The sequence below is a fragment of the Nonomuraea phyllanthi genome (assembly GCF_006334985.2).
Classification (GTDB): Bacteria; Actinomycetota; Actinomycetes; order Streptosporangiales; family Streptosporangiaceae; genus Nonomuraea; species Nonomuraea phyllanthi.
On sequence record NZ_VDLX02000002.1, the window covers coordinates 449,567 to 562,373 of the forward strand.

Below are 112,807 nucleotides of genomic sequence, written 5' to 3' on the forward strand. Positions count from 1 at the left end.
GGCGCTCGTCCTGACCGCCTGCGGCGGAGGCGGCGGCGAGCAGCCGCAGAAGAAGACCGAGCTGACCCTGTACAACGACAAGGGCGCCTGGACGAAGTACTTCGACGAGATGGGCGCCCTGTCCAAGCAGAGCATCGGCCTGGGCATGAAGCCGACCGGTTACACGGACTCGGCGCAGTACCAGGCGTTCATCAAGGCGTCGTTCCGCACGGACGTCAAGCCCGACCTCTTCACCTGGCAGACCGGGGGGATGCTGGAGGAGATCGTCAGGCAGAAGCAGGTGGCCGAGACCACGGACATCTGGCAGCAGGCGATCCAGGCCGGCGACCTGTCGAAGGACCTCCAGCCCTACTACACGATCGGCGGCAAGCAGTACTGCGTGCCGATGAACGTCGCGTACTGGGGCATGTTCTACAACAAAAAGATCTTCGACAAGTACGGCCTCGAAGCGCCGGAGACGTGGGACGACCTGATCAAGGTCGCCGACACGCTGAAGAAGAACAACGTCAAGGCCTTCTACCACACCAGCGTGCTGTTCTCCTTCGTCTGGTTCGAGCAGCTCCTCGCCGGCAGCGACCCCGACCTGTACGACCGGCTGTCCACCGGCCAGGCCAAGTACACCGACCCGGGCGTGGTCCAGGTGATGGAGAAGTGGAAGTCGCTCATCGACGCCGGATATTTCATTAATCCGGGTGACAAGACGGACCCTGGTGACGTGCTGAAGAACGGCAAGGCCGCGATGGTCTCCTTCGGCACCTGGTTCAACACCAGCATGACCCAGCGCGACCTCAAGGCCGGCGAGGACTACGACTTCTTCGTCATCCCCAACGTCAACCCCGCGCTGCCCAAGACCTCGATGATCTTCGAGAGCGGGCCGCTCTGCTCCCTCACCAAGGGGGCCGACCCGGCGGCCAACAAGAAGTACCTCCAGTGGTGGACCACCGCCGAGGCCCAGGAGAAGTGGGCCACCAGCAGGGGCGACGTGAGCGCCAACCCGAAGGTGAGCATCGCGGACAAGGCGCTCGGCACCGTCACCAAGGACGCAGGCAGCGGGAAATACCGCCTGGTCAACCGGTACTTCGAGGCCACGCCGCCGCCCGTTCTGACGGCCGCGCTCGACGGGTTCGGCAAGTTCGTCACGGAGCCCGGTAGCTACAAGGAGGTGCTGGACACCATCCAGAAGGCGGCCGACGAGTACTGGAGCACGCACCAGTGAGCACGCGGGCACCCATGCTCGGCCGGTTCAGGCACGGCTACGTGGCGCCCGCGGTGCTGCTGGTCGCGGGGCTGCTCTACGCGCCGTTCCTGTGGACGGCCTACCTCAGCTTCACCCGCTACGACGGCCTGGAGCCGGCGCAGTGGATCGGCGGGCACAACTTCGCCAAGCTGCTGGAGGACCCGGCCCTGCTCACCTCGATCCGCAACACGCTGATCTGGGTCGCCGGCACCATGGTGCTGCCCGTCGGGCTCGGCCTGCTGGTGGCGGTCCTGTCGTACGACATCAGGGGCGGCGCGTGGTTCCGCGTGCCGTTCCTGCTGCCGTACGCGCTGAGCGGGGCGGGCCTCGCCATGGTGTGGAGCCCGATCCTGTCGCACGACGGGATCGCCAACCGGCTGCTCGGCGTCGACACCGCGTTCCTGCAGGAGGAGCCGGTCAACACGGTCGCGATGCTGCTGGTGTGGACCTGGCAGCAGCTCGGCGTCAACATGCTGCTGTTCGTGGTCGGTCTGCAGTCCATCCCGAAGGCGCCGATCGAGGCCGCCCGGCTCGACGGGGCCGGCAGCTGGGCGCTGTTCCGGTTCGTCATCTGGCCGCTGATGAGGCCGCTGACGGCGGTCGTGGTCGGGCTGGCGCTCGTGGCCAGCCTGAAGACGTTCGACATCGTGTGGGTGCTGACGCAGGGCGGTCCGGGGCGCAACTCCGAGACGCTGGCGGTGACCATGTACAAGGAGACGTTCGTGGCCAGCGACTACGGCTACGGCTCGGCCGTCGCGGTGATGCTGACCGTGGTCACCGGGCTGGCCTCCTACCTCTATCTCAAGCGGCAGGTGGCCCGATGATCCGGCGCGCCGTCCTCGTGGTGCTCGGGCTGGTCTGGCTCGGGCCGACGTACCTGCTGCTGGTGAACGCCTCGCGCCCGGCCGGCTCCTACGATCCGACCCGCGCGTGGGCGCCCTCCGCCGACTTCTCGCTGTTCGAGAACTTCGCGCGGGCCCTGGAGAGCGCCGACCTGACGCAGAGCCTGGCCAGCACCGCGCTGTACGCCATCGTCTCGCCCCTGCTCGGCGTGATCATCGGGGCGCTGGCCGGCTACACGATCGTGGTGCTCCGGCTCCGCCACGGGTTCTTCTGGTTCATCCTGATCTTCGGCGGCACGGTCTTCCCCTCGCAGATGCTGCTCGTGCCGCTGTTCGTCGGCTACAGCGACGCCGGCCTGTACGACAGCCGCCTCGGCATGATCCTCGTCTACACGGCGATCAACGTGCCGCTGGCCGCGTTCGTGCTGCGCAACTTCTACTCCGGGGTGGCGTTCTCGATCTTCGAGGCGGCCAGGATGGACGGCGCCTCGACCTGGCGCGTCTTCTGGCGCATCTACCTGCCGATCTCGCTCAGCGCGCTGACGGCCGTGTTCATCCTGGAGTTCACCTTCATCTGGAACGACCTCATCTTCGGCCTGACCCTGACCCAGACGGCGGACGTGCGGCCGGTGATGACCGCCATCGCCGGCCTGATGACCGACGTGTACGCCGGCACCCCGGTGCCCGTCGGCCTGGCGGCGGGCCTCGTGGTCTCGCTGCCCACGGTCGTGCTGTTCCTCGCCACCCAGCGCCTCTTCGCCAGGGGCCTGTCTCTAGGGAGTGTTTGATGACGAGCCGGTTGCTCCAGCGCAGCCTGGGCAGTCCCGACTACGACGGGATCAGGCAGGCGCTGCGCGACGACACCTCGACGCCGGTGATCAGCGTGCGCGGGCTGGAGGTCCGGGTCTCGGTGCTGCCGCTGTTCACCCACGACGGCCGCCAGGCGGTCAGGGTGTCGAGCACCGAGCCGCTGACCCACGTGCTCGTCGGCGCCGACAGCGCGTCCGGGCGCGACGTGACGCTGCTGGTGCCCGAGGTGGACGCGCCGCGCGCCTTCACGCTGGAGTGCCGCGACGACGCCGGCGTGGTCGGCTCCGCGCAGATCACGGTGACCCCGCAGCGCAAGTGGAGCGTCTTCGTCGTGCACCACTCGCACCTCGACATCGGCTACACCGACCCGCAGGGCACCGTGCTCCGCCACCACCTCGACTACCTCGACACGGCGCTGCGGCTGGCCGAGGAGACCGAGTCGTGGCCGGACGACGCGAAGTTCCGGTGGACGGTCGAGTCGTCGATGCCCGCCCTGAAGTGGCTGGACGCGCGGCCCGCCGACCTGGTGGAAGCCTTTGCACGCAGGGCCCGCGAGGGCGTGATCGAGGTGACGGCGCTGCCGTTCCAGCTGCACACGGAGGCGTGCTCGACCGAGGAGCTGCACCGGCAGCTGCGCTTCACCGCCCGGCTGGAGGAGCGGTACGGCTTCGCCACCAGGTCCGCCATGCACACCGACGTGCCGGGTGCGGTCGTCGGCCTGGTGGACGCGCTCCACGCGGCCGGCGTGCGCTACCTGGCGGCGGCGCACAACTGGGCCGGGCGGTCGGTGCCGTATCTGCACGGCGGCGACAAGCTGACCAGGCCGTTCCGCTGGCGGGCGCCGAGCGGCAACGAGGTGCTCGTCTGGTTCACCGACACGCCGCACGGCATGGCGTACATGGAGGGCAACACGGTCGGGCTGACCGACTCCTACGAGCTGGCCGACGACCTGCTGCCGCGCTACCTGTCGGCCCTCGCCACGCGGGGCTACCCGTACGGGCCGGGGACGTTCGGGTGGCAGGGGCCCGACGCGCCTAAGGAGCCGTACGAGCTGGACGTGCTGCACCTGCGGGTGCAGGGCGCGCACGCCGACAACGCGGGGCCGTCGATCGTGCCGGCCACGATCGCGCGCCGGTGGAACGAGCAGTGGGCCTACCCGCGCCTGCGCTCGGCCGTCAACCGCGACTTCTTCGAGCACGTCGAGGAGCGCTACCACGACCGGCTGGCCGTGCACGAGGGCGACTGGACCGACTGGTGGGCCGACGGCCTGGGCTCGGGCGCGCGCCCGCTCGGCTACGTGCGCAGGGCGCAGTCGGCGCTGCGGGTCGCCGAGACCCTGCACACGATCGCCGGGGTGGACGCCACCGAGCGGATCGACGCCGCCTACGACAAGGTGGCCCTGTTCAACGAGCACACCTGGGGCGCGGCCAACCCGTGGGAGGACGCCGAGGAGGCGGGCGACTCGGGCGGGCTGCAGTGGACCCGCAAGTCGTCCGGCGCCTACGACGCCCAGGACGACGCGGCCGACCTGCTGCACGCCGCGACCCGCAGGTTCGCCGCCGCGCTGTCCGAGGAGGGCGGCGCCTCGGCCTCGTTCGCCGTGTTCAACCCGGGCACCCGGACGCGGACGGACGTCGTCCGCGCGTTCCTGCCCAGGGACGTGGTGGGCATCGACGTGCCGATCGCGCTGGTGGACGCGCGGACCGGGCATCCGCTCCCGCACCACGAGGAGTTCGTGCACCCGGAGGACTGGCCGACCCGGCCGATCGGGCGGCACGTGCACGCGGTCGTCCCCGACGTGCCGGGCTACTCCTACGTACGCCTCGACGTCGTGCCGGGGGAGAGCCAGGCGCCGGAGCCGGTGGAGCTGGACCTGGGCGGGGTGATCGAGAACGAGTTCTACCGCGTGGCGTACGACGTGCGCGAGGGCTACATCGGCTCGATCTTCGACAAGCGGGCCGGGCGCGAGCTGGTCAACCGCGACGCGGCGGCCGGCTTCGGCCAGTATGTCTACGACCAGTACGCCACCGCCCCGCACTTCAACCATCTGTCGGGACACGTGGGCGCGCACGACCGCACGCTCCTCGGCGACCGGGCCATCGGCACGGGCGCCACCATCACGAAGGCGCAGCGCACGGCCGTCGGCGAGAAACTGGTCGTCGAGCTGCGCGGCAAGGGCGTCGACTGGATCCGCACCACGATCGAGCTGCACCACGGCGTGCCGAGGGTCGATCTGACCTACCAGCTGGCCAAGCAGGGCACCCCGGCCAAGGAGGCCGTCTTCCTGGCCTTCCCGTTCGGGGCCGGACCTCCCGTCGCCTGGGAGCTGACCGGCGGCGTGGGCGGCCCCGGCGTGCCGCGCGTGCCGGGCTCGGCCGAGTACATGCTGCCGATCAGGCACTGGATCGCCTTCGAGGACCCGGAGCTGACCGTGGCCTGGGCCACGCTGGAGGCGCCGCTGGTGCAGCTGGGCACCATCCACATGCCGTACGCGCCGTTCCCGCCGACCCTCGACCAGGAGGACGGCACGGTCTACTCGTGGGCGCTCAACAACATCTGGGACACCAATTTTCCCGCCCAGCAGCAGGGCGAGACCACCTTCCGCTACGCGGTGACGAGTCTGAATGTCGCCGAGTCCGCGACGGATGAAGCCGGGGCCCGGGCCCGGCGGCTGGGCGCGGCGGCGGCCTCGGGGCTGACCGAGCCGTTCGTCGGCGCGCTGGTCACCGGCAGCCCCGGCGTCACCGACACGTACGTGTCGGTCGACCACCCCGACGTGCTGGTCACGTCGATCGGGCGGTCGGGGGACGAGCGCGTCGTACGGCTCCAGTCGCTGGCCGCCGAGCCGGTCGAGGCGACGGTCCGGCTGCCGGGCCTGCGCGCGGCCCGCGGCCTGGAGGTGGTGGACGAGACGGTCGAGGTACGGCTGCCCGCCTGCGGGGTGGCCGTTGTTTGGGGGACGTGTTCGTGAAGATCGTTGACGTCAGGGCCACGACGGTCGCGGTCCCGCTGGAGGCGCCGCTGCGGCACAGCAACGGCGCCCACTGGGGCCGGTTCGTCCGCACGATCGTCGAGGTCGAGGCCGACAACGGGCTGGTCGGCCTGGGCGAGATGGGCGGCGGGGGAGAGAGCGCGGAAGCGGCGTTCCGCGCCCTGGTGCCCTATCTCAAGGGCCACGACCCCTTCCAGCTGGAGGCGCTCCGCTTCAAGATCGCCAACCCGACGGCCTCGCTCTACAACAACAGGACACAGCTGCTCGCGGCGATCGAGTTCGCCTGCGTGGACCTGATCGGGCAGCACCTGGGCGTGCCCGCCTGCGACCTGCTGGGCGGGCGGCTGCGCGACGCCGTGCCGTTCGCCTCCTACCTGTTCTTCCGGTACGCCTCCGACGGCCACGACGAGATCCGCACGCCGCAACAGCTCGTCGAGCACACCGCGCGGCTCAAGGCGGAGCACGGCTTCACCGTGCACAAGCTCAAGGGCGGCGTCTTCCCGCCGGACCACGAGCTGGAGTGCTACCGCGCGCTGGCCGAGGCGTTCCCGGACGACCGGCTCAGGTACGACCCCAACGCCGTGCTGTCCCTCGCCGAGGGGCTGCGCTTCGGCCGGGCCATCGAGGGGCTGAACAACGACTACCTGGAGGATCCGGTCTGGGGCCTGGAAGGGCTCAGGGCCGTGCGCGAGCAGGTCAGGGTGCCGCTGGCGACGAACACCGTCGTCGTCAACTTCGAGCAGCTCGCCTCGAACGTGCTGCGCAGGGCCGCCGACGTGGTGCTGCTCGACACGACGTTCTGGGGCGGCATCAGGCCGTGCGTGAAGGCGGCGGGCGTCTGCGAGACGTTCCAGCTCGGCGTGGCCGTGCACTCGTCGGGGGAGCTGGGCATCCAGCTGGCGACCATGCTGCACCTCGGCGCCGTGCTGCCGAACCTCACCTACGCCGCCGACGCGCACTACCACCAGCTGCGGGACGATGTGATCGAGGGCGGGAAGATGGCGTACTCGGAGGGCGCCATCCCCGTCCCGTCCGGTCCCGGGCTGGGGGTGCGGCTGGACCCGGAGCGGGTGGCCCGGTACGCCGAGTACTACCGCGAGACGGGCGGCTACCCGTACGACCGCGACCCCGGGCGGCCGGGCTGGTACGCCATGGTGCCGAACGAACGGTTCGCCGACCCTGCCGTGTCCATCGAGGTGGCCCCATAATGGGGCGATATGTCTGAAGCTACACAGCCGACACCCCCGGCTGACCATCTCGTCACCTCCTCGCACACCCTGCCGTCGGGGCAGGCGTACACCGCCACCACCGGCACCATGGTGCTGCGCGAGGAGGTGACCAAGGACGGCACGTTCGAGGGCCTGCGACCCAAGGCCGAGATGTTCGTCACCTCGTACACGCTCGACGGCGCCGACCCGCTGACCAGGCCGGTCACCTTCGCGTTCAACGGCGGGCCTGGCTCGTCGAGCGTCTGGCTGCACCTCGGGGTGCTCGGGCCGCGCCGGGTCGTGATGGGGGACGCGGGCGCGCTCCTGCCGCCCCCCTACTCCCTGGCCGACAACGAGGAGAGCCTGCTGGCGGCCAGCGACCTGGTCTTCATCGACCCGGTCTCGACCGGGTTCTCGCGGGCGGCCGAGGGCGAGAAGCCGGAGCCGTACCACGGGTTCACCGGCGACATCGAGTCGGTCGGCGAGATCATCCGGTTGTGGACCACCAGGAACGGGCGGTGGATGTCGCCGAAGTTCCTGGCCGGGGAGTCGTACGGGACGATCAGGGCGGCCGCGCTGGCCGAGCACCTGCAGTCGCGCTACGGCATGTACCTCAACGGCGTGATGCTGATCTCCTCGGTGCTCGACTTCATCACCGGCGACTTCAACCAGGGCAACGACCTCGCCTACGCCCTCTATTTGCCGACTTATGCGGCTATTGCGCACTATCACGGGTTGCACGGTGACCGGCCGCTGGCCGACGTGCTGCGCGAGGCCGAGGCGTACGCCGAGCGCGACTACCCGTGGGCGCTGGCGCGCGGCAGCCGGCTCACCCGCGAGGAGCGCGCGAGCGCCGTCGCCACGATCGCCTCGCTGACCGGGCTCACCGAGGACTACGTCGACCGCGTGGACCTGCGGATCGAGCACATCCGGTTCTTCACCGAGCTGCTGCGCTCGCGCCGCAGGACCGTCGGCCGCCTCGACGGGCGGTTCACCGGCTGGGACCCCGACTCGGGGCGCGAGCACTTCACCTCCGACCCCAGCATGGACGCCATCATGGGTCCGTACAGCGCCGCGCTCAACCACTACCTGCGCGCCGAGCTCGGCTACGCCAACGACCTGCCGTACGAGGTGCTCTCCTCGCGGGTGCGGCCGTGGTCGTACAAGGAGTTCGAGGGCGCGCACGTGCAGGTGGTCGACAAGCTGGGCGCCGCCATGCGGGCCAACCCGCACCTGCGGGTGCACGTGGCCTGCGGCTACCACGACGGCGCGACGCCGTACTACGCCGCCGAGCACGCCTTCGCGCACCTGCCCGTGCCCGAGGAGCTGGCCGCCAACGTGGAGTTCAGGTACTACGAGGCCGGCCACATGATGTACGTCCACGAGCCGAGCAGGCTGCGCCAGTCAGCGGACCTCGCCGCCTTCGTGCTCGGCCAGCAGCGCTGACGAGCGGGCCAGGCGCTGCGTGAGGTTGGCGCGGAGCGCGGCGAACCGCTCGGGATTGTCCCGGACGACGGCCCGCTGGAGCTCCGCGTCGGCCGCGAACCAGGTGGTGACCAGGCCCGAGGCCCACTTGCAGGTCGTGTCGGCGGCCGCGACCTGCTTCTCCTCCTCGCTGACGGCCGGCTTGTCCAGGTCCCACCGGTCGTCGGCGATGGCCGCCTCCGGCGCCGGGTAGGGGTGGCCGGCCTGGCTCATGCACGACTGCCAGCGCCTGACCGCCGCCGCCACCGGCGGCTGCTTGGCCGCCTGCTCCAGCGTGAGCGAGTCCTGCAGCGACAGCCACGGCCAGTCCGCCTTCGTGGCGCCCTTGTCCAGGGTCTGCGTCGCCCGGTCCAGGCAGCCGCGGTCGGCGGCGGTGCCGTACAGGCGGTGGCGGGCGTGCTTGGACAGCTTGCTCGCCCAGGAGCCCGTCGTGTCGGGCGAGGGCGGCCGGGCCAGGTGGTAGCCGTACGTCCTGGCGGCCACGGTGTCGGCGACGCCGTACCGGCGAGAGTTGCCGGGTTCCACCGCGGCGATGGTGTCGGGATCGTCGTCCGGCGGGCTGATGGCGACGCCCCGCCGGCGCATGCAGCTCTCGACGAGCTTGTTGTGGGCGTTGCCCAGGATGGCCCGCTGCTCGGGAGTGGGCTTGTAGGCGTCGAACGGCAGCACCAGCTGCGAGACCGACGTGACGCCGCTCGCCTGCGGCTTGGGCTCGTCCGCGGCGCAGGCCACGACGGAGATCAGCAGCAGCGCGCCCGCGAGGAGCCCGCGGCAGCCGGTTTCCGGCGGCCAAGCCCGGAAACCGGCACTCCCCTTATCGCTCAGCGGCACCAGATGTCGAGCGCGCTGGCGCGGTTGTTGCCGATGGCGTTGTTCGCCAGGAAGCCGTCGTTCGAGTTGTGCGTGAACGTGCTGTGAGCACCGGTGTAGCCCGGGTGCTGCCAGAGGGTGGCGCTGCAGCCGATGCGGTTCCTGACGGAGCTGGTCTCGTTGTCCATGCTCTGCCAGGAGTTGCTGAAGTCCCAGTTCAGCCAGTTGTTGTCGGAGAAGTCGGCGTCGTCCCGGATGAAGTCGCGCCAGTGGTCGATCTGGCCGCGGTTGTAGTCGAAGCTCGCGTACAGGCAGACGCGACCGCCGTAGCAGGTCGAGCGGGGGCTCGCCACCGCGGCGGCGGCCGGGGCGGCCACCGTGAACAACGCGGCCGCGGCGACGATGCCGGCGGCCTTTCTGGATAGCCTCACAGGTGTCTCCTCGATCGGTGAGTCGTATCGACCTCGTAACCTAGCGTGCCGAATCGAACACCAGACGTCATGACTCGCCGGTCCCGTTCGGGGCTGCGCGCCCGGAGCCGGGTCGCGTGCCCGGCACGCAGACCACCACTGGTACCAGCGGTGTGACCAGGGAGTTCGCCGCGTTGACGCAACCGTTGCCGGCTCAGGTACGCGACCATGGGAACCCGTGGGCAACTCGGGAGACAGTCAGTCGGGGAGCGCCGCCGGATTCTGGGCGAGCAGGCCGCCGTCCACGCGGTGCTCGGCCCCGGTGACGAACGACGAGCGCGGCCCGGCCAGGAACGCCACCACCTCGGCCACCTCCTCCGGCCTCGCCACCCGGCCCAGCGGGTGGGAGCGGCCCCACTGCCGGATCTGGTCCTCCTGCGACACCTCGCCCCGCCACAGGTCCGCCGCCCAGCGCAGCATCGGCGTGTCCACCGAGCCGGGGCAGACCACGTTCACCCGGATGCCGTCGGCGGCGTGGTCGAGCGCCATGGCCCTGGTCAGGCCGTTGATCGCGGCCTTGCTCGCGGTGTACGCGGCCACCTGCGCCTGCGAGGCGAACGCCTGCACCGACGACATGAGCACGATCGAGCCGCCGCCGCGGGCCCGGAGCCTGGGGACGGCCGCCTTGCAGGTGAGGTAGACACCCTTGAGGTTGATGTCGAGCACCTCGTCCCAGACCTCCTCCGGGGTGTCCTCGACCGTGCCGTAGCGCTGCACGCCCGCGCAGGTGACCACGATGTCGAGCCCGCCGTACTTCGACACCGCCAGGTCCACCAGGTCGCGCATCTCGCCGGCCCGGCGCACGTCGGCGACCACGCCTGTCACACCGTTGGCGTCGAGCACCGCGTCCTCGTCGACGCCGCAGAACACCACGGACGCCCCGCCGTCGGCCAGCCGGTCGACCACCGCCCGCCCGATGCCCATCGACCCGCCGGTGACCAGCGCCACCTTGCCCCTGAACTCACTCATGCCACAACCTCCGCGCGCAACCGCAACACCTTCGTCTCATGCGGGTCCAGGACCAGGGCCGTGCCGTTGGCCACGGCGGCGGCCAGGCCGTCGGTCGGCATGCTGGAGAACGGCTCCAGGCCGACCGTGTACGCCCGCCCCCACCAGGGGTAGCCGGTGGACGCGCCGAGCTCCTGCCACATCCAGAGGTACGGCAGGAGCGTCGCGTCCCACTCCACCCGGATGCCGACGTCCCCCGAGATCTCGTACCACCCCTCGGTGAATCCGGTCAGGTAGACGATGTCGCTCGGCGCGCCCGGCTCCTGGACCACGCTCAGATCGGTCTCCCCGCCTCCATCGGCGGGGACCCTCGGCCACCGCCACGGCCCGCCCGCCCGCACCCGCCGGCCCTCCGGGTTGATCGGGCCGGGATGCGGTATCACCGTGACGCCCTCCGGCAGCCGGATCCTGGCGCCGGGGCGCAGGAACGGCAGGCCGTACACGATGTGCTGGCCCCACATGGCGTGCAGCGGCAGGTCCGCCTCGTTGGTGGCCCGGCCCTCGATCTCCAGCGCCGCCGTGCCCGACCTGAGCCTGAGCACCTTCTCCATCCGGTACGGCAGCCGCCGCGTGCGCACGCTGAGCCGTACCGCGACCTCGTCCTCGTCGTCGGCCACGACCGCGCACTCCCACGGGAGCCCCGAGACCTCGCCGTGCTGCGCCAGCCGCGCGCCGCGGTACTCGCTCGGCGCGCCGCCGCTGGGGAAGATCTCCTGCCAGCCGCCCTCGTAGTGGTCGACGAACTGGGCGACGTCGTCGGCCGCGCCCTGGAGGTGGTCGCGCGGGTCCCGCAGGCCCTGCGGGGAGAGCCAGACGAAGTCCGTGTCGGTGGGCTTGTGGAGGAACTCCACCACGTCGCCGCCCTTGTCCGGCACGACGGTCACGCGTAGCCGCTCGTTCTCCAGCACGACCGCCCGCAGCCCGTCGAGCGTGATGTGCCGCAGGCGGGCCGCCCAGTTACGCCTCACTCGAAGGTCACATCCAGAAATCTCGGTCGATAGATGGACACGTCCCGATAGTGGTCGGTGTTCACGAAGCTGTTGACGTTGTAGGAGACGACCAGCCCGGTGCCCGCCACGTCGGGGTGGGCGTGGGCGTTGTAGGTGAAGATGTTCCCGCCGGTCTCGGGGGTCGTGTAGACGTGCTGCTTGCCGGTGAACGGGCCGGCGGGGGAGCAGGCGGAGTAGGCCACGATGTTGGGGCTGAGGGCCTCGGTCGTGTCATGAGTTATCAGGACATATCCCGAACCGACCCGGGTAACGCTGTACTCGTTCGCCACCCCGCTCATGATCCGCGCGGAGTCGGCCTCGTTCCGCGACCAGGTGCCGTCGGCCGTCCGGAACTCCCACGTGCCGAGCAGGCTGTGCCCCCTGACCCGGGCGATGTGCATGTACTTGGGGGAGCCGAGGTCCTCGACGCCGTACACGTAGGTGTAGTCGCCGTCCCGAAGGATCGCCGAGGCCCAGGAGACGCCGTGCCCGGACGGCAGGTCGCGCACGCTGATCGGCTGGTCGAGCCGGCCGGGGGCGAACCTGGCCACCACGTTGCGGTGCCAGCGCCAGTCCCAGGCGCCGGGGCCGAAGCGCTCGTACTCCTGGTAGGTGACCTCCACGATCCCGCCGGCCACCGTCGCGTCACCGGCCCAGTACCAGTGGTTCCCGTCGCGCGGGGGCATGACGGCCTCCGGCTCGGCGGGCGTGCCGTCGTGGATCGTCGACAGCCTGCCGCCGCGCTCGACGGCGAAGGAGTTGTTGAGGAAGACCGTCGTCCCGCCCTCCTCGACCACGGGTGGCCGCGAGCCGTCGGGGTTCACCTGGCCGAGGAAGGTGTCGGAGAAGATCCACAGCTCCTTGCCGCCCGGCAGCCTGACCGAGTAGGTGCCGTCGGCGCCTGTCCAGTCGTCCAGGCGGCTGTTGTCGTTGCCGTAGGTGGTGAAGAGCGTGTTGAGCCGGGCGTCTTCGGTGGCCTGCTTGACGGCCGGGGCGCAGGCGGCGGCCGGCGCGGCCTCCTGCCGCGGGCCGGCCACGGAGGGGACGGGCTTGGGAGGGGCTGCCCAGGCCGGCTGCGGCACGGCCGTGAGGCCGGCCAGCGCGATGGCGAGGGGTGCGAGGGCGGAGCGGAATCGCGTCATCACCGGTCCTTGGGGGAGGGGATCACCGGTCCTCGGGGACGTTCCCTACAGTTCTAGTCATTAGATCACTTGCTGTCCAGGGCCTCCCATCAGCCGGTCGAGATGCGAGGTGAGCAGTTCCGTCGCCGTCCGCCCGTCGTACTGCCCCGCGAGCACGCTCGACTGCAGCCCGGTGACCAGGGCCAGAGTGATGGCCGCGGCCTGGCGCGGGTCCTCGTCCGCCGCCACCTCGCCGGCTTCCTGGGCCTGGCGGATATGGCCGGCGACGAAGTCGAGCAGCCCGTTGGCGTAGGTCAGCCCCTCGGCGGCCAGTTCGGGCTCGGTGAGGGTGAGCGTGTAGTGCGCCTGGTACGCCAGCATGATGCGGCGGCTCTGGTCGTCGGTGGGGATCAGGGCGGTCAGCGCGCCGTACAGGAACGTGCGCGGCGTCATCGGCTCGCCCATGGCGGCCACGGACCGCGTGACCCGCTCGGTGATCTGCCTGCCCAGGTGCGCGAGCACCCCCTTCAGGAGCTCCTCCTTGGTGTGGAAGTAGTACTGCACCAGGCGCAGGGAGACTCCAGCCTCGGCGGCCACCTCGCGCATGCTGGCCGCGTGCAACCCCCGTGACGCCGCGATCCGCACGACCGCCTCGGCGATCTGCCGCCGCCGTTCTTCATGATCCACTCGTTTGGGCACGCAGTTTATGATACAGATGTATCACGTAGGATTTCTCCGGAAGGAGCGAACGTGGCAGATCACTCCCGGATCGGCCGGTTCCGCAGCGACGAGGCCGAGCGGAAGTTCCTCGACGGCTACGACGCGGCCATCCGCGACTGGCCGGTCCCTCTCGAGCCGGTGGATCTCGCCACCGGGTTCGGCACGACCCGGCTCTACCGCACAGGCGCCTCCGAGGGCCTGCCGGTGGTGTTCCTGCCGGGCATGGGCGGAAACTCGCTGGGCTGGCTCCACACGAGCGGCCCGGTCGGGGCCGCGCATCCCGTCTATCTCGTCGACCCGGTCGGCGCGGCGGGCCGCAGCAGGCAGACCCGGCCGCTGACCGGGCCCGCCGACCTGAACACCTGGCTCGCCGAGGTGCTCGACGGCATCGGGGCGCCGGTGGCGTACCTCGTCGGCTTCTCGTACGGCGGCTGGCAGTCGATGCTGGCGGCGATCTCCATCCCCGAGCGCGTGGCCGGGATGACGCTGCTCGATCCGGCCGCCTTCCGCACCGCCACCCTGCGGCACCTCGCGTGGGGCGTCGCCTGCGGGATCGGCCTCTACTCGCCGCCCTGGCTCCGCCGGCCGATGGCCCGCCTGCTGCACACCGACTCCGTCAACCGGCCCGGCGACATCATGGCCGCGATCGCGGGGACGTACCTGTTCGAGCAGGCGCTCCCCCCGATGGTGCCCCTCACGGACGAGCAACTGGCCGCGATCACCACGCCCGCGCTGGTGCTGCTCGGGAAGCACAGCACCATGCACGACTCCCCGGCCGTCGCCCGCCGGCTCGTCCGCCTCGTGCCCGCCGCCGAGGTCGAGGTAGTGCCCGGCACCGGCCACTCGATCGCCCTCGACCTGCCCGACCTGGTCAACTCCCGGATCCTCGCCCACGCGGCCCGGGTCACCGGCCATCTGAGCTGACGGCGCGGGCCGCGCCACCTGACCCGGGCGACGCTCGTGGACTGCGGCCCGTCGCGTCCGGACGTGAGGTCCCGCGCGGTGCGGTGGCAGACCGACCGGCGAAAATGTGATGCCCGAGCCGGAGTTCGGCCGATAGCCTGCGCGGATGGGCCACGTCGAAGTAGGACATTTGACATACGTGCTGCCCGACGGGCGGCCCCTGCTCAACGACGTGTCCTTCAGGATCGGCGAAGGCGTCAAGGCGGCACTCGTCGGACCCAACGGCGCGGGCAAGACCACGCTCATGCGCCTGATCGCCGGTGACCTCCAGCCGGTCGACGGCAGCGTGGCCAGCTCGGGCGGGCTGGGCGTGATGCGGCAGTTCATCGGCAGCGTGCGCGACGGGAGCGGCGTGCGCGATCTGCTGCTCGGCGTCGCCCCGCCCGCGGTGCGCGCGGCGGCCGAGCGGCTCGACGCGGCCGAGCTGGTGATGATGGAGCGCGACGACGAGAAGACGCAGTTGCGCTACGCGCAGGCGATCAGCGACTACACCGACGCGGGCGGCTACGACATCGAGGTGCTCTGGGACACGTGTACGGTGGCCGCCCTCGGCGTTCCGTACGAACAAGTGAAATATCGTGATGTGTCCACGCTGTCCGGCGGCGAGCAGAAACGGCTCGTCCTGGAGGCGCTGCTGCGCGGCCCCGACCAGACGCTGCTCCTCGACGAGCCCGACAACTACCTCGACGTGCCCGGCAAGGAATGGCTGGAGCAGCAGCTCAGGGAGACGTCCAAGACCGTGCTGCTGGTCAGCCACGACCGCCAGCTCCTGGCGAACGCGGCCGACCGCATCGTCACCGTCGAATCCGGCAACATCTGGATCCACGGCGGCGGCTTCGCCACCTACGCCGAGGCCCGCAGGGCCCGCAACGAGCGCCTCGACGAGCTGCGCAGGCGCTGGGACGAGGAGCACGCCAAGCTCAAGGCCCTGGTCAACATGCTCAAGAACAAGGCCAGGTACAACGACGGGATGGCGGCCCCCTACCACGCCGCCCAGACGCGGCTGCGCAAGTTCGTGGAGGCCGGGCCGCCGGAGGTGGCGCCGAGCGACCAGAACATCTCGATGCGCCTCAAGGGCGGGCGCACCGGCAAGCGGGCCGTCATCTGCGAGAAGCTGGAGCTCACCGGCCTCATGCGCCCCTTCGACCTCGAGGTCTGGTACGGCGAGCGCGTGGCGGTCCTCGGCTCCAACGGTTCGGGCAAGTCCCACTTCCTGCGCCTGCTGGCCGGCGAGCCGGTCGCCCACGGCGGCGTGGCCAGGCTGGGCGCCCGCGTGGTCCCCGGCCACTTCGCCCAGACCCACTCCCGGCCCGACCTGCTCGGCCGCACCCCGGTCGAGATCGTCATGACCGAGCACGCCAAGCTCAAGAACGAGGCGATGAAGACGCTGGCCCGCTACGAGCTGGCCGGACGCACCGCCGAGCAGCGCTTCGACTCGCTGTCGGGCGGGCAGCAGGCGCGGCTGCAGATCCTGCTGCTGGAGCTGTCCGGCGCCACGTTGCTGCTGCTCGACGAGCCGACCGACAACCTCGACCTGGCCAGCGCCGAGGCGTTGCAGTCGGGGCTCGACGCGTTCGACGGCACGGTGCTGGCGGTCACCCACGACCGCTGGTTCGCCGCTGACTTCGACCGCTACCTGGTCTTCGGCTCCGACGGCACGGTCTACGAGTCGCCGGAGCCGGTCTGGGACGAGACCAGGGTCGCCCGCCCCCGCTGAGCCCGCCCTTGAAGAGCCGCCCTTGAAGAGCCGCCCTTAAAGAGTTGGTACGGCAGGCGCGTGTCACCTGCCATCCGTGCCCATGCACGGGTTATCACGGCAAAGTGATCCCGCGTAGCCGAACCGTCAGCCTGCTCGCACTCGGGGCACTCGGGGCGATCTGCCTCTCCGGGTGCACCGACGAGAAACGCCCAGCACAGGAGCTCAAGCCCCTCGCGCTCAAGGAACAGGTCTCGAACATCGTCAAATCCGCCGACGGCTACGCCGTCACCTGGGCGGGTGTGCTCAGCAACGCCAACCCGTGGCACTTCGGCGAGCACGTGGTGGCCACGATCGTCGGGCGTGACGCCAAGGGCACCGAAGTGGTCAGGATGGACCAGCCGCTCGACGCCGTGCCGCCGGGCGGCTCGCTGGCCTTCACCGGCCAGGCCACCGCCGTGGAGAAGCCGGAGAAGGTGACGATCCAGTACCGTCCGGCGCGCTGGCGGCCGGCGGCGCGGATCCCTTCGGCGTTCCAGGACTTTCCCATCACCCGCGCCCAGACATTGCGCCAAAAAGACGGCACATACCTTATTACTGGATATGTCGGTAACCCTTATCAGATGACCGCCAGCAGCCTCGTCGTGAACGCGTTGCTCCGCGACAAGGCGGGCAAACTCCTCGGAGGCGGCAGCACATTCGTGGACGACGTGAAAGCAGGCAGCCCGCCGCGCTTCATTCTCACGGTGTCGGGGCTGCCCGTGGGCTCCAAGGTGGCGAAAACCGACATAACAGCCCGGACCTGGGGGTCCACCGCGCGTCCGTACGAGGAACTGGCGCTCGGCGGAGCCGTACCGATCCACACGGTGAAACCGACGACACAGCCATTCGCGGTGGATCGCAGCACACAGGTCGTTTCCGAGCACAAACAATAAATCACCGCAAATTCCAGAACGCCGTCATGCTGTACCGGCGAAACCGGTAGAACTACTAGTTACCAATCAATTACCTTCGGTCATATGAATGACCGCGTCCTGGTCGAAGCACTCCGCGCCCGTGATCCGGGCGCGCTCGCCGCGCTGTATGACACGTACGCGGAGAGCGTCTACCGCTACTGCTGGTCCCTCCTGCTCAGCGCCGACAGCGCCCAGGTGGCGCTCCGCGACACGCTGATCGCCGCCGAGGCGCACGCGGGCGCGCTGGCCGACCCCGACCGGCTGCGCGCCTGGCTGTACGCGCTGGCCAGGTCCGAGTGCCTGCGCCGCAGGGCCGCCGCCCCGCGCGACGCCGGCCAGGCGCTCGCCGAGGCGCCGCCGCCCGGCGACCCTGCCGACGCCGACCTGCGCGTCATGGCCTGGAACGCCGTCCTCAGCCTGCCCGTCGCCGACCGCGAGGTCCTGGAGCTGACGTACCGGCACGAGCTGTCCGCTCCCGAGCTGTCCCAGGTGCTCGGCACCCGGCAGGTGGAGCAGGCCCTCGACGGCGCCCGCGAGCGGCTGCGCGACGCGATCACCGCCGAGATCCTGGCCAGGAAGGGCCCCTACGACTGCCCGCGGCGGGCCGCGATGCTGGCCGGGTTCTCCGGCGAGCTGACCCAGGAAATGCGCGAGCGCCTGGTCAGGCACGTGCCCAGGTGCGAGGTCTGCGCGCCGCACCGCGTGCGCGAGGTGTCGGCCGCCAAGGTCTTCGCGCTGCTGCCCGCGCAGACGCTCCCCGACGCGCTGCGCCTGCGGGTGATGAGCTGCTTCGTCGATCCCGAGCTGCTGCCCTACCGCCGCTACGTCGCCAGGCGCACGAGCGCTCTGGGGGCCGCCGGGTTTCCCGTACCCGTGGCGAAGGGCCTTCGCGGGTGGCCTCGGGCGGTGGCGGGCGCGGTGGCGGCGGTCGCGGCCGTGGTGGCGATAGCGGTGATCTTCCAGCAGTTCGGCAGGGGAAGCGGCGGCGTCTCCGGCATGGCGACGGCCGCGTTCCCGCCCACGGGGCAGCCGCCCGGCATCCAGCTGCCCTGGCGCTCCGAGCCCGTCGACGAATCGGTGCCCGGGGAGCCCGACCTCGACAACAAGGTCACCCAGCTCATCGGCGTGACCGGCGCCCCGATGATCGCCTCGCCTCCCGCGCCGCCCACTCCCCCGGCGCCCGCCCGTCCCGCGAAGGCCGGCGGCACGCCGTCGCCCCATCCCGGCTCGCCCGGCCCGCGGGAGCAGCCGCCCGCCGCCCCGCCTCCCACGTACGTCCCGCCGCCGACGCTGGTCCCGCCGACCGGCGGGCCGCCGCACGAGCCACCGCACGAGCCGCAGCACGGACACACGCCCCGGCCGCCCAGGCCGCCCCGCACCCGCACGCCCACCCCGTCCGCCACGCCGACCCCGACGGTGACCACGACCCCGACGGTGGCCCCCACACCGACGGTCACCTCCACCGTGACGTCCTCGCCCAGCACGAGCGGCTGAGGAGCCCGCGCCGGTCACGTTACGTGAGTGAAACGGCTGGGAACTGTGTGCATAGAGTAACCATGTGTTTCCAGGGGGACCTATGCGCGCATTCCGGGCTGGGCTGGCGGCGTGCTGCCTTGTCGTCACCCTGTGCCCGCCCGCCGAGGCCGAGCGCGCGCCCTCGCCGCGCGAGGTGAAGAAGGCCCGCCAGGTGGCCCGCGAGCGTTCCAGGACGCTGGGCGTGGTCACCGCGAGGCTGGCCACGGCGCAGTCGCGGCTCGACGGCCTGGCGGCCGAGGCCGAGCGCCTGGTCGAGGCGTACAACGGCGAGGTGGTCAGGCTCCGGCAGGCCGAGCTGTCGTACGCGCAGGCCAGGGAGCGCCTGGCGGCGGCCGACGCGGAGGTCGAGCGGGCCCGGCAGGCCGTCGGGCTGCTCGCCGCCCAGGCCTACGGCGGGCTGGGCCTGATGACGCCGGTCGTCGGCATGCTCGTCGACCAGGGCGACCGCGAGGGAGCACTGCACCGGGCGAGCATGCTCGCGCAGCTGTGGAACGAGCGCGCGGCCGTTCTCGGCAGGATGCACGACACCCAGCAGGTGGCCGCCATCCTGCGCACCCAGGCTGCGAACGCCTACGCCGCCCAGCAGGTCGCCTCCGAGCGCGCCGAGGAGGCCAGGAAGGCCGCCGAGGCCGCCGTGGCCAGGCAGCGGCGCGACACGAGGCAGCTCAGGGTGCGCACCGAAGAGTTGAGCCGCCGGGTGGACGCGGCGCGCAGCCGGGCGCAGCGGCTGGCCAGGCGGCGGGCCCACGCGCTGTCGGCGCTGGCCACCGGCGGCTCCGCCCCGGGCGACATGGTGGCCGACTGGGCGCTGACCCAGCTCGGCAAGCCGTACGTGTGGGCGGCCGCCGGGCCCAACACCTACGACTGCTCAGGGCTCACGATGCGGGCCTGGGAGAAAGCCGGCGTGCGCCTGGACCACTGGACCGGCACCCAGTGGACGTCGGGGCCGCACGTGCCGCTGGACCAGCTGAAACGGGGAGACCTGCTCTTCTTCGGCCACGTCAGCGACGACCCCGGAACCATCCACCACGTCGGCATCTACGTCGGCCGTGACCAGATGGTGCACGCGCCGCAGACCGGAGACGTCGTACGCGTCTCCTCGATCTGGCGCGGGGACCTGGTGGGCGCCACCAGGCCCCGCTGAAGGGGACGGTCAGTGATGACCCGACTCCTCGGCGCGCCGGAACGAGCGCTCGATCTCGGCCTCGGCCTCGATGCGGCCCACCCAGTTGGCGCCCTCGACGGACTTGCCGGGCTCCAGGTCCTTGTAGACCTCGAAGAAGTGCTGGATCTCCAGCCGGTCGAACTCCGACACGTGATGGATGTCCTGGATGTGGTGCATCCGCGGGTCGGTCGAGGGGACGCAGAGGACCTTGTCGTCGCCGCCCTTCTCGTCGGTCATCCTGAACATGCCCACCGCCCGGCACGTGATGTAGCACCCGGGGAACGTCGGCTCCTGGAGCAGCACCAGCGCGTCGAGCGGGTCTCCGTCCTCGCCGAGGGTGTTCTCGATGAAGCCGTAGTCGGCGGGGTACTGGGTGGAGGTGAACAGGAGCCGGTCGAGCCTGATCTTCCCGGTCTCGTGGTCCACCTCGTACTTGTTGCGTTGCCCCTTGGGAATCTCAACGACGACGTCGAACTCCACCGCGGTCCTTTCTCACGGGCCGCTCGCGCCCGCCCCGGACGGGCCGGGTCGGACGGCGTCTCCCGCACTCAAGCCCCCGGGCACCCCCGGGTGGGCGTTAATGTCTCGTAAGCGAACACCAGGAGAGAGGGCAGGCGACGTGGCGCGGCACGACCGGTGGGTGATGCTGACCACTCTCGCCGTGCTGCAGGCCCTGACGATCGTCATCGGCGTGTACGCGGTGACGACCGACTTCAGCCTGGGCGCGTTGACGAGCCAGTCACCACCGACCAAGCCGACGGAAGGCCCTCCCACCGCCCCCGTGATCACCGCGGGGCCTGTGCTGGCCCACCTCCCGGCGAAGCCCGGAGACGGACCTCTCCCGACCAAGGGTACTTTGACGCGGCAGCTCAACGACGCCCTGGGTGACGAAGCTCTCGGCGACCACGTCGGCGCGGTGGTGATCGACGCCGCCACCGGGCAGCGCGTTTTCGACTCCGGCGGCGACACCCCCATCACCCCGGCGTCCACCACGAAGGTCATCACCTGCGCCGCCGCGCTCGCCTCCCTGGGGCCGGACACCCGCCTGTCCACCAGGGTCGTCCAGGGGGCGACGCCGGGCACGGCCGTCCTGGTCGGCGGCGGCGACCCGATGCTCGCGGGCCCGCAGGCGAAGCCGGCGTACCCCAAGCAGGCCAGCCTGAAGACCCTGGCGGCTCGCACGGCCGCTACCCTCAAGTCGCAAAACATCAGAAAAATCACCCTTTCGTACGACACCTCGCTGTTCGTCGGCCCGCCGATCCCTCCCGGCTGGAAGCCGAACTACGTCCCCGACGGCGAGGCGGCGCCCATCTACGCCCTCGCCATGGACGAGGGCCGCCAGAACCCGCGCGCCAACAAGCCCCGGGTCTCCAACCCGCCCCGCTACGCCGCCGCTGCGTTCGCCAAGCTCCTGCGCGGGGAGGGCATCGCGGTCGCCAGGTCGGTCAAGCCCGGCAAGGCCGCGGCAGGCGCCCCCGAGCTGGGCAAGGTCGACTCAGCCCCGCTCTACGCCCTCGTCGAGCACGCGCTCACCCGCAGCGACAACGACCTCGCCGAGGCCCTGTCCAGGCACGTCGCCATCAAGGAGGGCCAGGAGGCGTCCTCCGCCGGAGGCGCCAAGGCCGTGCTCGCGGTGCTCCAGCGGCTCGGGGTCACGCAGGGCGTCTCGCTCTCCGACGGCAGCGGCCTGTCCATCCGCAACCGCATCAGCCCGTACGCCCTGGCCACCGTGCTCGCCATGGCCGGCTCGCCGAACCACCCGGAGCTGGCCGCCATCGCCACGGGGCTGCCGATCGCCGGCTTCTCCGGCACGCTCGGCAACGGCCACCGGTTCACGGGGAGCGACAGCAGGGGCCAGGTCGGGCTCGTACGCGCCAAGACCGGCACGCTCAACAACGTCAACACGCTGGCGGGCATGGCGACCACCAAGGACGGGCGGCTGGTGACCTTCGCCTTCATGGCGGACGACGTGCCCGTCACCGCCGAACCCGTGCTCGACCGCCTGGCCGCGACCGTCGCCCGCTCCTGACGCCCCCGCCGGGGAGCCGGGCACTTTGCCCCCTCTCTCCCCACTCCATACACCGGCGCTCCTTCGCAGGTAGGGCGAGGAGCACGTACGGTGGACGGTATGCAGGTGATCGACTGGGATCTGGCCGTCACGACCGGCACGCGCCTGGTGCGCCCCGGTCCTCAGGTGAGCCGGGAGGAGGCCAGGCAGGCCGTCACCGAGCTCCGCACCCTGTCACGCGAGGCCGAGGGCCACGTACGCGACTTCACGAAAATCCACACCGAGACCGCGCCACAGGCGGCGACCATCGTCGACCGGCCCGGCTGGATCAGGGCCAACGTCGAGGGCTTCCGCGTGGTGCTCGAGCCCCTGACGCAGCGCATGGGCAGCGGCGACAACCAGCCGCCCGCCCTCGTCACGGCGGTGGGCTCCCGCATCACGGGCGTGGAGGTGGGGGCCGTGCTGGCCTTCCTCGCCTCCCGGGTGCTGGGGCAGTACGAGCTGTTCCTGCCGCCCGACCCCACGGGCCAGGAGCCCACGGGCCGCCTCACGCTCGTCGCGCCCAACATCGTCCACGCCGAGCGTGAAATGGGCGTCGACCCGCACGACTTCCGCCTCTGGGTGTGCCTCCACGAGGAGACGCACCGGGTGCAGTTCACGGGCGTTCCGTGGCTGCGCGAATACGTCCGGTCGCAGATGACCGAGTTCCTGCTCGCCTCCGACCTCGACCTGCCCACGCTGCTCGACCGCCTCCGCAGCGCCGCCGACACGGTGGCCGACGTGGTGCGCGGCGGCGAGGGCAACCTCATCGACGCCATCCAGTCGCCCGCCCAGAAGGAGATCCTCGACCGGCTCACGGCCGTGATGACCCTGGTGGAGGGGCACGGCGACTACGTCATGGACGCGGTGGGGCCGTCCGTGGTGCCCTCGGTGGCCGACATCCGCGCCAAGTTCGCCCAGCGCCGCGAGGGCGGCTCCCGCCTCGACCGCACGGTGCGGCGGCTGCTGGGGATCGAGCTCAAGATGAAGCAGTACGCGGAGGGGTCGGCGTTCGTCCGCAAGGTGGTGGGCCGGGTCGGGATGGATGGCTTCAACCGGATCTGGACCTCAGCCGACACCCTGCCCACGTCCAAGGAGATCGCCGACCCGGACTCCTGGATCCACCGCGTCATCGGCACCCCGGCCCTCCCGGCCTGACCCGCCCGGGCCGCCGTGTCGGATGGCACGAGACACGGCGGCCGGCGCTCGGTGCGGCATGTCGGCTCGCATGGCGTGACGCCGTCCACTCGGCCATGGCATCGGACGGCTCCGCATCGGACGGCGCTCGGGGCGCCGCGTCGACGGGGCCCCGAGGTGCGGGGCACGGCGGCGGGACGACGGTGCGTGCCCAGGCGGGAGAATGGCACGCGTGGGCCCACATCCAGCCGTAGCCGACGTGCGCAGGGCGGTGCGTGAGGCGCTGGCCGACCTCCAGCCCGACGCGCTGGTCCTGGTGGCGTGCAGCGGCGGAGCCGATTCGCTGGCGCTGGCGGCGGCCCTGAGCTTCGTGGCACCTCGCATGGGCCTGCGGGCCGGCCTGGTCACCGTGGACCACGGGCTCCAGCCCGGGTCGGCCGAGCAGGCGAGCACGGTCGCCGACATCGGCGCGAGGCGGCTGGGCCTGCACCCGGCCGAGGTGCGGACCGTGACGGTGGGCACGGAGGGCGGCCCGGAGGCGGCGGCGCGGGAGGCGAGGTACGCGGCGCTGGCGCGGGCGGCCGACGAGCACGGCGCAAAGGCGGTGCTGCTCGGCCACACCAGGGACGACCAGGCCGAGACCGTGCTGCTGGGGCTGGCCAGGGGCAGCGGCCTCAGGTCGCTGTCGGGGATGGCGGCGGCCTCCGGCAGATACCGGCGCCCGCTGCTGGCGATCCCCAGGGCCACCACCGTGGCCGCCTGCCGTGCCCTGGACCTCGACCCCTGGGACGACCCGCACAACGAGGATCCCCGCTACACCAGGGTGCGCGTCAGGAGGCGGGTCCTGCCCGTCCTGGAGGCGGAGCTGGGCCCGGGGGTGGCGGAGGCGCTCGCGAGGACCGCCGGGATGGCGCGCGAGGACGCCGACGCTCTTGAAGGATGGGCGGAATCGGCGTACCAGGATTGCGCTCTAAGCGATATTCCGGGATCGGTGACGCTGGCCGTACCAGAGCTGGAGAAACTGCCCGACGCCGTGCGGCGGAGGGTGTTGCGGCGGGCCGCGATCGCGGCCGGGGCCCCGTCGGGAGCCCTGTCGGCCGCCCACGTGCTGGCCGTGGACCGGCTGGTCACGCGGTGGCGCGGGCAGAAGGGCGTTGACCTGCCGGGGGGTCTGTCCGCTGTCCGGCGGTATGGCACCCTGATACTCGCCATCAGTCCCATCGCATAAGGAACCACAGGTGGACGCTGCCGACATGGGCAATGACCTGGAAAAGGTCCTCATTCCCGAGGACGAGCTCCAGGCGAAGATCAAAGAGCTTGCCGGGCGGATCGACGAGGACTACGCGGGCAAGGACTTGCTGCTCGTGGGCGTGTTGAAGGGCGCCGTCATGGTGATGGCCGACGTGGCCAGGGCCCTGCACGTGCCCGTGCAGATGGACTGGATGGCGGTGTCGTCGTACGGCGCCGGCACCAAGTCGTCCGGCGTCGTGCGGGTGCTGAAAGACCTCGACACCGACATCATGGGCCGTCACGTGCTGATCGTCGAGGACATCATCGACTCCGGCCTCACCTTGCACTGGCTGCTGGAAAACCTGAAGTCGCGTAATCCGGCGTCGTTGGAGATCTGCACCGCACTGCGCAAACCCGACGCGGTGAAGGTGCCGATGGATGTGAAATACGTGGGCTTCGACATTCCCAACGAGTTCGTCATCGGTTACGGCCTGGACTACGCCGAGCGATACCGAAATCTGCCGTTCATCGGCACACTCGCCCCACACGTTTACACGTAGCAATCCGGTGCAGCGCCGGGAACACCGCGCGACCTGACGTACGTTGATAGGGCAAGGCCGGTGTAGCGGGCGGGTCCCCCCGTGCGCTCTGCCGGTGTACCTTCAGACTCCGGGAGGGTGACCGCGTGTCCCCTTCGGGTAGTCAGAAGTCGCGGTGTCGGATGCCGCGGCCCCGGGCCAGCCCGGGGTTCCAGGCCATGGTCAGGAAGGGACGGGCCCGCAAGGGGTTCCGCATCGGATGGATCTCAAGCGATTTACACGTGGGCCACTGCTGTGGATCCTGGGCATCGTCGTGCTGCTCCTCCTCGTCACTCAGTTGTTCAGTGGCGGCGGCAGTTACAAGGAAGCCGACACGTCCCTGGTCCTTCAGCAGATTCGGGCCGGAAACGTCAGCAACGCCAGGATCATCGACAAGGACAACCGGATCGAGGTGACGCTGGACAAGCCGGTCACGGTGAAGGCCGGTGACACCCCGACGCGGCTGATCCAGTCCGACTGGGTGACCGGCTACGGCAGCAAGTTGACCGACGAGCTCCAGGCTCAGGTCCAGGCCGGCAAGACCAAGAGCTTCACGACCGAGGTGCCGCAGGAGAACTTCCTGGTCAGCATCCTGGTGAGCTTCCTGCCCATCGTCATCATCGTGCTGATCTTCCTGTTCATCATGAACCAGATGCAGGGCGGCGGCTCGCGGGTGATGAACTTCGGCAAGTCCAAGGCCAAGCTGATCACCAAGGACACTCCCAAGACCACGTTCGCCGACGTGGCGGGTGCCGACGAGGCCATCGAGGAGCTCCAGGAGATCAAGGAGTTCCTGCAGGCCCCGGCCAAGTTCCAGGCGATCGGCGCCAAGATCCCCAAGGGCGTGCTGCTGTACGGCCCGCCCGGCACCGGCAAGACCCTGCTGGCCCGCGCCGTGGCCGGCGAGGCGGGCGTGCCGTTCTACTCGATCTCCGGCTCCGACTTCGTCGAGATGTTCGTCGGCGTCGGCGCCTCGCGCGTGCGCGACCTGTTCGAGCAGGCGAAGGCCAACGCCCCCGCGATCATCTTCATCGACGAGATCGACGCCGTCGGCCGCCACCGCGGCGCCGGCCTGGGCGGCGGTCACGACGAGCGCGAGCAGACGCTCAACCAGCTGCTGGTCGAGATGGACGGCTTCGACGTCAAGGGCGGCGTGATCCTCATCGCCGCGACCAACCGGCCCGACATCCTCGACCCGGCGCTGCTGCGTCCGGGCCGCTTCGACCGCCAGGTCACCGTCGACCGCCCCGACCTCGAGGGCCGCAAGGGCATCCTCAAGGTCCACGGCCGCGGCAAGCCGTTCGCGCCCAACGTCGACCTCGACGTCATCGCGCGCCGCACGCCCGGGTTCACGGGCGCCGACCTGGCCAACGTGATCAACGAGGCCGCCCTGCTCACCGCGCGGGCCGACCAGAAGCTGATCTCGATGGACGTCCTCGAGGAGTCGATCGACCGCGTCATGGCAGGACCCGAGCGCAAGTCGCGGGTCATGTCCGACAAGGAGAAGAAGATGATCGCCTATCACGAGGGCGGTCACGCGCTGGTGGCGCACGCGCTGCCCAACTCCGACCCGGTCCACAAGATCACGATCCTGTCCCGGGGCCGCGCGCTCGGTTACACGATGACGCTGCCGATGGAGGACAAGTTCCTGGCCACCAGGTCGGAGATGATGGACCAGCTCGCGATGTTGCTCGGCGGCCGCGCGGCGGAGGAGCTCGTCTTCCACGAGCCCACCACCGGCGCCTCCAACGACATCGAGAAGGCCACCGCCGTCGCCCGCCGCATGGTGACCGAATACGGCATGAGCGAGCAGCTCGGCGCCCGCAAGTTCGGCACCGGGCAGGCCGAGGTGTTCCTGGGCCGCGAGATGGGCCACGAGCGCGACTACTCCGAGAAGATCGCCTCCTCGATCGACGAGGAGGTCCGCCGGATGATCGAGACGGCGCACGACCAGGCCTGGGACATCCTGGTCGAATACCGCGACGTGCTCGACAACCTCGTGCTCGAGCTCATGGAGAAGGAGACCCTCTCCCGCGAGCAGGTGCTGCAGATCTTCGCCCCCGTGGTGGTCAAGGAGCACCGCCCGTCCTACGCGGGTTACGGCAAGCGGCTGCCCTCCGATCGTCCCCCGATCCTGACCCCCAAGGAGCAGTCGGCCAACGGCTCGCTCACGGGAGGCCACCAGGGCGCCCTCCCGTCCGGAGACACTGCGTGACACAGCACGACGTTGACCTCGGCCGCATCGAGAAGGCCGTCCGCGAGATCCTCTACGCCATCGGCGAGGATCCCGACCGCGACGGCCTCCTCGAGACGCCCGCCAGAGTGGCGCGGGCCATGGCCGAGCAGTACTCAGGGCTGGGGCAGACGCCGGAAGACGTGCTGACCAAGGTGTTCGACGTCGACCACGACGAGATGATCCTCGTCAGGGACATCGAGGTCTACAGCACCTGCGAGCACCACCTGGTCCCGTTCCACGGGCTGGCCCACGTGGGCTACATCCCCAACGAGCGCGGCCAGGTGACCGGCCTGTCCAAGCTGGCCCGGCTGGTCGACGTGTTCGCGCGCCGTCCCCAGGTGCAGGAGCGCATGACGTCCCAGATCGCCGACGCCCTCATGCGGGTCCTGGAACCGCGCGGTGTCATCGTCGTGGTCGAGGCGGAGCATCTGTGCATGACGATGCGGGGCGTACGCAAGCCGGGCGCCAAGACCGTCACCTCCGCCGTCCGCGGGAACTTCCGCACCAGCGACAAGACCCGATCCGAGGCGATGGCGCTGATCCTGGGTCGCTGATGACCGAACGGGGTACCCGCGATGTCAACATGTGTCGGGAAGCGCCTAGGCTTGGCCCATGACTAGCGTGCCCATGAACGTGCCGGGAGGTGCGGATCGGTGCCTCGTCATGGGGGTGGTCAATGTGACGCCCGATTCGTTCTCCGACGGCGGTCTGTGGTTCGACGAGCGGGCCGCCATCCAGCACGGCCTCGAGCTGGTCGAGGAGGGAGCTGACCTGGTCGACGTGGGCGGCGAGTCCACCCGCCCCGGCGCGGCCAGGGTCTCGCTGGAGGAGGAGCTGGCCAGAGTCGTGCCGGTGATCAGAGCGCTGCACGCCGAAGGGGTGGCGGTCAGCGTCGACACGATGCGCGCCGAGGTGGCCGCCGCCGCGGTCGAGGCGGGCGCGCGGCTCGTCAACGACGTCAGCGGTGGCCTGGCCGACCCCGAGATGCCGCGCGTGGTGGCCGCCACGGGAGTCTCGTACGTGGTGATGCACTGGCGCGGCCACAGCCACGACATGGACAGCCGCGCCGTCTACGCCGACGTGGTCACCGAGGTCCGCGAGGAGCTGGCCAAGCGGGTCGACCTGGTGATGGCGGAGGGCGTGGCGGAGGAGCAGATCGTGCTCGACCCTGGCCTCGGCTTCGCCAAGAACGCCCAGCACAACTGGGCGGTGCTGGCCGGCATCCCGCAGCTGGCGGAGCTGGGCTTCCCGCTGCTGGTCGGGGCCTCACGCAAACGTTTCCTCGGGCGCCTGCTGGCCGATCCCGACGGCACGCCGCGGCCGTTCAGCGGCAGCGACGACGCGACCCTGGCCGTGACCGCGCTGGCCGCGCACGCGGGCGCCTGGTGCGTGCGCGTGCACCACGTCCGCCCCAACGCCGATGCCGTGCGCGTGGCCGCCGCATGGAAGAGAGCCGGAGCAGCCACATGAGCGTCGACACCGCCGCCATCGAGACGATCAACCAGGAGTTCTACGCCGCGATCGAGAGCGCCGATCTCGACAAGATGACCGAGATCTGGGCCGAGGACTCCGGCAACGAGCAGGTGAGCTGCGTGCACCCGGGCTGGACGCTGCTGTCCGGCCGCTCGGAGGTGCTGCGGTCGTGGGCTTTGATCATGGCCAACACCACCTACATCCAGTTCGTGCTGACCGACGTCGCCACGACGGTGCTGGGTGATGTGGCCGTGCTGACCTGCGTCGAGAACATCCTGACCGCCGGGGAGGAGGGCGAGGCCAGCTTCGCGGCGGGCAAGGTGGTGGCCAGCAACGTCTACGTCCGCACCTCGCAGGGCTGGCGGCTGTGGATGCACCACGGCTCGCCGGTGCTCCAGAGCGACGACGACGAGGAGGAGGAAGGCGAGCTTGAGCGCTGATCGCATCGCTCTCAAGGGCCTGCGGGCCCGGGGGAGGCACGGCGTGCTCGCGGCCGAGCGGGAGCTCGGGCAGGAGTTCGTGATCGACGCGACGTTGTTCCTGGACACCGCGCCGGCGGCGGCCGGCGACGACCTCACCAAGACGGTCCACTACGGGGAGCTGGCGCAGGCGCTGGTGGCGGTCGTGGAGGGGGAGCCGGTCGCGCTGATCGAGACGCTCGCGCAGCGGCTGGCCGACGTGTGCCTGGCGGCCGGCGAGCCGGTCCAGCGGGCCGAGGTGAGCGTGCACAAACCGGCGGCGCCGATCCCGCTGCCGTTCGACGACGTGGTCGTGACCATCGAGCGGAGCCGCGTATGAAAGTCGTCCTGGCTCTGGGGAGCAACCTGGGGCCCCGGTTCCAGACGCTGCAGGGTGCCGTGGACACCCTGTTCGACGCGCCGGGGCTGGAGTTCGTCAGCGCCTCCCCGGTCTACGAGACCGATCCGGTCGGCGGCCCCGCGGGGCAGAAGCCGTACCTCAACGCGATTGTGGTCGCCGAGACCACGTTGCAGCCGCGCACGCTCCTGGAGCGGGCGCAGAGCGTCGAGACCGCCTTCGGCCGGGTGCGCGCCGAGCGCTGGGGGCCGCGCACGCTCGACGTCGATCTGATCGTGGTGGGCGACGTCGTCTGCGAGGAGCCGGAGCTGACGCTGCCGCATCCGCGCGCCCACGAGCGGGCGTTCGTGCTCGTGCCGTGGGTGAAGGCCGACCCCGACGGCGTGCTGCCGGGGCACGGCCGGGTGGCGGAGCTGCTGGAGGGCGTCGACAAGCGGGGGGTACGCCTTCGCGAGGACCTGAAGCTGCAGAGGCCCGACGATTGAAGCCCACACATCCTGGACCTCTGATCGGTATCGCCTTCGTGGCCGGAGTCCTCGCCTGGGGACTGATCCAGCCGATCTACGGCAAGGTCTTCATACCGTGGACGGCGATTCCCACGATGCTGCTGCTGGCCATCGGCGAGGGCTACAGCGCGTGGGCCACCAAGGCCAGGATCGCGAGGAAGCCGGGCACCAAGCCGGTGGAGCCGCTGGCAGTCGCCCGGCTGGCCGCACTGGCCAAGGCGTCGGCGTACGCGGGCGCCGCCTTCGGCGGGCTGTTCGCCGGATTCGCCGCCTACACCGTGCAGATGTTCGACCGGGAGACTCCGCGGTTGGAGTTCTTCGTGGCGGTGGGCTCGTTCGTGGCCTGCATCGCGCTGGTCTGCGCCGCCCTCTACCTGGAGCACGCCTGCCGCATCCCGAAGGACAAGGACGAGCGGAACAACCACGACTAGGTCCCCTGCCGGGCCGCCGTCCGGCTGCCGGCGCGGCGGCCGAACAGGTAGATGACCGGCGTCGTGCAGACGAGCGGGCCGATGATCGCGATCGGGCGCTCCAGCCACCACTTCAGGTCGGGCGGGATCGACGCGCCCATGGTGCCGAAGAGCCACCACGACAGCCCCAGGGCGATGGCCATGCCGGTGGTGTGGAAGAGGAAGAGCGGCAGCGAGTACCGGTTGATGAAGGCGTTGGCCCGGCTCCAGCCGGGGCGCTCCAGCACCCGCTCCATCGGCGGCCGCAGCACCTCCACCAACCCGATCTGGAACAGCAGCAGGGCGACGATCACGAACGTGGGCGGCGCCATGTTGGACCACTTGTCGCCCGGCACGCCCACCATCGAGCCCGGGTAGATGCCGGAGTAGACGAGCCCGAACAGGGCGAACAGCCCGGTCCACAGCAGCGCGACGTCGTAGCGCCTGGGCAGGGCGACGACCCGGTCGTAGAAGAAGCCGGCCTGGTGGGCGAGCCCCCAGACGATGATCATGTTGAGCCAGCCGGCCCATTCGACGCCGTACCGGAAGCGGACCACGTCGACCACCAGCGCCGCGCCGCCGAGCCAGATCAGCGCCAGCACGTCGTAGCGGCGGTGCAGCCAGAGCGCGACCGGCAGCAGCGAAATCAGCACGAGGTAGACGGCGAGGAACCACAGCGGGCTGAGCACCAGCAGCACCACCCGCCACATCCAGTCGACCCCGAACGTGTACGTGACGACCGCGCCGACGGAGATCCATGCCCCCGACAGGAACAGCGCGGGTAAGGCCAGCGCGCGGATGCGCCGCCAGACGAACGAGCCGATGCCGACCCCGCGCGCCCTGGCCCGTTCCCAGGACAGCAGGTGCACGTGGCCGCCGACGTAGAAGAACAGCGGCAGCACCTGCAGCAGCCAGGTGAGGATCCACAGCCCCGAGGTGAAGCCCAGCGGGCTGGTCGGCTCGGGGCCGGACGGCTTCCAGTCGAGGATGGTGAACGCCCAGTGCCACAGCACCACGACGCAGAGGCTCAGGGCTCGGAGCCAGTCGACGTACTTGTCACGATCGGTCGTCACTTGTCGATGTCACCCACGACGAAGAACATCGAGCCGAGGATCGCCACCATGTCGGCGACCAGCTGCCCGGGCAGTATCTCCCGCAGCACCTGGATGTTGTTGTAGGAGGCCGAGCGGAGCTTGAGCCGCCACGGCGTCTTGTCGCCCCTGGAGACCAGGTAGTAGCCGTTGATGCCGAGCGGGTTCTCGGTCCACGCGTACGTGTGGCCCTCCGGCACCTTGAGCACCTTGGGCAGGCGCTGGTTGATCGGCCCGGGCGGCAGCGAGCGCAGGCGCTCGACGCAGGCGTCGGCCAGGTCGAGCGAGACCCTGAGCTGGTCGAACAGCACCTGGAAGCGGGACTCGCAGTCGCCCGCGTCGCGCGTGACGACCCTCACCGGCAGCTCCCGGTAGGCGAGGTACGGGTCGTCGCGGCGCAGGTCGAGATCGACCCCGGAGGCCCTGGCGATGGGGCCGCTGACGCCGTACTGCATGATCTGGTCTTTGGAGAGCACGCCGACGCCTCTGGTGCGGGCGATGAAGATCTCGTTGTGCAGGATGAGGTCCTCGATGTCGGGCACGCGGCGGCGGGTCTCCGCGACGGCGGCCGAGACGCGGTCGAGCCAGCCGAGCGGGAGGTCCTCCTTGAGGCCGCCGACCCGGTTGAACATGTAGTGCATGCGCCCGCCGGAGATCTCCTCCATGACCGCCTGGATGCGCTCGCGCTCGTCGAACGAGTAGAACAGCGGCGTCATCGCGCCCAGCTCCAGCGGGTAGGAGCCGAGGAACATGAGGTGGTTGAGCACCCGGTTGAGCTCGGCCAGCAGCGTGCGCGCCCACACCGCCCTGACCGGGGGCTCCATGCCGAGCAGGCGCTCGGCGGCGAGGACCACGCCGAGCTCGTTGGCGAAGCCCGACAGCCAGTCGTGCCGGTTGGCCAGCATGATGATCTGACGGTAGTCGCGGACCTCGAACAGCTTCTCCGCGCCCCTGTGCATGTAGCCGACGATCGGCTCGGCGGTGGTGATGCGCTCGCCGTCGAGGGTCAGCCGGAGCCTGAGCACACCGTGGGTCGAGGGGTGCTGCGGGCCGATGTTGAGGATCATGTCCTCGGTGGCGAGCTCTTTCGCGCCCGCGCCGATGCCGACCACGCGTTCCGTCATATGGCAATGCTGCCACCAGCTTCGTTACCGATCCAGCCGGGGGACGGGTCAAGGAATCGTATGGAACCGCATCCCGAAGCCGGACATGGGGAGGAACACCGCGAACGGGGGGAGAAAGAATCATGAAGAGTGCTGTTTTCGACGTGGCCGCCCTGATCACCCGGGTGGTGGCCGGTGTGATCTTCCTGGCGCACGGCCTGCAGAAGTGGTCGAGCGGCTTCGGGCCCACGGGGCAGATGTTCAGGGAGATGGGCGTCCCCATGCCCGATGTGACCGCCATGGGCGCGACCATCTTGGAGACCGTCGGCGGCATCTTCCTGATCGTCGGGCTGCTGGTGCGGCTGGTGGGGCTGGCGCTGCTGCTGGACATGCTGGCCGCGATCGCTTTCGTGCACGCCGGGCGCGGGGTGCTGTCGAGCGGCGGTGGCTGGGAGCTGCCCGGCGCGCTGGGGGCGCTGGCGCTGCTGTTCCTGGCGCTCGGCGGCGGGCGGCTCGGGCTCGACGGCCTGTTCCGCGCGCTGTTCCACAGGCGCGGGGAGCGGCGGGCCGCCGAGGAGGAGCTGTCGGCGTACGCGCAGCGCCCGCAGCCGTCGAACGTCATCACCCGGCCGGGCGGCGGTCCCACGACGCCCGCGCAGTCCGGCGAGCCGGCCGAGCAGCCGCAGGTGCCCCGGCAGCCGGGCGAGCACCAGCCGAGCCGGCACCGGCCCGGCGGGATGGACGACGAGGACATGAGGGACATCGACGCCCTGGTCTCCGACGAGCCGCCGCAGCACCACAAGCCGCCGAACAGGAGCTGAGGCCCAGCGGCTGACGAGCAGGCTCAGCGGTTGACGAGCAGGCTCAGCGGTTGACGAGCTCCCGCAGCGCCTCGACCAGGCGGTCCACGTGCTCCTCCGTGGTGCCGATGCCGATCGAGGCCCGCACCGCGGAGGCGGTGCCGTCCTCGCAGCCCCCGTCAGTGGCGTCCAGCAGGTGGCGGACGAACGGGTGCGCGCAGAACTTGCCGTCGCGCACCCCGATGCCGTACTCGCCGGACAGCACCTCGGCCACCTGCCGGGCCGAGTGGCCGGCCACGGTGAACGAGACGATGCCGACGCGAGGGTGGCCGTCCCCCCAGAGCGACAGCTCGCGCACGCCCTCGATCGAGGCCAGCCCGGAGCGCAGCCGGGCGATCAGCCGCTCCTCCTCCCGTACCAGCTCGGTCCAGCCGGTCGCCGTGAGCGCGTCGCAGGCCGCGGCCAGGGCGATGGCGCCCAGCACGTTGGGGGTGCCGGCCTCGTGCCGCGGCTCCGGGTCGTCGTGCCACTCGACGTCGTCCGCCACGGAGCGCACCGCGCCGCCGCCCTTCAGGTACGGCTCACCGGCGGCGAGCCAGTCGCGCCGTCCGACCAGCGCCCCGGCGCCGAAGGGCGCGTACAGCTTGTGCCCCGAGAAGGCCACGTAGTCCAGGTCGAGCGCGGTCAGGTTGAGCCGCCGGTGCGGTACGAGCTGCGCCGCGTCGACCAGGATGCGGGCGCCGTGCCGGTGCGCGATGTGGGCCAGGGCGGCGATGGGCCACAGCTCGCCGGTGACGTTGGAGGCGGCGGTGACGACGAGCAGCTTCGGCCCGTCGATCCCGGCCAGCGCCTCGTCGGCCGCGCGGACGGCCTCGCCGGGGAGGGCGGGAGGCGCCAGCCGTACGGACCGCTTCCAGGGGAGGAGCGAGGCGTGGTGCTCGGTGTCGAAGACCACGGCGGTCGTGCCGGCGGGCAGGCAGCCGGCCAGGAGGTTGGTGGCGTCGGTGGTGTTGCGGGTGAAGATCACGGCGTCGTCGGGGCGGGCGCCGACGAACGCCCTGACCGTGTGGCGGGCCTGCTCGTAGCGGGCCGTGGTCAGCTGGGAGGCGTAGCCCGCCCCCCGGTGGACGCTGGAGTAGGCCGGGAGCGCGGCGGCGACGGCGGCGCTGACCGGCTCCAGACAGGGCGCGCTCGCGGCGTAGTCGAGGTTGGCGTAGCCGACGAGCCTGCCGCCCTTGACCGGCACCTGGAGGTCGGCGCCGAGCACGGCGGGGATCGGGCGGCTCGTGGTGGCGGCGGGAACCGGCTCGGCGACCTGGGCGGGAACGGAGTTGAAGATCGTCAGCGTGGACACGGCACTTCTCCCTCGGGGTGATCGGACCCCAGGAAGCAGCCACGGAGCCCGCGCTTGCCCGACACACCTCGTGACGGACCAGGTCTTCACCCGGGGCACCCCGCCGCGGACGCGAGGGTTGCCGGCCAGCTAGCCGGGGCTTGGCGCTGGCACTCATGACCTACGTCCGCACTATAACCGACATCCCGCCATCGATCGCAAGTCGGCGAACTTCCGCGGCACCTCACGCGTTGCTCCCGGAAACCCCCGCTACGTCATGGAGGTACGCAGATGCTCGACTGGGTGAGCGACCCACAGATCTGGATCGGCTTCTTCACCCTCGTCGCCCTGGAGATCGTGCTCGGGATCGACAACATCATCTTCATCTCCATCCTGGCCGGGAAACTTCCCCCCGAACAGCGCGACCGGGCCCGCGTGCTGGGCCTGGGCGCGGCTCTGATCACCCGCCTGCTCCTGCTGCTCGCGCTGTCCTGGGTGGTACGGCTGACCGAGCCGCTGTTCACGGTGTTCAGTCACGAAATATCGGGACGCGACCTGATCCTGCTGCTCGGCGGCCTGTTCCTGCTGGGCAAGAGCGTCACCGAGATCGGCCACACCATGGACGCCCCGCACGGCAAGGACGGCAAGAAGGCGGCGGCCACCTCCTTCGCCTCGGTGATCCTGCAGATCATGGTGCTGGACATCGTGTTCTCGCTCGACTCGGTCATCACCGCCGTCGGCATGGTCGACCAGCTCGGCGTGATGATCGCGGCGGTCGTGGTGGCGGTGCTGGTGATGCTGTTCGCGTCGGGCCCGATCAGCAGGTTCGTGGACCGGCACCCCAGCATCAAGATGCTGGCGCTGGCGTTCCTGGTGCTGATCGGCGTGGTGCTCATCGCGGAGGGCCTCGGCCAGCACATCTCCAAGGGCTACATCTACTTCGCGATGGCGTTCTCGCTCGCCGTCGAGCTGCTGAACATTCGGGTGCGCAGTAAGCGAGCTTCTACTATGCAATAGTGCGCTTCGACCCTTGGAATCCGAATTTCGTGGCTCACCCGTACGACGTGTACGACGAGCTGCGGCGCGAGTCGCCCGTCAGCTACTTCGAGCCGACGAACCAGTGGCTGATCTCGCGCCACGCCGACGTGAACGCCCTGCTCAGGGACCGCCGCCTGGGCAGGTCGTACCTCCACGTGGCCACCCACGAGGAGTTCGGCAGGCCGCCGGAGCCGGAGTTCCACGAGCCGTTCTGGCGGGTGATCAGGGCGGGCATGCTGGACGTGGAGCCGCCGGTGCACACCAGGCTGCGCCGGCTGGTCTCCAAGGCGTTCACGCCGCGCATGGTCGAGTCCCTGCGCCCTAGGGTGCGCGCCATCGCCGGAGGCCTGGTGGACGCTTTCGTGGAGAAGGGCGGCGGCGACCTCGTCGCCGAGGTGGCCGAGCCGCTGCCGGTGACGGTGATCGCGGAGATGCTGGGCATCCCCGACCAGGACCGCCACCTGCTGCGGCCCTGGTCGGCGCAGATCTGCGGCATGTACGAGCTCAACCCCACGCTGGGCGCCCAGCACGCCGCGGTGCGCGCGGCGTCGGACTTCGCCGCCTACCTCAAGGACCTGGCCGCGGTGCGGCGCCGGGCGCCGGGCGACGACCTGGTCAGCGCCCTGACCGGGATCCCCGAGCTGACCGAGGACGAGCTGGTCGGCACGTGCGTGCTGCTGCTCAACGCCGGCCACGAGGCCACCGTGAACGTGACGGGCAACGGCTGGTGGGCCCTGTTCAGGAACCCCGGCGAGCTGGCCCGCCTGCGCGGCGACCGCTCGCTGCTGCCCACGGCCGTCGAGGAGCTGATGCGCTGGGACACGCCGCTGCAGATGTTCGAGCGGTGGGTGCTGGAGGACATCGAGGTGCACGGCGTCGAGATCCCGCGCGGGTCGGAGGTGGCGCTGCTGTTCGGGTCGGCCAACCGCGACCCGGCGGTGTTCGAGGAGCCGGACCGGCTCGACCTGGGCCGGGTGGACAACCCGCACATCACCTTCGGGGCCGGCATCCACTTCTGCCTGGGGGCGCCGCTGGCGCGCATCGAGCTCATGGAGTCGTTCGGCGCGCTCCTGGACCGGGCGGGCACGCTGGATCTCCGGCGGGAGCCGGAGTGGAAGCCCGGCTACATCATCAGGGGCCTGCGCGCGCTGGAGGTCAGCGCCGCCGCCTGAGCCCCTGAGGTCTGGCCGAGCTCGGGGGTGTCAGCGGCGCTGGATGAGCCAGCCGAAGCCGCCCAGCCCGGACGGGTCGATCAGCTCGCCCTCCTCCGAGGCCCTCGCCAGCGCCCGGACGTAACCCCGTGGATCGGCGCGGGCCAGGTCGATGGGCGGCCGGGCGCCGTTGATCCCCAAGGCCTTGAGCGCGTCACGCTGTGTGGACAAGGTTGTGGATATCGCCCCGGCCCTGCGCCCGGCGTCCGCGCACGCGTCGAGCGCCACGTGAGCCGTGATGTCGCAGGTCCCGTCGGGGATCGGGGTCACGACGGCGCCGTCGCGGTAACCGGTCAACGTGCCACAGAGCGGCCGGTTATCCACAGGGTGTGCATAATCAATGGCAATCGCCCGGCCGCGCTTCAGGCGTACCAGAACGGAGGCCCACGCCTCGCAGCGGGGGCGGCCGATCTCCGCGCGCGAGCCCACGCGGGACAGCGGCCACCACCGGTCGAGCCAGGCCCGGTCGGCGGGCCTCAGCGGGCCGCCGAGGCGCTCCTCGCCCGTGCGGATGTCGACCATGATGAGGCGCGGGCCGTCGGCCGTCTGCTCCGCCACGTCGAGCGGCACGTTGTCGAGCCACTCGTTGGCGATCACCAGGCCGGTGATGCCGACGGGCACGGAGCGCCGCCAGGCGACGCGCGCGGGCAGGCCCTCGGGCCTGGGAGACAGGTCGACGGCCGTCACGCGGAGCCGGTCGCGCAGCGCGGGCTTGGCCGCGGCCAGCACCCGGGTGACCAGCATGCCCTCGCCCGCGCCGACGTCGACCAGGTCGAGCACGTCGGGGCCGCCGAGCTCGGCGTCCACCTCCTCCAGCAACGCCACGACCGCGTCGGCGAACGCCGCCGAGGCGCTGACCGAGGTGCGGAAGTGGCCGGAAGGGCGCTCGCGGAGGTAGAAGCCGTCCTCGCCGTACAGCGCGCGCTCCGTCGCCGCGCGCCAGGTGAGCCACATGCCTGGACTATCTCATGACTTCCGGCTGACACGCACCGTTATCGAATGACTACCCTTTGTCATCGACTTGCGATAGCGTTTACCCATTGTCATCGGGTGGTCGCGTTGCGCCGACCCCCATCGGCGCATCCTCCCGAGCACGCACTCAACCTCAGAAGGAGCCCTCGTGCTGAAGAAGCTCGTGGTCGTCACCGGAGCCGTCGCCATGCTGTCGCTAGCGGCGCCGGCCCACGCCGACGTCACCCACGGCAACGGCGGTGTGCTTTCCGGCAACCAGCTGCATCTGCCCATCGCCGTCCCGATCAACGTCTGTGGCAACGCCGTCGCGGTCATCGGGGTCGCCGTCGCCGGGTGCGAGGGCGGCGCCAACGCCTACGTGCCGAGCCACCACTGGTAAAGGCAGACGAACCCGGGCCGGCGCTCGTCCGGCCCGGGCTCTGACCCCGGCTGGCCGGTCGGCGAACGACCAGCCGGTGCACCTCCAAGAGGTCTGATCGGCGGGCGTCCAGTCCTGGATGAGGGACTCGGCGCCCGCTGCCATGTGATGAGACCCCTCTCCTCATCTCTTCCGACAGGGGGTGCACCTTTTGTATGCCCTTGTCGCTTTTGTCGTTAACTCAACATGCGGCAAAGCAGCGGTCACATCTGCCGCTCCCAAAGGCCGTTACGCTGGTCGGCAGTGCCATCAGGTCGACAGAGGTGTGACGTCATGGACGCAGGGGATCGCCCGGCACGGCTGACTGTCGGCGTGGTCGGGGCGGGCAAGGTCGGCTCCGCACTCGGCGCCGCGCTGGCGCAGGCCGGGCACCGGATCGTGGCCGCGAGCGGCGTGTCAGACAATTCACAGCGGTGGGCGGCCGACCGGCTCGGCGTCAAGCCGTCCAGGCCCGACGAGGTGGTGGCGGCGGCCCAGCTCATCCTGCTCACCGTGCCCGACGACGCGCTGCCCGACCTCGTCACCGGGCTCGCCACCACGGGCGCCGACCTGCAGGGCAAGCTGCTGGCGCACACCAGCGGGGCCTACGGGCTGTCCGTGCTCGACCCCGCGGCCGGGGTGGGCGCGCTGCCGCTGGCGCTGCATCCGGTGATGACGTTCACCGGCAGGGACGACGACCTCAACAAGCTCACCGGCATCTCCTACGGCGTGACCGCCCCCGACCTGCTGCGGCCGATCGCGGAGGCCCTGGTGATCGAGATGGGCGGCGAGCCGGTCTGGATCGCCGAGACCGACCGCGCGCTCTACCACGCCGCGCTGGCCGGGGCCGCCAACCACATGGTGACGCTCATCGCCGAGTCGCAGCAGCTGCTGGAGCGCATCGGCGTCGAGCACCCGGGCCGGATGCTGGGCCCGCTGCTCGGGGCCGCGCTCGACAACGTGCTGCGGCTGGGCATCACCGGGCTGACCGGCCCGGTCGTGCGGGGCGACGCCGGCACGGTGCGCAAGCACGTCGACGCGCTCATCCTGGCGGCGCCCGAGGCGGCCGACGCCTACATCGCGCTGGCCAGGCTCACGGCCGACCGGGCACTGGCCGCCGGGCTGCTCAAACCGGAGGAGGCCGAGCGGCTGCTGGACGCGCTGGGAGGCAATATATGGACCTGACGAAGCGAGGGGTGACCGAGTGTCTCTGCGGGGTGGAGGCAATGAGCAGGGAGGTCTTAGATGGAGCTGATCGTCGCCAGGGATCGTGAGGACCTGGTCAAGGCGCGCCGGGGCGGCGAGGTGGCCCTGGTGCCGACCATGGGGGCGCTGCACGAGGGCCACCGGTCGCTGATCAGGCAGGCCCGGGTCCGCGCCGATCAGGTCGTGGTTAGTATTTTCGTCAATCCTCTGCAATTCGGGCCTAATGAGGATTTTTCGCGATATCCCCGTACATTTGAGGCCGATCTGGACGTGTGCCGGGCCGAGGGTGTGGACGTGGTGTTCCACCCGGACGTCGAGGAGATGTACGCGCCCGACCGCCAGGTGAGCGTCTCCGCCGGTCCCATGGGGGAGGTCGTCGAGGGGGCGCACCGCCCCGGCCACTTCGACGGCGTGCTGACGGTCGTGCTCAAGCTGTTCAACCTCGTCCGCCCCGACCTCGCCGTCTTCGGCCAGAAGGACGCCCAGCAACTCGCCCTCATCCGCCGCATGGTCGCCGACCTCGACCTGCCCATCGAGATCCTGGGCGCGCCCACCGTACGCGAGCCCGACGGCCTGGCCCTGTCGAGCCGCAACCGCTACCTGTCCGACGACGACCGGCGGGTGGCGCTGGCGCTCTCCCGCGCGCTGCGCGCGGGCGCCGCGGAGCTGGCCCCGGCCGCGATCCGCGCGACGGCGCGCGAGGTGCTCGCCGCGGCAGGGCCGCGGCTGGAGGTCGACTACCTGGCGCTGGTCGACCCCGAGACGTTCGCCGACGTGGACGAGTCATACGAGGGCATGGCCGTGCTGGCGGTGGCCGCCCGCGTGGGCGCGACGAGGCTGATCGACAACGTCACCCTCACGTTGACCCGGGGGCGCTGAACGTCCACTTGTCGCCAGGGGTTATCGTCATATTGACGAAATAGCCTCAGTGAGGAGACCCCTGATGAGTGCACCGGCGATTCCCCTGCGGCTGACCGCGCCCGCGGCCGGCTGGACCGTCGAGGCGGACGTGGTCGTGATCGGCTCCGGCGTCGCGGGCCTGACCGTGGCCCTGCGCCACGCCGAGCTCCAGCCGTCCGCGAAGGTGCTGGTCGTCACCAAGGACGTGCTGTCGGCGGGCTCCACCCGCTGGGCCCAGGGCGGCATCGCGGCCGTGCTCGACCCCCGGGACACCCCCGAGGAGCACCTGAACGACACGCTGGTGGCCGGCGTGGGGCTGTGCGACACGCGGGCCGTGCGCGCGCTGGTCACGGACGGCCCCGGCGCGCTGCGGCGGCTCATGGAGCGCGGCGCTCGCTTCGACCGCACCCCCGAGGGGGAGCTCCAGCTCACCCGGGAGGGCGGGCACCGGCGGCGCCGCATCGTGCACGCGGGCGGCGACGCCACGGGCGCGGAGGTGCAGCGCGCACTGGTCGAGGCGGTCCGCGCCGAGCCCCGCATCGAGATCATCGAGCACGCTCTGGTGCTCGATCTGCTCAAGGACGCCAAAGGCCGGGCCGCGGGCGTGACGCTGCACGTCATGGGCGAGGGGGCGCGTGACGGCGTGGGGGCCGTACGGGCGAAGGCGGTGGTCCTGGCCACCGGCGGCATGGGCCAGGTCTACGCCGCCACCACGAACCCTCCCGTCTCCACTGGCGACGGGGTCGCGCTCGCCCTGCGCGCCGGGGCGGTGGTGCGCGACATCGAGTTCGTCCAGTTCCACCCGACCGTGCTCTGGCTCGGCGAGGGATCGACCGGCCAGCAGCCGCTGATCTCCGAGGCGGTCAGGGGCGAGGGCGCGTACCTGGTGGACCACGCGGGCGAGCGGTTCATGCAGGGCGTGCACGAGCTGGCCGACCTCGCGCCGCGCGACGTCGTGGCCAAGGCGATCCTGCGCAGGATGCGCGAGACGGGCCGCGACCACCTGTACCTCGACGGCCGCGCCTTCGGCAGGGAGAAGTGGGAGACCCGCTTCCCCACGATCTACGCCGTCTGCCGCGAGCACGGCATCGACCCGGCGACCGAGCCGATCCCCGTGGCCCCCGCCGCCCACTACGCGAGCGGCGGCGTCCGCGCGGACCTGCGCGGCCGTACCTCGATCGACGGCCTGTACGCGTGCGGCGAGGTGGCCTGCACCGGCGTGCACGGCGCGAACCGGCTGGCCTCCAACTCCCTGCTCGAAGGGCTCGTCTTCGCCGAGCGCATCGCCGAGGACATCCACGCGACGCGCCCCGCGCCGGGCGAGCCGGTCGCCGGGGACGCGGCGACCGGGCTGGTGGACCCGAGGGCCAGGCCCAGGATCCAGGGCCACATGAGCAGGGGGGCGAGCGTGCTGCGCAGCCGCGAGTCGCTGCTGGCCACGGCCGGGGCGCTGCGCGACGCCCGCTGGACGCCGGTCGAGGTGCCCGCCTGCACCGAGTCGTGGGAGACCACCAACCTGCTCACCGTCGCGACCGTGCTGACCGGCGCGGCGGCGGCCAGGCTGGAGACCCGCGGCTCACACTGGCGCGAGGACCACGACATCCGCGACGACAACGACTGGCTGGGACACCTGGACGTGACCCTGACCGAGGAGGGGCTGCGCATGACGTACACACCGCATGGGGAGGCGATGCCGCCGCGCCTGGCGCAGGAGCTCGGGGCCGCCGGGCTGGACCCGGCCGAGGTGGACGCGCTGATCGACCGGGCGCTGGCCGAGGACCTGGGGGAGGCGGGCGACGTGACGAGCCTGGCCACGATCCCGGCGGAGCAGACCTGCGTGGCCGACGTGGTGGCCCGCAAGGACGGCGTCGTGGCGGGGCTGGCCGTGGCGGAGGCGGTGTTCGTACGGCTGGGCGCCGCCCGTACCGAGAGAAGGGCCAAGGACGGCGAGCGGGTGCGGGCCGGAGACGTGCTGATGACGGTCGAGGGGCCGGTCCGGGCCGTGCTGACGGCCGAGCGCAACGCGCTCAACCTGCTCACCCACCTGTCCGGCATCGCGACCCTGACAGCCAGGTGGGTGGAGGCGGTCAGCGGGACGGCGGCGCGCGTGCGTGACAGCCGCAAGACGCTGCCCGGGCTGCGGGCGCTGGAGAAGTACGCCGTGCGCTGCGGCGGCGGCGTGAACCACCGGATGTCGCTGTCGGACGCCGCGTTGATCAAGGACAACCACGTGGTGGCGGCCGGCGGGGTGGCCGAGGCGTTCCGGGCGGTCAGGGAGCGCTACCCCGATCTGCCGATCGAGGTGGAGATCGACCGGCTCGACCAGCTGGAGGCCGTGCTGGAGGAGGGGGCCGAGGAGATCTTGCTGGACAACTTCTCGATCGAGGACACGTCACGTGCCGTACAAGTCGTGAAAATTCGAGCGAAAAACAGGGTTGCTCTTGAGGCGAGCGGGGGATTGACCTTGGAATCGGCTCGTGATGTGGCCGAAACTGGCGTTGACTACCTGGCGGTGGGAGCCTTGACGCACTCCGCGCCGGCCCTGGACATCGCACTGGATCTGCGGGGGTAATTGATGCTGCTCACGATCGACGTCGGCAACACGCACACGGTGCTGGGGCTGTTCGAGGGCGAGGACGTCATCGAGCACTGGCGGCTCGCCACCGACGCCCGCCGCACCGCCGACGAGATCGCGGTCATCCTCCAGGGCCTGCTGACGCAGTCGCCGCTGCTGAAGGGGGCCGACATCGACGGCATCGCCATCTGCTCCACGGTCCCGAGCGTGCTGAACGAGATGCGCGAGATGTGCCGTCGCTACTACGGCGACGTCACCGCGGTGATCGTGGAGCCGGGCATCCGCACCGGGGTGCCCGTACGCATGGACAACCCCAAGGAGGTCGGCAGCGACCGCATCGTCAACGCGCTGGCGGCCATCGACCAGTACGGCGGCCCCTGCGTCATCGTCGACTTCGGCACCGCCACCTCGTTCGACGCCGTGTCGGCCAAGGGCGAGTACGTCGGGGCGGTCACCGCGCCCGGCATCGAGATCTCGGTCGACGCGCTGGCCGCCGCCGGAGCGCAGCTGCACAAGGTGGAGCTGGTCAGGCCGCGCTCGGTGATCGCCAAGAACACCGTGGAGGCGCTGCAGGCGGGCATCATCTACGGGTTCGCCGGCCAGGTGGACGGGATCGTCGAACGCATGACGGCCGAGCTGGCCGACGACCCCGACGAGGTGACGGTGGTCGCGACGGGCGGGCACGCGGCGCTGGTGGCGGGGGAGTCGCGCTCGATCGACGTGCACGAGCCGTGGCTGACGCTCATCGGGCTGCGCCTCATCTACCACCGGAACACGGCCTGACCTCCACGGCCGCCGCGTCGCCGGCACGGAAGAGCGGCCCCCCGCTCGGGTAAGGGGGCCGCTCTGTGTGCGGTGCGGAGATGGTCCTCACTCGCTCTCGGACGAGTAGATGGACTGCCAGCGCCCGCACCGCGTCGGGAAGTTGCTGTGCTGGCCGATCTGGCAGACCTTCACCCGCACGCTCTCGACGTCGTCGCTCTGCGAGAAGAACGTGGTGGAGCCGGGGTAGCCGCAGTACTTCTTGGAGTAGACGCGGGACGAGCCGTGGTCCAGGTCGCGGAAGGCGACCATCACGTACGCGCACTTGCCGCCCTGGCGGGCGCTGCGGCTGTCGAGGTCGTAGAGCCGGCCGCGGACGGTGACCTCGTTGGACTCGTGGTGCCGGTCCCAGTCGACGTCGACCCGGCCGAACGCCTTGGCCTGGTGGTTCCTGGAGTAGACCGAGCCCCAGGAGTAGGAGTCGTCGTCGTGGTGGGCCGTGCTCGCGCTGGCGGCCGACGGGAGCGACAGGGCCAGGGCGCTCGTTGCGGCGACGGCGAGGACGCCGGTCGCGATCTTCTTGAACATCTTCTCTCCTTGAGCTCCCCTCGGGCCGGCTCCCTGCCGGCTCCCCCCTGAGCTCGTGAGACATTGATAGAAGAGGTCTCTTGCAGCGGTCCTGCAGCGTTCCTTCATGGCTCCTTCATGGCACCGTCGAGCCCTTGCAGTTCGCCGTATCCCCTACTCTTTGATGGTGTGAGCGACGAACTTCCCGAGCAGATGCGCATCCGGAGGGAGAAGCTCGACCGCCTTCGCAGCGAGGGCGTCGACCCTTACCCGGTGAATTTCCCTCGTACGGCGACCAACGCCGAGGTCAGGGAGAAATACCAGGGGCTGGAGCCCGACACCGCCACCGGTGACACGGTCGCGGTCACGGGGCGCGTCATGCTCAACCGCGTGGGCGGCAAGCTCTGCTTCGCCACGCTCCGCGACGGCGGCGCCGACCTGCAGGTCATGATCTCGCTCGACAAGGTGGGCGAGGAGTCCCTGGCCTCGTGGAAGCGCGACGTCGACCTGGGCGATCACGTGGGCGTCAGCGGCGAGGTCATCACCTCGCGGCGCGGCGAGCTGTCGATTCTGGCCGACAGCTGGCAGATCACCAGCAAGTGCCTGCGCCCGCTGCCGGAGAAGCACGTCGGACTCACCGACCCCGAGGCCCGCGTCCGCCAGCGCTACGTCGACCTCATCGTCAACGACGAGTCGAGGAAGATGGCGCGCGTCCGCAGCGCCACGGTGCGCGCGGTGCGCGACTTCTGGCACGAGGAGGGCTACCTCGAGGTCGAGACCCCGATGCTGCAGCCCATCCACGGCGGCGCGACGGCCCGGCCCTTCAAGACCCACATCAACGCCTACGACATGGAGCTCTACCTTCGCATCGCGATCGAGCTCTACCTCAAGCGGCTCGTGGTCGGCGGCATCGAGAAGGTCTTCGAGATCAACCGCAACTTCCGCAACGAAGGCGCCGACTCGACCCACAACCCCGAGTTCACGATGGTCGAGGCGTACGGCACCTACCTCGACTACAACGACATCGCCGACCTGACGCAGCGCATGTACCAGAAGGCCGTCCAGGCCGCGCTGGGCACCTCGGTGATCGTGCACGACGGCGTGGAGGTCGACCTCGGCCTCGCGTCCTGGCCGCGCATCCCGCTCTACACGCTGGTGTCGGAGGCGGTGGGCGAGGAGATCACCACCGCCACCGGCCTTGAGGAGCTGCGCAAGATCGCCGACCGGCGCGAGATCCACTGGGACCCGAAGTGGGGCGCGGGCAAGCTGGTCCAGGAGCTCTTCGAGGCCCTGGTCGAGCACACGCTGATCCAGCCCACGTTCGTCATGGACTATCCGCTGGAGACCTCGCCGCTGGCCCGCCTGCACCGCGACAACCCGCTGCTGACGGAGAAGTGGGACCTGATCGGGTTCGGCACCGAGCTCGGCACTGGCTACTCCGAGCTCAACGACCCGATCGACCAGCGGCAGCGCCTGGTGGAGCAGTCGCTGCTGGCCGCCGGGGGCGACCCGGAGGCCATGCAGCTCGACGAGGACTTCCTGCAGGCCCTCGAATACGCCATGCCGCCCACCGGGGGCATGGGTGCGGGGATCGACCGCATGATCATGGCCTTCACCGGCAGGAACATCCGGGAGACCATCCTGTTCCCGCTGGTCAAGCCCACCCAGTAAGTCAGGGCACGAGCACGAGACGGCCGCGCACCCCGCCCGCTGCCAGGCGGGCGTGCGCCTCGGCCGCTCGCTCCAGCGGATACGTGTCCGCCACCCGCAGCGTGAGCCGCCCGTCCTCCACCAGCCGCACCACCTCCGCGAGCTGGTGGGCGTCGGCGCGGAAGAGCACCGTGGCGACGTCCGTCCCGCGCAGGGCCACGGGTGCGACCCCCGACGAGAGGGCGACGAACGCCCCGCCGTCCCGCACGGCGTCCAGGGCGGCCAGGCCGAGCACCGCCGCGTCCACGACGGCGTCCACGCCGCCGGGGACGAGAGCGCGTACGGCGGAGGCCACGTCCTCGCCGCGCGGCACGAACCACTCGGCCCCCAGCTCACGCGCCTCCTTCTCGTCCGCGGCCCCGGCGACCGCCGCCACCCGGGCCCCGCGCAGGGCGGCCAGCTCGACCAGGTAGCCGCCGACGGCGCCGGCCGCTCCGGTGACCAGCAGCGTACGGCCGGGCCCCACGCCCGCGCGGTCGAGCGCCTGCCAGGCCGTCAGCGCGTTGAGCGGGATGGTGGCCGCCTCCACGGCCGTGCGGCCGCGGGGCGCCCGCGCCACCGCCGTGGCGTCGACCACCACGTACTCGGCCTGCGCCTTCGTCGGCAGCTCCAGCCGCGCCACGAGGCCGATCACCTCCTCGCCCGCCTGGAAGGCGACGCCGTCGCCGATCTGGTCCACGGTGCCCGCGACGTCGAAGCCCAGCCCGTACGAGTCGAGCCTTCTGGCCACGCCGTAGTCGGCGAGCTTTCCCGACGCCACGGCGAGGTCGAACGGGTTCACCGTGGCCGCCGCCGTCCTGATCCGTACCTGCCCGGGTCCCGCCGTGGGCACCGGCACCTCCACCAGCCGGGGAGCTCCTGAACCACCGATGAGTGCACGCATGTTCGTCATGCCGACGAGCGTAGGAAGAGTTACTCTCTTTTGGTAAGTAGGCACCTGAAAGTGTGTAACTCACTCAGGGGAACGGGGGGAGGGGCGCCACGACGCCGCGTTGTAAGCATCGGGTCAAGGCGGCGCGGGGGGCGTACCGCTCCTGCCACGCGCGCATCCCGAGCCCCTCCGGGGCCGTCCGGCCGCTCGCCACGGAGCGGGGTCGCGAGGGCGGCGGGAAACCGGGTGCGACCGGCCCGCGCACCGGCGCAGTGGACCGTTCCCATGGTCTGACCTGCGATCTCCCCGCGCGCCGCGCGAGGGGCCGCGGGCGTGCGGGGACGGTGACCGCCGGTGTTCGGATCATGCCGAAAACCGGCATCCGGCAGAGCACAATCGGGCAGGTCCAGGGAGTCGCGTCCCGGCTCGCGGATGGCCCCGGTGAGCGCGCTCTCCTTCTGATGCGTCGGGAGTGCGCCATATATGGCGGAGCATGTCAACAGCACTGGTCAAGTGCTGCTTTCATGGCGCCTTGACGACCTTTCCAGGATGCGTTTAACGTCTCCGGGGAGCGGCTGCGGCCCGTCTGTGAGGTCCGAGTTCTGCTGTTGCGGGGGAGGGCTCCCGATGGATGTGCTCACTGAAGGCGTTGAGCTGAGCCATGCGGATCTGGCGCTGCTGGCGGAGCTGGCCAAGGGGGTCACGGTCGATCGGGTGGGGCGCCGGCTGGACGTCAGCGGGCGCACGGTGCGGCGGAGGCTGCGCGGCATCTGCGACCGCATCGGCGTGGCCACCGCGATCGAGGCCGTGGCCTGGGCCGCCCGCCGCCAGCTGATCTAGGGCCGCCGCGGCGCTCAGTCGGCGATGCGCACCGCCCCGGCGAAGGGCCGCCTGGCGATCGACGCGATCCGCACGACGTCGCCCGTTTGCGGGGCGTGGACCATCATGCCGCCGCCGATGTAGATGCCCACGTGGTGCAGGTCGCTGTAGAAGAACACCAGGTCGCCCGGCCGCAACTGCTCGCGCGTGATGTGCGTGCCCGCGGTCCACTGGTCGCCGGTGTAGTGCGGCAGCGAGATGCCCACCCGCTGGTAGGCCGCCATGACCAGCCCGGAGCAGTCGTAGGAGCTGGGCCCCTCCGCGCCCCACACGTACGGCTTGAGCTGCTGCGTGAGCGCCCACCGCGCGGCCTGCGCCGCCTTGCCGTCGCCCGCGATCGGCAGGTTGACGCGGACGGCGCGGGTGCCGGGCTGCCCGGCCTCGCCGAGCGCCCTCGTGAACAGGCTGCTCTCGACCTTGCCGACCAGCTTGGTGATCTTGGTGCGCTTCGACTCGAGGTCGCCGACGATCTTCTCGACCTCGTCGATGCGGGCCTTGGCGGCGGCCCTGGCGCGGGTGGCGGCGTCCATGGCCCTGGTGAGCTGGCTGATCTCCTCGCCCTGCTCCTGCTCCAGCGCGTACGAGGTGGCGGCGCGGTCGAGGAACGACTCGGGGTCGTCGGAGGTGACGAAGGCCAGCGACTTGCCCAGTCCGCCCGACATGTAGGCGTTCTGGGCGAGCAGGGCGGCCTTGGTGCGCTTGGCGGCCAGATCGGCCTCGTTGGCGGACAGCGTCTTCTGCGCGGCCTCGGAGGCCTTCTTGGCGGTCTTGAGCTTCTCGCGCTGGCCGTTGTACTGCTCGGTCAGCGTCTCGATCTGGGTGTGGAGCTTCTGCGCCTGGTCGGCGAGCTGCTTCAGCGAGGGCTTGGGGTCGGCGGACGCCGAACCGACGGGGATGGCGAACAGCAACGCGGCGACTGTGAGACTCACCACACCTGCGCGGCGGCGCCTCGGGCCCTGTTCCGGAGGGCGGGCGTGCTTGCCCGCCGGCTTCCCCCCGCGGTTGCGCGTGCGCTTCACCAACCAGCTCCTCTCGTTGACGCCTACCGGGTTAGCTGACGGGTTCGGGCCGGAGCAGCCCTACCGAGAGACTCGGACTCACCCCGGTGGTGGCGCTGGAGGTCGCCACCGGTGGATCCCCGGTTCCCCTTGCGGGAATTGAGCGTGTCCGCCCGCACGACATGCGGGGAACATTGTCGCTGGACACTAATGCACTCCGGGTTCGTGCTCAACCAGAACTGCCAAGTCTGTAGAGGTTTCACAACCGAAGGGTCACAAGGTGATCTCGTGGTCACCCGTACAGAAGAGACCTTATGCCCTTTTTGCCCTCGCATCTGCCGAACGGAGGCGGCTCCTGTTGCGTGCTCGTCCGGCCACGAGATGTAACAGGATGGGCCAGGACATGGGAGTTAGGGCCGAGCCGTAATGAGATCTGTACCCTGGAGAGCCATGGAGCAGGTGGCCGAGCTGACGACGACCGAGACCGCCGTGGTGGTCCGGCGAGCCCGCACGCCCGATGTGCGTGCGGTCAGACGCCTGGTCGACACCTACGCGGGCGCGGGTCCCCGGCTCCTGGAGAAGGCCACGGTGACGCTGTACGAGGACGTACAGGAGTTCTGGGTGGCCGAGCGAGGCGGGCAGGTCGTCGGCTGCGGCGCGCTCCACGTGCTCTGGGAGGACCTCGCGGAGGTCCGTACGGTCGCCGTGGATCCCGAGTGCCGGGGGATGGGCGTCGGCCACCGGATCGTCTCCGCACTTATCCAGCAGGCCAAGGATCTGGGTCTGCGGCGTGTATTCTGTCTTACTTTTGAGGTCGACTTCTTCGCGAGGCTCGGATTTCGCAAGATCCAGGGCACACCGGTCTCACCCGAGGTGTACGCCGAGCTCCTGGCCTCGTACGACGAGGGTGTGGCGGAGTTCCTCGACCTGGAACACGTCAAGCCGAACACGCTGGGCAACACCCGCATGCTGCTGCATCTGACATCAGGTGACGCAGACCTTGACTAGCTGGAAAGGTGATTGTTGATACCTATGTCGATACGTTGGGCAGCACAGGCATGTGTCCTGACACGTGCCACATGCGCACTCGAAGCGAGGTGACACGGTGAGCACCGGACAGCCGCCGTATCCACAGGACCAATCCGGCGAGAACTCTCCGCCTGGCAATCCGGAATACGGGCAGCAGAACGCGGGCCGCCACCCTGGCGAGCCCGACCCCGACGTGACTGTGGTGGGCTACCGGGCGGACGATGCCTACGGGCAGCAGCAGCCCCCATACGGCCAGCAGCCCCAGTACGGGCAGCAGCCGCAGTACGGCCAGCAGCAGGGCTACGGCCAGCAGCCGCAGTACGGGCAGCAGGGCCAGCAGGGTTACGGCCAGCAGCAGCCTTCGGGCCAGCAGTACGGCCAGCAGCCCCAGTCGCAGCCCGACTACGGCCAGCAGCAGGGTTACGGCCAGCAGGGCTACGGCCAGCAGCCCCAGTACGGGCAGCAGGGCCAGCAGGGTTACGGCCAGCAGCCGCAGTACGGCCAGCAGCCGCAGTCGCAGCCCGACTACGGCCAGCAGCAGGGCTATGGCCAGCAGGGCTACGGCCAGCAGCCGCAGTACGGGCAGCAGGGCCAGCAGGGTTACGGCCAGCAGCAGCCTTCGGGCCAGCAGTACGGCCAGCAGCCCCAGTCGCAGCCGGGCTACGGCCAGCAGCCGCAGTCCCAGCCTGACTACGGCCAGCAGCAGCAGGGCTATGGCCAGCCTGACTACGGTCAGCAGCAACAGGGCTACGGCCAGCCCGACTACGGCCAGCAGCAGCAGTACGGGCAGCAGCAGGGCTACGGCCAGCAGCCGCAGTACGGCCAGCAGGGGCAGTCCCAGCCCGGCTACGCGCAGCCCGGCTACGGCCAGCAGTACGGCGACCAGCAGTACGGCCAGCAGGGCTACGGGCAGCCGCAGCAGTACGGGCAGCCCGGCTACGGGCAGGCCTACGGACAGCCGGGCCCGGTGGGCATGCAGCCGCCCGGCGCGCCGGCTCCGCTGGCGGAGTGGTGGCAGCGCCTGGTGGCCAGGCTCATCGACGGCGTCATCCTCTTCATCGTCAACCTCGTCGTCGGGTTCATCATGGCGGCGCTGTTCGTGGCGAGCTACGTCACGCTCGACGGCAGCAGCAGCGGGATGTTCTCGACGGTGGTCGTGGGCATCCTGTCGTCGGTCATCGTGACCATATTGTGGGTCGCCTACGACTTCTTCCTGCTGAAGGCGAACGGCCAGACCGTCGGCAAGATGATCATGGGCATCAAGGTCGTCCCGGTGGGGCAGGGCATGCCGCCGAAGGGCCTGCCGACCGACGCGGCGCTCAAGCGCGCGGGCATCACGTGGGGCGGCTGGATCCTGACGGCCATCCCGATCGGCTTCATCGGCTCGCTGCTCGGCTACGTGGCCGTGGGCCTCAACGGCGCCTCGCAGCTCTGGGACAAGCCGCTGCAGCAGACGTTCGCGGACAAGCTCTCGGGCACCGTGGTCGTGAAGATCAAGTAGTTCAGCACGTCGAGTAAAAGCAGGGGCCGGCTTCGCGCCGGCCTCTGTTTTGTGTACGGGGGGCGTACCAAAATGGGGTCCTGAGCCGCCGATGAGGCGAGGTGGGGTTATGGCCGGGTCGCCGTCGTTGGCGGACGCGCCGCCCGCGGAATGGTGGGAACGGCTCGCCGCCCGGCTGATTGAAGCGCTTGTCTTCGGGGTGTTCTATTACATTCTGTTCATCGCGCTGTGGACGATCTTCCGAACTGTCGGGATGTTGGAGGTGTTCGACGGCCGGCTGCCGGGTGTGTTGGCATGGCTGGCCGCCGGACTGGCTTATACGCTCTACGACTGGCGCGCCCATTACCGTCGCGGCAGGACGTTCGGGAAGGCGATCATGGGGATTCGCCTGGCGCCGGGCGGTTCCGGCTCGGTAGCGCTGCTCAAACGCTCGCTGGTCTATCCGGGGCCGCTCATGCTGATGGGCATTCCCGTCGTCAATCTGCTCGCCGGAATGCTCCTCTTCTGCGTGGGCTTGCTCATCCTGATGGACAAGCCCCTGGAGCGCGGGCCGCACGACAGGCTGGCGGGAACGCGTGTCGTAAAAGATCTTCGCTGACCTGTCCGCACAGGCAGCGTGCCAATTTCAAAAATTTCTCATGATCCGGTAAGGACTCTGGAGAGACTGGCATTAGGCTATGGGGCGTCCAGGTCGCCGGACGTCGGCGCCCCCCGCGACGCGAAGGGCAACTGCGCGCCGCTATGGTCTGAGGGTGACATGGTCGAGCGGATGACAGGTCACCTTGCGTGTCACGAGGGCTTGGCGCTCCTCCTGGACGCGCTCCCATCCGCATAATGCGCCCCCCAAACCCCGCTAGCCGTGGAGGCGAGGACGAATGGAAGCCCTAACAGACGTATTGTCAGCGCTCATCCCCCCGGTGGTGGTGGGCGGCGCCTTCATCTATGGCGCAGTGAAGTTGGTCCGGTCGGAGGCCCTTGGCGGCCGGCGAAACCGTGAGGATCAGGCCGGGGGGCCAGAACTGATCGACCAGTCAGCCGAATCCCCGCAGCGCTGAATTGTCTCCGCGCCTTTCCGGGTATATGTTTGGGCAGGCGAATGAAACAATGCTCCGCGAAAGGATTGCGTACATGGCCAAGCAGATCCAGGAGATTCTCATCGATGACCTCGATGGGGGCGAGGCCAATGAGACGGTCAGCTTCGCTATTGACGGCTCGTCCTATGAGATTGACCTCAGCGACCTTAACGCGAAGAAGCTGAGGGACGCTCTCACGCCTTTCGTGCAGCACGCGCGCAGGGCGGGTGCGGTCTCCACGCGCCGCCGTGGTCGCGGTGGCACCAGGGCAATGAGCCGCGAGAAGAGCTCGGAGATCCGGCAGTGGGCCAAGGCCCATGGCCTGCCGGTCAGCGAGCGCGGGCGGATCGCCTCCACGGTCGTCGAGCAGTACGAGCGGGCTCACTGAGCGAGCCGGTCATCGACCATGCGCTTATGCCGTTCGCCTAGGACCCCGGCGACCGCCATAAGCGCATGATCGTATCTGGGCACCGTTCTCGAATGCCGGGTGCCCGGATACCGATCTTCGTTGCGTACATATGCGGGCGTTTTGCTCGTGCGAACCGTCCGATGCCGGTACGGTTTCGCCGGGCGGGCGCCCGCATATGTGGTTACGCCCCGTGCTGCGCGCCGAAAGGCGGGCGGCGGTCATAGCCCATTCAACGCGGGCTCCCGGCGGCGGGCGGCACGCGCTCATGGAACGCGCCAGCCCCGTAAATCCCGGCGCTGTATAGCCGGAAGGCGATCTCCAGGCCTCGCCTCGCTATACCGGGTGATCTTCCCGGACGTAAACCAGGGCGGCTACGGTAAGTAAACCGGGGGCGGTGGGGGCCCGCAATACCGGCGCCGAGGCGCCGTCCCGGGAGCCGGGTAAAACCTCTCGACCCGCGCCCCCTCGCACAAACCCTTGTTCGCCCGGCATGTACGCACAATGACGCCCCATCTGGAGTGCGGAGAAGTGTCGCGAATGCGGCGCGTAGGGCCGGTGTGGTCTCATGATGCGAGATGAAGTCGGTAACCAGCCTGACCAGATGCCGGGATTCCCGTGCCGTACGGGGGCGCGTCTCGTTGTGCTCACGGCGTAGCGCGACCGTTTGGAGGCAGGGCCGCCCGTACATAGGATGATTAGGTACCGATACGGACGCGGCATCTGAGATGTGCGGGCGAAGGGGCGGTCCCCAACGCCGACTCAAGCCCCGGCGCGTCCGGTGGCCGATCCGCGTGGATCCGCATGCGTCGCGAGGGGCTTTTCCGGTGCTTCCGTGAAGCGCCTTAAACATCGTTCGCTTGCGGCGTATCGGGAACACGTCACCCCCGATCAGTAGTTGGATGGAGGGTGAACGCCCTGCTCTTGGGGAACGTCTCTTGGTATAGAGCGTGTCAGCGGCAGAGGGCGCGGTTCGCCGAGCCAGGGCTAGCATGCGGGATGACGGGACGGATTTACCGGCCTGACTGACCGCTCTGTGAGGAGCGACGAGATGTTCGAGAGGTTCACCGACCGAGCGAGGCGGGTTGTCGTCTTGGCCCAAGAAGAGGCCAGGATGCTCAACCACAACTACATCGGCACTGAGCACATTCTTCTTGGCTTGATCCATGAAGGTGAGGGCGTGGCCGCCAAGGCTCTGGAGAGCCTCGGCATCAGCCTTGAGGGTGTGCGCCAGCAGGTCGAGGAGATCATCGGCCAGGGCCAGTCGGCTCCGTCGGGGCACATTCCGTTCACCCCGCGGGCCAAGAAGGTCCTCGAGCTGTCGCTCCGTGAGGCCTTGCAGCTGGGCCACAACTACATCGGCACCGAGCACATCCTGCTCGGGCTCATCCGTGAGGGTGAGGGTGTGGCCGCCCAGGTGCTGGTCAAGCTTGGAGCAGATCTCAACCGTGTCAGGCAGCAGGTCATCCAGTTGCTCCACGGCTACCAGGGCAAGGAGCCGGCCGCCGCGGGCGGCCCGCAGGAGTCGGCCCCGTCGACCTCCCTGGTGCTCGACCAGTTCGGCCGCAACCTGACCCAGGCGGCCCGCGAGGGCAAGCTTGACCCGGTCATCGGCCGCGAGAAGGAGATCGAGCGGGTCATGCAGGTCCTCTCCAGGAGGACCAAGAACAACCCCGTTCTCATCGGCGAGCCCGGCGTCGGCAAGACCGCCGTCGTCGAGGGCCTGTCCCAGAAGATCGTCAGGGGCGAGGTGCCCGAGACGCTGAAGGACAAGCAGCTCTACACGCTTGACCTCGGCGCCCTGGTCGCCGGCTCCCGCTACCGCGGCGACTTCGAAGAGCGCCTGAAGAAGGTGCTCAAGGAGATCCGCACGCGCGGCGACATCATCCTGTTCATCGACGAGCTGCACACGCTCGTGGGCGCGGGCGCCGCCGAGGGCGCGATCGACGCGGCCAGCATTCTCAAGCCCATGCTGGCGCGCGGCGAGCTGCAGACCATCGGTGCCACCACGCTCGACGAATACCGCAAATACCTCGAGAAGGACGCCGCGCTGGAGCGCCGCTTCCAGCCGATCCAGGTGGCCGAGCCGTCCCTCAGCCACACGATCGAGATCCTCAAGGGTCTGCGCGACCGCTACGAGGCGCACCACCGCGTGTCCATCACCGACGACGCGCTGGTGGCCGCCGCGCAGCTGGCCGACCGCTACATCAGCGACCGCTACCTTCCCGACAAGGCGATCGACCTCATCGACGAGGCCGGCTCCCGGATGCGCATCCGCAGGATGACCGCTCCGCCGGACCTGCGCGAATACGACGAGAAGATCGCCAACGTCCGCCGCGACAAGGAGTCCGCGATCGACGCGCAGGACTTCGAGAAGGCGGCAGCCCTCCGCGACCAGGAGAAGCAGCTGCAGCTCAAGCGCGAGCGGCGGGAGAAGGAGTGGAAGGCCGGCGACATGGACGTCGTGGCCGAGGTCACCCAGGAGCTCATCGCCGAGGTCCTGGCCACCGCCACCGGCATCCCGGTCTTCAAGCTGACCGAGGAGGAGTCGCAGCGCCTGCTCCGCATGGAGGACGAGCTCCACAAGCGGATCATCGGCCAGGACGACGCCATCAAGGGCCTGTCGCGGTCCATCCGGCGCACCCGCGCCGGTCTGAAGGACCCGCGCCGTCCCGGTGGCTCGTTCATCTTCGCCGGTCCCTCCGGTGTCGGTAAGACCGAGCTGTCCAAGGCTCTGGCGGAGTTCCTCTTCGGCGACGAAGACGCTCTGATCAGCCTCGACATGTCCGAGTTCATGGAGAAGCACACCGTCTCCAGGCTGTTCGGCTCGCCTCCCGGCTACGTCGGCTACGAGGAGGGCGGCCAGCTCACCGAGAAGGTGCGGCGCAAGCCGTTCTCCGTGGTCCTGTTCGACGAGATCGAGAAGGCCCACCCCGACATCTTCAACTCGCTGCTGCAGATCCTGGAGGACGGTCGCCTGACCGACGCCCAGGGCCGCGTGGTCGACTTCAAGAACACGGTCATCATCATGACCACCAACCTCGGCACCCGTGACATCTCCAAGGGCATCGGGGTCGGGTTCGCGAAGTCCAACGACGCCGACTCCAACTACGACCGGATGAAGTCCAAGGTGCAGGAGGAGCTCAAGCAGCACTTCCGCCCCGAGTTCCTCAACCGCGTCGACGACATCGTGGTCTTCCACCAGCTCACGCCGGCCGAGATCATCAAGATCGTGGATCTGATGCTCGCCCAGGTGGACGCCAGGCTGAAGGACCGCGACATGGGGCTCGACGTCTCGCCGGAGGCCAAGCAGCTGCTCGCCGACCGGGGCTACGACCCGGTCATGGGCGCTCGGCCGCTGCGCCGGACGATCCAGCGCGAGCTCGAGGATTCGCTGTCGGAGAAGATCCTGTACGGCGAGCTCCGGCCGGGGCAGGTCGTCAAGGTGACCACCCAGGGCGAGGGCGACGACGCCACGTTCGTCTTCACGGGCGAGTCGGCCACCAAGGTCCCCGACTCGGCCGCCGCGATCGCCGCGCCGATCCAGCGCTGACGGATCACCGAAAGCCCCCGTGTGAGATCTCTCACACGGGGGCTTTCCGTATGGCCGGGACCTTCCGCGGCGGCCGATGCGGGGGCCTCGGGTTCCCGGTGGCCCGCGGGACCCCCGGGTCTCTCCCTGGTGCGCAAAGTGGTGCGGTCGTTGCGTAATTGTTGAGATACCAGGTGTGCCGCCACCACGAGTAGTACTACACTGTGTAGAGCTACGCCGAGTCCCATCCAAGCCAGTCACAAGCGCGTTCCCTCCGCTGAGGCTGCTCCCCGGGGAGTAGTGCGGAATCAACTCAGGGCGGACGCGCGACCCATGGCAGAGCAGGCATGCTCACCAGGCAGGGACGTCCGAGGGGCGGGCGACGGAACACGAGAGCAAGCCGTGGAGGAAACCGATGCGCATGCGTCACGACGACGGAACGCTCGTTCACCTCGCCTACAACGCGGGTGTCCATCCCGCCGAGGACCTGGAGAACCTGATCGCCCACCTGACCCGCTACGCGGTCCCGGTGCGCAAGCGGCTGGGCGTGGAGCGGATGGGCATCGGGCTGTGGCTCTCGCCGAGCGTCGCCGACCACCTCACGGCCGACCGCATCGAGCTCGTACGCCTGCGCCGCTCCCTGGAGGAGCGCGGCCTCGAGGTCGTGAGCCTCAACGGCACCGGCGGACGCAACAACGAGGTGCCCGGCCCCGACTGGGCCAAGCCCGAGCGCTACCGCTACACCATGGCGCTGGCCAAGATCCTCGCGTTCCTGCTGCCGGAGGACGTCCGGTTCGGGAGCATCTCGACGATCCCGATCGGGTGGCGCCGCGACTGGCCCGCCGACCTCCACTCGATCGCCACCCGCAGGCTGGAGCGCCTGGCGCGCGAGCTGCGCGGCATCTACAGCGTGACCGGCAAGACCATCCGGGTCGGGTTCGAGCCGTGGCCCGGGTGCGTGCTGGAGACGACGGAGCAGGCCCTTGAGCGGGTGTGCGGCATCGACTCCGAGCACCTGGGCGTGTGCCTGGACGCCTGCCACCTCGCCTGCGGGGCCGAGGAGCCCGGCGCCGCGCTGAAGGGGCTGGCCGAGGCCGGCGCGCCGGTGGTCAAACTGGGGCACGTGCACAGCCACACGGGGCAGACGCCGAGCACGGGGGCCGTGCTGCACGACACGCTCACGGCGATGCTGTCGGGGGCCGTGAGCGGCAGCGCGCACATCGAGGTGGAGACGCACAACCTGACCGTGCCGGGGCGGGCCAAGGGGCCTGGCGCGCTCGTGTCGCTGCTGGCGGATGAGCTGGCCTGGGCCCGTACGAACCTGACCAGCCTGGGTCTCCAGCTCGCCGCCTGAGCGCGCCTCCACCCGCCTGAAGCCCGCATGCCGTGTGGGCGGCCCTCATCTGCATGGACCGCCCACGGCTGCCTGGCTCGCCATGGTCACCCCGCTTGCGCGCCCACACAGCCGTAGCGGCGCGTCCGAGTCGAAGCGCCTGGGCCGGCGAGTCAGGGGCGGGGCGCTTCAGAGGGTGCCGAACCAGCCGGGGATGTCCAGGCGCCAGGGGCTCGCCGGTGTCATCTTGCGCAGGTCGGACTCCAGGGCCAGCAGGCGCTCCTCGCCGAGCTCGTCGGCCCAGCGGGCGCGCAGGGTGTCGAAGATGCGGGCCGAGCGGTTCAGGGCGTCGATCCCGTACGCGGTGAGCCGGACGATCTTGCGTCTCGTGTCGCGGGGATCGGCGGCCCGCTCGACGTAGCCCACCCGTTCCAGGGCCTCGACGGTCTTGCCCGCCGCCTGTTTGGAGACCCCGAGCGTACGGCCCAGCTCGACGGCCGTGGTGCCGTCCGGGCCGATCGCCTGCATGACGAACCCGTGCATGGGCCGCATGTGCGGATGGCCCTGCCGGGCGAGTTCGGCGTGGAGCTCGTCGATCAGCATCCTGAACGCGAGCAGCAGGCGTAGCGGCAGTTCAAAGCCTTGGCTTGACATGATGGACAATCTGGTTGACTATATCGGACAACGTCATTGTCTATCTTAGGAGGTTCAGGGCGTGACTGTCGTACGTTCGGCGGAGGCGCGCCGGTCGGAGACTCCAGGCGGGGTCATGACCACCTTCGCCTCGCCGACGCAGGGAGGGGCCGCGCGGGCGCTGTGGCGGGTGGACGCCCGGCCCGGCGCCGAAGGGCCGGTGCACGACTTCGACCGCGAGCAGGTGTGGTGCTGGGTGGCCGGGGCGGCGACCGTGGAGCTGGGCGGTGAGACGTACGGCGTGGCCGCGGGCGACACCGTCGTCATGCCCGCCCGTACGGTGCGGCGGGTCCTGGCCGACCCGGCCACCGGTTACACCGCCGTCGTCACGGCCCCGGCCGGGGCAAGGGCGATGTCCGCGGACGGTGCCGACTACGGCGTGCCGCCGTGGATCGCGTGAAAGGAGATCACATGTCTGTCATCCTGTCCGCAGACTCTCGCCGGACCGAGACGCCCAACGGCGTCATGACCACACTCGCCTCCCCGACCCAGGGTGAGGCGGGGCAGGCGGTGTGGCGGGTGGACGCCAGGCCGGGCATGGTCGGGCCGGTGCACGCGTTCGACGCCGAGCTCGTGTGGACCTGGCTCGACGGGGCCGCCGTCGTGGAGCTGGGCGGGGAACGGGTCGAGGTCGGTGCGGGGGACACCATGGTGCTGCCCGCGGACGTGAGCCGCCAGATGTTCGCCGATCCGGTACGCGGCTTCGTGTCGATCGTGGTCGCGGCCCCAGGGGCGACGGCCTACAACCCCGGCGGGGTGTCCGCGCCGGACGCCTGCGACCTGGCCCCCAAGGGCACGGAACGCACCGTGCCGCCGTGGGTCCGGTAGAGAGCCCCGTCGCGGGCGCCGGGTGGCCGGTCGGCCGTGGTCACAACGACCCGGTGGACAGGGCTTGGGGAGGTGTGCGCGGACCTGGGGCGTCAGGCGTGAGGGAGGTTTGCGCAGTCCTGGGGGTCAGGGCGTGAGGGGAGGCGTGCGCAGACCTGGGGTCAGGCGTGGGGGAGGCGGTAGGTGCCGTCGGCCAGGTGTTCGGCCAGGCCGTCGGCGATCAGGCCGTCCAGGGCGCGCTCGCGTTGCGGCGCGTCGTCCCACACCGCGTCCAGGGCCGCCTTGGGAACCGGCCCGTGCGCCGTCCGCAGCACCTCCAGCAGGCGACCGCGGCACTGGCGGTCGGTGCCGGCGTACGTCTGGCCCTTGCGCGCGGGCCCGGCGTGCGGCGGCTTGCCGGCCAGCCGCCACGCGCACAGGTGGCTGATCGGGCAGTCGGCGCAGCGCGGGGCGCGGGCGGTGCAGACGAGCGCCCCCAGCTCCATCACCGCAACGCCCCAGCGGGCGGCGCCCAGTTCGGGCAGGAGCGTCTCGGCGAGGCGGCGCTCGGCCACTGAGGTGGCCGTAGGAGGGTACTCCTCGGCGCGTACGGCCCTCGCGAAGACCCGCCGGACATTGGTGTCCAGGACGGCGTGCCGACCGCCGTACGCGAAGCTGGCGACCGCGGCGGCGGTGTACTCGCCGATGCCGGGCAGCCCCAGCAGCGTCGCGTGGTCGGCGGGCACCTCGCCGCCGTGCTCGTCGGTGATGGCCCGCGCGCAGGCGTGCAGCCGCAGCGCCCTGCGCGGGTAGCCGAGGCGCCCCCAGTGGCGTACGGCCTCGCCCGGCGGCTCGGCGGCCAGCGCCTTGGGGGTGGGCCAGCGGGCCATCCATTCGTGCCAGACGGGCAGGACACGGACGACCGGGGTCTGCTGGAGCATGATCTCGCTCACGAGCACGCCCCACGGGGTCGCGTCGTCGGCGCGCCACGGGAGGTCTCGGGCGTTGTCCTCGTACCAGTCCAGAACGGGGGCGTGCAGGAGGTTCGGCTCAACCACGCGGTCAAGCGTATTCGGAGAATGCGGCCTTCGGCGTGTCGTCACTCTTCGTAGCCGCGGCTGGAACCATCCTGTCACGTATGGATCCGGATACTGTGCGTGGCGACGGCGGGGACGTCTACTGGCGGCGCCGGATGAGCGTGCTGGTGGCGGTACTCGTCGTGGTGGCCGTCGTGGCGTGGGCGTGCTCCAGCGGGGGCAGCGGGCCGGAGCGCGCGTCCAGCGCGGAGACGTCACCGAGCGCCACCCCCACCGTCGATCCGCTGCTGGCAGGGCTCCGTACGCTCGCCATGGGCACGGCCAGCCCGTCTCCCACCCCGTCCGCCAGCCCCAAGGCCACTCCGGCGGCGCGCCCCAAGCGCCCCGGCGAGCCCTGCGCGCAGGGCGATCTGGTGCTCAGCCTCCAGGCCGGCAAGGAGCAGATCTACTCGGCGGGGGCCCGGCCCACGTTCATGGTGACGCTGGTGAACACCGGCTCCGTCATGTGCACGGCCGATGTCGGGCCGCGCGCCCTGGAGATCCGCATCACCTCGGGGGCCGATCGCATCTGGTCCACGGCCGACTGCGTCAGCGGCGAGGGCACGGACGTCAGGGAGTTGCAGCGGGGCGTCCCCTTCGTCAGGACCCTGGAATGGGACCGGCGCCGCTCCAGCACCGACTGCCGGTCCACGCCGGCCTCCGCGCTGCCGGGAACGTACGTGGTCACGGCCCGCATGGGCGACATGCGCACGCCCAAGGGCGTGTTCCACCTGCGCTGACCCACCCGGGAGCCGGGCGGTCAGGCGCGGTCGTAGCGCGTCACCACGACGTTCGAGTCGCAGGTGCGCGACTCCGCGAGCCGCAGGCCGAGCCGGTCCGCCCGCGGCCGGAACAGGGGCTTGCCGCCGCCCAGCACGACCGGGTGCACGGCGATGTGGTACTCGTCGATCAGGCCGTGCTCGGTGAGCGTGGCGGCCAGGCGGGAGCCGCCGGTCAGCAGGATGTCCTTGCCGGGCCGCCGCTTGAGCGCGGCGATCTCCTCCGCGACGTCCTTCCTGATGATCGCGGCGGCCCACTCCGACTCCTCGGCGGTGGTCGAGACGACGATCTTCGGGGTGCCGCGCCAGATCGGCGCGTACGCCAGGACGTGCGGATGGTCGGAGACCGACTCGGCGGTGGGCCAGAAGCTCACCATGCCCTGCCACACGCCGCGCCCGTAGAGGAGGGTGTCGGCCCGCTCGCTGAGGGCCTCGGAGTACGCCGAGAGCTCCTCACCCATCACCGGCCAGTCGAACTCGCCCTGCGGCCCGTCGATGTGGCCGTCGACCGACGTGTGCACCCAGTGAATGATCTTGCGCATGTCCCGCTCCTCCATGCCCGTCCGGGGTCGCCTTCATGAAGGAGTCGGTGCCGCTCCGCCGTTCTCTACATCCCCGGGGCTAGACGTACCGTTCGAGGATCGAGGACTCGGCGAGGCGGGAGAGGCCCTCGCGGACGCTGCGGGCGCGCGACTCGCCGACCCCGCCCACCGCCTGGAGGTCGTCGATGCTGGCCGCCAGCAGCTTCTGCAGCCCGCCGAAGTGGTTGACCAGGCGGTCGACCACCGTGGCCGGCAGCCGGGGCACCTTGGCCAGCAGGCGGAAGCCCCGCGGGCTGACCGGGCTGTCGAGCTTGTCGGTGCCGTTGTGGCCCAGCACGTGGGCGACGGTCGCGAGGTCGAGCAGCTCGCCGCCCGACAGCTTGTCGAGGTCGTGCATGGCGTCGACCAGGCGCCGCTGACGGCGGCCCGAGGGGGCGGGGAGGTAGTCGCGCACGACCAGCTCCCGCTCGGAGTCGACCCCGGCCACCAGCTCGTCCAGCTGCAGGGACAGCAGGCGGCCGTCGGTGCCCAGCTCGACCACGTAGCCCTTGATCTCGTCGGCGATCCTGCGGACCATCTCCAGCCGCTGGGCGACCGCGGAGACGTCTCTGACGGTGACGAGATCCTCGATCTCCAGGGCGGACAGGGTGCCCGAGACCTCGTCGAGGCGGTGTTTGTAGCGCTCGAGGGTGGCCAGGGCCTGGTTGGCCTTGGACAGGATGGCCGCCGACTCCTCCAGGACGTAGCGGATGCCGTCGAGGTAGAGGGCGATGATGCGCATCGACTTGCTGATGGCGATGATCGGCAGGCCCGTCTGCCTGGCCACGCGCTGGGCCGTGCGGTGGCGGGTGCCGGACTCGTCGGTGGGGATGGCGGGGTCGGGCACGAGGTGCACGGCGGCGCGCACGATCTTGTGGTCGTCGCTCAGGACGATCGCGCCGTCCATCTTGGCCAGCTCGCGCAGCCGGGTGGCGGAGAAGTCGACGTCGAGCTCGAAACCGCCGCTGCAGACCTCTTCGACGACCCTGTTGTAGCCGAGCACGATCAACCCGCCGGTCTGCCCGCGCAGGATCCGCTCCAGGCCGTCGCGCAGAGGCGTGCCCGGAGCCACCGAGGCCAGGGCTTCGCGACGGCGGTCGTCCAGACTCCTATCCACATGACCCCCGTGTCGATCGGTCACGCTCAGCTTAGCCGCGCTATGTGACGTGTGTTAGTGCGTCCCAGACGTTCTCCGCCTGCACGACCTCGAAGCCGGGCGCGAACGCCACCGGCCCCACGGGCACCAGGGCTCGCTGCCCGTTACGCCGTCGCCCGCCCTCCTCCAGGGATCCCGCGGGCACCAGAGCCCGCTTGAAACCGAGCCTGGCGGCCTCCGTCAGCCTCCTGCGCACGTCCTTGACCGGGCGCAGCTCGCCCGCCAGGCCCACCTCGCCGAGCGCCACCAGCCCGGAGGGCAGCGGCTTGTCGCCGGCGGCGCTGGCGACGGCCAGCATGACCGACAGGTCGACGGCCGGGTCGGCGAGCTTGATGCCGCCCACGGTGGCGGTGAACACGTCGCAGCCGCCCAGCCGGGCGTTGAGCCGGCGCTCCAGGACGGCGAGGATCATCTGGACGCGGTAGGTGTCGAGGCCGGACGAGGTGCGCCTGGGCTGCTGCGCCTCCGTGCGGGCGACCAGGGCCTGGACCTCGGCGGGCAGCGGGCGGGTGCCCTCGACGGTGACGGTGACGCAGGTGCCGGGCACCGGCTCGCTGCGCCGGGAGACGAACAGGCCGCTCGGGTCGGTGATGCCCTCGATGCCCCGCTCGTGCAGGTCGAAGCAGCCGACCTCGTCGGTGGGGCCGAACCGGTTTTTGATCGCGCGCACCATGCGCAGCCTGGAGTGGCGGTCGCCCTCGAAGTTGAGCACGACGTCGACCAGGTGCTCCAGCGTGCGCGGGCCCGCGATCGAGCCCTCCTTGGTGACGTGGCCGACCAGCACGGTGGCCATGTTGCGCTCCTTGGCCAGGCGGACCAGGTTGGCCGCCACCTCGCGCACCTGCGTCACCCCGCCCGGCACGCCGGTGGCCTGCGCGGAGCCGACCGTCTGCACCGAGTCGACCACGAGCATCCTGGGCTGGACCTTCTCCACATGGGACACCAGGGCGGACAGCTCGGTCTCGGCGGCGAGGTAGAGGTGGTCGCGGATCGCGCCGATGCGGTCGGCCCGCAGCCGCACCTGGGCCGCCGACTCCTCGCCCGTGACATAGAGGACGGTCTCGCGCTCGGCGATGCGGGCCGCGGCCTCCAGCAGCAGCGTGGACTTGCCGATGCCCGGCTCGCCCGCCAGCAGCACCACCGCCCCGGGCACCAGGCCGCCGCCGAGCACCCGGTCGAGCTCGCCGACGCCGGTCGTGCGGGCGGTCGCCACCTCGGCCTTGACCTGCCCGATCGGCACCGCGGGCGCGGTGGTGGCGCCCGCCTGCACGACGTTGACGCCGGCGCGGGCGCCCTCCTCGTCGACCGTGCCCCACGCCTGGCACTCGCCGCACCGGCCCACCCATTTCGTGGTGCGCCAGCCGCACTCGGCGCAGCGGTATCCGGGCTTCTGGGCTGTCTTGGCCATGCGGAGCAGGCTAGCGGCCCGCGCCGACAATCGCCGAGCGGACCGGCCGCCCGCTGCGGCGATCGCCGAGCGGAGCGGCCGCCCGCGCCGACGTACTCCGCCGGCTACTCCAGGAACTCCGCCGGCTACTCCAGGCCGAGCTCGGAGACCAGCATGCGCTTGGGCTTGGCCCCCACGACCCGCTTGACCGGCTCGCCGTTCTCGAACAGCAGCAGCGTCGGGATGCCCATCACGCCGTAACGCGCCATGATCTCGGGGTTCTCGTCCGTGTTGAGCTTGCCGATGGCCAGCCCGTGCTCGGCCTCGATCTGGTCGAGCACCGGCGCCACCATGCGGCACGGACCGCACCACTCGGCCCAGAAGTCGACCAGCACCGGCTTGTCGCTCTTGAGCACCTGCTCGTCGAAGTTGTCCGTGGTCAGCTTGATCATTGTTATCCCCTTACGAAGCAACCTGGGCAGGACTGCGCGAGCTGGGATGCCACCTCGGCGCGGCGCGCCAGCAGGACGCGGATCTCCTCGTCGATCTCGGTGAGCTTGCGCTCGTACACCTCGACCGACTCGGCGCACGAGCCGCCCGTGCTGTGCCCCCGGCGCAGGCAGTCGACGAACGGCCGCGTGTCCTCCAGCGAGAATCCGATCTTGAGCAGTGCCCGGATCTCGGACACCAGCCGGACGTCGTCCTCGCCGTACTCGCGGTAGCCGTTGGCCGTGCGGCGGGCGCGGAGCAGGCCGTGCTGCTCGTAGTAGCGGAGCGAGCGGGTGCTCACTCCGGTGCGTTCCGCCAGCTCTCCGATGCGCATGCCTCCACGGTAAACGTTGACACCGACGTCAATGTCAAGCCCTCAATAGTGCCGCCAGCGCAGCACGTTCGGGTAGAAGAGCTCCAGCCCGGACGTCTCGGCGATGGCCTGCTCGGCCACCTCGGGCGCGAACTCGATGCGCAGCACCGCCTCCAGGTCGGACCGCCGCTCGAAGGCCATCCTGAGGTCGAGCGGCCGCCGCTGCCAGCCCTGGCGCACCCAGAACGACTCGACCTCCCCGGCCGAGTACGTCGGCACGGTCCGCGAGAACCAGCGGCCGAACGGCCCCCGCGTGGCGTCGAGGTCCAGCACGAAGGCCGCGCCGCCGCGCCGTACGACGCGGGACAGCTCTTTCAGCCCCGGCTCGCAGCCGGGACCGAAGAAGTACGCCCAGCGCGCGACGGCCACGTCCACGCTCGCGTCGGGCACCGGCAGGTCCTGGGCCGCCGCGGCGTGCACGGTCACGTTGGCCAGCCCGGCGCAGCGGCGCCTGGCCAGCAGGGCGAGGTCGCTGTGCGGCTCCACGCCGATCACCGAGGACGCCGTCGTGGCCAGCCCCGGCAGGTGGTAGCCGGTGCCGCAGCCGATGTCGAGCACCGTGCCGCCGTCCCAGGGCCGCAGGGCGCGCATCGCCGCGTCCGCCGCGCCCTCGGGATCGACGGCGCGGTTCTCCAGCTCGTAGATCTGGGGCGTGTTCCAGATGTTCGGGCTGGGTATGGCGCCCTTCGCTATCCGTGGCATGCCCTAACGGTAGGGGCACCGCCGGCCATGGGAAGACCCCAGGACACAGCTCGCCACCGGGCCTTTCGCGCCAGAACGGCTCCACCGGCTTAGGCTGGCAGCGTGGCTGACGTCATCCGCGTGCCCAATGCGAAGATCGCATTGTCCACCGCCTCGGTATATCCAGAACGCACTCCCGACGCGTTCGAACTGGCCGCGCGCCTCGGCTACGACGGCGTGGAGATCATGGTGGGCGCCGACCCGGTGAGCCAGGACATCGACGTGATCGAGCGGCTCTCCGACCATTACGGCGTTCCCGTCCTGGCCATCCACGCGCCGTGCCTGCTGGTCACCCAGCGGGTCTGGGGCCGCGACCCCTGGGCCAAGCTGGTCAAGGCCCGCAAGGCGGCCGAACGCCTGGGGGCGTCGACGGTCGTGGTCCATCCGCCGTTCCGCTGGCAGCGCGATTACGCCAGGGAGTTCGAGACCGGCCTGGCCAGGATGCGTGACGAGACCCATGTCACGTTCGCGGTCGAGAACATGTTCCCGCTCAGGGCCAGGGGCAACGACGTGGTGCCCTACTCGCCCGACTGGAACCCGATCGACTACGACTTCCCGCAGGTCACGCTGGACCTGTCGCACACGGCGGTGTCGGGCTCCGACGCCATGGAGATGGCCTCCAAGCTCGGTGACCGGCTGGCCCACGTGCACCTGGCCGACGGGCTCGGCGTGACCAACAAGGACGAGCACCTGGTGCCCGGAAGGGGCAACCAGCCGTGCGCCCAGATGCTGGAGCGCCTGGCGGGCAACGGCTACTCGGGGCTGGTGGTGCTGGAGGTCAACACGCGCAAGGCGGCGAGCCGCACCGAGCGGATCGACGACCTGGCGGAGGGGCTCGCCTTCGCCCGGCTCCATCTGGCGGCCTCCTCGTGAACATGGGGCCGATCAAGGATCTGGGCAGGATCTTCGACCGGGTGGCCGACGCGTACGACGCGGGCAGGCCGGGCTATCCCGACGAGCTGTTCCGCGCGTTGAGTGAGGTGTCCGGCGTCGGCCTCGACGGCGCCACGGTGGTGGACGTGGGCGCGGGCACCGGCATCATGACGCGCGCGCTGCGGGCGCGCGGCGCCCGCGTGATCGCGGTCGACCCCGGCGCGGAGATGCTGGCCCGCCTGGTCTCGCGCACGGAGAGCGCCCCGCCCGCCGAGAGCTTCCAGAGCGGCCTGCCCACCGACCGGCCCCGCAACGGCTCGCCGGTGGACCGGCAGCGGAGCGGGCCACCGCCCGTGGGGGCCGTGCTGGCCGACGGGAACGCGTTGCCGCTGGCAAGCGGCCTGGCCGATCTGGTGACGTACGCGCAGTCGTGGCACTGGCTCGACCCGGTGGCGTCGATCGCCGAGGCCAGGCGGGTGCTGCGCCCGGGAGGGGCGATCGCCGGCTGCTGGAACCTCCACCACGCCGCCCAGGCCGGCTGGCTGGCCGCGTACGAGGCCCGCCTGGCGGAGGCGGTGCCCGCCTACTACGGCCCGGCGGTCGAGCAGTGGGCGGTGCCGCCCATCGCCGCGGCGTTCGAGGTGGTCGAGGAGCGCTGGGTCCCCTGGACGCGGCTGGTCGGCATCGAGGACTTCCTGCTCGACCTGCGCTCCCACTCCTACATGGCGGCCCTCGACCCCGAGGCGGCCGACGAGCTGGTCGAGCGGCAGCGGGTGGAGCTGCGCGCGGAGTTCCCCGAGGGCGTGCTGTCGGTGCCGATGCGGGTCTACCTGGCGGTGGGGCGGTGACGGACAAGCGCAGGCCGGGGCGCAGGCCCGGGTCGGCCGACACGCGCGGGGAGATTCTCGCCGCGGCCAAGAAGGTGTTCGCCGAGAAGGGGTTCGACAAGGCGACCGTGCGCGGCATCGCCAGGGAGGCCAAGGTCGACCCGGCTCTCGTGCACCACTATTTCGACACCAAGGAGGGCATCTTCGCGGCGGCCATGCGGCTGCCGATCACTCCTGAGGCCGTCATCCCGCTGCTGCTGGAAGGCCCGCGGGAGGACCTCGGCGAGCGGCTAGTCCGCATGATCCTTCAGGTCACCGCCACGCCGGAGACCCGCGAGCCGATGGTGGCCATGATCCGCTCGGCCGTGACCAACGAGCAGGCGGTCGCGATGTTCCGCGAGTTCATCTCCAACGCGCTGCTCCACCAGGTGGCCGACCGGCTGGAGGTGCCGCACCTGCGGATCGAGGCGGCGTTCGCGCAGATGTTCGGCGTGATCATGGGGCGTTACGTCCTCAAGCTGGAGCCCCTGGCCAGCGCCACTCACGACGAGCTGGTGGAGGTGCTCGCGCCGACTATTCAGAGGTACTTCTCCGGCTAGAGCATTGTTCTGCATACTGCGATGACCATAGGGTATGTCCCGTATTCCGGAAATATTACCCACGGGTAGGATTTCCGGGAGAGGCCTGCTTGGCGGGTGACCGTACGCTGACAGCCAACGTCGTCTGTGGGAGGACCCCGTGCTCTGGGTAGCCATCATCGGACTAGTGATGACCGTCCTCGCGGTGGCCGTCGCCGGCCGCAGGGTGCGGTTCCTGGCCAGGCTCGCCACCGTGGGACCGCCCGCGCCAGAGCGGATCGAGTACGCCAAGGCGCACGCCGCCGACGAGGTGAAGGCGCAGCTCGTCGAGGTGTTCGGGCAGAAGAAGCTGCTGAAGTGGACGGCCTCCGGCACCGCGCACTTCTTCGTCATGTGGGCGTTCTTCATCCTGCTGACCGTCTACCTGGAGGCGTACGGCGCGATCATCCAGGGCGCGATCACCGGCCGGCCGGACTTCCGCATCCCGCTGATCGGCAGCTGGGGCGTGCTGGGCTTCCTGCAGGACTTCATCGCGGTCGCGTGCCTCGTCGGCCTGGTCGTGTTCGCCGTGATCCGGGTCAGGAACTCCCCCAAGACGCTCGGCCGCGACTCCCGCTTCTCCGGTTCGCACCTGGGCGGCGCGTGGCTCGTCCTGTTCATGATCTTCAACATCATCTGGACGCTCTTCCTCGCGCGCGGCGCGGCGGCCGCCAACGGCAACTTCCCCTACTCCTCCGGCGCCTTCGTCTCGCTCGCGCTGGGCGACGTGCTGCCGGCCGGTTCGCTGCTGGAGGAGATCGCGCTGCTCCTGCACATCGGCTTCATGCTGGTGTTCCTGGTCATCGTGGTGAACTCCAAGCACCTGCACATCTTCACCGCCCCGCTCAACGTGCTCTTCTCGCGCCGCCCCGACGGCCTCGGCGGCGCGCCGGAGATGCGGGTGGCGGGCAAGCCGGTCGACTTCGAGGACGAGGACCTCGACCCGGAGAAGCTCGGGCGCGGCACCATCGCCGACACCACGTGGAAGGGCTTCCTCGACTTCTACTCCTGTACGGAGTGCGGCCGCTGCCAGTCGCAGTGCCCGGCGTGGAACACCGACAAGCCGCTCTCGCCGAAGATGCTCATCATCGACCAGCGCGACCACGCCTTCCAGGTGGCCCCGTACCTGCTGGCGGCCCAGCAGGGCGTCGAGCACAAGGACACCGACGTGCTCGCGCTGCTGGAGAAGCCGCTGGTCGGCGAGGAGGGCGTGATCCACCCGGACGTGCTCTGGTCGTGCACCAACTGCGGCGCCTGCGTCGAGCAGTGCCCCGTGGACATCGAGCACATCGACCACATCCTCGACATGCGCCGCTACCAGGTGATGGTGGAGTCGTCGTTCCCGTCCGAGGCGGGGGTGATGGTGAAGAACCTGGAGAACAAGGGCAACCCGTGGGGCATGTCCGAGATGAAGCGGGCCGACTGGATCCAGGAACTCGACTTCGAGGTGGACGTCGTCGAGGACAAGATGCCCGAGGACGCCGAGTACCTGTTCTGGGTGGGCTGCGCGGGCGCGCTGGAGGACCGCGCCAAGAAGACCACCAGGGCCGTGGCGGAGCTGCTGCACATCGCGGGCGTGAAGTTCGCGGTGCTCGGCCCGATGGAGGCGTGCACCGGCGACCCGGCCCGCCGCCTGGGCATGGAATACCTGTTCAACATGCTGGCGCAGCAGAACATCGAGACGCTCAACGAGGCCGGCGTCAAGAAGATCGTCGCCACCTGCCCCCACTGCTTCAACACCCTGGCCAACGAATATCCGCAGCTCGGAGGCACGTACGAGGTCGTGCACCACACGCAGCTGCTGTCGAAGCTGGTGGACGAGGGCCTGCTCACGCCGATCACGCCGATCGAGGAGAAGATCACCTACCACGACCCGTGCTTCCTCGGCCGCCACAACAAGGTCTACTCCCAGCCGCGCGACATCATGGCGAAGGTGCCCGGCGTCACGACGCAGGAGATGCACCGCCACAAGGACCGCGGCTTCTGCTGCGGCGCCGGCGGCGCCCGCATGTGGATGGAGGAGCGCATCGGCAAGCGCATCAACACCGAGCGCGTGGACGAGGCCCTGACCACCGATCCCGACACCGTCTCAACCGCGTGCCCGTTCTGCATGGTGATGCTGGGCGACGCGATCAACGAGAAGAAGAACAACGGCGAGGCCAAGGAATCGCTCGAAGTCGTGGACGTCGCGCAGTTGTTGATCAAATCCGTGAAGGGCGCCTCCTGACCGGGACCATCGAGCTCCTTGACGGTCATTGTGGAGAAGATCGGCGTGTCAGGAGGCCGAAGTGCCGGAAATCCGGCATCCACATAACGGGAAAATCACGGTAACCTCAACGTCGCATGGCTCTATTCGACGGGGAGGGGGCTCGTGATGGGCGTCGTCGTGACGGACGCCGAAGTCACACTGGCCGACGTACTCGCCCTCCGGCTCGCCATCGACGCACCACTGGAAGACGGCACCGAGCTCGTGCTCAGGCATCGCACCACGGGGGCCGAGCGCGACGTGCGCCTCGGCACGCCCGGGGCGCGGGCGCGCGAGGCCACGCTCGCGGTCTCGCTCGCGCCTCTGGAGCTCACCGCCGGGCGCTGGGACGCCTACCTCCGCCATGACGGCAGGCGCAGCAGGCTGCGCAGCGTCGATCCCGGTTTCTCGCTCGACCACCTCGACGCGTACGCGCTGTGCAGGCGCACCCTCGCCTACCGCTCGTACCGCACCCGCAACGGCTACCTGGCGCTGAAGATCTCCGAGGCCGAGCCGGTGGCCGAGGTCCGCGCGATCTGGTTCAGGGAGGGCCGGTTCGAGGTGACGGGCCTGCTGGCCTACACCGGGCTGGAGGACGACGACTTCCGCCACGAGGCCGTGCTGACCCTGGACCGCAGGCAGACCAGCGTCAGGATCCGCGCCACGGCCACCGTGCAGGGCGTGCGCTTCCACGCCGCCGTGTCGCTCGTGGACGTGGTGGCCGCCGACCCCGACGCCTCGGCCGGCGCCGGCGCGTGGGAGCCCGCGCTGGAGGTCGAGGGCGTGGCCACGCCGCTCAGGCTGGGCGCGCGGCTCGACGACGTCGACGGCAAGAGACGCCGCCTGCACTATCCCTCGGCCACGGTGGACGGCGTGCCGGTCAGGCCCAGCTACACCGCCGACGACGAGTTGCGGATCGAGGTGGGCGGATGAAGGTCAGCCTGCTCCTCACCTCGGCGTACGCCATGCGGGGCGACGTGCGCGCCACGCTGAACCTCGCCACCGCTCTCTCGGAGCGCCACGACGTCGAGGTGATCAGCGTACGCAGGCAGAAGGAGAAGCCGTTCTTCCCCGTCGGCCCCGACGTGGCCATGCGCAGCCTGATCGACGCCAGGCCGGGCGTGCGGCACCTGCTGCCGAACGGGCAGGTGCGCACCGAGGTGGCGCTCTGGCGGCTGCTGCGCAACCTCAGGTCCGACGTGCTGATCACCACCAGACCGGGGCTCGGCGTGCAGGCGGCCAGGCATGCCCCGCGCGAGACCCTGAAGATCGCCAGGGAGTGGGGCAGGCCGGCCGTCCCCGGGCCGGTGAAACGCTTCTACCCGCGTCTGGACGCCGTCGTGACGGCCACGGAGTCGGCGGGCGAGGAGTGGGGCAAGCTGCTCACCGACGGCCCCGCGGTGCACTCCGTGCTGGACGCGCTGCCCGGCGGCCCGTGGCCGCGCTCGCGGATGGACAACCGGATCGTGGCCGCGGGCGGGCGGTGGGTGCCGGTCAAGGGCTACGACCGGCTGATCAGGGCGTTCGCGATCGTGGCGGACAAGCGGCCCGACTGGCGGCTGCGGCTGTACGGCGGCGGCCCGGAGGAGCGGCGGCTGCGCGCGCTGGTCCGCGACCTAGACCTGCACAACCACGTCTACTTCATGGGCACGACCCCCGATCTGGCGGGGGAGTTCGCCAAGGCGTCGATCGTGGCCACCACCTCGCGCAGCGAGGACCTCGGGATGGCGGTGCTGGAGGCCATGGGCTGCGGGGTGCCCGTGGTGGCCTTCGAGGGCGCCAGGGGGCCGAAGGAGTTCGTGGCGACGGGCTACAACGGCGTGCTGGTGCCCGAGTCGGAGGACGAGGCACGGCTGTTCGCGGCGGCCCTGCTGGCGCTGATCGACGACGAGCGCAGGCGGCGCTCCCTCGCGGCGGGTGCGCTGGACACCGCGGTGCGGCACGCGGCGGGCGACGTGGCCGAGCAGTGGGAGAAGCTCATCGCGGACCTGCGCTGACCGCCGGATCGGAGGCCCGCCATACCGGTTCGGGGTACCGTAGAAGCATGCATGGGTACAGCGGAGACAAGCAGGCCTATCTGACGCGTCTCAGGCGGATCGAGGGCCAGATCAGGGGCCTGCAGCGCATGGTCGACGACGACGCCTACTGCATCGACGTGCTGACCCAGGTCTCCGCCGCCACCCGGGCGCTCCAGGCGGTCGCTCTCGGGCTGCTGGAGGAGCACATCTCCCACTGCGTGGCCGACGCGATCAGCACCGGCGGGCCGGAGGCCGACGCGAAGGTCAAGGAAGCGTCAGCGGCCATCGCCCGTCTCGTCCGCTCTTAGCCCTCCTTCTGGCGATCCTCCTTCAGGAGGATGTCGTACGGAGTGAATGACTAGTTATAAGAAACCCCGGAAACCTGCCAACCAGGTCCCCGGGGCTAGTAATCGTGATTGATCCTTCAGCGGCTCGCCGAAGTCCGCAATCCGAGCGCGTCGTCGAGTTCGTCCAAGGTCAGCCGCCGCTCGCTGACAGCCACGGCCGTGAGCACCTCGGCGTAGAGCGCAATCTCGTCCAACGCGACACGGTCGTGGACCCGAGAGTCCAGGTCGTCGTGCCCCACCGCGTCGTCCTTCCTTCCGCAGCCCACACCCTCTACGAGGTTACGGCGACGCGCCTTCCTGCGACATGGCCCATCGGGGTCATTCCTTTCCGATCATCGGGGCCCCGGTGGGATCATTTCCCGAATCCGAGATCACAATTCGGAGAATTGTCTGCTATCTCAAGTGATAGAACGATATAGGGGGAGTAAGGGTGAAATAGCGGCATTTGTGGTTTAGGTGTGGTGCGTGTGGTTGTCGTCGCGTTCCTGGATGAGCCTGCGGACGAGCTCCGACTGCCCCGCCAGCCCGCTCTGCGGCAGCCTGGCTCCCGTCAGCGCGCCCCAGGCGAGGCCCGTCGCGTACGCGGCCCCGAGCACGGCCGCCGCGCTCGCCCGGTCCGGCGGCGCGACCTCCGCCGCCGGCGCGGGCCTGGTGAGCACCCTGCCCCCCGCGGGGAAGCCCTCGGGCTCCGTCGACTCGCCCGCTGAGGTGCCGGTGAGCCCGGCGCGGTCCAGCTCCTCGTACGCGCGCCTGAGCCGGTGGTCCAGCCGGGCCGGCAGCGTCCCCTTCGAGTCGGACAGGTCGGCCAGGAACGTGGCGGCGGCCATGGGCGGGTCGGGCGCGAAGGCCAGCGCCTCCACCAGGTCGTACACGGCGTGCGAGAAGTGCGCCGCCGGGTCGGTCTCGGCGAGCAGGGCGCGGCACAGCCGCCGGGGACAGCGCTCCAGCCAGACGGCGCGCAGCGCCTCCGCGTCCGTGAGGCCGTCTTCGGGGCCGGGCCGGCGCAGCATGGGCTCGACCATCGTGAGCAGGGCCAGCGCCCGCGGCCTGAACCGGGTGTCGGACAGCAGGATCTGGGCCGTGTCGGCCATGACGGCGGCCAGCCGCAGCGCGGCCCTGGGCCGGCCGGCCCGCTGCCGCTCGGCCACCAGCGTCACGAGGTCCAGCAGCGGCGGCGCGGGCAGCCAGCGCACCCACTCGTCGCCCGGCAGCGAGCGGCGCAGGTACTCGCCGAACACGGTGATCAGCCGCTCGTTGCCGTCGAACGCGGGCGCGTACGCGCACCACATGATCGTGCCCCAGACCGCGGCCACCGTGCTCGGCACGTCGGCGGCGAAGATCTCGTCGAAGGCCGTCAGCGGGTAGTCCAGCTCCGACTTGAGCCCGCTCGCCCGCAGCAGCACCCTGAGCCGCTCGGTGAGGTCGGCCGGCACGTCGGGGCCGATGAACGCCTGCGTGGAGCCCGGCTCCGCGTGGAAGTCGGGCCCGGACGGGATCACGTCGTCGGGCAGGACCGCGGCCGGATGCCCGACCTGGCGCGCCCGCACGCCCCTCGGAGGCGGCGCGAGGTGCCAGCGGCCGTCGGCGGGGTCATGGAGATGCCAGCGCGCGTGGGAGCCGAACAACCACCTGTCGCCATCGGGAGTCACCAGTATCCTTGCCGCCAGGACATGGGCACGATCAGGCAAGGAAAGCGCCTGCCAGCGGGTGTCCGCGACCATCGCGCGGACCTCCGCCTCGGCGGCGGTGAACGCATCCCAGGGTCGCACGGGCGTCATCGTAGTGGCCGGGTTCAGATCATCCATCGGTATTTCACGGCAGAATGTGCACTATGAGGGCGAAGGTAGCAGGGGTCATGGCGGTCGTCGGCGTGCTCTCCGGGTGCGGCACCGCCACAGTGGCGCAGCCGTCGCAGACCGTGGCCGGCGTGCTCACGCTGGACAGGGCCAAGCCGCCGACGCCGGGCGGGGAGGTCGGCGGGGCCTCGACGGAGTTCCAGAACGCCAATGACCTGTCGATGTGGACCAAGCTCAGCGCCACGGAGAAGGACATCGACCGCATCGCCAAGCTCGACGTCAACAAGACCGCGAAGGGCGCTCTCTACATGGAGCCCAAGACCTCGGCCTGGTTCGACGGCTTCCGCGGCCCCTTCGTGTACCAGGAGCTCGCCGGCGACATCCTCATGTACGCCAGGGTCAAGGTCGAGGGCAAGAACGGCGGGCAGCCCAAGCGCAAGTTCTCGCTCGGCGGCCTGATGGCCCGCCAGCCCGACTCGTACGCCAAGCCCAACTGGGTGTCGGTCACCACCGGCACGGCCGACAAGAGCGGCCAGGTCGAGGTGAAGTACACCCAGGACGGCAGCTCCAAGCCCCAGGAGCTGGCCGTCAAGTCCGGGTGGGTGGAGCTCGCCCTCGGCCGGGTGGGCCGCGTCTTCGTCGCCCTCTACCGGGAGGACGGCGGCAAGTGGAAGGTCGGGCGGCGCTGGCCGTCCAACCTCCCCGACGTGCTGCAGTGGGGCATCACCGCTTATACCGACTGGGACAGCTACAGCACCCTCAAGAAGGACGCGACCAAGGCCAACGCCAAGCAGATCAAGGGCGTGCCCGACCTGAAGCTGACCGTCGACTTCGTCCGCTTCCTGCGGCCCGAGCTGCCCGACTACGCCGACGCGCTCAACACCGCGTCGGTCTCGGACGAGGTCCTGATCAAAGCGATGACGCCTGCCGGTGCCTGATCGCCTTGGCCATGTAGTTGTCCGGCGTCCGCGCGAAGGACGCCCGGTCGTCGTCGGTGAGCTCGCGTACGATCTTCCCCGGCACGCCCGCCACCAGCACACCCGGCGGGATCTTCCTGCCGGGGCCCACGAGCGCTCCGGCGGCCACCAGGGTGCCCGCGCCGATGTGGGCGCCGCCCAGCACGATCGCGCCGATGCCGATGAGCGCGCCCGACTCCACATGGGCGCCGTGCACCATGGCCTTGTGACCCAGGCTGACCCGGTCCTCAAGGATCGCCGGCTCGCCCGGGTCGGCATGCAGGCAGCTCAGATCCTGTACGTTGCACTCCTCGCCGACCTCGATCCGCTCGTCGTCCCCTCGGAGAACGGAGCCGTACCAGATGCTGGACGCCCGGCCCACTCGAACGCTGCCGACCACGACGGCGCCAGGGGCTATGTACGCCTCGGGGTGTATATCCGGGACTGCCCCGTTATCCAATGCTGCGATGTACATCTGAGACATCGTAATTCCCGAGCTCCAAGCCCCGGCTATGGCGTTCCGCTTGCGGACGTGGGCAGATGGCAGGAAAGTCGTTTCCTGACGTCTCGTCGCCAGACCCTCACAACCCGCAGTTTTCCCCCGCCTCACGCAAACCACCCTTAGGTAACCCCATGATGAACCAGCACGAGAGCATCCCCGACCTGATGCAAGAGGACACCTTCGAAGTCGTGATGCGCGGTTACAACCGCCGTCAGGTTCACGACTACATGATCCGCACCCGTAACCAGATAAGGGACCTGGAAGAGCGGCTGGCCCGGGCCATCGACCAGGCGGAGCAGGGCCGCATCGAGCTGGCGGAGGCCAGGCGGCGCATGGTCGAGACGCCGCAGAGTTACGAGGATCTCAGCCCCCGGCTCGCGCAGATCCTCCGGCTCGGCGAGGAGGAGGCGGCGGCCAAGCGCGAGGACGCGCAGGCCGAGGCGATCAGCGTGCGCGAGGCGGCCAAGACGGAGGCCGACCGGCTCCTGACGTCCTCCCGCGAGACCTCCGACAAGATCCTCACCTCCGCCCAGGCGGAGGCCGAGCGGCGGGTCAACGAGGCGACCCAGGCCGCGGAGCGCATGCTGGCCCAGGCCGGCGCGGACGCCGAGGAGCAGCTCACGTCCGCCCGCACGGAGGCCGACGACCTGCTGCGCGAGTCGCGCGCCGAGTCGGAGCGGGTCCTCGCGGCCGCCAAGGCGGAGTCCGAGCAGGTCATGCAGTCGGCCGGCGCGCAGGCCGAGCAGCTGGTGACGGGCGCGAGGAGCGAGGCGGAGTCCACGCTGACCTCCGCGCGCAACGAGGCCGAGTCCATGCTGAGCTCCGCGCGCCAGCGCACCGCCGCCATTGACGAGCAGGCCGGGCGGCGGGTCGAATATCTGACCAACACGCACACCGAGGTCGTGCGCCGGCTCACCGAGATCGGCTCGGTGCTCGGCGACCTCATGCGCAAGGAGTCGACGGCCGGGCCGCTGGTCCCCGAGTCGGCCGCGCCCCCCGCCTCCCCCCAGGAGGAGGTGCGGGTCATCGTGGACGCCGACGAGGAGGAGGACAGGCCACAGCCGCAGGTGGACGAGGTCGTCGAGGACACCGACGCGACCGTCCGGCTGGAGATCCGCAAGTAGCCGTTGTGGCGGAAGCCCCCGCCCCCGATAGGGTCGGAGGCTTCCGCGCTCGTGGCCCCTCCTCGTTCTTGGGGGCCCGGTGCCGGGGCCGCCGAGACGCTGGACCCGGCACCGGGCTGCTCGTGGACGCCGGTCGCGGAACGCTCCACGACCAGCGTCACGGAGGAGCGGGACCGGCCCGCCGTGGGTGCCCGCCGGCCCGCCTCTCCTGGTCCCGGAGCTGGTCACGCAGGCCGTCCGGGTCGTCCGCGTCGATGGTCATCGCACATCCGGCCGCGCGCTGCGCCGCGCTGAGCGGATGGTGTCTCGTGGCCCACCAGCGGCCCGCGTCGCTCCGCCAGACGGTCCACTCGGGGTGCTCCCGGGCCAGCTCGGCAAGATGCCGATCGAAGGACATCGCTGTCCGCCTTTCCCGGGCCCCCACGCGAGGTCTCCATCTCCCTCGACGATGCAGCACCTCTCTAGAGAATTCAATGATCGAGGGGGACAGGTCAACCTAGCCTTGACAAATGGTCTTGAATCAGGCGTCGAAGTCGTACTGGAGTACGTACGCCGCCGAGTCCAGCACCATCTCGTTGACCTCGACCGGCAGCCCGCCCGACGTGTACGCGGTCCTGGCGATGACGATCACCGGCGTCCCGCCCGGCAGGTCGAGCAGCGCGAGCTCGCGCGGTCCCGGCATGCGGGCGCGGACCTCCTCGGTGAAGTGGGCGGGCGGCACCCCCAGATCGTGCAGCCTGGCGTAGACACCGCCCGGTCCGGTGTCCGCGAGGGTGATCGCGCTGCCTTCGACCAGGTGTGCGGGGAAGTAGGAGGTGGCCAGCTGCACGGGTCTGGTGTCGACCGAGTAGCGGCGCCGACGTACCCATACCTCGCCGCTCTCCAGGACGCCCGCCACCTCCTCGCCGGCGCGCTCCAGCGCCACCTCCACCCGGTCCACGGTGAAAGGACGCCCTCTGGTGTCGGCGTCCCAGATGGCCCGCCCCTCACCCCACTGCTCTCGTGACAGACGGCGCGAGCCGTGTCTGCGGATCGGTTTGAACAGCCGCACGTAAACCCCCGAGCCTCGTTTGGGCACCGCCAGCCCTTCGTTGATCAGTACGGCAAGCGCCTGCCTGGCGGTGGCTCGTGCGATTGCGTATTCGGCCATCAGCGCGTTCTCGCCCGGTAGTCGGTCCCCGTCGCGCAGTTCGCCGGACAGGATCCGGGCGCGGAGGCCGTCGGCGATGCGTCGATAGATAGGGGGCTCGTGGGGTACCGGGGATTCAGACACGTTTGATCACCCTCTGTCACCAACCAGGTTGTGGCGTCTCCAGAGAACTTGCCCCGTCTTGTCCACGATCGCACAGATAGAAGGGATGGTCGCGGGCTTCTTTTGAGCGGATCGTGCCTAAGTGGTGAATTCCGGCGGGTTTTAGCAGACCGTTACCGTGGAAGCGTCTCAGCCGGTATTCGAACGGCCCACCAGCGGCGAGTAACCAAAGCGAAGATCACGGCGCCCGCGGTGTTCAGGAGGACGTCGTCCACGGAGGAGAATCGGCCCAGTCGCAAGGCGTACTGGAGGGCTTCGACGATGACCGAAAAGGCCGCCGCGACCGCCGCAACGCGCGCCGTCGAGGACATCGCGCGGCTGCGCACCGGCAGCAGCGCGCCCAGCGCGGCGAACACCAGCAGGTTGCCTCCGACCTGCACCGACACCGTCTCCCATGACGCGCCCACCAGGTCTGTCAGATCGGTGAACGGCACGAGTCCAACTCCTGTCCGACCACTGGACGGGGTGAGGATCATCCAGATCCACGGGGCCGTGCCGACCACTATGCCGACGTCGGCGATCGAGGTGCGAAGGGGCGTGGGACGGCCGGCGCGGGCGCGGTGGCGGGAGAGGAGCAAGATTGCTAGCAAGGCGACGGGGAGTGCAAAAGTACCAGCAATAATGACGTTTCCCCACAATTCCCACGTCCGCGCCATCCGACCATGATGACGGTGATCTAGGGGTACCGGAAGATGTCCATCTGGACAGGGTGAGGCCCGGCGCTTTCCCCGACGCGGTCACGCATGGCGCGGGCGGCGTCGCGGGGAGACGATGGCGTGAGAGATCCCGACGCACCGGACGTCCGCCGATCGCCCAGCGATCCGTACAGAGGAGAGTGTCGTGCTGACCCATTTCATCGGTGGCGAGCCGGTGGGCGCGGGCAGGCCGTTCCCCGTCCACGACCCCGTGACGGGCACGGTGATCAGGCAGGTGCACGAGGCCGATCCCGAGGTCGTCGACCGGGCGGTGCGCGCGGCGAGGGAGGCGGCGCGCGACTGGGCGGCGCTGCCCGTGGGCGAGCGCGCCGGGTGGATGCGCCGCCTGGCCGAGGGCGTCGAGTCGCGCTTCGACGACCTGGTGTCGGCGGAGATCACCGACACCGGCACGTCGCTCGACCAGACCCGGCTCGACATCCCGCGTGGCATCGCCAACCTCCGCGCCTTCGCCGAGATCGCCGCCCAGCGCCCCGACGACGCCTTCCACCTGTCCGGCGTGCTCAGCTACACCGTGCGCAGGCCGCTCGGCGTCGTCGCGGCGATCGTCCCCTGGAACTCGCCGTTCCTGCTGATGACCTGGAAGCTCGCGCCCGCGCTCGTCGCGGGCAACACGGTGGTGGTCAAGCCGTCGGAGCACACGCCCGGCCCGGCGGCGGTGCTCGCCGAGATCTGCGCGGACGCCGGGCTGCCGCCGGGCGTCGTCAACGTCATCTTCGGGCACGGCTCCGCCGGCCGGCTGCTGGTCGAGCACCCGGGGGTGGACGCCGTGACGTTCACGGGATCCGCCGGTACGGGCTCGGCGATCATGCGGATCGTGGCCGACCGGGTCAAGCCGATCTCGTTCGAGCTGGGCGGCAAGAACGCCGGGCTGGTCTTCGAGGACTGCGACCTCGACCGGGCCGTCGAGGGGAGCGTGCGGTCGGTCTTCACCAACGGCGGCCAGACGTGCCTGTGCACCGAACGGCTCTACGTGGAGCGGCCGGTCTTCGAGGAGTTCGCGGCCCGGCTCGCGGCCCGCGCGCAGGAGGTCGAGCCGCAGCCGATGATCTCCATGGAGCACCGCGAGAAGGTGCTCTCCTTCTACGCCCTGGCCCGCTCGGAGGGAGCCAAGGTGCTCACGGGCGGTGGCGTGCCCACGTTCGGCGACCCCCGTGATTCCGGATATTTCGTGGAACCTACGGTAGTGACAGGGTTATCAGAATGGTCCAGGTTCAACAGGGAGGAGATCTTCGGCCCCGTGTGTCATGTCGCGCCCTTCGACAGCGAGACCGAGGCGATCGACCTGGCCAACGGCAGCGAGTACGGCCTGGCCGCCACGCTCTGGACCGCCGACCTCGGCCGCGCCCACCGGGTGGCGCAGCGGCTGGAGGCCGGGCTCGTCTGGGTCAACACCTGGAACGTACGCGACCTGCGCACCCCGTACGGCGGCGCGAAGCTGTCGGGCATCGGCAGGGAGGGCGGCGTCCGCTCGCTCGACTTCTACTCGGAACCCACCACGATCACCATCAAACTGGAGCAGCCCGATGCATGACGAATGGTCCCACGCCGTGGACTCCCGCACCCACGCCGCCGACCGGCTGGCCGAGGCCGCGCGTACCGGCAAGCCGTGCGCGCCGATCAGGGACCTCGTCAGCACCGCGGCCGACGCGTACGCCGTGCAGGAGATCGGCACGCGGCGGGCGCTGGAGGCCGGGCGGCGGCTGGTCGGCAGGAAGATCGGCGTGACCAACCGGCTGCTGCAGAAGCAGTTCGGCATCGACCAGCCGGACTTCGGCATGCTCTTCGCCGACATGTCGTACTCTGACGGGCTGCCCGTGCCGGTCGGCACGTTCCTGCAGCCCCGGGCCGAGGCCGAGGTGGCGCTGGTGCTCGGCGGCGACCTGAGGGGCGGGCCGTTCACGGTGGCAGACGTGCTGCGGGCGGTGGAGTTCGCGCTGCCCGCGATCGAGATCGCCGACTCGCGGATCGCCGACTGGGACATCACGCTGGCCGACACCGTCGCCGACAACGCCTCCGCCGGCGCGTTCGTGCTGGGCGGCACGCCCGTCTCGCTCCTCGGGCTGGACCTGCGGGCCGCCGGGATGACGATGACGCGGAACGGCCAGGAGGTCTCGACCGGCTCCGGCGAGGCGTGCCTCGGCCACCCGCTCAACGCCGCCGTCTGGCTCGCCTCCCGCCTGGGCCGCACCGACTACGCGCTGCGCGCCGGGGACGTGGTGCTCACCGGCGCGCTCGGGCCGGTCGTGCCCGTCGAGGCGGGCGACGTGTTCGAGGCGCGCATCGACGGCCTGGGCACCGTCCGCGCGGCGTTCTCCGGCTGACCGGCCAGAATGGGACGGCGTAACCGTACGACAGGAGAAACAGTGGACCGGGAGCAGTGCCTCGCCCTTGACGCCGCCGACCCGCTGCGGGCCTTCAGGGACGAGTTCATGTTGCCCGAAGGGGTCGTCTATCTCGTCGGCAACTCGCTCGGCGCGCTGCCCCGCCGCACGCCCGAGCGGGTGCGGCAGGCCGTCGAGGACGAATGGGGCGGGCAGCTCGTCGGCGGCTGGAACCACTCCGGCTGGTACACCCAGCCGCTGACCACCGGCGACCGGCTGGCCCCGCTGATCGGCGCGGGCCCCGGGCAGGTCGTGGTCGGCAACACCACCTCGATCGCGATCTTCCAGGCGGTCGCGGCGGCGCTGCGGCTGCGCCCCGAGCGCCGGGTGATCGTCTCCGACGTCCGCAACTTCCCCACCGACCACTACATGGTCCAGGGCCTGGCCGGGCTGCTCGGCGGCTACGAGGTGCGCGACCTCGCCGAGGGGCGCTTCGACGACGCGGCCGTGGTGCTGCTGTCGGAGGTCGACTATCGCACCGGCGCGCGCCACGACGTGCCGTCGGTCACCGCGAGGGCCCACGAGGCCGGCGCCCTCATGATCTGGGACGTCTGCCACAGCGTGGGGGCCATGGAGGTGGACGTCTCCGGGGCGGACTTCGCGGTCGGATGCACGTACAAGTACCTCAACGCGGGTCCCGGCGCGCCCGCGTTCCTCTACGTGAACCCGCGCCACCACGCCGACGCCCAGAACGTGCTGTCCGGCTGGCACGCCCACGCCGAGCCGTTCGCGTTCGAAGCCGGCTTCCGGCCGGCCGAGGGCATCAGGCGGTTCGCGGTGAGCACGCCGCACGTGCTGTCGTTCGCGGCGCTGGAGGCGGCGCTCGACGTGTGGGAGCGGGTGCCGATGGACCAGGTGCGGGCCAAGAGCATGGCGCTGACCTCGCTCTTCGTCGACCTGGTCGGTGACGCGCTGGAACTGGTCTCACCCGCCGACCCCGCCGCCAGGGGCAGCCAGGTGAGCCTGCGCCACCCCGACGGCTACCCGGTGATGCGGGCGCTGATCGATCGTGGGGTGCACGGCGACTTCCGCGCGCCGGACATCCTCAGGTTCGGCTTCGCGCCGCTCTACATCCGCTACGCCGACGTCCACGACGCGGCCGCCACGCTGCTCGACGTGCTCGACAAGGAGCTCTGGAAGGACGAGAGGTACGCCACCCGCCTCGCGGTCACCTGAGGCCCGGCGGGCGCTCGTCGAGCTCCTTGACCGCCCGCCTGGGCGCGACGGCCCGGTAGCTCTCCTCCACCCAGTCGAGCAGCACGTCGGTCTCCGGCAGCTCCGACAGGAACGGCACGGTCACCCAGCCCGCCCTGCCCAGCCCATGGCTGCTCGGCGCCGCACCCTCGACGGTCAGCGCGTGGCCGTGCGCCTCCGACACCAGCTTCACGCCGAACGTCGGATCCCACTTCTCGGTCTGCTCGTCCAGGCCGAGGAAGAGGAAGACCTTCTTGTTGACCTTGATCACCGTCTCGCCCCACGGGTGGTCCTCGTGGGTCTCGGGCAGGCCGAGCGCGTACGCCCGCAGCCTCTCGCGTACGTCGTGCCAGTCGCTCATCGGCGGAACTCCTCCAGCTTGCCCTCGATGCGCTCCCTGACCAGGTCGCGGGCCTCCATGCGGGGCACGCCGGACATGAGCAGGCGGTCGTAGTCGGTGTCGAGATGCCGGACCGAGGCGATGACCGCCAGCGTGATGGCGCCCTCGTCGAGCGCCCGGCCCGCCGCCGACCTGCCCACCCGGCCGCTGCCGCGCTGGGCGGCGTGCTCGGCGATCTCCCTGGCCCGCTCCGCCGGGCAGCCGGGGAACAGCCGGGCGATCTCGGCCGCCATCCTGGCCTGGAACTCGACGTCCTGCTCCGCCCTGCGCTCCCGGTCGCGCTCGCGCCGGCGCAGCCGGACCTCCTCGTCGGCCAGGCACCGCTCCTCGGCGGCGGCCAGCGCGCCCTCCTCGACCAGCAGCCCGACGCGCTGGTAGACCTTGCGCCGCCGGTTGAACCGCACGACCACCGCCGACAGGCCGCTCTCCTGCTTGGCCCGGCGGCTGAGCGCCGCGTTCCCCGACGGCAGGAACACCAGGTGGTCGAGGTCCGCGCAGGTCAGGCAGTGGGGGCTGTCGTCCTCCACGATCAGGTACGGGCCGGTGTCGCCGCAGGAGGCGCACGTCCAGGCGTCGAGCGGGGCCACCGCCACCAGATCGGGCACCTTGGCCTCGGTGAGCCTGCGCACCCTGGCCTCGCTGAGGTCGGGCGAGAGCCAGTGCACGCGGAACGGCTCCTGCCCGTGCGCGGCGGTGAAGCGCAGCTCGCGCCGGTCGCGCGTGCCCGCCACGTACGGCGTGTCCACCGGCCTGAGCCCCTTCGCCAGCGCCCACTCCTTCAGCAGGGCGGCCGTGGCGAGCAGGCGGTCCTCGTCGACGGCGGCCAGCTCGGCCAGCGTGGCGGCCCGGCCCTGCCGCCAGGTGTCCACGTGCCGGGAGTGCAGCCAGCGCAGCCCCGTCACCACGTCGATGAACGTCACGTATTTCCGCGTGGTCAGCGCGATCTCCGCCGCCTCGGCGACCCTGCGCGCCAGGTTCGGTTTGCTCACAGGCCCTCCGCCGGTCTCGCGGGGATGCCGTCGCGCTCGCTCATGCCCCCATCCTCCCGCGCCTTTGTCGTGAGATGGCGAGTCACGCAGCTTTCCTTTTCGCGGTTGCGGCAAGTAACACTTCCGGACTTCGGCCCTGCCTGAGGAACCTGCCTGAGGAACCCGGCTTGAGGAACCCGGCTTGAGGAGCCCGGCCCGAGGAGCTCTGCCCGAGCACCCGGCCCGAGGACTCTGCCGGGGGAGTCCCGCCGGAGTATCACTGGAGGAAATCGTGCGTCTGTTCTGGCCGTTCATGCTCGTGCTCGCCACCTCGTGCGGCGTGGCCGAGGACGGCACGCAGCCCGTCGTCACGGGCGCGTTCGGCACCAAGCCGGTCGTCGCCATACCCAAGGGCAAGCCGGGCCGCACGCCGCGGATCACCGTGCTGTCCATGGGCAGCGGCCGGCGCACCCTGCCGGGCGACGTGGTGCTCGCCGACGTGGACATCCGGCGGTGGTCGGGCAACCGGCCGTACATGAGCACGTACGACGGCAACCAGCCCACCTCGGTCGTCTTCGACGGCAGGCAGGTCTCGGACACCTGGCGGCGCTCGCTCATCGGCCGGCCGGCGGGCAGCCGGGTCATGCTGGTCAGCCCGGCCGCCGAGGCGCTCGGGCCGAACGTGCCGATGACCGGCCTGGCGCCCGGCGACACGCTGGTGCTGGTCTTCGACATCCTGGGCGGCTACCCGCCCGACGCCCGGCTCGTGGGCCGCACGCTGCCGGTGATCCCGGCCGACTTCGTGCCGGGCTCGCCGCCGCGCACCCTCATCGACGGCTCGGGCGAGGAGATCGCCGCCGGGGCGAAGGTGGTCATCCAGTACGTGGAGGCGGCCTGGCCGTCGCGGGCGGTCGTCGACTCCTCCTACCGGAGGGGCGGGCCCAGCGCGTTCACGCTGGCGAAGGGGGCCGTGCCGGACGGCTGGCTGGGCGCGCTCGTGGGCCGGCGGGTCGGCAGCAGGGTCGCCGTCTCCTGCCTCGGCGACCGGCAGTCACTGTACGTGATAGACGTGCTGGACACGTTCACGCACGTGTGAGGCGCCGACCGCTCACACACAGGTGGGCGGCGGCCGGCCGGCTCGGGCGGAGATCGGCCGGGGATCGGCCGGATGGCCGGGGGATCGGTCAGAGGTCGGTGCGGATCATGCTGTAGCGCACCCCGTCGCGCCACTCCCCGGCGCGGAAGCCGCTGCCGCGGATGACCCCCTCGCGGGTGAACCCCGCCTTCTCCAGCGCCCGCTGCTCGGCGACGTTGGTGACCTCGGTGGACGCCTCGATCCTGTGGGCCGTGGTGTGGTCGAAGAGGTAGCGCGCCAGCAGCCGCTGCGCCTGGGTGCCGTGACCCTGGCCGCGGTGCTCGGGCGCCACGATCAGCCCCATCGCCCAGTAGTGGCTGGCGCGGTTGGCGACCTGCTTGGTCCACTGCACGAAGCCGACCCTGTCGTCGCCGTTGGCGATGATCAGAGCGCCGCCGTCGTCGCTCAGCATGCCGTTGTCCGTCCAGCGTTCGCGCAGGCGGTGCGGGTTCTGGAAGCCGTACCACTGGAACTCGCCCGAGGCGTCGGGGTCACTGGTGAGCCGGTGCATGAAGGGGAGGTCGTCCTCCGCCACCGGACGCAGGATTGCCGTCATGATCGGGAGACTAGACGACGCACCAGCCGCCTGAGGCGCGACTCCGGCACCGGCGCGGTCTCCAGGGCCTCGAGCGCCTCGGCGGCGGTCGGGCGCTTGGCCGGGGTGTGGTCGAGCATCCTGCGCACCACCTCCGGCACCTCGGGGTCCTGAGCGTCGGGGCTCGTCGGGAGCCGGCCGGTGAGCACGTGGTGGGCGATGGCGCCGGCCGCGTAGACGTCGGAGGCGGTCGTCATCCGGTCGGGCCGCTCCTGGCACTCCGGTGCCACGTAGTGAGCGTCGAGCACGTTGCCCAGCTCGTGGGCGACGGTGTAGTTGCGCGGCCCCGGCTTGGCGTAGTCGAACCCGGTCAGCACCGCGTGCCCGTCGTCCGTGACGAGCACGGAGGCCGGGGTCAGCGCCCGGTGCACGACGCCGTGGGCGTGGGCGTGGGCGAGCCCGCGCAGCAGGTCCTGGACCACGCTCAGCCCCGCGCCCCTGCCCAGCGACAGGTGCAGCGCCTCGCCGTGCACGTCGTCCAGCACCAGCACGAACCGGCTCTCGTCGTCGATGGCGAAGAAGTCGCGCGAGCGCACCACGCACGGGTGCGGCGGGATCCTGGCCAGCGTCTGGTACGCGTTGGCGATGCGCTGCCGCTCGGCCGCCCGCGCATCGTGGTCGGCCATCGGGTCGGCCTGGTAGACCCGCAGCAGCACGGTCTCGCTGCCCGGCAGCGTCACGTTGATCGCGCGGTATTCGGTGACCTTGGCGTCGCCGCCGAGCTGCTCCTCGACCTCCCAGTTGCCGAACCTGGGCGGCGCGGTGCTGCGGCGCACGGTCTGGTTGAGCGCGTCGAGGATCGCGGTGAGGTACGGCTTCGCGTCGGGGCTGCACCCGCGCCTGACCCGGGAGACGTCGCTCAGGGTCCGCAGCAGCCCGGGCAGGTCGGTGACGTTGACCGCGTCGCGCCCGGCCGGGTCGACCAGCTCGGCGTCGGGCGAGGTGAGCACGACCAGGCTGTCGACGTAGACCCGGTCCAGCTGGGTGGCCTTGGACACCAGCAGGCCCTTCAGCGCCTTGGCGGTGCCGCGCAGCTTGGCCACGGGGGAGCCGAACGCCTCCCTGCGCGGCGGGAACCAGCGGGTGCCCGACACCTCGATGCGGCCCCTGGTGCCCTTGACGTCGACGACCACGAGCGAGTGGCCGGTCAGCACGATGAGGTCGACCTCGAAGACGTCGTGGCCGCGCGGGACCTCGACGTTGTGCAGCAGCAGCCAGTCGGCGGGCGCGTGGTCGCGAAGGTAGGCGATCACGCGCCGTTCGGCGTCGTTGACCGGACGTCCCCCGCCGACGATCTCTGCCATGGGAAGTATCCTCCCACGATTGCCGAACGACCACATGTTGTGACCACGGCGGCACGGCTCCCGGACCTGGCGCCGGTCCCCGCAGGAGGGCTCGAGGGCAGGGCTTTCAGCGGGCGGTGGCGAGGACGACGCCGTGGGGCAGCTCCACCGCCACCAGCCGCTCGTGGGTGAGGAGGCGGCGGCGCACCGCGTCCTGGCGGGCGGTGAACTCGTCGTCCCAGACGGCGCCGGGAGCGGGCAGCATGTCGTCCACGACCAGCATGCCGCGGGGGTTCAGGGCGGCGATCGTCAGGTCGAGGCCCACCTGCTTGCCCGCCACCGCGTCCGCGAAGACCAGGTCGAAGGTGCCCAGCCCGGGCAGCAGCTCAAGCGCGTCACCGGTGAGGAGGCGCACGAAGGGCGGCCAGTCGCCGGTGGCGGTGCGCGCGGCTCGCTCGGCGTCGCTCTCCACCGTCGTCACGGTCGCGTCCGTACGCGGGAGGAGGCCGCTCGCCAGCCACGCGAGACCCACCCCCACCCCGGTGCCGAGCTCCAGCACGCGCCCGTCCTGGGGGACGTGGGCGGCCAGGGCGGCGAGGAGGCGGCCGACGGCGGGGTCGCAGGAGTGGGCGAAGTCCCCGGCGCGGTCGAGGGCGGCGGTGACGAGGGGTGGCGTGGTGGAGCTCATGGCTTTTTGTAGCGTGCGGCCCGTCCTGCCGTCATCGGAGTTTGCGGCGGGGCTTGAAGACGGACAGCGTGGTCGCGGTCACCAGCATGGCGATCTGCGTGCCGAGCGCGGCGATCTGCCCCCACCCGCGGGCGCCCGGGACCGGGGCGTCGCCCGCCGTGGCGGCGGCCATTCCCTCGGGGTCGAACAGGAAGATGCCGACGCAGATCACGGCCACCAGCAGCCCGAGCTTGACGGTCACCCAGTAATGCCGGAACAGCCCCCAATGGCTGGTCAGGCCCAGTGCGATGCCCGTGGCCAATGCGGTGAGGCTGAGCGGTATGCCGCCCGCGAAGATCAGGTTGGGCATCAACCGGTAGGCCGCGTGGGCCAGGTCCGTGTCCTTTGTCAGGACCGCCGCGGTATTCAGCACGACGAGTCCCCACACCTCTCCGAGCAGCGCGACGGACGTGATGACGTGGATAACCATCACCGTCTTGCGGATACGCGGCCGCATCGATCTCACCTCACCTGCGGATTGGCCGACTCGACGGTCATCCTCGTCGTTTAGGCGGCCCCCGGCGTCACCCCGGAGAAGGTGCTCCAGGTACCACGTAAGGCGTAGGAACGATTCTCAAGTTTCGGTTGATCGTTTCTTAAAAGGCGGTGCACGGGCCGCCCATCGTACGCGCCGCCGACCAAAACAATTCTCGTTTCCAGGCCAGCCCGACCGGTGCCTGAGCGGCAGATCGGTGACGCGCGGTAAAACCCCGTGCCAAGAAACCGAGGTGTCTCCTTGACCTGCCCGAGGGATTTCTGAGTTGCGGTTCCGTCCGCCTGCCGCGATGGTTATTTCCGGCACCTCACAGCCCTGCACAAACGACTAGGCGCTGAATTTTCCGCGCCGATCCATGGAGGAAAGCAAACATGATCCGTCGCATTCTGGCCGGTGCCGCGATCGCGGCCGCGGCCCTCGGCTTCTCCGCCACCGGAGCATCAGCCAGCATCGGCCCCAACCCGCACAACAACGGGCAGAGCGTCCTGAGCCAGGTGAGTGCGCTCGACGACCTGACGGCGCTCAACGACGTCCTCAACGACTCCGTGAAGTACGTCGACCTGCTGACGTTCCTGCACCTGCAGGACATCGACGCCAGCCTCCTGAGCAACCAGGAAGACGTGGGCGACAACAACTGACGGCTCCTCGCATGGCGTAGGCAGGAAGCCGATCGGCGGCTCCCGTGCGGGGGCCCGCCCGGCCAAGGTCGTCTTCCTGGTGCCTTGAGGTGAACCGAGAAACGGGCCGTGGACATTCGCGAGGCCACGGCACGGGCTTGGTGGCCACCGAGCTCACCGCGCCGTGCGGCCCGGGTCGATCACTGCAGGACGACCCGGGCCGCGCGGCCGTTTCTCACCAGGGGAACACGCCGGAGCGGCGCGCGTGGCGCTTGCCGCCGCTCTCGCCGGGGCGGATGACGCCGAGGAACGTACGCCGGTCGAGCGGGTCCACCCGGACGAACTCCCCCGTGTACGGGGCGTGCACCATCCGCGTGGCGCTCAGCGCGATGGCGACGTGTTCTGGGCCGGGGCTGCCGGTGTCGCTGTCGTAGAAGACCAGGTCGCCCGGCTCCACCTGCTCCTTGGGGATCCTGATCCCCGAGCGCCACTGTTCCTTCGTGGTCGTGCCGATCCGCACCCCCGCCTGTGCCCAGGCGTATTCCGTGAGGCCCGAGCAGTCGAATCCCCAGGTGCCGGCGCCTTTTCCGATCCCGTATCCGGGGCCGTGCACCCCGCCGCCGCCCCATGTGTACGGGACGCCGATCATCTCTATCGCGGCGCGCACCGCGATGATCCCGGCGGCCGATCGCGCGGCGAGTGCCGGCACGGAATGCACGGCGCTGCCAATCACCATGGCCAGCACTATTGTCATCAGTCGTCGTGGTCCATTCATGGCATATTCAGCGCTCCCGTCGACTCGTCTTCGTCGGTCCGTTTCACCCCGGAAGCATTCCGCCATCTCTATGGCGATAAAACGGACTTTGGCCATGCGGGGTGCCCGTATGGCCAGAAGCTGAAAAATTGCCATCATGCCACCACAGACAAATGTGTGCCTGTCGTATATGTCGGGACGATCAGCGGCCGGCGGCCAAGGAAATGCTGCGCGCATTTGACTGAGGATTGGCACAGTCGGGTTGCGACCCGTGGACAGGCCGCGAGAGTGTAATTCCTGAAATCTCGCAGCCGGCTGCGAGGGATTCACGATGACGCGCATCCCGCGCCAATTCCGACGAAGGAGAAACAAGAAAATGATGCGTCGCATTCTCGCTGGTGCAGCGATCGCGGGTTGCCTGCTCGGGTTCTCGGCCACGAGCGCCTCCGCCGACATCGGCCCCAACGCGTACAACGGCAAGCAGCAGATCCTCAGCCAGCTCAGCCTGATCGACGACGCCACGCTGCTCAACGACGTGCTCAACGACTCGGTGAAGTACATCGACCTCGGCACGATCGGTCACCTGCAGGACATCGAGCTCGACGTGCTCAGCAACAAGTCCCACACCGGCGACAACAACTGAGCCACCGCGGGCGGTCGCTCCCGGCCTGACCTGAAGGCGCTCCGGCAGCCACGGTGACGTGGCGGCACCTTGCCGGAGCGCGCCTCCCGGACGGGCCGCGGCGGCGGGCGCCTCATGGGCGTGGGGTCAAGGGCACGGCATTGCCGTGCCCTTCATTATTTCCCCGTAATTCGGTCATTTTCCGGCGAAAATTACATAGCGAAACATACTTCGTGTAATCTGGTTTTTCAGCAGATGCAGGATGACAACCCCCAGAATGTGCGCGTTGGGGGGTGTGAGGAGCGTGAGCGTCGTCGAGGAACGCCTGCTCTACCAGGACAGGCAGTTGACGATCACCGTGCGCGTGGCGCCGGGACCGCCCTCGGTCTCGCTGGTCGGCGAGATCGACGCCTCCAACAGTTCCGCGGTGGCCGGCGCCCTGGCGAGTTGCCGCCAGGGCGGGAGCGTCGTCGTCGACACCGGCAGGCTCGGCTTCGTCGACGTCTCGGGCCTGCGCGTGCTGGCCATGCCCGGCGTGCCGCCGTCACAGCGGTGGATCCACCTGCGCAACGTCACGCCGTACCAGCGGAGGTTGCTGCTCATGATGGGCTGGTACCACGAGCAGCGCCCCCATCACCTGCCCGCGTAGGCGGGGCTGCCCGTAGAGGCGAGGCTGTCCGTTCAGGCCAGGCCGCCCGCGTAGGCCAGGGCCGCGGAGGTGCCGAGGCCGGTCGGCCCGCCCAGCCGGAACTCCGGTGGCCGGTGGTGGCGGCGCAGCGACTCCTCGTCGTAGCGGAAGCAGTGGCGGTGCCAGTTGAGGATGCCGCTCACCCAGTCGCGCAGCACGTCCACGAACGCGTCGAGGTCGCGCCGCGCGTCGGCGTCGAGACTGAGGTCGTCACAGACCACCGGCAGCTCGTGCGCGACGATGTGCTCGAACTCCCGCATTCGCGAGGCCATCAGGTCGTCCACGATGCCGAGCGCCGCCGGGTAGTCGCAGTCGAAGAAGCTCTGCACCACCAGCACGCAGTTGTGCAGCTCGCCCTCGAACTCGATCTCCTTCTGGTAGGAGAAGATGTCGTTGATCAGCGTGCCGCAGTCGGTGATGGCGCTCACCAGCGCCCGCATGGGGCCGCTGTCGTGCACCTCGCGGGGGATCCTCCGGCCGTGCCGCAGCCGCGCCAGGCTCATCGTCAGGTCGGAGCCGAAGGTGCTGCGGCGCATCTCCACGTAGTCGACGGGGTCGGGGATGCGGTGGGCGATCTCGTTGGCCAGCTCCCACAGCCAGCTCTCGCACATGCTCTCGACCGCGGAGCGCAGCTCGCGGCGGTGCTCCGGCGGCATCGGCCCGGCCGTGCGCGCCCAGACGTCGGCCAGGGCCCGCTCCATCGCGTTGGCGGGCGGCGGTGCGGGGGAGCCGTCCAGCGGCATGCAGCCCGAGAACCGCTCCACCGCGATCCTGGCCGCCGCGAGGTTGCGCGAGCGGCCGAAGACGACCGGGAAGTAGTCGTCGCCGTACGTCCCCCAGGCCAGCCAGTGCGAGGCCAGGGCCAGCTCCTCGGGGCCGGCGTCGGGATGCAGCCCGGCCGCGCACAGCGGCAGGTCGATGTCGACGAGCTGCCGCTCGTCCCACACGCCCGTGTCGAGCAGGCCCATCGCCCGGCACCACGCCACGGTGTCCCGCCGCGCCGCGTCCAGGTGCGGGGAGAGCCGCAGCTGGAACGGGACGTACAGGTCGGGGATCCGCGACGGCCCCACGCGCCGGTGCGGGACGTGGGTGAAGGCGCGCAGCCGCTTGGCGCCGAGCAGGTCGGTGACGGACGACATGCCCAGCGGCCGGCTCGCGGTGGCGCGCTTGTTCATGTACCGGCTGGAGCGCAGGTGCCATTCGTGCCCGCCCGACTGCCAGTCCTGCAGCCCCTTGACGTAGGCCAGCACGCCGGCCGCGCTGATCGGGTCGACGCCGTGCTCCACGAACAGCGGCCCGAGCTCGGTGAGCGCCGTGTGCTCGAATTGCTGCATCCGCGAGGTCAGCAGGTCGTTGACCGCGTTCGCGGCCTCCTGCGTGCCGCACCCGAGGAACGTCTCCAGCACCAGCACGCCGTTGCTCAGCTCGCCCTCGTCGCCCACCTCCCGCTCGTACGAGAACAGGTCGTTGCGCAGGTGCACCGCGTCGGAGAAGGAGTCCTTCAGCACCCGCATCGGCCGGCTGCCGGCGATCCGCGCGGGCACCTCGGCCCCCACCGCGTGCTCCACCAGCCCGGCCGACCAGGGAGCGCCGCCGACCTTGCGGCGCATCTCGATGTACTCGACCGGGTTGGACACCCGCCCGGTGTTGATGTTGCGCAGTTCCCAGAGCGACTCGTTCAGCAGGTTGCGGGTGCTCTCGGCGAAGCGGGCCCGCCAGTCGCCGGACCTGCTCGGCACCGTGCGCACCCACAGGTCGGCCAGGCCCGCCTCGACCGGGTTGGCCGGCTCGGGCATGCTCAGGTCGCCGCCCATCGGCATGAAGGCGGGGAGCCGGTCGAGGTGCGCCTTGCCGCCCGCCAGGTCGCCGGAGCGCTTGAACGCCTCGAGGAAGTGGTCGTCGAAGAAGAAGACCCACACGTACCAGTCGGTGATGAGGCACAGCTCGGCGGCGTCGCAGTCGGGATGGGTGTAGGCGCACATCAGCGGGTAGTCGTGGGAGTCGAGGTCGGCCTCCTCCCAGACGCCGGGGTCGTCCAGCATGCCCATGTCGCGCGCCCACTGCCTGGAGTGCGCCCGGGCCGCTTCGAGATGGGGGTTCAGCCGCGCCGGGTACGGCATGTAGAAGTCGGGCAGTTCAAAGGGCTGGCTCAATATCTCTCCTCGCGTACGCGGGCCGGCACCGAGCGCGCGGTGCCGGCCTGTGCGGATCCCGGTGTCAGCCGTTCCTGCCGACCTCGACGTCCTCCAGCACGCCGAGCGCGTCCGGCACCAGCACGGCCGCCGAGTAGTAGGCGCTGACGAGGTAGGAGATGACGGCCTTCTCGTTGATGTTCATGAACCGCACCGACAGGCTGGGCTGGTATTCGTCGGGGATGCCGGTCTGGTGCAGGCCGACGACGCCCTGGTTCTCCTGTCCGGTGCGCATGAGCAGGAACGACGTCGTGTACGTGCCGGAGATCGGGATCTTGTTGCACGGGAAGATCGGGACGCCCCGCCAGGTCGGCACCCGGTGCCCGTTGACCTCACTGGTCTGCGGGTAGACGCCGCGCTTGCTGCACTCCCTGCCGAAGGCCGCGATGGCCTGGGGGTGCGCCAGGAAGAACGCCGGGTCCTTCCACACGGTGGCCAGCAGGTCGTCGAGGTCGTCGGGGGTGGGCCGGCCCGCCCGGGTGCGGATGCGCTGGCTGAGGGCGGAGTTGTGGAGCAGGCCGAACTCCTTGTTGTTGATCAGCTCGTGCTCCTGCCGCTCGCGCAGCGCCTCGATCGTGAGGCGCAGCTGCTGGTCGAGCTGGCTCATCGGCTGGTTGTACAGGTCGGAGACCCGGCTGTGGACGCGCAGGACGGTCTGGGCCACGCTCAGCTCGTATTCGCGGGGGCTCAGCTCGTAGTCGACGAACGTGCCGGGCAGCACGGGCTCGCCGGTGTGGCCGGACGACACGTCGATCGCGGCCTCGCCGTAGTCGTTCTGGGCGTGGTCGCCGCTGGCGAGCCAGCGGTCGAGGTGCTCGCGCAGCCCGGGTGACTGGTCGGCGAGCTGCTCGAAGTCCTGTCTGGACAGGGTGAGGACGGTGGTGGCCGTCTTGGCCCGCGCGGTGAACGCGTAGCGGCCGCCCTGGGTCAGGGTCTCCTCGCCGAGGTAGTCGCCGTCGGCCAGGACGCCGAGGTTCTGCTCGTCGCCGTACGCGCCGCGGCTCACCTTGGCCACCCGGCCGTGGGCGATGAGCACGAGCCGGTCGACGGGACGGCCCTCGGAGACGATCTCCTCGCCCGCCTCGATCTCCCGCTGCGCGAAGCCGTTGGCCAGCGCCTGCAGCACCTCCGCGTCGTCGAAGCCGCGCAACATGGGGATCTCGGTCAGCTCGGCGGGGATGACCCGCACGTTCGAGCCGGTGTTGCTGAAGGTGATGCGGCCGTCGCCCAGCTCGTAGGTGAGCCGCCGGTTGACCCGGAACACGCCGCCCGAGCACTGCACCCACGGCAGCAGCCGCAGCAGCCACCGGGAGGTGATCTCCTGCATCTGCGGCGGCGTCTTGGTCGTGGTCGAGAGCTGTCTGGCGGCCTCGGTGCTGAGGCTGAGCTGTCCGTTGCCGTTGACGGTCTCAGGGGCGGGTGAGTTGGTCGTTTCGGTCATCGTGCTGCACCACCAATCTCGGTAGGGGACCTAGCCGTACTTGCGGGTGGATCGGATCTCGGGCGGGAGCGAGAACGTGAGGGTCTCCTCGGTCAGGGTCACCGGCTCCACGTCGGTGAACCCGCGTGCGGCGAGCCAGTCGAGTAACTCCCCGACCAGCCGGTCGGGGACCGAGGCGCCGGAGGTGACCCCGACGGTTTGCACGCCGGCGAGCCACCGCTCGTCGGCGTCGTCGGCCCGGTCGACCAGGTGCGCCGCGTCCGCGCCCGCGCCGAGCGCCACCTCGACCAGCCGCCGGGAGTTTGAGGAGTTGGCCGAGCCGACGACGATGACCAGCTCGCACCGCGGGGCGATCGCGGCGACCGCCTCCTGGCGGTTCTGGCTGGCGTAGCAGATGTCGTCGCTGGGCGGGTCGGCCATGTCGGGGAAGCGCTCGCGGAGCTCGGCGACGGCCCGCATGGTCTCGTCGACGGACAGCGTGGTCTGCGACAGCCAGCTCACCCGCCCCTTCGCCGTCACCTCGCCGGGCCGGGCCGGGTCGACGACGTGGATGTGGCCGGGGGCCTCGCCGTAGGTGCCCTCGACCTCCTCGTGGTCGGCATGGCCGATGAGCACGATCTCGTAGCCCTCCTCGGCCATGCGCACGGCCTCCTTGTGCACCTTGGTGACCAGCGGGCAGGTGGCGTCGATCGTGCGCAGGCCGCGCCGCTCCGCCTCCTCCTTGACCGCCGGCGAGACGCCGTGGGCGGAGAAGACGACCAGCGAGCCGTCGGGCACCTCGTCGAGCTCCTCGACGAAGATCGCGCCGAGCCGGCTGAGGTCGCCGACCACGTACGTGTTGTGGACGATCTGTTTGCGCACGTAGACCGGTGGGCCGAAGCGGCTCAGCGCCTGCTCGACCGTGGCGATCGCGCGCTCGACACCTGCGCAGAAGCCGCGCGGGGCCGCGAGAAGAACCCGTGCCATCTGGAAAACCCCCTACTTGGTGCGGTGCGCCAGCCGGTCCGCCATCAGGGTCAGCGCCTTGGCTGCCTCCGGCTCCATCCGCGCGGCCGACAGCGCCGTCACGGCCTCGTGCACCCGCTCTTCGATCATTTGCTCGACCTCGGCCAGCGCTCCTGTGTCGCGCAGGATCTCGCGCACCTCCTCGGCGCGCTCCTCGGTCAACTCCGGATTGCCGTGCCATCTCCTGAGGTGGCGGAGCTGGGCGGGCGAGGCCTTGCGCACGGCGTGCGCGAACAGGACCGTGTGCTTGCCCTCGCGCAGGTCGTCGAGCGCCGACTTGCCGGTCTCCGACTCGGAGCCGAACGTGCCGAGCACGTCGTCGCGCAGCTGGAACGCCTCGCCCAGCGGCAGGCCGAAGCGGGAGTAGGACTCCAGCAGCTCCATCGAGGCGCCCGCCAGCGCGCCGCCGATCTGCAGCGGCCGCTCGACGGTGTACTTGGCGGTCTTGAACCGGATCACCGTGAGCGCCTCGGCCACGCTCGCGCCCGCGCGCAGCTGGGCCAGGACGTCGAGGTACTGGCCGCTGATGACCTCGGTGCGCATGGCGTCGAACACGTGGTGCGCGGCGCGCAGCCGGTGCGGCTCCACCCCGCACGAGGACAGCATCGTGTCGGACCACGCGAGGCTCAGCGTGCCGAGCAGGATGCCGCCCGCCTGGCCGAACATCTCCGCGCCGGGACCGTGGTGCAGCCCGGCGAGGCTCCTGTGCACGGTGACCCGGCCGCGCCGCAGCTCGCTGCCGTCCATGATGTCGTCGTGGATGAGCAGGCCGGCGTGGCACAGCTCCAGGGCCGCCGCGGCGGTGATGATCTCCTCGCTGTCGTCGCCGCCCGCGCCGCGCCAGCCCCAGTAGCACAGCCGCGGCCGGACGCGCTTGCCGCCGCGGAGGATGAAGTCGGTCAGCAACCGGTAAGCCGCCTCGACGTCGGGGTCGTCGACAGGGGCGCGCCAGGTCTCGAGGAAGCCGGCCAGGCGCCGGTCAACGCGCGATCCAACGTCGTGCTGAGTGAAGCTCACCGGCATCTGCGCGGCTCCTTCTGTCGGGCGTTCGCTACCAGTAGTTACTCATTCAATACGCAGCGTGTAAAGAGTCTTTTGTGGTCAGGCGATTTCTTTTGCCACAGCGGCCACACCGAGACGCGGCCGCCGAAGGGTGGTCGCCCGTTTGATGCCGTATGTAGGGGTATGCGCCCTTTGTGCCCCCGTCCGTAAGGAGACACCATGAAGGCAGTCACCTGGCACGGCAAGCGCGACGTACGGGTCGAGGACGTCCCCGACCCGGCGGTCAAGGAGCCCAACGACGCGGTCATCAGGGTCACCAGCACCGGCATCTGCGGCTCCGACCTGCACCTGTACGAGGTGCTCGGGCCGTTCATGGCCGAAGGCGACATCATCGGACACGAGGCCATGGGCGTCGTCGAGGAGGTCGGCCCCGCGGTCGACACCATCAAGCCGGGCGACCGCGTGGTCATCCCGTTCAACATCTCCTGCGGTCACTGCCACATGTGCTCGATGGAGCTCTACGCCCAGTGCGAGACCACGCAGGTGCGCGAGCAGGGCACCGGCGCCGCGCTGTACGGCTACACCAAGCTCTACGGCCAGGTGCCCGGCGGCCAGGCCGAGTACCTCCGGGTGCCGGAGGCCCAGTTCGGCCCCATCAAGGTGCCCGAGGGCGGGCCGGACGAGCGGTTCCTGTTCCTGTCCGACGTGCTGCCCACCGCCTGGCAGGCCGTCGCGTACGCGGACATCCCGGAGGGCGGCAGCGTCACCGTCTACGGCCTCGGCCCGATCGGGCAGATGTGCGCCCGCATCGCCGCCCACCTCGGCCACCGCGTGATCGGCGTGGACGGCGTCACGAAGCGCCTGGAGATGGCCCGCCGCCACGGCATCGACGTCGTCGACGCGAGCGAGGTCACCGACGTGCCCGAGGAGATCAGGCAGCGCACCTCGGGGCGCGGCACCGACTCGGTCATCGACGCGGTCGGCATGGAGGCCCACGGATCGCTCGGCGCCAAGCTCGCCCAGACGCTCACCGGCATGCTGCCGGGCGCCGTCGCCGCGCCGCTGATGACGCACACGGGCGTCGACCGGATGGCCGCGCTCAACCAGTCCATCGACTCCGTACGGCGCGGCGGCGTCATCTCGATCATCGGCGTCTACGGCGGCATGACGGATCCCATGCCCATGCTGCGCATGTTCGACAAGGGGATCACGCTGCGCATGGGGCAGGCCCACGTCAGGAAGTGGACCTCCGCGCTGATGCCGCTGGTGACCGACGAGTCCGATCCGCTCGGCGTGATGGACCTGACCACCCACCGCATGCCGCTGGAGCGGGCGCCGGAGGCGTACGAGATGTTCCAGCGGAAGAAGGACGGCGCGATCAAGATCGTGCTGCAGCCATGACCTGGCAGGTGGGAGGGGTTTCGTGGCCCGGCGGCCGGGCAGCGGTGCTTCCATGAGAGTCGTCGTGGTGGGAGCAACCGGCAACGTCGGGACCAGCGTGGTGCGCGCGCTGGCCACGGACGGCGGCGTGACCTCGATCGTCGGGGTCGCCCGCCGGCTGCCCCGATGGCGGATCGACCGCACCGACTGGCGGCAGGCCGACGTCGCCACCGCCGACCTGACGCGCATCTTCGACGGGGCCGACGCGGTCGTGCACCTCGCGTGGCTGTTCCAGCCGACCAGGCACCCGGCCACCACCTGGCGGGCCAACGTGCTGGGCAGCATGCGCGTCTTCCGCGCGGTCGCGGAGGCGGGGGTGCCCGCGCTGGTCCACGCCTCGTCCGTGGGGGCGTACTCCCCGGGGCCGAAGGACCGGCCGGTGGACGAGAGCTGGCCCACGCACGGCTGGCCGGGCACCGCGTACGCGCGGGAGAAGGCGTACGTCGAGCGGGTGCTCGACGTGTTCGAGAACGACCATCCGGGCATCCGGGTGGTGCGGATGCGGCCCGGGTTCATCTTCCAGCGGGCGGCGTCCACCGAGCAGCGCAGGCTGTTCGGCGGGCCGTTCGTGCCGCGGCGGCTGATCAGGGCCGGGCGCGTCCCGTTCGTGCCGGAGATCCCCGGCCTGCGGCTGCAGGTGCTGCACGCCGAGGACGCGGCGGAGGCGTACCGGCTGGCCGTCACCAAGGACGTGCGCGGCCCGTTCAACATCGCCGCCGAGCCCGTGCTCGACCCGCCCGACCTGGCCAAGCTGCTCGGCGCCCGCACGGTGCGGGTCCCGGCGGGCCTGGCCAGGGCGGTCATGTCGGCAGGATGGCACCTGAGGCTCATCCCGGCCGCGCCGTCGATGCTCGACCTGGTCCTGCAGATCCCGTACATGAACACCGAGCGGGCCCGCGAGGTGCTCGGCTGGACGCCGCGGCACTCGTCGTGGGAGGCCATGCAAGAGCTCTTCCAGGGGCTGCACGACGGCGCCGGCATGGACACCGCGCCGCTCGCTCCCGACGGCGGGCCGGTCCAACGCGCCAAGGAACTGGCCGGTGGGGTGGGCGCGCGTCCCTGAGACGCCCGCCCGGGGTCATGGAGCGGCGGCCTGTGTGTCGGACCGACACGGAGGAGCGCATGCGCACCCTGATGGCCCAGCCCTTCACCCTTGAGGACGTCACCAGGCTGCGCCGCGCCGTGGCCGACCTGGCCGGCGGCCGCGGGCTGGTCGGCCCCCGGCTCGACGACTTCGTGCTGGCCGTGCACGAGAGTGTCGTCAACGTCGTGGAGCACGCGGGCGGGTACGGCTACTTCAGGCTGTGGACGGCCGACGGCGTGATCGGCTCGGAGACGAGCGACCGGGGGACGGGCATCCCCGACGGCTACATGGCCGCCGACCGCGAGCCGCCCGGCCTGGCCCAGAGAGGCAGGGGGATCTACCTGATGCGCCGGTTGTGCGACACGGCCGACTTCGACACCGGCCCGGACGGCACCACGGTCCGGCTCGCCATGCGGCTGCCGCGCGGGCGGGACGACGGCCCTGGACAAGTGGCAGGTAGGCTCACCATGTGAGCGGCGAAACGCTTCCCCCGGAGATCATCTCGCCTGTCCGGCGCATCGGGCGGCGGGAGTTCGACTTCGCGCGCCAGGTCGCCATCATGGCCATCGTCAACAGGACCCCCAACTCCTTCCACGACCAGGGCCGCACGTTCGAGCTCGACAGCGCCGTCACGGCCGCGCGCCGGGCCGTGGACGACGGCGCCGACTGGGTCGACATCGGCGGGTTCGCCTTCAGCGCGGCCCAGGCGGGCATCGGAGCGGACGAGGAGATCGACCGGGTCGCCCCGGTGATCGCCGAGGTGCGCGAGGTCACCGACGCCGTCATCTCCGTCGACACCCACCGGCCCGAGGTCGCGCGGGCGGCGGTCGAGGCGGGCGCCGACGTGATCAACGACACCAACGGCCTGCGCGAGCCCGGCATGGCCGAGTTCGCCGCCGAGTCGGGGGTCAGCGTCATCGTCACGCACAGCCTGGGCGGCCCCGGCAGGCGCGTCTTCCGGCCGAGCTACGCCGACGTGGTCTCCGAGGTGACCGACTATCTGCGCGAGCGGGTCGCGTACGCGCTGAAGTGCGGCATCGCGGAAGACAAGATCATCATCGACCCCGGCCACGACCTCAACAAGAACACCTTCCACTCGCTCGAGATCACCCGCCGGCTGGAGGAGGTCACCGCGATCGGCCACCCGACGCTGGTGGCGCTGTCCAACAAGGACTTCATCGGGGAGACGCTCGACCGCCCCCAGGGGGAGCGGAAGGAGGGCACCATCGCCGCCAACGTCTTCTGCATCGTCAAGGGCGCCCGCATCCTGCGGGTGCACGACGTGGCCGCCACGGTCGCGTCCGTACGCATGACCGAGGCCATGCTCGGCTGGCGTGGCCCGCTGACCCCGAGTCACAACCTTGCCTGAGGAGGTCCTTTGACCGAGCGGAAACCACTGGGCATGCCGTTCGAGAGCTGGGTGGACCGGCAGATCCGCGAGGCGGAGGAGCGCGGCGCGTTCGACGACCTGCCGGGTGCCGGCAAGCCGATCCCGGGGCTCGACCGGCCGCACGACGACATGTGGTGGATCAAGCAGAAGGTCGAGAGCGAGGGGCTGTCGATGCCCCTGCCGCCCACGCTGGCGCTGCGCAAGGAGGCCGAGGAGGCGCTCGCCCAGGCGCGCGGGGCGAGGTCGGAGACCGAGGCGCGGCGGATCGTCGAGGAGATCAACCAGAAGATCCGCGAGGCGATCAGGACCGGGCTGTCCGGCCCGCCGCTCAACCTCATGCCCTTCGACGCCGACGAGATCGTCTCGGAGTGGCGCCAGGCGCGCAAATAGCGGAAACAGGCGAAGGGGCCCCGCGCAGGGGGCCCCTTCGGGTGGTCGAGGGGCCCGGGTCAGGCGGGCCCCTCCGAGAGACCCGGGTCAGGCGGGTCGCTCGGGCTCGTGCCCGGGGGCCGGAAGCCGGCCCCCGGTCGGTTGAGGCGGGTTCAGTTGATCGGCGGGTAAGCGTTCGCGAGCAGCTCGCGGAACTGCGCCGAGAACCACCTTCCGGACAGCGGGGCGTCGGGCAGCGCACCCGTCAGGTTGTTGCCGTTCAGCTCGTTGCCGTGGTACGTCGGGTCGCACATCCGGTCGAGCCTCTTGCCCTCGTCGTTGTCGATCTCCTCGCTGGAGCCGTCCGACTCGCCCGGAGGCTTGATCCAGACGTAGGCGTCGAAGCCGGCGGCCGGGCTGGCGGTCGGCCGCTCGCCCATGCCGGCGCCGCTCTGGTTGCACCAGTTGCCGGCGTGGATGCGGCGGTCGACGCGCGAGTCGTTGACGAACTCGTCCACGTTGGTCGAGGTGCTCGGCCCGGACGGGCGGGCGCTGCCGCCCCAGCCGTTGCGCGAGGTGTCGATCAGCATGCCGAGCCCCTGGCGGAAGCCCTTGCCGATCAGCGCGCTGCGCAGGGCCGTGGCGAAGGTCTTCTCGTCCACGTAGTAGTTCCAGTCGACCCACTTGGACTGCCGGACCGACTGGCCGTTCACGGTCGAGTTGATCGTGAAGTACGGCTCGGTGGTCGCGGAGTAGTTGGCGGTGTTGACGATGAAGCCGTCCACGCTGTCCACCCCGGCGGTGGTGCCGGACACGGTGTTGTAGAACAGGTCGACCGAGGGGCCGAAGTTCGAGTCCCAGCCGAGCCAGGCGTGGTGGGCGGCGTCGATGTAGGTGTAGACGTTGCTCATGGCGTGCAGCTTGTTCAGCGCGTACCGCACGCCGTCCACGTAACCGCCGGGGCCGTTGGCCTCCTGGCAGTCCGCGAACTTGTTGATGTTGGTGATCAGGTTGGGCAGCGAGTCCGGCTCGATGATGGTGACGATGCGCAGGTTCGAGTAGGCGGAGTCGCTCATGATCGACGCGATCGGGTCGATGTACTCGGTCTTGTAGCGGTTGAAGCCGTTCTCGGAGATGCGCAGCTCGCCGTTGGAGGCCAGCGCCGAGCAGTCGCGGTTGGGCAGGTCGTAGATGACGAACTGCACGGTCAGCGGCGTGGAGCCGTTGGCGGCGTCCTGCCTGACGGCCTCGTCCAGGTGCTCGCGCAGGCCCATGGCGCCGTTGGCGCCCTCGATGGCGGCGATGCGGTCGAGCCAGACGGCCGTGGAGGTGTTGGCCACCGCGGAGCCGCCGGGCTCGGCCTGGGCCTTGGCCTTCCAGTCAGGGTTGACGTAGCCGGTGGCGCCTGAGTACGGGTTCTCGACGTGGCCGCCGGGGGTGCCGGTGTCGTCGTCGTCGGCCTCGGTGGCGGTGACGGTCCTGGAGGTCAGGCCGGAGGAGGCGACGGTGATCGTGCGGGAGCCGTTGGCCGTGTCGGAGTCCTGCGCGGCGGCCAGGGTGACCGTCTGCGCGGTGTTCCAGTTGGATGACGTGAACGTGAGGCTCGCGCCGCTGGAGACGGTGATGTTCGCGTCGCCGCTGCCCGCCGTCGAGGTGACGGTCACGTTGGAGCTGGGCTGCGAGGCCAGGCGCACGGAGTAGGTGGCGGTGGAGCCCTCCGGCACGGTGACCGAGGTCGGCGTGACGATGATCGACTGCTCGACCACGGCGTCGTCGTCCACCTCGGTGGCCGAGAGCGTGGCCGCCGTGACGCCGGTGCCGCCGACGGTGAAGGAGGCGGTGCCCGCGGTGGTGTCGGAGTCCTGGGCGGCGGCCAGGGTGACCGTCTGGGCGGTGTTCCAGTTGGACGGGGTGAAGGTCAGCGAGCCGCCCGCGCTGACGGACAGGTCGGTGTCACCGCTGGTCCGGGTGGTGGTGACGGTCACGTTGGAGGACGGGGCCGAGGAGAGCTTGGCCGTGAACGTGGCCGTGCCGCCCTCGTTCACCGCGACGGAGCTGGGCGAGGTGACCACCGACGGGGTGGTCGGGTTGACGCCGCCGCAGGTGTTGCCGTTCACGCTGAACGAGGTGGGGTTCGGGTTGGTGCCGGACCAGGTGCCGTTGAAGCCCACGGAGACGGAGGCGCCGGTCGAGAGGCTGCCGTTCCAGGGCATGCTCGTGCCGGTCACGCGGGTGCCGGACTGGCTCCAGTTGGCGCCCCAGCCGGAGGGAGTGTACTTCTGACCGGAGGTCGGGTAGTCGAAGGCCAGCGTCCACGAGCTGATCGGGTCACCGGTGTTCTTCAGCGTGATGTTCGCGGTGAAACCGCCCTGGCCGGGGCTGCTCGTCCACGAGTTGGCAGAGTAGGTCACGTCGCAGCCGGCCGCGGCGTTCGCGGCCGTGCTCTGGCCCACGACGAGCCCAAGGGCCGCGACACTCGCGGCCGTCACGGTCACGGCCCATCGGTGAAGGCCGCGTTGGAGTCTCACGAGCGATCATCTCCAGTGCTAGGGGGCTGGGAGCGCTCCCATGGTCTGCCGTGCCCGCATCCCTGTACAGAGCCCGGCGTTCCGGAAGGCGTCCGCCGCCCCGCATGCTCGCTGAATGCCCCCGAACGGGGATGAAACTTTCATCCCGGGGAGCCTGGTAGAGAGGAAATGCGGGTGTTACGGGGACGCCATTCCGTTGACATACGCGGGCAGGCACCCACACTTCGGTTTGGGAGCGCTCCCACTCCCTTCCGATCCCATGGAGATCCCGTGACGCACAGACCTCCTGCCCTACTCACCCGCTTATCGAGACGCCTCTCGGTGGCGGCCGCGCTCGTCCTCGTGGCGAGCGCGACCGCGGCCGTGACCGCCGCTCCCGCCCAGGCGGCCGTGGCGTGCGACGTGACGTACAACGCCAACTCCTGGACGAGCAGCCCCGGCCAGGGCGGGTTCACCGCGAACATCTCGCTGAAGAACACCGGTGACCCGATCACGTCGTGGACGCTGGCCTTCGACTTCCCGACCTCGGGCCAGAAGTACACGCCGTCCGGCTGGGGCGCGAACTGGAGCCAGTCCGGCACCCGCGTGACCGCCACCAACATGCCGTGGAACGGCACCCTGGCCACCGGCGCCACCACGTCGATCGGCTTCAACGGCACCTGGACCGGCAGCAACCCGAACCCCACCTCGTTCAGCGTGAACGGCACCTCTTGTGGCGGCGCCAACACGCCTCCCTCAGTCTCGCTGACCTCGCCGACCGCGGGGCAGACGTTCACCGCCCCGGCCACCGTGGCCATCGCGGCGAACGCCTCCGACTCCGACGGCTCGGTCTCCAAGGTCGACTTCTACCAGGGCTCCACGCTGCTCGGCAGCGACACCTCGGCCCCGTACAGCTACAGCTGGACCGGCGTGGCGGCGGGCAGCTACTCGATCACCGCGCGGGCCACCGACAACGGCGGCGCGACCACCACCTCGGCGCCGGTCGGCATCACGGTCTCCCAGAACACGGGCCCCTCGCTCGTGGTGAGCCCGGCGAGCGTGTCCGTGCCGGAGGGCGGGGACGCGAACGTCACCGTCAAGCTGTCGCAGGCGCCGTCCTCCAACGTGACCGTGACCACGGCGCGCACGAGCGGTGACAGCGACCTCAGCGTCTCGGCCGGCGCCAGCCGGACGTTCACGCCGTCCAACTGGAACACCGCCCAGAACGTCACGCTCTCGGCGGCCCAGGACTCCGACACGACCTCCGGAACGGCCGTGTTCAGGGTGAGCGCCACCGGCTACACCGCCGTCAACGTGACCGCCACCGAGGCGGACGACGACGTCGGCGGCGACAACGAGTACGTCCAGCGCTTCGTCGAGCTCTACAACGAGATCCACGACCCGGCCAACGGCTACTTCTCGCCCGAGGGCGTGCCGTACCACTCGATCGAGACGTTCATGGTCGAGGCGCCGGACCACGGGCACGAGACCACGTCCGAGGCCTACAGCTACTACCTGTGGCTGGAGGCGGTCTACGGGCAGGTCACCGGCGACTGGTCGAAGTTCAACGACGCGTGGGCCTCGATGGAGAAGTACATCATCCCGTCCAGCGCCGACCAGCCGACGAACTCCTTCTACACGCCGTCCAAGCCGGCCACGTACGCGCCGGAGTCGAACGACATCAGCGACTACCCGTCGCAGCTCGACACCGGAGTAAGCGTGGGCCAGGACCCGCTGGCCAACGAGCTGAAGAGCGCGTACGGCACCGGTGACATCTACGGCATGCACTGGCTGCTCGACGTCGACAACACCTACGGCTTCGGCCACTGCGGCGACGGCACCACCAGGCCCGCCTACATCAACACCTACCAGCGCGGCCCCGAGGAGTCGGTCTTCGAGACGATTCCGCAGCCGTCCTGCGACACGTTCGCGTTCGGCGGGCCCAACGGCTACCTGGACCTGTTCACCAAGGACGCCTCCTACGCCAAGCAGTGGAAGTACACCAACGCCCCCGACGCCGACGCCCGGGCCGTGCAGGCCGCGTACTGGGCGCAGACGTGGGCCAAGGCCCAGGGCAAGGAGTCGCAGATCTCCGCGTCGGTCGGCAAGGCCGCGAAGATGGGCGACTACCTGCGCTACGCGATGTACGACAAGTACTTCAAGAAGCCCGGCTGCACGAGCACGTCGTGCGCGGCCGGCACCGGCAAGGACGCCTCCAACTACCTGCTGAGCTGGTACTACGCCTGGGGCGGCGCGACCGACTCCAGCGCCGGCTGGGCGTGGCGGATCGGCTCCAGCCACAACCACTCCGGTTACCAGAACCCGCTCGCGGCCTGGGCGCTGTCGAACGTGACCGAGCTGAAGCCCAAGAGCAGCAGCGCGGTGACCGACTGGAGCACCAGCCTCACCAGGCAGTTGCAGTTCTACGGCTGGCTGCAGTCGGCCGAGGGCGCCATCGCCGGTGGCGCGACCAACAGCTGGGAGGGCCACTACGCGACGCCGCCGAGCGGCCTGCCGAAGTTCCACGGCCTGACCTACGACTGGCAGCCCGTCTACCACGACCCGCCGTCGAACCAGTGGTTCGGCTTCCAGGCGTGGACGATGGAGCGGGTGGCCGAGCTGTACTACGCGTCGGGCAACGCCGACGCGAAGGCGCTGCTCGACAAGTGGGTCGGCTGGGCGATGGACAACACCACCATCAACGCGGACGGCTCGTACCAGATCCCGTCCACGCTGCGGTGGACCGGGCAGCCCGTGGGCGACTTCAGCGCCAACTCGGGCATGCCGCCGGCCAACCCGGGCCTGCACGTGACGATCGCCGACTACACGAACGACGTGGGCGTGGCCGGCGCGTACGCCAAGGCGCTCATGTACTACGCGGCCAAGGCGAACGACACGGACGCGCGGGACATGGCCAAGGCGCTGCTCGACGGCGTCTGGCAGCACCGCGACGCCGAGGGCGTGTCCGTCCCGGAGACCAAGACCGACTACAGCCGTATCGACGACCCGGTCTACGTGCCCGACGGCTGGACCGGCGAGATGCCGAACGGCGACCCGATCAACTCCGACTCGACCTTCATCTCGATCAGGTCGTTCTACGAGGACGACCCCGCCTGGCCGGAGGTCAGCGCCTACCTCAACGGCACGGGCCCCGCGCCCGTCTTCAACTACCACCGGTTCTGGGCGCAGGTGGACGTCGCCGTCGCCCTCGCCGAGTACGGACGGCTCTTCCCGTGAGAAAAGCACTGATCGCCGTGGCGTCGCTGGTCCTGCCCCTGTGCATCGCAGGGGCCGGGCCGGCGGCCCACGCCGCCGCCGCACCCGCCTTCCCCTACGGGGAGGCGCTGCAGAAGTCGTTGTGGTTCTACGAGGCCCAGCAGTCGGGCGACCTGCCGAGCTGGAACCGGGTCAGCTGGCGCGGCGACTCGGGCATGCACGACGGCGAGGACGTCGGCCTGGACCTCACAGGCGGCTGGTACGACGCGGGCGACCACGTCAAGTTCGGCCTCCCGATGGCCGCCTCCACCACGATGCTGGCCTGGGGCGCGGTCGAGTACCGCGACGCCTACGCGGACTCCGGCCAGCTCACGCACCTGCTCAACAACCTCAAGTGGGTCAACGACTACTTCATCAAGGCCCACCCCTCACCCAACGTGCTCTACGGCCAGGTCGGCAACGGCGGCACGGACCACGCCTGGTGGGGACCGGCCGAGGCCATGCAGATGGCGCGGCCCGCGTACAAGATCGACGCCTCGTGCGGCGGGTCGGACCTGGCAGGGGAGACGGCGGCCGCGATGGCGGCCTCGTCGATCGTCTTCCGCCCGACAAATCCGTCATACGCGGACACGCTGCTGACGCACGCCAAGCAGCTGTACTCCTTCGCCGACACCGTCAGGAAGAAGTACAGCGACTGCATCACCGACGCCCAGGGCTATTACCAGTCCTGGAGCGGCTACAACGACGAGCTGGTCTGGGGCGCGATCTGGCTCTACCGTGCCACGGACGACGCCTCCTACCTGGCCAAGGCCGAGGCCGGCTACGACAACCTGGGCAACGAACCGCAGACCACCACGAAGTCGTACAAGTGGACGATCGCGTGGGACGACAAGTCGTACGGCGCGTACGTGCTGCTGCACAAGCTGACCGGCAAGCAGCGCTACCTGGACGACGCCAACCGCTGGCTCGACTGGTGGACCGTCGGCGTCAACGGCTCCAAGGTGGCGTACTCGCCGGGCGGCCAGGCCGTGCTGGACCGGTGGGGCTCGCTGCGGTACGCGGCCAACACCGCGTTCGCCGCGCTCGTGCACAGCGACTCCATCACCGACGCCACGCGCAAGGCCCGCTACCACGACTTCGCGGTACGGCAGATCAACTACGCGCTCGGCGACAACCCACGCAACTCGTCGTACATGATCGGGTTCGGTGACAACCCGCCGAAGAACCCGCACCACCGCACGGCGCACGGCTCGTGGACCGACCAGATCACCAACCCCGCGCAGACCCGCCACACCCTGTACGGCGCGCTCGTCGGCGGCCCGCCCGACCCGAACGACGCCTACACCGACAAGCGTGACGACTACGTCATGAACGAGGTCGCCACCGACTACAACGCCGGCTTCACCAGCGCGCTGGCCCGGCTCTACAAGGAGTACGGCGGCGCCCCCGCGGCGAACTTCCCGCCGCGCGAGACGCCGGACGGTCCGGAGATCTTCGTCGAGGCGGGCGTGAACGCCTCGGGCGGCAACTTCACCGAGATCAAGGCCATCGTCCGCAACCAGTCGGCCTGGCCCGCGCGGGTCCTGTCCGACGGCTCGTTCCGCTACTACTTCACGCTCGACGGCTCGACGACCGCCTCGCAGATCACCGTGTCGTCGGCCTACACGCAGTGCGCTGCGCCCACGCTGCACCAGGCGAGCGGCACCACGTACTACGTGAACATCGACTGCTCCGGGCAGGCCATCGCCCCGGCCGGGCAGTCGCAGCACCGCAGGGAGGTCCAGTTCAGGATCGCCAGCTCGGGCACGTGGGACCCGGCCAACGACTGGTCGTACCGGAACATCCCCACCACGCCCGGCGCGACGCCGGAGCGGACGGAGAACATCACCCTCTACAGCGGTGCCACCAAGATCTGGGGTGAGCCCCCGGGTCCGGAGGAAGAGGACACGACAGCGCCCAGCAAGCCGGGCAAGCCCGCGGCATCCGGGATCACGGGCTCGACCGCCGAGCTGAGCTGGACCGCCTCCACGGACAACGTGGGTGTGAGCGGATACGACGTCTACCTGGGGTCCACAAAGGTAGGCACGGCCGCGAGCGCGTCCTTCGACCTGAGCGGGCTCACCCCGGCCACGTCCTACACCGCCCACGTGGTGGCGAGGGACGCGGCCGGCAACACCTCCACGCCGTCCGACAGCACGGAGTTCACCACCACGAACACCACGCCGCCGCCCCCGGGCGGGTGCTCGGCGACGTACAAGGTGGTGAACTCCTGGGGCGGCGCCTTCCAGGCCGAGGTGACGGTCAAGAACAACGGCACGGCCGCCACCACCGGCTGGACCGTCGGCTGGACGTCCGCCAACCAGATCACCCAGCTCTGGGGCGGCCGGCACACCCAGTCCGGCTCCAGCGTCACCGTCAGGAACGAGGCCTACAACGGGGCGCTCGCCCCCGGCGCGAGCACCACGTTCGGCTTCATCGCCAACGGCACGCCCACCACTCCCGACCCCGTCACCTGCACCCCCGCCTGAGTGAAGCTCCGCCCCCGTCGCAGCAGCGGCGGGGGCGGTTCCACAGCTCAGTGAAAGGCAGCACATGAGACCCCTCTTCACCGCGCTGGCCTGCCTCCTCGCGTTCCTCGTCGCACCCGCCCTGCCCGCGAGCGCCGCCACCGGCATCCACGTCAGCGGCACGAAGATCCTGGAGGCCGACGGCCAGGAGTTCGTCATGCGCGGCACCAGCCACGCCCACACCTGGTACGCGACGCAGACCAAGGCGTTCGCCGACATCAAGTCGCTGAAGGCCAACACCGTCCGGGTCGTGCTCAGCGGCGGCCGCTGGACCGCAAACTCCGTCTCCGACGTGGCCAACGTCGTCTCCCTGTGCAAGCAGAACAAGCTCATCTGCGTGCTGGAGAACCACGACACCACCGGGTACGGCGAGCAGAGCGGCGCCTACACCCTCGACCAGGCCGCCGACTACTGGATCAGCGTCAAGTCCGCCCTGGTCGGCCAGGAGGACTACGTCATCGTCAACATCGGCAACGAGCCGGTCGGCAACAACGCCGTCAGCCCCGGCTGGGCCGCCGCCACCTCGGCCGCGATCAGGAAGCTGCGCGACAACGGCTTCGACCACGCGCTCATGGTCGACGCGCCCAACTGGGGCCAGGACTGGCAGTTCACCATGCGGGACAACGCGCAGGCCGTCTTCGACAGCGACCCCGACAAGAACACGATCTTCTCCATCCACATGTACGGCGTCTTCGACACGGCCGCGGAGATCACCTCGTACATGGACGCGTTCAGGACCGCCGGGCTGCCGCTGGTCGTCGGCGAGTTCGGGTTCAACCACTCCGACGGGAACCCGGACGAGGACACGATCATGGCGCAGGCCGTGAGCCGCGGCATCGGCTACCTCGGCTGGTCGTGGAGCGGCAACGGCGGCGGCGTCGAGTACCTCGACCAGGTCACCAACTTCGACGTCACCCAGCTCACCTCCTGGGGCCAGCGCCTGTTCAACGGCGCCAACGGCATCGCCGCGACCTCCCGGCAGGCCTCGATCTACGGTGGCGGCAGTGATGACACCAGCCCGCCCACCGCGCCGGGCCGGCCGTCGGCCTCGGACATCACCTCGTCGGGGGCCAGACTGACCTGGACGGCCTCCACCGACGACGTGGGCGTCGCCGGCTACGACGTCTACACCACGGCGGGCGCCGCGCTCGGCTCGACCGCCACCAACTCGATCACGCTGACCGGGCTGTCGGCGGCCACCGCGTACCAGGTGAACGTCAAGGCCAGGGACGCGGCCGGCAACCAGTCGGCGGCGTCGCCGACGGCGTCGTTCACCACGCTGAGCGGCGGCGGTGACGGCGGCGGCGGCTGCACGGCCGCGGGCACCGTGGGGAGCCAGTGGAGCGGCGGGTACGTCGTGCAGCCCGTGACCGTGACCAACACCAGCTCGTCCAGCACGTCGAGCTGGACGGTGACGTTCACGCTGCCCGCCGGGCACACCATCACCGGCTCCTGGAACGCCACGGTGACCGTCAGCGGCAGGACCGTGACCGCCAGGAACGCGAGCTACAACGGCACGCTGGCGCCGAACGCCGGCACCAGCTTCGGGTTCCAGGCGAGCCGCCCGGGCGGCGACACGTCCGTGCCGTCCGGCTACACCTGCGCCAACTGAACCGCCCGTCCTGTCACTGCGTATGAGGAGGTGAGGCGAGAACACCATCCCTGCCCCATGACCATCCCGCCCGGATGGGACGGACGCGGCCGGCACCTCCAACCGGTCGCGTCCGTTTGTCTGCTACTTCGACTGAGATCGGGTGGCCTGGGCGAACCGCTGACGGGCCGCGTCGATGGCGTCCTCGTCCTCGAACCCGGCGAACGCCTGCTCGTGGTAGCGGGCGGGGATGAGCTTCCTGACCCGGTCCGGATACCCCACGCCCGGCTCCGGCACCTTGATGACGGGCGGGATGCCGAGGCGGACGGCGATCGGGCCGGAGGCGCGCACGGAGGTCTTCCAGTCGGTGCCCTCGCCGGTGATCGCGCACATGTGGCGGGCGTACACCCACTTCACCTCGACGACGGAGGTGGCGTCCGGCGGGTCGATGCCGAAGGGCTCCACGGCGCACACGACCCGCGACTCGAACTCGTGGCCGTGCGCGTGGTGCTCGGCGGGCGATGACTGCTCCAGGGCCAGCGTCACCTGGGCGGCGAGCTCGTCGTACAGCTGTGACGACGGCTGCCGCCCGGCGAGGAACGTCACCCCGGCCAGCGCCAGGCCGGCCAGGGTGACGACCGCCGCGGCCAGCCCGCGACGTGAGACGATCACGGGCTGGTGCAGGAGAGGGTCGGGGCCGGGCTCGGGACCGAGCCGGTCGCGTTGAAGCCGAACGAGGTGGACGCGTTCGGCGCCAGCTGCCCGTTGTAGGAGGCGTTCTTGACCACCACGTTGGGCGGCTGCCCGGACAGCACGCCGTTCCACGGCGAGCCGTCGAAGCCCTGCCCGCCGGTGTACGACCACGAGACGGTCCAGCCGTTGAGCGAGGAGGAGCTGGTGTTCTTCACCGTCACCTCGCCCTGGAAGTGGCCGGCCCAGCCGGTGTCGGTCGCCTTCCAGGTGGCCGTGCAGGCACCCGGGTTGGGCGTCACGGTGGGAGTCACCGTCGGGGTGGCGGTGGGCGTGCTCTGGCCCGGGCCGACACCGGTGACCTCGCCGTTGCCGCCGTCGAAGACGACGTCGGAGCAGCTGTAGAAGTTCTCGTTGCTGTCGGAGCGGATCCAGTGCGTGTAGATGATGTGCCGGCCGGTCTTGCCGGACGGCAGCTGGGCGTTCCAGTAGTAGTAGTTGAGCGCGCCGGCGGGGCCGGTGTCGGGCGGGTTGGTGACGCTGCCGAACGGCTCCAGGTCGGACCACTTCAGCGGCCCGTCGGGGTTCCAGCCGTTCTTGGTGATGTAGTAGTTGAACGAGCCCGGGTGCTTGGCCCAGTTGCTGTGCCGCATCTGGATGGTCGCGCCCGAGGTCAGGTGGGTCACCGGCCAGTCATTGCGCACCGCGTTGTAGGCCGTGAAGTCGTACGGCCCGCCGGTGCCGCCGCTGCAGAGCTGCCCGTCGGGGATGAACCCGGAGGTGCGGCCCGCGCCGTCGGAGCGCAGCACCGCGAACCAGTTGTACAGCGGGGTCGTGCCGCTCTGCGCGACGGCGGCCGCGCACGCGGGGTTGTAGGGCTGGATCTGGCCGTTCTCCCGCAGGCCGTCCTGCCAGCACAGGAACGTCCGGGCACCGGGGAACATCGACACCCCGTGCGCCTGTGCCTGCGTGGGCACCATCAGGACAGTGGTGATCAGAACCATGACGGCGGTGATCGCCGCCGACTTGAACAACCTCATGGGGATTCCCTTGCGCTGACGACAGAGGAAACCTGCCCACGATCGGCCCGCCCGGGTGATCGCATTGAATCACGCCGCTCGCCGCCCGACAACGCGCCGTGAAAGTTTCACGTGATCTTGGTCATGGGGAGTGTTGCCACTAGGGTGGGAGCGCTCCCATTCAGGGGTGTGCCGAGCGGCCGTGCTTGCGAGGGGTGCGGACCGCCGCTCGAGGGGTACGGCTTGGTGCTG

At 70.4% G+C, this 112,807-nt stretch carries 107 protein-coding genes and 2 riboswitches (1 of these 109 only partly in view); of the genes, 65 read left to right on the forward strand and 42 right to left on the reverse strand.

Annotated elements, in window-relative coordinates:
- The 6 genes in view from FH608_RS07600 to FH608_RS07625 are tightly spaced (at most 9 nt apart) and all read left to right on the forward strand, a layout consistent with a single transcriptional unit that may run on beyond the window.
- On the forward strand, positions 1-1,216 hold the 3' portion of the coding sequence (locus FH608_RS07600; protein ID WP_139629635.1) for an ABC transporter substrate-binding protein. Its footprint begins 35 nt before the window's first position; only the last 1,216 of its 1,251 coding nucleotides appear in the window; its start codon lies off the left edge, out of view; it ends in the stop codon at positions 1,214-1,216.
- On the forward strand, positions 1,213-2,061 hold the full coding sequence (locus tag FH608_RS07605; RefSeq protein WP_226899121.1) for a carbohydrate ABC transporter permease: 849 nt from the start codon (positions 1,213-1,215) through the stop codon (positions 2,059-2,061). Before FH608_RS07600 ends, FH608_RS07605 begins: the two co-directional genes overlap by 4 nt.
- Positions 2,058-2,867 (forward strand): carbohydrate ABC transporter permease, encoded by an 810-nt coding sequence (locus tag FH608_RS07610; RefSeq protein ID WP_139629636.1) that lies wholly within the window; start codon positions 2,058-2,060, stop codon positions 2,865-2,867. The genes FH608_RS07605 and FH608_RS07610 overlap by 4 nt, the downstream gene beginning before the upstream one ends.
- On the forward strand, positions 2,867-5,860 hold the full coding sequence (locus tag FH608_RS07615; protein ID WP_139629637.1) for a glycoside hydrolase family 38 N-terminal domain-containing protein: 2,994 nt from the start codon (positions 2,867-2,869) through the stop codon (positions 5,858-5,860). Before FH608_RS07610 ends, FH608_RS07615 begins: the two co-directional genes overlap by 1 nt.
- Positions 5,857-7,089 carry an enolase C-terminal domain-like protein gene (locus FH608_RS07620; protein ID WP_139629638.1) on the forward strand — a complete coding sequence of 411 codons (1,233 nt, stop codon included), beginning with the start codon at positions 5,857-5,859 and terminating at the stop codon, positions 7,087-7,089. The genes FH608_RS07615 and FH608_RS07620 overlap by 4 nt, the downstream gene beginning before the upstream one ends.
- Positions 7,090-7,098: 9 nt before the next feature.
- Positions 7,099-8,535: a S10 family peptidase gene (locus tag FH608_RS07625; protein WP_139629639.1), complete on the forward strand. Its 1,437-nt coding sequence runs from the start codon at positions 7,099-7,101 to the stop codon at positions 8,533-8,535.
- Here the strand turns inward: FH608_RS07625 and FH608_RS07630 are convergent.
- The 6 genes from FH608_RS07630 to FH608_RS07655 all read right to left on the reverse strand — a co-directional run bounded on the left by FH608_RS07630 (position 8,494) and on the right by FH608_RS07655 (position 13,671).
- Entirely contained in the window at positions 8,494-9,405 is a 912-nt protein-coding gene (locus tag FH608_RS07630; RefSeq protein WP_139629640.1) for a hypothetical protein, read from the reverse strand. The two genes, FH608_RS07625 and FH608_RS07630, sit on opposite strands and share 42 nt — an antisense overlap.
- Positions 9,396-9,815, reverse strand: coding sequence for a peptidase inhibitor family I36 protein (locus tag FH608_RS51315; protein ID WP_193318284.1), 420 nt, complete (start codon positions 9,813-9,815; stop codon positions 9,396-9,398). Before FH608_RS51315 ends, FH608_RS07630 begins: the two co-directional genes overlap by 10 nt.
- 237 nt (positions 9,816-10,052) lie before the next feature.
- Entirely contained in the window at positions 10,053-10,823 is a 771-nt protein-coding gene (locus FH608_RS07640) for an SDR family NAD(P)-dependent oxidoreductase (RefSeq protein WP_139629642.1), read from the reverse strand.
- A complete protein-coding gene (locus FH608_RS07645; RefSeq protein ID WP_139629643.1) occupies positions 10,820-11,830 on the reverse strand; it encodes a DUF4432 family protein in 1,011 nt (336 codons plus the stop codon). The genes FH608_RS07640 and FH608_RS07645 overlap by 4 nt, the downstream gene beginning before the upstream one ends.
- On the reverse strand, positions 11,827-12,993 hold the full coding sequence (locus tag FH608_RS07650) for a DUF4185 domain-containing protein (RefSeq protein ID WP_139629644.1): 1,167 nt from the start codon (positions 12,991-12,993) through the stop codon (positions 11,827-11,829). The genes FH608_RS07645 and FH608_RS07650 overlap by 4 nt, the downstream gene beginning before the upstream one ends.
- A 60-nt stretch (positions 12,994-13,053) precedes the next feature.
- Positions 13,054-13,671, reverse strand: a complete 618-nt coding sequence (locus tag FH608_RS07655; RefSeq protein WP_226899123.1) for a TetR/AcrR family transcriptional regulator — start codon at positions 13,669-13,671, stop codon at positions 13,054-13,056.
- A 51-nt stretch (positions 13,672-13,722) separates the two neighbouring features.
- Here FH608_RS07655 and FH608_RS07660 point away from each other — a divergent pair, with 51 nt between their 5' ends.
- The 5 genes from FH608_RS07660 (at position 13,723) to FH608_RS07680 (ending at position 19,987) form a co-directional block, all read left to right on the forward strand.
- The gene (locus FH608_RS07660) at positions 13,723-14,616 is read left to right on the forward strand and encodes an alpha/beta fold hydrolase (RefSeq protein ID WP_193318285.1); all 894 of its coding nucleotides are present in this window, start codon (positions 13,723-13,725) and stop codon (positions 14,614-14,616) included.
- Positions 14,617-14,761: 145 nt separating this feature from the next.
- The gene (locus FH608_RS07665; protein ID WP_139629647.1) at positions 14,762-16,372 is read left to right on the forward strand and encodes an ABC-F family ATP-binding cassette domain-containing protein; all 1,611 of its coding nucleotides are present in this window, start codon (positions 14,762-14,764) and stop codon (positions 16,370-16,372) included.
- A gap of 104 nt (positions 16,373-16,476) precedes the next feature.
- Positions 16,477-17,286 carry a hypothetical protein gene (locus FH608_RS07670; protein WP_139629648.1) on the forward strand — a complete coding sequence of 270 codons (810 nt, stop codon included), beginning with the start codon at positions 16,477-16,479 and terminating at the stop codon, positions 17,284-17,286.
- Positions 17,287-17,370: 84 nt separating this feature from the next.
- Entirely contained in the window at positions 17,371-18,801 is a 1,431-nt protein-coding gene (locus FH608_RS07675) for an RNA polymerase sigma factor (RefSeq protein WP_139629649.1), read from the forward strand.
- An 82-nt stretch (positions 18,802-18,883) separates the two neighbouring features.
- Entirely contained in the window at positions 18,884-19,987 is a 1,104-nt protein-coding gene (locus FH608_RS07680) for a C40 family peptidase (protein WP_139629650.1), read from the forward strand.
- Between the two features lie 9 nt (positions 19,988-19,996).
- On the opposite strand, the gene FH608_RS07685 is transcribed toward FH608_RS07680, so the two are convergent.
- On the reverse strand, positions 19,997-20,488 hold the full coding sequence (locus FH608_RS07685; protein ID WP_139629651.1) for an inorganic diphosphatase: 492 nt from the start codon (positions 20,486-20,488) through the stop codon (positions 19,997-19,999).
- Between the two features lie 139 nt (positions 20,489-20,627).
- On the opposite strand from FH608_RS07685, the gene dacB reads away from it, so the two are divergent.
- From dacB to FH608_RS07740, 11 genes are all read left to right on the forward strand, one after another.
- The gene (gene dacB / locus FH608_RS07690; RefSeq protein ID WP_139629652.1) at positions 20,628-22,037 is read left to right on the forward strand and encodes a D-alanyl-D-alanine carboxypeptidase/D-alanyl-D-alanine endopeptidase; all 1,410 of its coding nucleotides are present in this window, start codon (positions 20,628-20,630) and stop codon (positions 22,035-22,037) included.
- A gap of 99 nt (positions 22,038-22,136) precedes the next feature.
- Positions 22,137-23,213, forward strand: coding sequence for a zinc-dependent metalloprotease (locus tag FH608_RS07695; protein WP_193318313.1), 1,077 nt, complete (start codon positions 22,137-22,139; stop codon positions 23,211-23,213).
- A 202-nt stretch (positions 23,214-23,415) separates the two neighbouring features.
- A complete protein-coding gene (tilS, locus tag FH608_RS07700; RefSeq protein ID WP_139629653.1) occupies positions 23,416-24,420 on the forward strand; it encodes a tRNA lysidine(34) synthetase TilS in 1,005 nt (334 codons plus the stop codon).
- A gap of 10 nt (positions 24,421-24,430) precedes the next feature.
- Positions 24,431-24,982, forward strand: a complete 552-nt coding sequence (gene hpt, locus FH608_RS07705; RefSeq protein ID WP_193318286.1) for a hypoxanthine phosphoribosyltransferase — start codon at positions 24,431-24,433, stop codon at positions 24,980-24,982.
- Positions 24,983-25,220: 238 nt separating this feature from the next.
- On the forward strand, positions 25,221-27,215 hold the full coding sequence (gene ftsH, locus FH608_RS07710) for an ATP-dependent zinc metalloprotease FtsH (RefSeq protein WP_139629654.1): 1,995 nt from the start codon (positions 25,221-25,223) through the stop codon (positions 27,213-27,215).
- A complete protein-coding gene (folE, locus tag FH608_RS07715; RefSeq protein ID WP_139629655.1) occupies positions 27,212-27,790 on the forward strand; it encodes a GTP cyclohydrolase I FolE in 579 nt (192 codons plus the stop codon). The genes ftsH and folE overlap by 4 nt, the downstream gene beginning before the upstream one ends.
- A gap of 58 nt (positions 27,791-27,848) precedes the next feature.
- Entirely contained in the window at positions 27,849-28,706 is an 858-nt protein-coding gene (gene folP / locus FH608_RS07720; protein WP_139629656.1) for a dihydropteroate synthase, read from the forward strand.
- The gene (locus FH608_RS07725) at positions 28,703-29,149 is read left to right on the forward strand and encodes a nuclear transport factor 2 family protein (protein ID WP_139629657.1); all 447 of its coding nucleotides are present in this window, start codon (positions 28,703-28,705) and stop codon (positions 29,147-29,149) included. Before folP (FH608_RS07720) ends, FH608_RS07725 begins: the two co-directional genes overlap by 4 nt.
- Complete coding sequence (gene folB, locus FH608_RS07730) at positions 29,139-29,507, forward strand: dihydroneopterin aldolase (RefSeq protein ID WP_139629658.1); 369 nt, start codon at positions 29,139-29,141, stop codon at positions 29,505-29,507. Before FH608_RS07725 ends, folB begins: the two co-directional genes overlap by 11 nt.
- Complete coding sequence (gene folK / locus FH608_RS07735; RefSeq protein WP_139629659.1) at positions 29,504-30,010, forward strand: 2-amino-4-hydroxy-6-hydroxymethyldihydropteridine diphosphokinase; 507 nt, start codon at positions 29,504-29,506, stop codon at positions 30,008-30,010. The genes folB and folK overlap by 4 nt, the downstream gene beginning before the upstream one ends.
- Positions 30,007-30,462, forward strand: a complete 456-nt coding sequence (locus FH608_RS07740) for a DUF3180 domain-containing protein (RefSeq protein WP_139629660.1) — start codon at positions 30,007-30,009, stop codon at positions 30,460-30,462. The genes folK and FH608_RS07740 overlap by 4 nt, the downstream gene beginning before the upstream one ends.
- On the opposite strand, the gene FH608_RS07745 is transcribed toward FH608_RS07740, so the two are convergent.
- Together FH608_RS07745 and FH608_RS07750 are read right to left on the reverse strand one after the other, a co-directional pair.
- Complete coding sequence (locus FH608_RS07745) at positions 30,459-31,553, reverse strand: acyltransferase family protein (RefSeq protein ID WP_139629661.1); 1,095 nt, start codon at positions 31,551-31,553, stop codon at positions 30,459-30,461. The genes FH608_RS07740 and FH608_RS07745 overlap by 4 nt on opposite strands.
- Positions 31,550-32,695 carry an NADH-quinone oxidoreductase subunit D gene (locus FH608_RS07750; protein WP_139629662.1) on the reverse strand — a complete coding sequence of 382 codons (1,146 nt, stop codon included), beginning with the start codon at positions 32,693-32,695 and terminating at the stop codon, positions 31,550-31,552. Before FH608_RS07750 ends, FH608_RS07745 begins: the two co-directional genes overlap by 4 nt.
- A 122-nt stretch (positions 32,696-32,817) precedes the next feature.
- Here FH608_RS07750 and FH608_RS52485 point away from each other — a divergent pair, with 122 nt between their 5' ends.
- Positions 32,818-33,495: a DoxX family protein gene (locus tag FH608_RS52485; protein WP_226899125.1), complete on the forward strand. Its 678-nt coding sequence runs from the start codon at positions 32,818-32,820 to the stop codon at positions 33,493-33,495.
- A gap of 43 nt (positions 33,496-33,538) precedes the next feature.
- Here FH608_RS52485 and FH608_RS07760 read toward each other — a convergent pair whose 3' ends face one another.
- Positions 33,539-34,828 carry an aminotransferase class V-fold PLP-dependent enzyme gene (locus tag FH608_RS07760; RefSeq protein WP_139629663.1) on the reverse strand — a complete coding sequence of 430 codons (1,290 nt, stop codon included), beginning with the start codon at positions 34,826-34,828 and terminating at the stop codon, positions 33,539-33,541.
- Positions 34,829-34,873: 45 nt separating this feature from the next.
- A riboswitch (SAM riboswitch) is annotated at positions 34,874-34,989 on the reverse strand.
- A 109-nt stretch (positions 34,990-35,098) separates the two neighbouring features.
- On the opposite strand from FH608_RS07760, the gene FH608_RS07765 reads away from it, so the two are divergent.
- A complete protein-coding gene (locus FH608_RS07765; RefSeq protein WP_139629664.1) occupies positions 35,099-35,824 on the forward strand; it encodes a TerC family protein in 726 nt (241 codons plus the stop codon).
- Positions 35,824-37,017: a cytochrome P450 gene (locus FH608_RS07770; RefSeq protein ID WP_139629665.1), complete on the forward strand. Its 1,194-nt coding sequence runs from the start codon at positions 35,824-35,826 to the stop codon at positions 37,015-37,017. The genes FH608_RS07765 and FH608_RS07770 overlap by 1 nt, the downstream gene beginning before the upstream one ends.
- 30 nt (positions 37,018-37,047) lie before the next feature.
- Here FH608_RS07770 and FH608_RS07775 read toward each other — a convergent pair whose 3' ends face one another.
- Positions 37,048-38,010 (reverse strand): SAM-dependent methyltransferase, encoded by a 963-nt coding sequence (locus FH608_RS07775; protein ID WP_139629666.1) that lies wholly within the window; start codon positions 38,008-38,010, stop codon positions 37,048-37,050.
- A 166-nt stretch (positions 38,011-38,176) separates the two neighbouring features.
- On the opposite strand from FH608_RS07775, the gene FH608_RS07780 reads away from it, so the two are divergent.
- The 5 genes from FH608_RS07780 (at position 38,177) to FH608_RS07800 (ending at position 43,889) form a co-directional block, all read left to right on the forward strand.
- The gene (locus tag FH608_RS07780; RefSeq protein ID WP_226899127.1) at positions 38,177-38,407 is read left to right on the forward strand and encodes a chaplin family protein; all 231 of its coding nucleotides are present in this window, start codon (positions 38,177-38,179) and stop codon (positions 38,405-38,407) included.
- Positions 38,408-38,719: 312 nt separating this feature from the next.
- Positions 38,720-39,610 carry a Rossmann-like and DUF2520 domain-containing protein gene (locus FH608_RS07785; RefSeq protein WP_139629667.1) on the forward strand — a complete coding sequence of 297 codons (891 nt, stop codon included), beginning with the start codon at positions 38,720-38,722 and terminating at the stop codon, positions 39,608-39,610.
- A gap of 60 nt (positions 39,611-39,670) precedes the next feature.
- A complete protein-coding gene (gene panC / locus FH608_RS07790; RefSeq protein WP_139629668.1) occupies positions 39,671-40,510 on the forward strand; it encodes a pantoate--beta-alanine ligase in 840 nt (279 codons plus the stop codon).
- A gap of 64 nt (positions 40,511-40,574) precedes the next feature.
- Positions 40,575-43,103, forward strand: a complete 2,529-nt coding sequence (locus FH608_RS07795) for an L-aspartate oxidase (protein WP_193318287.1) — start codon at positions 40,575-40,577, stop codon at positions 43,101-43,103.
- A gap of 3 nt (positions 43,104-43,106) precedes the next feature.
- Entirely contained in the window at positions 43,107-43,889 is a 783-nt protein-coding gene (locus tag FH608_RS07800; protein WP_139629669.1) for a type III pantothenate kinase, read from the forward strand.
- Between the two features lie 87 nt (positions 43,890-43,976).
- On the opposite strand, the gene FH608_RS07805 is transcribed toward FH608_RS07800, so the two are convergent.
- Positions 43,977-44,456, reverse strand: a complete 480-nt coding sequence (locus tag FH608_RS07805) for a hypothetical protein (protein ID WP_139629670.1) — start codon at positions 44,454-44,456, stop codon at positions 43,977-43,979.
- Positions 44,457-44,573: 117 nt separating this feature from the next.
- On the opposite strand from FH608_RS07805, the gene lysX reads away from it, so the two are divergent.
- Positions 44,574-46,106 (forward strand): bifunctional lysylphosphatidylglycerol synthetase/lysine--tRNA ligase LysX, encoded by a 1,533-nt coding sequence (gene lysX, locus FH608_RS07810; RefSeq protein ID WP_139629671.1) that lies wholly within the window; start codon positions 44,574-44,576, stop codon positions 46,104-46,106.
- A gap of 1 nt (position 46,107) precedes the next feature.
- Here lysX and FH608_RS07815 read toward each other — a convergent pair whose 3' ends face one another.
- On the reverse strand, positions 46,108-47,037 hold the full coding sequence (locus FH608_RS07815) for an NADP-dependent oxidoreductase (RefSeq protein WP_226899128.1): 930 nt from the start codon (positions 47,035-47,037) through the stop codon (positions 46,108-46,110).
- A gap of 606 nt (positions 47,038-47,643) precedes the next feature.
- Here FH608_RS07815 and FH608_RS07820 point away from each other — a divergent pair.
- On the forward strand, positions 47,644-47,856 hold the full coding sequence (locus FH608_RS07820; protein WP_139629672.1) for a helix-turn-helix domain-containing protein: 213 nt from the start codon (positions 47,644-47,646) through the stop codon (positions 47,854-47,856).
- A gap of 14 nt (positions 47,857-47,870) precedes the next feature.
- Here FH608_RS07820 and FH608_RS54130 read toward each other — a convergent pair whose 3' ends face one another.
- Positions 47,871-48,824 carry a C40 family peptidase gene (locus FH608_RS54130; protein ID WP_317135551.1) on the reverse strand — a complete coding sequence of 318 codons (954 nt, stop codon included), beginning with the start codon at positions 48,822-48,824 and terminating at the stop codon, positions 47,871-47,873.
- Between the two features lie 95 nt (positions 48,825-48,919).
- Positions 48,920-49,069: riboswitch (cyclic di-AMP (ydaO/yuaA leader) on the reverse strand.
- A 274-nt stretch (positions 49,070-49,343) separates the two neighbouring features.
- On the opposite strand from FH608_RS54130, the gene FH608_RS07830 reads away from it, so the two are divergent.
- From FH608_RS07830 to FH608_RS07855, 6 genes are all read left to right on the forward strand, one after another.
- Positions 49,344-49,901, forward strand: a complete 558-nt coding sequence (locus FH608_RS07830; protein WP_139629674.1) for an amino-acid N-acetyltransferase — start codon at positions 49,344-49,346, stop codon at positions 49,899-49,901.
- A gap of 97 nt (positions 49,902-49,998) precedes the next feature.
- Complete coding sequence (locus tag FH608_RS07835) at positions 49,999-51,423, forward strand: RDD family protein (RefSeq protein WP_139629675.1); 1,425 nt, start codon at positions 49,999-50,001, stop codon at positions 51,421-51,423.
- Between the two features lie 109 nt (positions 51,424-51,532).
- On the forward strand, positions 51,533-52,021 hold the full coding sequence (locus FH608_RS07840) for an RDD family protein (RefSeq protein WP_193318288.1): 489 nt from the start codon (positions 51,533-51,535) through the stop codon (positions 52,019-52,021).
- A gap of 530 nt (positions 52,022-52,551) precedes the next feature.
- Positions 52,552-52,884 carry a histone-like nucleoid-structuring protein Lsr2 gene (locus FH608_RS07845; protein ID WP_139629677.1) on the forward strand — a complete coding sequence of 111 codons (333 nt, stop codon included), beginning with the start codon at positions 52,552-52,554 and terminating at the stop codon, positions 52,882-52,884.
- A 1,069-nt stretch (positions 52,885-53,953) separates the two neighbouring features.
- Positions 53,954-56,455: an ATP-dependent Clp protease ATP-binding subunit gene (locus FH608_RS07850; protein WP_139629678.1), complete on the forward strand. Its 2,502-nt coding sequence runs from the start codon at positions 53,954-53,956 to the stop codon at positions 56,453-56,455.
- A 394-nt stretch (positions 56,456-56,849) separates the two neighbouring features.
- Positions 56,850-57,788, forward strand: coding sequence for a sugar phosphate isomerase/epimerase family protein (locus tag FH608_RS07855; RefSeq protein ID WP_139629679.1), 939 nt, complete (start codon positions 56,850-56,852; stop codon positions 57,786-57,788).
- 168 nt (positions 57,789-57,956) lie between these two features.
- Here the strand turns inward: FH608_RS07855 and FH608_RS07860 are convergent, their stop codons facing one another.
- Positions 57,957-58,421 (reverse strand): MarR family winged helix-turn-helix transcriptional regulator, encoded by a 465-nt coding sequence (locus tag FH608_RS07860; protein ID WP_139629680.1) that lies wholly within the window; start codon positions 58,419-58,421, stop codon positions 57,957-57,959.
- Between the two features lie 61 nt (positions 58,422-58,482).
- Between FH608_RS07860 and FH608_RS07865 the strand changes: the two genes are divergently transcribed.
- Together FH608_RS07865 and FH608_RS07870 are read left to right on the forward strand one after the other, a co-directional pair.
- The gene (locus tag FH608_RS07865; RefSeq protein ID WP_139629681.1) at positions 58,483-58,860 is read left to right on the forward strand and encodes a cupin domain-containing protein; all 378 of its coding nucleotides are present in this window, start codon (positions 58,483-58,485) and stop codon (positions 58,858-58,860) included.
- An 11-nt stretch (positions 58,861-58,871) separates the two neighbouring features.
- Entirely contained in the window at positions 58,872-59,288 is a 417-nt protein-coding gene (locus tag FH608_RS07870; protein WP_193318289.1) for a cupin domain-containing protein, read from the forward strand.
- 161 nt (positions 59,289-59,449) lie between these two features.
- Here FH608_RS07870 and FH608_RS07875 read toward each other — a convergent pair whose 3' ends face one another.
- Positions 59,450-60,325, reverse strand: a complete 876-nt coding sequence (locus FH608_RS07875) for an HhH-GPD family protein (RefSeq protein ID WP_139629682.1) — start codon at positions 60,323-60,325, stop codon at positions 59,450-59,452.
- A gap of 80 nt (positions 60,326-60,405) precedes the next feature.
- On the opposite strand from FH608_RS07875, the gene FH608_RS07880 reads away from it, so the two are divergent.
- Positions 60,406-61,083 (forward strand): hypothetical protein, encoded by a 678-nt coding sequence (locus tag FH608_RS07880; RefSeq protein WP_226899129.1) that lies wholly within the window; start codon positions 60,406-60,408, stop codon positions 61,081-61,083.
- Positions 61,084-61,103: 20 nt separating this feature from the next.
- Here the strand turns inward: FH608_RS07880 and FH608_RS07885 are convergent, their stop codons facing one another.
- From FH608_RS07885 to FH608_RS07910, 6 genes are all read right to left on the reverse strand, one after another.
- Positions 61,104-61,664, reverse strand: coding sequence for a dihydrofolate reductase family protein (locus FH608_RS07885; protein ID WP_139629683.1), 561 nt, complete (start codon positions 61,662-61,664; stop codon positions 61,104-61,106).
- Between the two features lie 79 nt (positions 61,665-61,743).
- Entirely contained in the window at positions 61,744-62,820 is a 1,077-nt protein-coding gene (gene disA, locus FH608_RS07890; RefSeq protein ID WP_139629684.1) for a DNA integrity scanning diadenylate cyclase DisA, read from the reverse strand.
- 40 nt (positions 62,821-62,860) lie between these two features.
- Positions 62,861-64,267: a DNA repair protein RadA gene (gene radA, locus FH608_RS07895; protein ID WP_139629685.1), complete on the reverse strand. Its 1,407-nt coding sequence runs from the start codon at positions 64,265-64,267 to the stop codon at positions 62,861-62,863.
- Positions 64,268-64,392: 125 nt separating this feature from the next.
- Positions 64,393-64,698: a thioredoxin gene (gene trxA / locus FH608_RS07900; RefSeq protein WP_139629686.1), complete on the reverse strand. Its 306-nt coding sequence runs from the start codon at positions 64,696-64,698 to the stop codon at positions 64,393-64,395.
- Positions 64,699-64,700: 2 nt separating this feature from the next.
- The gene (locus FH608_RS07905) at positions 64,701-65,069 is read right to left on the reverse strand and encodes a MerR family transcriptional regulator (RefSeq protein ID WP_139629687.1); all 369 of its coding nucleotides are present in this window, start codon (positions 65,067-65,069) and stop codon (positions 64,701-64,703) included.
- Positions 65,070-65,111: 42 nt separating this feature from the next.
- Positions 65,112-65,810, reverse strand: a complete 699-nt coding sequence (locus FH608_RS07910) for a class I SAM-dependent methyltransferase (protein ID WP_139629688.1) — start codon at positions 65,808-65,810, stop codon at positions 65,112-65,114.
- A gap of 102 nt (positions 65,811-65,912) precedes the next feature.
- Between FH608_RS07910 and FH608_RS07915 the strand changes: the two genes are divergently transcribed.
- The 7 genes from FH608_RS07915 (at position 65,913) to FH608_RS07945 (ending at position 72,737) form a co-directional block, all read left to right on the forward strand.
- Positions 65,913-66,722, forward strand: coding sequence for a sugar phosphate isomerase/epimerase family protein (locus tag FH608_RS07915; RefSeq protein WP_139629689.1), 810 nt, complete (start codon positions 65,913-65,915; stop codon positions 66,720-66,722).
- 2 nt (positions 66,723-66,724) lie between these two features.
- Positions 66,725-67,570: a class I SAM-dependent methyltransferase gene (locus FH608_RS07920; protein ID WP_226899130.1), complete on the forward strand. Its 846-nt coding sequence runs from the start codon at positions 66,725-66,727 to the stop codon at positions 67,568-67,570.
- Positions 67,567-68,148, forward strand: coding sequence for a TetR/AcrR family transcriptional regulator (locus tag FH608_RS07925; RefSeq protein WP_139629690.1), 582 nt, complete (start codon positions 67,567-67,569; stop codon positions 68,146-68,148). The genes FH608_RS07920 and FH608_RS07925 overlap by 4 nt, the downstream gene beginning before the upstream one ends.
- 139 nt (positions 68,149-68,287) lie before the next feature.
- Entirely contained in the window at positions 68,288-70,393 is a 2,106-nt protein-coding gene (locus FH608_RS07930; protein ID WP_139629691.1) for a (Fe-S)-binding protein, read from the forward strand.
- A 147-nt stretch (positions 70,394-70,540) separates the two neighbouring features.
- Positions 70,541-71,344 (forward strand): hypothetical protein, encoded by an 804-nt coding sequence (locus FH608_RS07935; protein WP_139629941.1) that lies wholly within the window; start codon positions 70,541-70,543, stop codon positions 71,342-71,344.
- Entirely contained in the window at positions 71,341-72,408 is a 1,068-nt protein-coding gene (locus FH608_RS07940; protein WP_139629692.1) for a glycosyltransferase, read from the forward strand. Before FH608_RS07935 ends, FH608_RS07940 begins: the two co-directional genes overlap by 4 nt.
- A gap of 47 nt (positions 72,409-72,455) precedes the next feature.
- The gene (locus FH608_RS07945; protein WP_139629693.1) at positions 72,456-72,737 is read left to right on the forward strand and encodes a metal-sensitive transcriptional regulator; all 282 of its coding nucleotides are present in this window, start codon (positions 72,456-72,458) and stop codon (positions 72,735-72,737) included.
- A gap of 116 nt (positions 72,738-72,853) precedes the next feature.
- Here the strand turns inward: FH608_RS07945 and FH608_RS51320 are convergent, their stop codons facing one another.
- Together FH608_RS51320 and FH608_RS07950 are read right to left on the reverse strand one after the other, a co-directional pair.
- The gene (locus tag FH608_RS51320; protein ID WP_020540796.1) at positions 72,854-73,015 is read right to left on the reverse strand and encodes a hypothetical protein; all 162 of its coding nucleotides are present in this window, start codon (positions 73,013-73,015) and stop codon (positions 72,854-72,856) included.
- 213 nt (positions 73,016-73,228) lie between these two features.
- Positions 73,229-74,554 carry a hypothetical protein gene (locus tag FH608_RS07950; RefSeq protein WP_139629694.1) on the reverse strand — a complete coding sequence of 442 codons (1,326 nt, stop codon included), beginning with the start codon at positions 74,552-74,554 and terminating at the stop codon, positions 73,229-73,231.
- A gap of 53 nt (positions 74,555-74,607) precedes the next feature.
- On the opposite strand from FH608_RS07950, the gene FH608_RS07955 reads away from it, so the two are divergent.
- Positions 74,608-75,510 (forward strand): DUF1349 domain-containing protein, encoded by a 903-nt coding sequence (locus FH608_RS07955; protein ID WP_139629695.1) that lies wholly within the window; start codon positions 74,608-74,610, stop codon positions 75,508-75,510.
- On the opposite strand, the gene FH608_RS07960 is transcribed toward FH608_RS07955, so the two are convergent.
- The gene (locus FH608_RS07960) at positions 75,482-76,003 is read right to left on the reverse strand and encodes a gamma carbonic anhydrase family protein (RefSeq protein WP_193318290.1); all 522 of its coding nucleotides are present in this window, start codon (positions 76,001-76,003) and stop codon (positions 75,482-75,484) included. The two genes, FH608_RS07955 and FH608_RS07960, sit on opposite strands and share 29 nt — an antisense overlap.
- 158 nt (positions 76,004-76,161) lie before the next feature.
- On the opposite strand from FH608_RS07960, the gene FH608_RS07965 reads away from it, so the two are divergent.
- Positions 76,162-77,154, forward strand: coding sequence for a hypothetical protein (locus FH608_RS07965; RefSeq protein ID WP_139629697.1), 993 nt, complete (start codon positions 76,162-76,164; stop codon positions 77,152-77,154).
- Between the two features lie 157 nt (positions 77,155-77,311).
- Here FH608_RS07965 and FH608_RS07970 read toward each other — a convergent pair whose 3' ends face one another.
- The 3 genes from FH608_RS07970 to FH608_RS07980 all read right to left on the reverse strand — a co-directional run bounded on the left by FH608_RS07970 (position 77,312) and on the right by FH608_RS07980 (position 79,122).
- Positions 77,312-77,551: a hypothetical protein gene (locus FH608_RS07970; protein ID WP_139629698.1), complete on the reverse strand. Its 240-nt coding sequence runs from the start codon at positions 77,549-77,551 to the stop codon at positions 77,312-77,314.
- Between the two features lie 123 nt (positions 77,552-77,674).
- Positions 77,675-78,427 carry a GntR family transcriptional regulator gene (locus FH608_RS07975; protein ID WP_139629699.1) on the reverse strand — a complete coding sequence of 251 codons (753 nt, stop codon included), beginning with the start codon at positions 78,425-78,427 and terminating at the stop codon, positions 77,675-77,677.
- Between the two features lie 152 nt (positions 78,428-78,579).
- Positions 78,580-79,122, reverse strand: coding sequence for a VanZ family protein (locus tag FH608_RS07980; RefSeq protein WP_139629700.1), 543 nt, complete (start codon positions 79,120-79,122; stop codon positions 78,580-78,582).
- Positions 79,123-79,306: 184 nt separating this feature from the next.
- Between FH608_RS07980 and FH608_RS07985 the strand changes: the two genes are divergently transcribed.
- From FH608_RS07985 to kynU, 3 genes are read left to right on the forward strand one after another with little or no spacing between them, the layout of a single operon-like run.
- The gene (locus tag FH608_RS07985; protein ID WP_139629701.1) at positions 79,307-80,713 is read left to right on the forward strand and encodes an aldehyde dehydrogenase family protein; all 1,407 of its coding nucleotides are present in this window, start codon (positions 79,307-79,309) and stop codon (positions 80,711-80,713) included.
- Positions 80,706-81,503, forward strand: coding sequence for a 2-keto-4-pentenoate hydratase (locus tag FH608_RS07990; RefSeq protein WP_139629702.1), 798 nt, complete (start codon positions 80,706-80,708; stop codon positions 81,501-81,503). The genes FH608_RS07985 and FH608_RS07990 overlap by 8 nt, the downstream gene beginning before the upstream one ends.
- 9 nt (positions 81,504-81,512) lie before the next feature.
- Complete coding sequence (gene kynU / locus FH608_RS07995) at positions 81,513-82,739, forward strand: kynureninase (protein ID WP_139629703.1); 1,227 nt, start codon at positions 81,513-81,515, stop codon at positions 82,737-82,739.
- On the opposite strand, the gene FH608_RS08000 is transcribed toward kynU, so the two are convergent.
- Together FH608_RS08000 and FH608_RS08005 are read right to left on the reverse strand one after the other, a co-directional pair.
- The gene (locus FH608_RS08000; RefSeq protein ID WP_139629704.1) at positions 82,732-83,118 is read right to left on the reverse strand and encodes an MmcQ/YjbR family DNA-binding protein; all 387 of its coding nucleotides are present in this window, start codon (positions 83,116-83,118) and stop codon (positions 82,732-82,734) included. The genes kynU and FH608_RS08000 overlap by 8 nt on opposite strands.
- The gene (locus FH608_RS08005) at positions 83,115-84,146 is read right to left on the reverse strand and encodes a DUF2293 domain-containing protein (protein ID WP_139629705.1); all 1,032 of its coding nucleotides are present in this window, start codon (positions 84,144-84,146) and stop codon (positions 83,115-83,117) included. Before FH608_RS08005 ends, FH608_RS08000 begins: the two co-directional genes overlap by 4 nt.
- Before the next feature lie 271 nt (positions 84,147-84,417).
- On the opposite strand from FH608_RS08005, the gene FH608_RS08010 reads away from it, so the two are divergent.
- On the forward strand, positions 84,418-85,221 hold the full coding sequence (locus tag FH608_RS08010; protein ID WP_139629706.1) for an FKBP-type peptidyl-prolyl cis-trans isomerase: 804 nt from the start codon (positions 84,418-84,420) through the stop codon (positions 85,219-85,221).
- An 88-nt stretch (positions 85,222-85,309) separates the two neighbouring features.
- Here the strand turns inward: FH608_RS08010 and FH608_RS08015 are convergent, their stop codons facing one another.
- The 4 genes from FH608_RS08015 to FH608_RS08030 all read right to left on the reverse strand — a co-directional run bounded on the left by FH608_RS08015 (position 85,310) and on the right by FH608_RS08030 (position 88,322).
- Complete coding sequence (locus FH608_RS08015; RefSeq protein ID WP_139629707.1) at positions 85,310-85,816, reverse strand: GNAT family N-acetyltransferase; 507 nt, start codon at positions 85,814-85,816, stop codon at positions 85,310-85,312.
- Positions 85,813-87,159: a methylation-associated defense system protein kinase MAD6 gene (gene mads6, locus FH608_RS08020; RefSeq protein ID WP_139629708.1), complete on the reverse strand. Its 1,347-nt coding sequence runs from the start codon at positions 87,157-87,159 to the stop codon at positions 85,813-85,815. The genes FH608_RS08015 and mads6 overlap by 4 nt, the downstream gene beginning before the upstream one ends.
- Before the next feature lie 106 nt (positions 87,160-87,265).
- The gene (locus FH608_RS08025; RefSeq protein WP_139629709.1) at positions 87,266-87,826 is read right to left on the reverse strand and encodes an O-methyltransferase; all 561 of its coding nucleotides are present in this window, start codon (positions 87,824-87,826) and stop codon (positions 87,266-87,268) included.
- Positions 87,827-87,857: 31 nt separating this feature from the next.
- Positions 87,858-88,322, reverse strand: coding sequence for a hypothetical protein (locus tag FH608_RS08030; RefSeq protein ID WP_139629710.1), 465 nt, complete (start codon positions 88,320-88,322; stop codon positions 87,858-87,860).
- Positions 88,323-88,732: 410 nt separating this feature from the next.
- Here FH608_RS08030 and FH608_RS08035 point away from each other — a divergent pair, with 410 nt between their 5' ends.
- Positions 88,733-88,999, forward strand: coding sequence for a hypothetical protein (locus FH608_RS08035; RefSeq protein WP_139629711.1), 267 nt, complete (start codon positions 88,733-88,735; stop codon positions 88,997-88,999).
- 214 nt (positions 89,000-89,213) lie between these two features.
- Here the strand turns inward: FH608_RS08035 and FH608_RS51325 are convergent, their stop codons facing one another.
- Positions 89,214-89,714 (reverse strand): C40 family peptidase, encoded by a 501-nt coding sequence (locus tag FH608_RS51325; protein WP_193318291.1) that lies wholly within the window; start codon positions 89,712-89,714, stop codon positions 89,214-89,216.
- 394 nt (positions 89,715-90,108) lie between these two features.
- On the opposite strand from FH608_RS51325, the gene FH608_RS51330 reads away from it, so the two are divergent.
- Positions 90,109-90,375, forward strand: a complete 267-nt coding sequence (locus tag FH608_RS51330; RefSeq protein WP_193318292.1) for a hypothetical protein — start codon at positions 90,109-90,111, stop codon at positions 90,373-90,375.
- A 283-nt stretch (positions 90,376-90,658) separates the two neighbouring features.
- Entirely contained in the window at positions 90,659-91,003 is a 345-nt protein-coding gene (locus FH608_RS08045; protein ID WP_193318293.1) for an STAS domain-containing protein, read from the forward strand.
- 32 nt (positions 91,004-91,035) lie between these two features.
- Here the strand turns inward: FH608_RS08045 and FH608_RS08050 are convergent, their stop codons facing one another.
- The 4 genes from FH608_RS08050 to FH608_RS08065 all read right to left on the reverse strand — a co-directional run bounded on the left by FH608_RS08050 (position 91,036) and on the right by FH608_RS08065 (position 96,697).
- A complete protein-coding gene (locus tag FH608_RS08050; RefSeq protein WP_193318294.1) occupies positions 91,036-93,195 on the reverse strand; it encodes a terpene synthase family protein in 2,160 nt (719 codons plus the stop codon).
- 64 nt (positions 93,196-93,259) lie between these two features.
- Complete coding sequence (locus FH608_RS08055) at positions 93,260-94,675, reverse strand: family 2B encapsulin nanocompartment shell protein (RefSeq protein WP_139629714.1); 1,416 nt, start codon at positions 94,673-94,675, stop codon at positions 93,260-93,262.
- Between the two features lie 30 nt (positions 94,676-94,705).
- Positions 94,706-95,641 (reverse strand): 4-hydroxy-3-methylbut-2-enyl diphosphate reductase, encoded by a 936-nt coding sequence (locus tag FH608_RS08060; protein WP_139629715.1) that lies wholly within the window; start codon positions 95,639-95,641, stop codon positions 94,706-94,708.
- 12 nt (positions 95,642-95,653) lie between these two features.
- Positions 95,654-96,697, reverse strand: a complete 1,044-nt coding sequence (locus FH608_RS08065; protein ID WP_226899131.1) for a polyprenyl synthetase family protein — start codon at positions 96,695-96,697, stop codon at positions 95,654-95,656.
- A gap of 204 nt (positions 96,698-96,901) precedes the next feature.
- Here FH608_RS08065 and FH608_RS08070 point away from each other — a divergent pair, with 204 nt between their 5' ends.
- From FH608_RS08070 to FH608_RS08090, 5 genes are read left to right on the forward strand one after another with little or no spacing between them, the layout of a single operon-like run.
- A complete protein-coding gene (locus tag FH608_RS08070) occupies positions 96,902-98,083 on the forward strand; it encodes a zinc-dependent alcohol dehydrogenase (protein WP_139629717.1) in 1,182 nt (393 codons plus the stop codon).
- A 52-nt stretch (positions 98,084-98,135) separates the two neighbouring features.
- The gene (locus FH608_RS08075; RefSeq protein ID WP_139629718.1) at positions 98,136-99,185 is read left to right on the forward strand and encodes an NAD-dependent epimerase/dehydratase family protein; all 1,050 of its coding nucleotides are present in this window, start codon (positions 98,136-98,138) and stop codon (positions 99,183-99,185) included.
- 59 nt (positions 99,186-99,244) lie between these two features.
- Positions 99,245-99,679, forward strand: a complete 435-nt coding sequence (locus tag FH608_RS08080; protein WP_193318295.1) for an ATP-binding protein — start codon at positions 99,245-99,247, stop codon at positions 99,677-99,679.
- Positions 99,676-100,575, forward strand: coding sequence for a dihydropteroate synthase (gene folP, locus FH608_RS08085; protein ID WP_139629720.1), 900 nt, complete (start codon positions 99,676-99,678; stop codon positions 100,573-100,575). Before FH608_RS08080 ends, folP (FH608_RS08085) begins: the two co-directional genes overlap by 4 nt.
- 9 nt (positions 100,576-100,584) lie before the next feature.
- On the forward strand, positions 100,585-100,986 hold the full coding sequence (locus FH608_RS08090; protein WP_139629721.1) for a DnaJ family domain-containing protein: 402 nt from the start codon (positions 100,585-100,587) through the stop codon (positions 100,984-100,986).
- Positions 100,987-101,138: 152 nt separating this feature from the next.
- Here FH608_RS08090 and FH608_RS54135 read toward each other — a convergent pair whose 3' ends face one another.
- Entirely contained in the window at positions 101,139-103,460 is a 2,322-nt protein-coding gene (locus tag FH608_RS54135; RefSeq protein ID WP_317135552.1) for a glycoside hydrolase family 6 protein, read from the reverse strand.
- Positions 103,461-103,763: 303 nt separating this feature from the next.
- Between FH608_RS54135 and FH608_RS08100 the strand changes: the two genes are divergently transcribed.
- The 3 genes from FH608_RS08100 (at position 103,764) to FH608_RS08110 (ending at position 110,867) form a co-directional block, all read left to right on the forward strand.
- Positions 103,764-106,709: a glycoside hydrolase family 48 protein gene (locus FH608_RS08100; RefSeq protein WP_226899132.1), complete on the forward strand. Its 2,946-nt coding sequence runs from the start codon at positions 103,764-103,766 to the stop codon at positions 106,707-106,709.
- Positions 106,652-109,216 (forward strand): glycoside hydrolase family 9 protein, encoded by a 2,565-nt coding sequence (locus FH608_RS08105; RefSeq protein ID WP_139629943.1) that lies wholly within the window; start codon positions 106,652-106,654, stop codon positions 109,214-109,216. The genes FH608_RS08100 and FH608_RS08105 overlap by 58 nt, the downstream gene beginning before the upstream one ends.
- Positions 109,217-109,280: 64 nt before the next feature.
- Positions 109,281-110,867, forward strand: a complete 1,587-nt coding sequence (locus tag FH608_RS08110) for a cellulase family glycosylhydrolase (protein ID WP_139629724.1) — start codon at positions 109,281-109,283, stop codon at positions 110,865-110,867.
- A gap of 123 nt (positions 110,868-110,990) precedes the next feature.
- Here the strand turns inward: FH608_RS08110 and FH608_RS08115 are convergent, their stop codons facing one another.
- Both FH608_RS08115 and FH608_RS08120 read right to left on the reverse strand, forming a co-directional pair.
- Complete coding sequence (locus FH608_RS08115; protein WP_139629725.1) at positions 110,991-111,518, reverse strand: hypothetical protein; 528 nt, start codon at positions 111,516-111,518, stop codon at positions 110,991-110,993.
- On the reverse strand, positions 111,515-112,576 hold the full coding sequence (locus tag FH608_RS08120; RefSeq protein ID WP_139629726.1) for a lytic polysaccharide monooxygenase auxiliary activity family 9 protein: 1,062 nt from the start codon (positions 112,574-112,576) through the stop codon (positions 111,515-111,517). Before FH608_RS08120 ends, FH608_RS08115 begins: the two co-directional genes overlap by 4 nt.
- Positions 112,577-112,807 lie beyond the last annotated feature (231 nt).

Excerpts from the sequence above, each read along its gene's own strand:
- FH608_RS07610 (WP_139629636.1), top strand. The coding sequence starts at position 2,058 with ATGATCCGGCGCGCCGTCCTCGTGGTGCTCGGGCTGGTCTGGCTCGGG.
- FH608_RS07615 (WP_139629637.1), top strand. The coding sequence starts at position 2,867 with ATGACGAGCCGGTTGCTCCAGCGCAGCCTGGGCAGTCCCGACTACGAC.
- FH608_RS07625 (WP_139629639.1), top strand. The coding sequence starts at position 7,099 with ATGTCTGAAGCTACACAGCCGACACCCCCGGCTGACCATCTCGTCACC.
- FH608_RS07640 (WP_139629642.1), bottom strand. The coding sequence starts at position 10,823 with ATGAGTGAGTTCAGGGGCAAGGTGGCGCTGGTCACCGGCGGGTCGATG.
- FH608_RS07650 (WP_139629644.1), bottom strand. The coding sequence starts at position 12,993 with ATGACGCGATTCCGCTCCGCCCTCGCACCCCTCGCCATCGCGCTGGCC.
- FH608_RS07665 (WP_139629647.1), top strand. The coding sequence starts at position 14,762 with ATGGGCCACGTCGAAGTAGGACATTTGACATACGTGCTGCCCGACGGG.
- FH608_RS07675 (WP_139629649.1), top strand. The coding sequence starts at position 17,371 with ATGAATGACCGCGTCCTGGTCGAAGCACTCCGCGCCCGTGATCCGGGC.
- FH608_RS07680 (WP_139629650.1), top strand. The coding sequence starts at position 18,884 with ATGCGCGCATTCCGGGCTGGGCTGGCGGCGTGCTGCCTTGTCGTCACC.
- FH608_RS07695 (WP_193318313.1), top strand. The coding sequence starts at position 22,137 with ATGCAGGTGATCGACTGGGATCTGGCCGTCACGACCGGCACGCGCCTG.
- tilS (WP_139629653.1), top strand. The coding sequence starts at position 23,416 with ATGGCACGCGTGGGCCCACATCCAGCCGTAGCCGACGTGCGCAGGGCG.
- ftsH (WP_139629654.1), top strand. The coding sequence starts at position 25,221 with ATGGATCTCAAGCGATTTACACGTGGGCCACTGCTGTGGATCCTGGGC.
- folP (WP_139629656.1), top strand. The coding sequence starts at position 27,849 with ATGACTAGCGTGCCCATGAACGTGCCGGGAGGTGCGGATCGGTGCCTC.
- FH608_RS07725 (WP_139629657.1), top strand. The coding sequence starts at position 28,703 with ATGAGCGTCGACACCGCCGCCATCGAGACGATCAACCAGGAGTTCTAC.
- folK (WP_139629659.1), top strand. The coding sequence starts at position 29,504 with ATGAAAGTCGTCCTGGCTCTGGGGAGCAACCTGGGGCCCCGGTTCCAG.
- FH608_RS07750 (WP_139629662.1), bottom strand. The coding sequence starts at position 32,695 with ATGACGGAACGCGTGGTCGGCATCGGCGCGGGCGCGAAAGAGCTCGCC.
- FH608_RS52485 (WP_226899125.1), top strand. The coding sequence starts at position 32,818 with ATGAAGAGTGCTGTTTTCGACGTGGCCGCCCTGATCACCCGGGTGGTG.
- FH608_RS07765 (WP_139629664.1), top strand. The coding sequence starts at position 35,099 with ATGCTCGACTGGGTGAGCGACCCACAGATCTGGATCGGCTTCTTCACC.
- FH608_RS07775 (WP_139629666.1), bottom strand. The coding sequence starts at position 38,010 with ATGTGGCTCACCTGGCGCGCGGCGACGGAGCGCGCGCTGTACGGCGAG.
- FH608_RS07785 (WP_139629667.1), top strand. The coding sequence starts at position 38,720 with ATGGACGCAGGGGATCGCCCGGCACGGCTGACTGTCGGCGTGGTCGGG.
- panC (WP_139629668.1), top strand. The coding sequence starts at position 39,671 with ATGGAGCTGATCGTCGCCAGGGATCGTGAGGACCTGGTCAAGGCGCGC.
- FH608_RS07795 (WP_193318287.1), top strand. The coding sequence starts at position 40,575 with ATGAGTGCACCGGCGATTCCCCTGCGGCTGACCGCGCCCGCGGCCGGC.
- FH608_RS07800 (WP_139629669.1), top strand. The coding sequence starts at position 43,107 with ATGCTGCTCACGATCGACGTCGGCAACACGCACACGGTGCTGGGGCTG.
- FH608_RS07805 (WP_139629670.1), bottom strand. The coding sequence starts at position 44,456 with ATGTTCAAGAAGATCGCGACCGGCGTCCTCGCCGTCGCCGCAACGAGC.
- lysX (WP_139629671.1), top strand. The coding sequence starts at position 44,574 with ATGGCACCGTCGAGCCCTTGCAGTTCGCCGTATCCCCTACTCTTTGAT.
- FH608_RS07815 (WP_226899128.1), bottom strand. The coding sequence starts at position 47,037 with ATGACGAACATGCGTGCACTCATCGGTGGTTCAGGAGCTCCCCGGCTG.
- FH608_RS07820 (WP_139629672.1), top strand. The coding sequence starts at position 47,644 with ATGGATGTGCTCACTGAAGGCGTTGAGCTGAGCCATGCGGATCTGGCG.
- FH608_RS07830 (WP_139629674.1), top strand. The coding sequence starts at position 49,344 with ATGGAGCAGGTGGCCGAGCTGACGACGACCGAGACCGCCGTGGTGGTC.
- FH608_RS07840 (WP_193318288.1), top strand. The coding sequence starts at position 51,533 with ATGGCCGGGTCGCCGTCGTTGGCGGACGCGCCGCCCGCGGAATGGTGG.
- FH608_RS07845 (WP_139629677.1), top strand. The coding sequence starts at position 52,552 with ATGGCCAAGCAGATCCAGGAGATTCTCATCGATGACCTCGATGGGGGC.
- FH608_RS07850 (WP_139629678.1), top strand. The coding sequence starts at position 53,954 with ATGTTCGAGAGGTTCACCGACCGAGCGAGGCGGGTTGTCGTCTTGGCC.
- FH608_RS07855 (WP_139629679.1), top strand. The coding sequence starts at position 56,850 with ATGCGCATGCGTCACGACGACGGAACGCTCGTTCACCTCGCCTACAAC.
- FH608_RS07860 (WP_139629680.1), bottom strand. The coding sequence starts at position 58,421 with ATGTCAAGCCAAGGCTTTGAACTGCCGCTACGCCTGCTGCTCGCGTTC.
- FH608_RS07870 (WP_193318289.1), top strand. The coding sequence starts at position 58,872 with ATGTCTGTCATCCTGTCCGCAGACTCTCGCCGGACCGAGACGCCCAAC.
- FH608_RS07880 (WP_226899129.1), top strand. The coding sequence starts at position 60,406 with ATGGATCCGGATACTGTGCGTGGCGACGGCGGGGACGTCTACTGGCGG.
- FH608_RS07885 (WP_139629683.1), bottom strand. The coding sequence starts at position 61,664 with ATGCGCAAGATCATTCACTGGGTGCACACGTCGGTCGACGGCCACATC.
- radA (WP_139629685.1), bottom strand. The coding sequence starts at position 64,267 with ATGGCCAAGACAGCCCAGAAGCCCGGATACCGCTGCGCCGAGTGCGGC.
- trxA (WP_139629686.1), bottom strand. The coding sequence starts at position 64,698 with ATGATCAAGCTGACCACGGACAACTTCGACGAGCAGGTGCTCAAGAGC.
- FH608_RS07905 (WP_139629687.1), bottom strand. The coding sequence starts at position 65,069 with ATGCGCATCGGAGAGCTGGCGGAACGCACCGGAGTGAGCACCCGCTCG.
- FH608_RS07910 (WP_139629688.1), bottom strand. The coding sequence starts at position 65,810 with ATGCCACGGATAGCGAAGGGCGCCATACCCAGCCCGAACATCTGGAAC.
- FH608_RS07920 (WP_226899130.1), top strand. The coding sequence starts at position 66,725 with ATGGGGCCGATCAAGGATCTGGGCAGGATCTTCGACCGGGTGGCCGAC.
- FH608_RS07935 (WP_139629941.1), top strand. The coding sequence starts at position 70,541 with ATGGGCGTCGTCGTGACGGACGCCGAAGTCACACTGGCCGACGTACTC.
- FH608_RS07940 (WP_139629692.1), top strand. The coding sequence starts at position 71,341 with ATGAAGGTCAGCCTGCTCCTCACCTCGGCGTACGCCATGCGGGGCGAC.
- FH608_RS07945 (WP_139629693.1), top strand. The coding sequence starts at position 72,456 with ATGCATGGGTACAGCGGAGACAAGCAGGCCTATCTGACGCGTCTCAGG.
- FH608_RS07950 (WP_139629694.1), bottom strand. The coding sequence starts at position 74,554 with ATGACGCCCGTGCGACCCTGGGATGCGTTCACCGCCGCCGAGGCGGAG.
- FH608_RS07955 (WP_139629695.1), top strand. The coding sequence starts at position 74,608 with ATGAGGGCGAAGGTAGCAGGGGTCATGGCGGTCGTCGGCGTGCTCTCC.
- FH608_RS07960 (WP_193318290.1), bottom strand. The coding sequence starts at position 76,003 with ATGTACATCGCAGCATTGGATAACGGGGCAGTCCCGGATATACACCCC.
- FH608_RS07965 (WP_139629697.1), top strand. The coding sequence starts at position 76,162 with ATGATGAACCAGCACGAGAGCATCCCCGACCTGATGCAAGAGGACACC.
- FH608_RS07970 (WP_139629698.1), bottom strand. The coding sequence starts at position 77,551 with ATGTCCTTCGATCGGCATCTTGCCGAGCTGGCCCGGGAGCACCCCGAG.
- FH608_RS07980 (WP_139629700.1), bottom strand. The coding sequence starts at position 79,122 with ATGGCGCGGACGTGGGAATTGTGGGGAAACGTCATTATTGCTGGTACT.
- FH608_RS07990 (WP_139629702.1), top strand. The coding sequence starts at position 80,706 with ATGCATGACGAATGGTCCCACGCCGTGGACTCCCGCACCCACGCCGCC.
- kynU (WP_139629703.1), top strand. The coding sequence starts at position 81,513 with ATGGGACGGCGTAACCGTACGACAGGAGAAACAGTGGACCGGGAGCAG.
- FH608_RS08000 (WP_139629704.1), bottom strand. The coding sequence starts at position 83,118 with ATGAGCGACTGGCACGACGTACGCGAGAGGCTGCGGGCGTACGCGCTC.
- FH608_RS08015 (WP_139629707.1), bottom strand. The coding sequence starts at position 85,816 with ATGACGGCAATCCTGCGTCCGGTGGCGGAGGACGACCTCCCCTTCATG.
- mads6 (WP_139629708.1), bottom strand. The coding sequence starts at position 87,159 with ATGGCAGAGATCGTCGGCGGGGGACGTCCGGTCAACGACGCCGAACGG.
- FH608_RS08025 (WP_139629709.1), bottom strand. The coding sequence starts at position 87,826 with ATGAGCTCCACCACGCCACCCCTCGTCACCGCCGCCCTCGACCGCGCC.
- FH608_RS08030 (WP_139629710.1), bottom strand. The coding sequence starts at position 88,322 with ATGCGGCCGCGTATCCGCAAGACGGTGATGGTTATCCACGTCATCACG.
- FH608_RS08035 (WP_139629711.1), top strand. The coding sequence starts at position 88,733 with ATGATCCGTCGCATTCTGGCCGGTGCCGCGATCGCGGCCGCGGCCCTC.
- FH608_RS51325 (WP_193318291.1), bottom strand. The coding sequence starts at position 89,714 with ATGGTGATTGGCAGCGCCGTGCATTCCGTGCCGGCACTCGCCGCGCGA.
- FH608_RS51330 (WP_193318292.1), top strand. The coding sequence starts at position 90,109 with ATGATGCGTCGCATTCTCGCTGGTGCAGCGATCGCGGGTTGCCTGCTC.
- FH608_RS08055 (WP_139629714.1), bottom strand. The coding sequence starts at position 94,675 with ATGACCGAAACGACCAACTCACCCGCCCCTGAGACCGTCAACGGCAAC.
- FH608_RS08060 (WP_139629715.1), bottom strand. The coding sequence starts at position 95,641 with ATGGCACGGGTTCTTCTCGCGGCCCCGCGCGGCTTCTGCGCAGGTGTC.
- FH608_RS08070 (WP_139629717.1), top strand. The coding sequence starts at position 96,902 with ATGAAGGCAGTCACCTGGCACGGCAAGCGCGACGTACGGGTCGAGGAC.
- FH608_RS08075 (WP_139629718.1), top strand. The coding sequence starts at position 98,136 with ATGAGAGTCGTCGTGGTGGGAGCAACCGGCAACGTCGGGACCAGCGTG.
- FH608_RS08080 (WP_193318295.1), top strand. The coding sequence starts at position 99,245 with ATGCGCACCCTGATGGCCCAGCCCTTCACCCTTGAGGACGTCACCAGG.
- FH608_RS08110 (WP_139629724.1), top strand. The coding sequence starts at position 109,281 with ATGAGACCCCTCTTCACCGCGCTGGCCTGCCTCCTCGCGTTCCTCGTC.
- FH608_RS08120 (WP_139629726.1), bottom strand. The coding sequence starts at position 112,576 with ATGAGGTTGTTCAAGTCGGCGGCGATCACCGCCGTCATGGTTCTGATC.